Genomic DNA, 115343 nt, shown 5'->3' on the forward strand with positions numbered 1-115343 from the left:
TCTGGTAGAACCGGGAACTTTTAAAATCATGGTTGGAGGAAGTTCTGATAAAGGTCTTACTGAAAAATTTGAACTAAATTAATTCGAAAAAGCACTATATCTATTTGTATAAAATATGTTGTTTTAAGCAATCTAATAACCTGAGTGAGATTATTAATTAATCATACTCAGGTTTTTGACAATATGACAAATTTCACAATTAAAAGTATATTTTTTGTTTAGTTTTATTAATATTGTTAATTACACTTAAAAAATAAAGACGGGTTTTCGGCGAGGATTGATCAATACTACTATTAAATGAAAAATATTAAATATATTCTTGTATGCTACTTTATAGGTTTGAATTGCCTATTTTCTCAAGATAAATTTGATAACTATCAATTTAGAAGCATACAGGAAACTACTTCAAAAAGAGCTATTTCTTCCATTATTCAAGATAAAAATGGTTTTATCTGGATAGGCACAAATGGCACTGGTTTGTATCGATATGACGGGGTGAATTATTTTGGATATGAATACAATAAAAATTCGGGCTCAATAAACAGTAACTTTATCTATTCCACTTTTGTTGATTCTGACAATAACTTATGGGTTGGTACTGATGACGGTTTATGCTTATATAACAGAGATTTAGATAATTTTACCAAAATCAATATTGAGGATGTAATCAGAAAAGGATATGATGAACCCATTACTGTAAAGACAATTAATCAAGATAACAATGGTAACTTAATCTTGGGCACTTATGGCTTTGGATTATTTAAACTTAACATAAAAACTTTAAAAACTACTTTGATTCCGTCAAAGGTGTTGGATAAATTTAATTTCCTAATAAAATCTTCGGTAAAAAATAAGCAAGGAATTATCTATTTAGGAACAAGTTATGGCCTCTTAGAACTTGATTTAAACGGCAAACTTAAACAGGTTTATAAAGACAAGTTTAAAAGAGAACCTTTATTGGACGATATAGAAAATCTTGCTATAGATAAATTAGGATATATATGGCTGGGAACTACTGAACATGGTCTGATTAAAATTAAGCCAGAAACTGATAATTACCAATTTGAAAATTATTTTATAACCAAAAACAAAATCTTATCAATTATAGAAAGCAGCCAAGATTATATAATTTGTGGTACTGAAAATGATGGATTATTGATTGTAAACTATAAAGGCCAAGTAATCCAGAAGTATTTGCACAGCAAGTATAATGACTCTAGCTTAAAATCTAATTCTGTCTGGTCATTGTATGAGGATAAAGAAAAGCGACTCTGGTTAGGCTATTTTAATAAAGGACTTGGCGTATTTGACAAACCAAATAACAAATTTAATTCTCTTGAATCGCTAGTCAACAACGAAAATTCTTTGCAGACAAGCTATGTCACTTCAATTGTAAAAGACAAGAAAGGAGATCTGTTAATCAGTAACGAAGGAGGCGGTCTCGACATTTATAATCTTACCAATAAAAGTTTCATTCATGTAAATAAAAACAGCCAAAGTTATTATTCTGGTTTAGACGCTGCTGATATTCAAACCATATTCATAGACAGTAAGCAAAATATTTGGATAGGAAGTTGGGATCGCGGAATCTACTTTTTAAAAAATGGCACTACTCGATTCATAAATTATAATACTGCCAATACTGAAGGATTAAAATCGAATAGAATTTTTAGTTTTTCGGAGGATTTGAAGGGCAGAATCTGGATAGGAACTTTCATAAAAGGACTGCATTATTTTGACAATAAGAACAATACATTTGTTCATTGCAACACAAAATCATTTACAGAACACGCTTTGGACAATGCTTTTATCCGTAAAGTTTTTGTAGATTCTGATAATGTTTTGTGGGTTGGAACAATCTTGGGCTTATATCAGGTAAGTTTAAAAGACGATTCTGGTTTTAAAGTTACCAAAATGCGCGATGCCATGTTCGACGACAAAACGAAATATAACAGCATCCAAACTATTTTATCAATCTACGAGTCTAACGATAAAACAATATGGATTGGAACAGACGGCGAAGGATTATTTAGCTATAATAAAAAAGATAGAACATTTTCAAACTATAATAATTTTCCAGGTTTTAAAGAAAAATCTGTTCGCGCCATAATAGCCGACAACAATGGCTATTTATGGATTAGCGGCGGATTAGGATTAACAAAACTTGATTTAAAAAACAAAAAAAGTACCAGCTTTACTAAAGATGACGGTCTTATTGATAATGATTTCAACAACAATGCGGTCTTTAAAGATGGAAATGGAGAACTGTATTTTGGAAGTTATGAGGGAGTAAATTATTTTAATCCTAGCGAGATCAAAAAAGTAGAGAAAGCTCCAAAATTGTATTTCAGCGATTTTAAATTATTCAATAAATCTGTAAAACCTAATGAAGATGCTTCTCCATTAACCAAAGTAATTGGTCAGAGTAAAGAAATCATTCTTAATCATACGCAATCTGTTTTTACGATTGAATATGTTGGAATTAACTATAATTATTCTAAGAAAAACCAATATGCTTATTATTTGCAAGGCTTTGAAAAAGATTGGAATTATGTAGGAAACAACAGAGCCGCAACTTATACAAATTTGCCACCAGGTAATTATGTTTTTAAAGTAAAATCTGCAAATGCCGATGGTTCGTGGAATACTGTTCCTTTAGAATTAAAAATAAAAGTCTTGCCGCCGTGGTGGAAAACTATTTGGGCCTATTTACTGTACACTTCAATACTGGTTTTTCTAACTATATACCTTAATAAAATATATCAAAATCGTTTTAAAGCAAAACAGGCTATAATTTTAGAAAAAGAAAAAAATATTCAGTCAGAGAAATTAAACAATAATAAACTGCAATTTTTCACAAATATTTCGCATGAATTCAGAACACCATTAACACTAATTATCAACCCTTTAGAAGATATTCTAAAAAGTAAAAATTTATCTCCTGAAATACATAACAAATTAAAAATTGTTCATAAAAGTTCAGATAGGCTTTCCAGACTTATCAATGAGCTTATGGACTTTAATAAGTTAGAATTCAACAGAATTTTTCTTCAAGCCAGAAAAATTGAAGTCGTAGCCTTTACACAGGGAATTAGAGGTTATTTTGATGAGGAAGCCGCCTCACGAAATATTACTATTAATTTTGAGTCTGAATTTGATGAGCTTGAGGACTGGTTAGATCCTAAAATGCTCGAAAAAATACTGTTCAACATTATTTCAAATGCTTTTAAATTTACTCCCGATAATGGCTCAATCACTATTTCTATAGCAAAATCAGAAAGCGATAATCTATTGCTAATTGATGGAAATATCGTTCCTTCTTTTTCAATAACGATTACTGATACAGGTTCGGGTATTCGCAAAAAAGATCTGAAAAGAATATTTGACAGGTTTTATCAGGTCAATAATGTAAATAAAGATTATTATGGAAGTACGGGAATTGGTTTAGAGGTTGTAAAGGAATTTGTGGAACTTCACAAAGGAAGAATTGATGTTGATAGTCAGGTAGGACAAGGCACAAAATTTACATTAACCTTTCCTTTAGGCAAATCTATGTATAAGAAAAGTGAAATAATTGAAGGGGACAAAACAAAAAAAATAGAAGAAACTAAAACTAAATTTCTATCTGAATCTACCGACCAAGATGATTATGTAGACCAAACTGAAAATGTTGCTGAAACTGTAAAACCATATACTGTTTTAATCGTTGAAGATAATCCTGAATTGAGAAACTACTTAAAACAGGAACTAAGCAAATTGTATAAAGTTATTGTCGCCGAAAATGGTCAAAAAGGCTACGAACTTGCTGTTCTGAAATTACCAGATTTAATTATTACAGATGTTATAATGCCCGTAATGGACGGACTGCAGATGTGTAAAAAAATAAAAGGCGATTTAAAAACAAGCCACATTCCATTATTAATGCTTTCGGCAAAAGCAATGGTAAAAGACCGATTAGAAGGTATAGATTCAGGTGCTGATATTTATCTCAGTAAACCATTTGAGTTAGACATCTTAAAATCTAGCCTAGCACAGCTTATTACGAGCAGACAAATCATGTTTAAGAAATTTTATAGCGGAATCACAAAAGATGGTAAAGAAAAAACAACTTCTCTTGATAATGATTTCATTCAAAAAATTCTGCATTTTATAAACGAAAACATCAGCGAACCAGAATTAAGCGTGGAATTGCTATCATCTAAAATTTTCCTAAGCAGAAGTCAGCTGTATCGAAAGATAAAGACCTTAACAGGCGTTTCGGTAAATGAATTTATTAGAAATGTACGATTAGAAAAGGCAAAACAATTGATAGAAAAAGGAAATAATAATATTAATGAAATTAGCTATAAAGTTGGATTTACATCTCCCTCCTATTTCACCAAATGTTATAAGATTAAATACGGACATTTGCCCACACAAGAAAAAGAACAAAAAAACAAACATTAAAAATATCTCTTTAAAATAGAGAATGGCCTAAAAAAGAGCTTCGATACCATAATCGAAGCTCTTTTTTGTAAGTCAATTTCCTCAAAAATCTTTTCTGTTATTTGAGAGCAAAATCTAATATATCTAAAATATTACTGCTTCTTTTTTATACAAAAGGTATTTTTTTAGCAGTTTTTTCAGCAATACTTTATCGCCTGTTTTATATCATAATTGTTTCTTTTCAGCAATAACAGCCCTTAATCCCCATTTTTTGCATCATTTGTTGCACAATATGCTTCATGCGTTCTACAATAGCAGCACACTACATTTTACTTTCGTTAAGAAATTTTTAAGAAAAAGAGAATCTTCTTATAGCTTCACTTTTGAACATGTAAAAGTCTCTTCTATTAAATATTTTACAAGTAAAAACAAACTAACTTAATCGACCAATTTTTATGCAGAAAAAAACATTAAAAAAACTATTATGTTTAATAGTATGTATGTGGGGAAACTTTTTCTTTGCGCAAACTGTTAAAGGAAAAGTAACATCAGGAGGTCTTGGCCTACCCGGTGTTGGTGTAGCAGTACAAGGAACAAAAAATGCTACAACCACTGATTTTGACGGAGGATTTATTTTAAACAATGTAGATCCGAAAAGCACATTGATTTTTAGCTACATAGGTTACAAAACTGTATCCCTTCAAGCAGATACAAAATCAGTGATGGTAGTCAACATGGTTAATGACCTTGAGAAATTAAATGAAGTCGTGGTTATTGGCTACGGAACTTCAAAAAGAAAAGATGTAAATGGTGCTATTTCTTCCATCAAAGCATCTGAAATTCAAGACAAACCTTTTATTTCCATCGATCAAGCTCTTGTAGGTAAAGCGGCAGGTGTAAATGTTACTCAAAATTCTGGAACTCCAGGAGGAGGAATTTCGGTACAAATTAGGGGAATTACCTCTATTAATGGAAATGAACCTTTATATGTAATTGACGGAACACCTGTTTTTGCAGACAAAAACAACGACTCATTTGCATTTAGTGCATTAGGCGGAGGAAATGGGCAGACTAAAAACTCGGCTTTATCTGGATTAAATATTTCGGATATCGAAACTATTGATATCCTAAAAGATGCTTCATCAACGGCAATATATGGTGCAAATGGTGCGAATGGTGTCGTTTTGATTACAACTAAAAAAGGAAAAAAGGGAAAGTCGGCTTTTACCTATGAAACGTATTTAGGTACTCAGCAAGTGGCAAATTCAGTTGATGTTTTAAACTTGCCTCAATATGCCGCTTATCAGACTAAAATCTTCAAACTAAATGGAGAACCAGTTCCTTATCAATATCAAAAACCAAATTTATTAGGCAATGGAACAAACTGGCAGGACGAACTTTTTAGAACTGCCACTATGTACAATCATCAAATATCATTTTCAGGCGAAAAAGACGGAACAAGATATTATACTTCTTTGAATTATTTTGATCAGGAAGGAATTGTGATGAATTCAGATTTCAATAGAATGTCTATGAGATTAAATGTGGATTCAAATGTAAAATCATGGCTTAAAATTGGCAACAATATGTCAATAAGCAGATCATCTCAACAAGTAGTTCGAAACGATGACAGAGGTGGTTTAGTAATGAATACATTAAGACAGTCTCCAGAATTACCTGTTAGATATGCCGATGGTTCTTATGCCGGCCCAACAAGCGGTTTAGGTTCTTCTGCAAATGAGGCAACCAACCCAATTGCATTATCAGAATACAATAACGCAAAAGCAGACCGATACAAAATTAATGGAAATGTCTTTGCCGATTTCACTCTTGCTAAAGGATTGGTTTTTAGAACAGAATTGGGATATGATTTAAATTTTGCAAAGAGCAGCTCTTTTGCCCCTGCCTACACTTTAGGAAATGTATCTGAGCTATTAAATAAATCTTTTAAACAGCAGGATCAAAGTTTCTACTGGAGTTTAAAAAATTATTTGACATACAATAAAACATTTAGCGAAAAACATAATTTCACTTTCTTACTAGGTCAGGAAGCACAAGAAAGCCAATACGAATATTTAAGCGGTTACAGATCGGGCGATTTCCTTAGCAAAGATTTTACCAACTTAAACATAGGCGATATAGATACCGCCGTTAATGGAAATGGTTCTGGAAGATGGTCGATGACCTCATACATTTCGAGATTAAATTATAGTTTTTCTAATCGCTATTCTTTTTCGGCTTCTTTAAGAGCCGATGCTTCTTCTAACTTTGGACCTAATAATAAATGGGGATATTTTCCATCATTTGCTGCAGGTTGGACTGTTAGTAACGAAAGCTTTTTTGAACCTTTATCTAATACAGTCAATTATCTAAAATTTAGAGGTGGTTATGGTTCGGTAGGAAATCAAAATATTCCTGCAAACAGATACCAAACCATTCTTTCATTGACTGCATCTCCTTTCGGAGGCGTGTCTCCAACAATTGATAATTTAGGAAATCCAGATATTAAATGGGAATCTCTTAAGTCTTTTAACGTTGGTTTTGAACTAGGAATGCTTAGCAATAGAGTAAAATTAGACTTTGATTACTATGTAAAACATTCTTCTAATTTCCTTACTAAGCAAATCAATGATGAGTCAAATCAAAGTGCATTAAATTATTATTTGAATACGGGTGAAATTCAAACTAAAGGGGTCGAACTTACCTTAAACACTAGAAACATTGTTACAGATAATTTTACTTGGGATAGTACTATTATTTTCTCAAAATACAATAATGAACTTACCAGTTTTCAAGGGGCAGGTAAATCTTTATTGGGTAAAGTTCAATTCGACTTGTATACCGTAACTAGAACTACAGAAGGCCAGCCAGTTGGTCAATTCTATGGATATGTTACAGATGGAATATTTAAAAATGCAGCAGAATTAGCAGCAGGTCCAATTCAGGAAACAGGAACAGGAATTGGTGATATTCGTTTTAAAGATCTTAATAATGATGGGAAAATTGATGCTAAAGATCAAACTTCTATAGGAAGCGCAATACCTGATTTCACTTATTCATTTACCAATAACTTTAAATACAAAAACATCAGTTTATCAATTGCTTTAACGGGAAGCCAAGGCAATGAAATCTACAACTTTACTCGTCATTATACAGATGGTATCTATCCTGGATTTGGAGATCGATTTGCAAATGTGAGCACAAGAGCTTTAAATGCTTTTGAACCGGGAGTTAATGAAAATACGAATGAACCTAGAATTACGCTTAATGACCCAAATGGGAATGGAAGAATCTCGAATAGATTTGTTGAAGATGGTTCTTATTTAAGAATTCAGAATGTTTCTTTGAGCTACGATTTACCAAGCAAAATCTTCGAAAAGTCTATTATATCTAAAGTTAGATTGTATGTCAATGTCCAAAACTTATACACATGGACAAAATACTCTGGTTTTGATCCTGCTTTAGGAAATTTAGATCAAAATATAACCCTTAGCGGTATTGATCTAGGAAGATACCCAGTACCGAGAATAACATCTATGGGTCTAAATCTAGAGTTTTAAAATCGACAAAAACACAATTAACTTAATGATTCATAGTCGTTAAAATAAAAATAATAGTTATGAAAAAACTTTTTAAACTTTTTATGATTGGAATGGTAATACCATTGCTGTCTTTATTTTCCTGTTCTGATGATTTTTTGGATGCTCCATCTGAAAATCAATTGACACCTGGCGATTTACCCGAAGGAATTACCGCTTTTGATGGAATTGCCGAGAGTTTGTATTTTAAACCTTGGTTTACTTTTAATGATAAATTCTTAATTGCAGTTGGCGATATGTACGCTGGCAACGCATTTACATTTGATGGTGCATATGCACAATTTAAAGACGCTCAGGTAACTTCGCAGAATCCAATCCTGACAGAAGGATATACTTCTTTGTTTTCGGTTATTGATCAATCTAATAATTTAATGAGTTTGGTTGAAGACAGAAAAAGCGAGCTCCCAGAAGCATCTTATAAAAATGCCATAGCAATATCAAGGTTTATGAGAGCCAATGCTTATTTCTATCTGGTAAGAAGCTTTGGAGCTGTGCCTATTATCAACAAAGCAGGATCAGCTGCGCAACCAAAAAGAAATCTTGTTACAGATGTTTACAAATTCATAAAACAAGATTTAGAATATGCGATCGAAAATTTACCAGCAACTTCGGTAAAAAAAGGATATGTTACCAAATTTGCTGCTATGGGAATTCTTGCAAAAGTGCATTTGACATTAAATGAATATGCAGAATGTGCAACTCTAACTCAGAAAATTATCGGAAATCAATACACTTTAATTCAAGAGTACGGAAACTTATTTAGCAGTCCAGAAAATAATAATAGCGCCGAAAGTATGTTTGCGCTGCAATGGAAGGCAGTTGCTACCGAATGGGGAACGCAAAATACAAATCAAGCGTATATAGTTCCTGGTGGTACTGGAATAACTGGCGGTGGTGACGGTTGGGGAGTTTATCTGCCTTCTATTTCATTGCAAAGCGGTTTTGAGCCAAATGACACTAGAAAAAAGAGCACAATCATGACAGATGGTGACTTTTATCCTGAATTGTTAAAAAATCAAGGCGGTTTTAGATATAAAAAAATATACTCATCGACTGCGGCTAATTTCAGAAAGTATATTGTAGGATCTGCTGCCGAAAGAAACGATGTGTTTTTTATGAGAACTTCGCAAAACACAATCATACTAAGGTATTCTGACGTTTTACTAATGAATTCTGAGGCTATTTTGGCAGGAGCCAGTTCAACTACTTCTGCAGCTGCTTTAGACTCTTTTAATGAAGTGAGAGCCAGAGCGGGATTACCAGCTAAAACAGTTCTTACAAGAGATGATTTATTTAACGAAAGAAGAATTGAATTTGCACTTGAAGGACAATATTTCTTTGATTTAAAACGCCGTGGTCTAGCGGAAGCAACAGCTATTATTTCACAACAAGAAGTTGGATTTTATTCTGATGATGACAGAACAGTATTGATTTCAAGAAAAATAACTCCTGGAAGCAACTACTTTGAATTGCCTTTACCGCAAACTGCTATTGATACTAATCCATCGTTATTAGAGCCTCCTGTTCCTTTTAACTTTAACTAACATTTACTATGATCAAGAAAATAACATATAGAATTATAATTCTTCTAGCACTGGTTTCTTTTGCTGCTTGCCAAAATGATGATGCACCTACTGCAAGCGTTGATGCAATGGTTGCCGAACCTGGCGATTTGCTTAATCAGGCCTTTCCATTAAACAAGGTCAGAGTTGAAGGTGAAGGTTTAAAAGGATTAAAAAAAATTACGTTGGACAATAAAATTAACATCAGTTTTAATCCAAACTATAATTCAGATCAAGCTTTTATTTTTACTGTTCCTTTTGACGAAAAACTAGGAAGTCGATTTGGTGTACAGCCTATTACGTTTGTAACAGGAACAGGATCGGTTACCAAAAACATAGAGATTTTACAACCTATTCCTACCATAACAAAAACAATTCCAGAGGTAGCAACTCCTGGGTTTCCATTAGAAATTGAAGGAACATGGTTTTACAATGTTTCTTCCATCACTTTGGGCGGAAAAACACTTAGTTATACGTTAAAATCGTCATCTTCAATTATCATCGGTTTACCTTCAGACGCAATTTCAGGATCAGAGCTGGTCGTTACTACTCCTGGTGGTTCTGCAAAAAAAACAATCAATTTTGCAACTGTAGTTCTTGTGTCTGATTTTGACGGAAACGGTTCCAGAGAAGATTGGAGTGCTTATGGTGATATCGATAGTTTTAATGCCAATACCACTGGTGGCCCAACAGGAAGTTATGCAACATTAGCATGGTCTGGTTCAACTGCAAATGGTTATAACGGAAGTAGTGCTGGCGGTGGAGCTAGTTTCCTAAGCTCTTCAAACAATGATGCCCTAAAAACATTTATAGACATTGATGTAAGCGCAAATGTTGTAGGTGCTCAATTTGCTATTCAGCTAAATACTATTGATGGCGTAAATTATGGCTATAATTTTAAAGTGACCGATGTAAACTGGACCACCAAAACAATATTATTAAGCGATTTTAAAGATAATTACGGATTTGGTTCAAATTCGGCGGCAACGTTAGATCCTTCTAAAATTAATGAAATTAAAGTCGGTATTGCTCAAGGAGATACGCCAAATCCAAGTGTAATAAAATTCGACAATATTAAAATTCGCTACCAATAAAGAGACTTTTAGGCATAAATAAAAGAGGTCGTGATAAATCGGCCTCTTTTATAAAATAAGCTCTAAAATGATACAAAAATTATAAACAAGGGTATTACCAATAACTAGAATACCTATAATAACAATACAGTATGAAAATTAAATTTTTACTAATGCTGGCCTGTCTTTTCTTTTTTTTGAACTCTTGTTCAAAAGATGACAATGTCGCCGTTAATGCTTTAGAAGCGCCTATTGCAAATGCTCCAAAAGACGTGAATGACGAAGGTTTTAGAGCAAAATGGAATTACGTTTCCCACGCAAAAAGTTATCTTCTAGATGTTTCTACCAATGAGAATTTCTCCACTTTTGTCCCAAATTACAATGCAAAAGAAATTATCGATTTAAATGAAGTTGTTTCAGGTTTAAATGGAGGCACACAATATTATTACCGAGTTAGAGCAAAAAATGAAACAGAGATTTCTGGCTATTCAAATATTATTAGTGTTGTAACTACGGGTTCTAGCAACATTCCTGAGGATCCAACATTTTTAAAGGTAAAAGCCAATAAATTGGCAAATCCGTTTTTTGTAGGTATGGCAGTTAAAGCTTCGCAATTAACAAACGGAAGTCCTTATGATGTTATATTGAAAAATGAATTTAGCAGTATATCTGCCGAATATGAAATGAAAATGGATCAAATTTCTGTTTCAAGCGGTGTTTACAACTGGACTGTTGCTGATAAAATTGTTGCTTACGGAAATTCTAATGACATCAATGTTCACGGTCATGCTTTGGTATGGCATAATTCGGTACCGCAATGGTTAAAAGATTTCTCTGGGACTGATGCTGAATTTAAAGCAGAAGTTAAAAAGTACATTACAGATGTAGTTACGCATTATGCAGGAAAAATAAAATCTTGGGATGTCGTAAATGAAGCTGTAGATGATAATGGAGGTACGATGAGAAATACAATTTTTCTTCAACGAATGGGTGCCAATTATGTAAAAGACTGTTTTCAATGGGCAAGAGATGCAGCAATCGCTGCCGGCGACAACTCTTTACTTTTGTTTTATAATGATTATGCAACTTCAACAAATGTTCTTAAACAAGATAAAGTTTTTAGCATTGTCGATGATTTAAAAGCAAGCAATCTCATTGATGGTATTGGTTTTCAAATGCATAATAACTATTTAAATCCAACAAGAGCTCAAATCGAAGCCGACTTTAACAAAGCTGTAGCAAAAGGCGTGAAAATTCATGTTTCGGAATTGGATATTCAGGTAAATCAATCTAACGATATTTCAACTTTTACAAATGAAAGAAGGCTAGCCCAAAAAGAAAAATACAAAGAAATTGTACAACTATACAATACACTTCCAGCAGTAAATAAATACGCTATAACGATTTGGGGAATGAAGGATAATGAATCGTGGATTCCTTTTAGTGCAGAACTCAATCATCCAGGAAACGATTGGCCTTTATTATACGATTCAAATTTTGCAATAAAAAGTTCACATACTGGATTTCTGGAGGGTTTAGATTAATTTTTTTAAGCTATAATAATTTACTTCAACTATTAATAAACCAAAAAATTAAATTATGAAAAAATTAAATTTGTTTGCATTAACAGTTTCATGTGCATTAAGTTTAGGATTTGCATCATGCGCAGATGATGCAAGTCCGATGGCAAAAGACCAGTCAAAAAATACAAATGCAAGTACCGTTACAAAAAACAGCACAGGCAAAGTAGCAGATGCGCCTTGGGTCAAACAATTTGAAGAAACATTTGATGTGGGTTCTAATTTGTCGCAATGGACAAAAGAGCAACGTGCAGATTATAATTCTTGGTATTGCGATTATTATAGCTCTGTACCAACCACACAATGGAGAGACGGAAGACAATGTTTAGAGATCAAGACTACAAAATTAAGCACATACAAATATCAATCTGGGTTCATTACCTCAAATTATCAATACAAACCAGAAAACAACACAGAGTATATGCTTTCTGCCAATATTAAGCTAATAGCTATGGATGGCAGTACTTACAAGTCTTTTACTGAAACTTATGGTGCATGGCCTGCCTTTTGGTCTGTGCAGGGAAATGCCTGGCCAACTAAAGGAGAAATAGATATTATGGAAGGTTATTCTTTTGCTCCTAATGCAAGTCGTTTTACTTCGAATCTTTTTTATGGAACCTCTTCTGGAACAAATCTTATAGGAAACTCTGCAGAAAGAAATTATCCTGCCAATTTTGATATCAATGGAAATGGCGGATGGCATTTATATGAATCTTTTTGGAAAATGAAAGACAATGTTGTAACAGTAACCATAAAAGTTGACAATGTGACTGTAGCAACTTATACTAATGGTAGTGCCAATAATCTTAATCTCAATAATTTTGGACCACACTCTATTATATTAAATATGAATGTTGGATCTAAAGACTCCAATTTTATTGACCCAAATAAAATCAATTTATTTTCAACTGCAATGATGTGGGTTGATGATGTAACAGTTTATAAAAGACCAATATAATTTAAATTTTAGCTGATTTTCAAGCGATTTTTTTCAAAACAATTTTACCTCAACAGCATTTATAGCTGTTTAGCTGAGATCAGAAACTAGTTTAATTCTATCTTAGAGTTCTCTAAAAACTAAATAGGAGCAAAAGTTTATCTTTTGCTCCTATTTTTCAACTAACTTAAACTAACCTTATTGTGAAATGGCTAATAGCCAGGATTCTGATAAGCTGCTTTTTCTTCGGCTGACATTTGCATACCATCAAGTTGGCTTGTTGGTATTGGACGAAGGTAATTCTGTGGAGAAATTGTTCTTGTAAACACCTTAACAGTGTGATCTTTCCAATCGTTTGGATTAGTAGCTCCTGCGATTGAAAATGAATTTCCGTATTCTGTCCATTTTTGAGTACGCACTAAATCATACCATCTGTAGCCTTCTCCAAAATATTCTCTTGAACGTTCTGCCAAAATATAATCAATATCAATAACCATTGGAGTTGCTGCAGTCATTGCCGCACTATTATCTTGCGTTTTTACTTTGTTTCCGTTGTTGTCAAAAGTCCATTTTCCGGCACGAGCACGAATAACATTGATTAAATCTCTTGCTGTTTTTCCTCCTTGTACAGAAGCTCCTTTAACCGCAGCTTCGGCAGCAACAAAATACAGTTCTGAGAATTTAGCTATTGGAAACGGACGCGTACTACTTCCATTAGGAGATCCTAAACCTGCTCCATTATCTGTACGATAAGGTCCTAATTTCCAGTTTCCTGGATAACATATCCTAGAGATTACACTTGGTTCAATTACAAAATCAGCTCTTCCTGGCAATACTCCCGCTCCAATTGAACTGTTAAATACTGAGTTAGAATAATCAATTCCTGATGTATCCTCATTTAAGAAAGTCAGAACTGGCTCACCATTTGCTATAGGAAGATAATTTGCATTATATAATACTGGAGCAGTAATTCCTGCCTTTGCCCAGTTTCCGCGATAAACTGTGGTAAAAGTACCATCGTAACGAGAATCATTAGTTTTATCGGCAAATGTCTTTTTAAACACTTCAATAGGAGGTGCCAACATAGTCCAAGGTCTTCCTAAATGTTGCTCTGCTTCACGCTGCACAGAACTTACCGCGGCCCAACCAGTGTTGCTTGAAGAACTTCTAACTCCAGTATAATTAAATTGCCCAAACCATCCAGCAAAATAATCAGTACTAAAACCACCTCCGCTATAACCTATATCGCCACCATTATAAAGAGAGCTAGTTTCTGTGTGATCAGCATACAAAAGCATCTCTTTATTTCGATCGTTTTTACCTACGCTAACTTCATAAAAAGAAGGAAGCAATGCAAAAGGACCTGGGTTATTAATTGCTTCTACCGCAACATCGTAAGCCTGCTGATAATACCAAGCCGCATCATGTCCGTCCAAATCTTTACGATCGCTTGCGGGATAAGTTGGAATATTATTAGGATTTTCAAGCCACCATGCAAAGGTCAAATACGCTTTAGCAAGATAAAAACGTGCTGCAGTTTTAGTAAGTCCTCCCGTTACACGTCCTGCAACTGGCAAATCTTCAACTGCTTGTTTTAAATCTGGGAATATTGCTTTACTGTAAACTTCAGGAACTGTATTACGCACAGAAGTTCTTACAGTTGAAGAGTTAAATTTTAATTCTCCAGCTCCTAAATCCAGTGGCACACCACCAAAAGTCTGTACCAACAAAAAATAATCAAAAGCTCTAAAAAATCTTGCTTCTGCGATTAGCGCTGGAGAAATCGTTCCAATTTTAGATGCATTCTCAATTACACCACTAGCTGTATTAATATTTGGAAAAGTAGCTCCCCACACAATACCTGTATTACTAGTTTGAGCATTAATTACACCAACTCCTGAGAAGTCTAAATTCTTAACATTTCCATCTGAGTTTTGCCCCCAAGTTGACTCATCAGTTGCAATTTGTCCAGTATTTAAAAAATAACCACTTCCATACATATATCTCAAATGGCCGTACATTGATGTTATTCCTCCCATTACCCCTTCTGGAGTAGAAAAATAGTCTGGAGTAAAAATAGCTCTAGGCTTCTCGTCCAAAATATTATCTGAACACCCTACTAGAAAAACTGAAGCAAGTGCCGTTACAATATATTTTTTTACTTTAATATGTCTCATTACTGTCTTTTTAAAAAATTATATTAAGTCCTAAAATCAGATTGCGCGACTGTGGCGTATTATATCCTACAGTTAATAAACGACTTAAGTTTCCTGAATAGGCAACTGCCATATTTGAAGCGTCATTTGCATAAGAGTTCGTTTCAGGATCTAGTCCAGATAATTTATGATAAGGAGAATAAATTACCCACGGATTCTGAATGGTACAGTAAAGTTTTAGTTTTTCCATTCCTGCACTTTTAATCCATTGCTTGTTTAAACTGTATCCAAGAGTAATCGTTTTTAACTTAACAAATGAACCATCAAAATAACCTAAAGTAGAACCATATTTCGGATTATTACTTTCTGTAGGACCACCTGGCATTGGAAATTGTGCTCCTGTATTTTCTGGTGTCCAGTAATCTACATCTATTTGTCCGCGTCGCCCATCATTAATATTTAAATATCCATTAGAACCGTAAAGTGTACTATTTAAGATACCTCCGCTTTGAAAAAGACCTACAACACTAATATCAAAATTTTTATAAGCTACTCTAGTATTAAAACCACCTTGAAAATCAGGATCTGCATTTAGAACTTGTCTGTCATCTGCCCCAATTAACCTTTTTGGTGTCCCGTCTGGATTATAATCTCCTGTATACGCCACTCTAATCATACCCGCTTGACCTGCTGGCCCTTCGTATTGTTTTGCTTCCGCATCAGTCTGCCATATTCCTATTTTTTTATAATCGTAAATCACATTAAGAGGCTTTCCAACAAACCACCAGTTATTTTGATCTTCAGTCATTCCTGAAGCCAGAGATACCAGTTTGTTTTTGTTGCTGTAAATATTAACACCTGCATCCCAAGTCCATCCATTATAATTATCTAGAATTACCCCATTAAGACTAAGCTCCCAACCTTTGTTTTGAGTTGATCCAACATTTCCAACATAAGAACTAACCCCAGAAGTAACTGGAAGATTAACACTTAACAAAAGATCTTTCGTATCTGTCGTATAATATTCAGCCGTCCCCGATAATCTGTTATTAAAAAGAGAGAAATCCAAACCAAAATTAGATGTTATAGAATATTCCCACCCTAAATTCGGATTTGGAAGAGTCGAAACGTAATATCCTGTTGCATTATTAGATCCAAAATTATAAGGTCTTGTGCTTAAATACCCCAACGTAGCATAAGGCGCCACTGATTGATTAGACGTCTGTCCGTATCCTCCTCTAAGTTTTAATGCGTCGATCCATTTTACATTCTTCATAAAAGACTCTTTGCTAATATTCCATCCTGCTGAGAATGCTGGATATGTATGCCATTGATTAGAAGGCGCTAGACGCGAAGAAGCATCTGAACGCACTGTAGCGCTTATCATATAGCGATCTGCATAAGAATACATTGCACGAGCCATATAAGAAATCAAACCACTTTGAGTGTAAGTCTGATTACCATTGTTTATAGTAATGTCATCATTATCACCTGTAGAAGTCTGACCTAAATTAAAATACTGAAAACTGTCTCCGGCAATATTTCTTCTTGAAATTAATGAGCTGTTGTAAGTATCTTGTGCAGAAGAATACATTGCCAACGCGTTTATTTTATGCTTTTCAGCAAATGTACGATCATAAGTAAGTAACGTTTCTACTGTCCAGCTTGTAGATTGCGTATTTCCAATTGAGGCCACATTTGGATTATCTGGATTAGCATTAAAAACCCCAATACCAGTGTAAGAGCCCGAATTACTTGTTCTATAATTGCCACCTAGATTCACGCGAGCTTTTAATCCGTCAATTGCTGGTATTTTAAGTTCCCCATAAATAGAATTGTAAGAACCGAAAGCTTTGTTTGTATCTGCCCATTTGTCTCCCAGATTTCGCATACTTTCTTTAGTGTACACCCAATTTTCATCTTGAGGCATTCTTACTGTTCTTTTTAACGAACCATCTTCGTTATAAGGATTTGCAATAGGCGACATACTTAAAACTCCGTACATTCCTAAACTAGCACCATCAGTTATACTGTAATTATTATTAGAAGAAAAGCCAATTTTAAAAATACCGATTTCTTGATCTAAAGCCGCACGGATAGAATATCTATTAAACTCAGATCCTGGAATAACTGCTTGGTCTTTATAATAATTAACTCCAACATTATAATTTCCATTTTCTGTTCCTCCTGTCACTGCGATATCGTGATTTGTTACGATTGCTGTTCTATAAAAAAGATCTTGCCAATCTGTATTTACATCATCAGCTTCATCGATTCCGTTTACAAGGTTTTTTCCCGCAAGCTTACGGAACTCAACATATTTAGGTCCTTGCATCATTGGATATTTTACAGCAGTTTTATATCCTGTATAAGTATTATAAGCAATCGAAGTTCTTTGTCCTTTTGTTCCTCTATTACTTGTTACCAGAATAACTCCGTTTGCGCCTCGCGATCCATAAATAGCTGTCGCCGATGCATCTTTTAATATATCGACACTTTTGATATCCTCAGGGCTAATATCTGCTAAAGTACCAGAGAACGGAATACCATCAAGAACTACCAAAGGATCATTTCCTGCTGTTAAGGAACGCGTTCCACGAATACGAATTTGCATGGCAGCACCAGGCTTCGTTGAAGTCTGCGTTATTTGAACACCCGGAAGACGTCCCTGCATAGACTGAGTAATATTTGCAGAAGGAACCTCACGTATTTCACTACCTTTAATAGAAGCTACCGATCCTGTAACCGCTTCTTTACGCTGAGCTCCATACCCAATAACTACTACTTCTTTTAAATTATTAGAATCTTCTTCTAGTTTTACATTAATGGTTTTCTGTCCATTAACCCCTACTTCACGGCTTGTAAAACCTAAAAAACTGAAAATAAGCACTCCATTAGAAGGAACACTGATAGAATAAGTACCATCAAAACTGGTACTAACACCTGTCTTTGTTCCTTTTACATTTACGTTAGCACCAGGAATTGGCCCGTTGGCATCTGAGACTGTTCCCGTGACTGTTGTCTGTGCATTCGACTGAATCGAAAAGACAAACATTAAGATCAAAAAACCAAAGCATTTGAGAAGCTTTGATTGACTTGCAACAAAAAAGTTAGTCATAAAAATTGATTTAATAATTAAAATATGGTTTATGGTTTAGTTAGCATTTCAAAACTTATTTCTAGGTAAAAGCAATAAGTCTTTGAACAAATATATATCTTTTTTCAAAAAAACAATCGGTTGTGTAATTATTTTTTTATTTATTATTCAAAAAATATCCACTAAAAAAACATTATACTTATTTTAATCTTAAATTATTTGAACATAAACAAATAAAACACTGTAGAATCTCGCAAAAAAAGAAACGATAATTACCTTATAATTGAATAAAAAACAAAATAAACGTTGATAAAAAAATAATCAAAACTCTTATTTAGAATAAAAAAAATAGCAAAACGCTAATAAATAAGATAATAATTACAATTTTATCAAAAAATAGAACAAATTAGATTTTAAAAAAATTTAAAAAGACAATCGGTTGTTAGTTAGTCAATTATTTTTTAGATTGAATCTGTTCAAAATAACAGATAAAATATTTCAGCTCCTTTACTTTTAAATCAAATTAACAGGAGCAACCAAAATAAAATCAATAAGTAATTTTAGAAAAAGCCAGATCATTAAAAATCAAAATGTAATTATATAACAGCAATCGATACTTTACACTTAAATTTGAGTCAACGCTAAATCAACCCGTTATGAAAAGTCTTTTAATACTTATGATATGCATTATGGCATATTCTTGCCAGAAGCAAAAAGGAAACGAAAATACTCCCCTTCAAACAGTGCAAACTGCAACTGAAGAGCCACAAAAACAAGAAAATAAACAGATTGGCGATACTATTTTTATGAATTATAAAAATGAAAAAAATGTATTTATTGCAGATGGCAACGTAGATTCTATACATTCTAGAATATATGTCAAATTTAAAAATGAATTTTCGAGTGAATTAAACGGAAGAATTATACCGGAGAAAACTAATGCCAATATTCGTTTTAACCAGATTATCTATCCAGACAAAACAGCAGACGGGCCTTTTGGTACAGAACTCAAAATAGAGGCCAAACAAACTGGTGATTATATCCTAATTATTGGACATTCTCAAATGGCGGAAAATCCTTATTGGGGAAAATTCGAGGTGCAATTGGAAAATAAAAAAAATTAGATCCATAAAAAAGTCCCAATCAAATATTGGGACTTTTTTTATGTTAGATTTTATTTCGTTTTTCTCTCATTTAACCAAAAATATAAAGGAGGAATTAATATTGGAGCAAAAATTAATGTACTACTCAAACCGCCTATAATTACCGTTGCAAGCGGTCGCTGTACATCTGAACCAATACCAGAAGATGTAGCTGCTGGAATTAGCCCCACAATAGCCACAACCAAAATTGATAATAAAGCTCTTAATTGTTCTTTTGAAGCTGTCAATACATTTTCTTGCAGATTATCATTCTTAAACATTGTTTTTCTATTAAGAGCCGATACAAGAAGTACGCCCGACATTACCGAAATTCCAAAAATGCTCACAAAACCAACACCTGCAGAAACATTAAAGTAATAACCTCTAAGAAGTAAAGCTACAATTCCGCCTCCTAAGGCAAACAAAATACAACTCATGGTAATCATGGTATGCTGGAAGTTTTTGTACAGCATAAATAGAAACAAGAAAACCATAATAATGGTAAGCGGAATGGTAAATGCTAGTTGTTTTCCTGCTCTTTCGAGATTTTCATATTGTCCTCCATAAATAATACTATATCCTTTTGGCACGGTTACATTTTTACCTACTTTACTTTGCAGTTCTTTTACAAAACTTCCCTGATCTCTTCCTCTAATATTGGTTCTAACGGTAATCATTCGTTTGCTTCCGTAACGATAAATATTCGTTTGTCCTTCAACAAAATGTATGTTTGCCAATTGATTCATTGGAATTAAAGCGCCATTTGAAGATGGCACTAAAATATCTTTTATCGCATCAATAGAACTTCTGTATTGTGGTAAAAAACGAACTACAATGTCATAACGTTTTGCTCCATCGTATAAAGTCGAAACTGTTTTTCCGCCAATTGCCACCTCGATCATATTTTGAATATCTGCTACATTAATTCCAAATCTCGCAGCTTGTTCCCTATTAATATCAATTGCCAATTGCTCTTGTTCCCCTTCTTGTTCAATATTGACATTCTCAGCACCTTGCGTATTTTTAGCAATTTGTGCAATTGTTTCTGCCTTTTTTCTCATCATTTCCAAATCATCGCCCACAACAGAAACTGCAAGGTCTGCCGCACTTCCGTTTACAATTTCCATAACCTGATCGATAATAGGCTGTCCTGAAGAAAATTGCACTGATGGAATTTGCTGCTGCAAATCTTTTTTAATTATTTCGACCAAATCTTTCTTAGCAATGGTATCGCTCCAGAGTTTGTAATCTTTTAATCCTACTAAAATCTCATTCCTATTGGCAGGAAACGGATCGGTACCATCATCATTACGCCCTGTTTGCGTTATCACGTAAGATATTTGAGGATACTTCGCTATTATTTTTCTGATTTTAGGAGCATATTTGGCATTTTCCTGTATCGAAATTCCAGCTGGAAAATTTCCTCTTAAAAAGATCGATCCTTCATCTAATGTAGGTAAAAATTCGGTTCCTAGTTTTAAGCCGCATAAAATAAATATTGCTACTATCGAAAAACCAATTACTGTAGTTTTTTTATAATTATTTAAAAAACCAGATAATGCTTTTTCGTATGATCTAGTCAAATAATCTAACACCACATTTTTATGTTCTTTTATAGGTTTATCAACATCGAGCATTGCTTTTCTATAAACAAACGAAATTAGAACTGGAATAAAGGTAAGTGCTCCCAACATCGAACCAATAACAGCAAAAGCCAAAGTTAAAGCCATTGGAGAAAACAATTTGCCCTCTACTCTAGTCATTAAAAGTATAGGCATATAAGCCAATATGATAATGGTTACAGAAAAGAAAATTTCTCTTCCCACTTCTTGAGCTGCTTGTAATGTGATTTGCACAATCCCATCTTGTTTTTCTTCTGGTGTGGCTGTTCTGTATTTCCTTATAAGATGTTCAGCCATTAAACAGGCTCCATCTACAATAATTCCAAAATCTATTGCTCCTAGCGAAAGTAAATTGGCAGGAATACCCGTAAGCCTCATTAAAATAAAAGCAAACAATAATGAAAACGGAATGGTTAAAGCTACAACTAATGCACTTCTAACACTTCCAAGAAACAGAATCAATAGAATAATTACAATAGAAATTCCTTCAAACAAGGTATGCGCAACAGTTTCTAGCGAATGATCGATCAAGAATGTTCTGTCATACATAGGGCGCAATTTTACACCTTGAGGCAAATCATTTTCCTGTAATTCAGCCATTCTTTCTTTTAGCAATATTAAAACCTCACTTGGGTTTTCATATCGTCTTAAAAGAATAATACCTTCAACGCCGCTGCTTACATCTTTTTTGTCTTGGGTAACGGTATATCCCATTACACCACTTGGCGGTGGTGGCGTAATTTCTACAGTTGCTACATCACGAACAAAAACAGGAACTCCGTTTTCAGATTTAAGAACAATATTTTGAATATCTCTTTCCGTTTTAATTGCTCCCAAACCACGCACTGCAAAACCTTGTCCGCCTCTTTCAATAATATTTCCACCAGTGTTTAAATTATTTGCATCTACTGCGTCCATTACGTTTTTAAGCGTAAGATTATATTTTCTCAGTTTTTCTGGCGAAGTAATAATATGAAACTGCTTTAATGGACCACCAAAAGTAGTTACATCGGCAATTCCAGGAACTTGCAGCAAAGCAGGTTTTATAACCCAATCCTGAAGATCTCTAAGCTCTGCTTGGCTATAATTTGACGGTGCTTCTACAACGTATCTAAAAATCTCCCCAACAGCAGTAGAAAGCGGCGCTAATGAAGGCGCAACACCATCTGGCAATTCAGCTTCTGCAAGTCGTTCTGTTACCTGTTGTCGTGCAAAATAATCATCAGTTCCATCTTTAAAAGTAAGTTGCACTACCGACAAACCAAAAATAGTTCTGCTTCTTCGATCTAAAACATTTGGTGTATTCTGCAAAGCTCTTTCAATTGGAATAGTAACTTGCTGTTCTACTTCTTCAGCTGCTCTTCCGTCATATTGTGCTACTATAATTACATTCGTATCTGCAATATCTGGATATGCTTCTATTTTTAATTTGGTAAAACACCAAAAACCTATTGCCATTAAAACAACACTAATTGCAATTATAACCCAGCGGTTACGAAGGCTGAATATGAGTAAATTTTTAATCATCTGTTTACCATTTTTCTACTTGATTCGTAACTATAAAACCTCCTTTGTAGACTTTTCGTAAAGCCGTTAAAACAGATTTTACCTTTTCATCTTCATCTATAAAATTGATCAGCAAAGGTATTTTATCAAAACTGAACAAATCGTGAGGCCTGTTAAGATACCTACTGGCTCCATATCCTATTTTACCATGAAATATAGTTGCTCCCTTAATTTTGTGCTCAATTAAAAATCTTAAGATGTACTCATACAAAGGCTGTGTTCCTTTTAGTTCATCTTTATCTATATATACTTGTGCTTGTGTCATTGTTTTTTCATTTAAGTATTAGCTATTTTGCAGACATAATCTTTGTTTTCAATACCCAAAACTGAGGCCTTTTAACTGCATAACACCTTTAACAGCTATAGCATCGCCACTCATCAAACCATTATAAACGACAACTCTGTCTCCTATCTGATTTCCGATTGTTACTTCGGTACGCTCAAATTCTTTACTGTTCTTTTTTACAAAAACATAATTTTTTGCCTGAACGGTAACCAACGAGTTTTTATCAATACTTATATTATCTCCTTCGCTTATGCCAAAAGAAACTGTAGCAAACATACCAGCCTTAAATTTACCGCTTGCATTATTCAAGCTGATTCGGAGTTTGACCATTCTGGTAGATTGATCAATCATGTCCGCAATGTCATCAATTTTTCCAGAAAATTTTTCATTAGGAAAAGCGGTAAATTGAACGGTACAGTTATCACCGCTTTTTATTCTGCTTATCTGATTCTCCGGAATATCACAAATAATAAATGATGTTCCTGCTTTTGCTCTTTTGAGCGCTTCGGGTTCAAATCCTCCAGCTTTCAAGTTCGTCTCGTACTCAATTAAAGCCGCTCTTTCATTGGCCAAATTGGTCTGTTCTACAGATAATGCTGTTTGCGCTTCCAACAAATCTTTACCCGTTGCTGCACCATGAGCCAGCAAGTCCTTAGCACGGTCTACTTCTATTTGTTTTTGTTTTATGTTTTTGTTCTGAATTTGATTGATATTGGCAATGTGTTGAATAAGCTGAGTATAACTAGCTGCCAAATCAGGATTTTCAAATAAAATGATATTTTGTGATGCTCCTTCTTGAGATTTCATGACCGTTGCAGAAACTTTTGCAGGAGCCATAATTTGATTGTTAAGAACCGAATTTCCTATAGATTCTGTTTCGAAAAAAACAGCACTGCTGTCTGTAGGAAATACAATGGTTTTTCCGTTGTTCGTAACCTGTGGCAAGTTGTTTACTACCTGATCTTGTTTCTTTTCCTTTCCGCTGCAGGCGTAAAGAAATAAAACTATAATGCCGCTATACTTTATTAAATGTTTCATATGTAGATAGTATTTGTTTTTTTAATGAATCTCGACAGTTCTCTCAAATCATTATTGTGCTATTTGATTAATTAATCCTGAAGCGTAAAGTAATGTGATATAACTTCTTCTGTATTCTTGCATAGAATCATAATACTGCTGTTGTATGTCAAGCCAACTGCGCTGTGCTTCCAGAAAATCAATAATGGTTGTGCCTCCTCGCAAATAAGAGTATTTTACACTCTTTAAAATGTTTTCCGATCTTGTCAGCAGTCCGCCAAAATTTTCAAGATTACTTTTTTGAGTCTGATAAGCATTGTATGCATTTGTTATTTCTGTTCGAATTAAAACCTGCGTAGCTTCCAAATTTTGTTCGGCCTGTTGTTTTAGATAACTTGATTTTTTTATTTCTCCCTGATTTCTTGAAAAAAAAGGAAGTTCAATTGTACCGTATAAGCCTACATAAGGAATCATGTTTTGCGGATTATAAATTAGTCCCAACTCAGGCTGCGGATAAGCCAATGACTTTTGAAGATTGATATTAGTATTGGCAACATCTAAGATTGATTTAGAAGCCAAAACATCTGTTCGTTTATCTAAAGCTTCCTGCAAAAAATCATCTAAATTTGAAGGCAGAACAAATACAAAATCATCATTAGAATCAATATTTATTTCTTCTTTAGTGCCTAGTAAATATTTAAGGCTTAGCAATTCGTTTTTTAAATTCTGTTCAGCTTTTTTTATTTCTAATACATATTGATTGGCCAACAGAGTAGTACGGTTTAAATCGGTCTCTGTAATGACTTGATTTTTTAAACGGACTTTATTTATAATTACCAAACTATCAAGGTTGCCGCTAGCTTTTTTAACAATTTCCAATTGTTTTTGTGCTGCCCAAACATCAACCCATTTTAGGCCTACATCCTGAAATAAGTTACGTTCTATTTCATTGTAGTTTTTTTGCGTCAAAACCGAATTTTGGCTTGCAAAATCAATTTTGTTCTTACGTGTTCCAGCAAGCTGAAAAACTTTTCCTAATTGCAAATTGGTTTGCGTATTAGCGCTATTAAAAAAACCAGTATTAGGCGCATAGTTTTTTTCTGCAGCAACACCAATGTAATTAAATCCGAAAATTAGATTTGGCCTTAACTTTGCTGTCACAATATCGCTTTCAGCAATATCTACGTCATAATATTGCCCTTTGAGAACGGGATTATTTTTCTTTGCTGTTTGAAGGGATTTTTGAAGATTGTAATTAATTTGTGAAATTCCATTGACTGACGACAAAGTCAACAAAACAAATAAAAGAAAGTAGTGTCTGTGCATGGGTCTATTCTTTATTTATTACATTATAAATATACGAAAAAACCTAATTATAAAACCATTAATATCTAAAAAACAGAATGGTACATATTCTTATATTACAAAATGAAAACAATCGTTTCAAATAACCAATTATCCCTTTATAAATTGGAATTTAAAACAGTTATATCCAGTTAAAATTTATATTTAAAAAATGAGCAGGTAACACTTGTGCAAACTTTTAATTTGCTATTTTAGTTTCATAAATACCATTTCCCCAAAGAGAACATGAATCTGGATTTTTATCAGCCTAAAAATGAAATTTTAAAAAAATATATCGAGGGATATTACTTCATCTCAAAAGATAAAAATTCGGGCTCTATACAATATCTGACCTTCCCAAATAATTTCTGCATTTTAACGACCAATGAAGATATTAATGTCGAAATACAAAATAACGAAGTCACTATAAAGTCATCGCCAGATAAAAACATCATGACTTGTGTGGTTTCTAGATATACCAAACCTATTAAAATTCATTACAAAGAGCTTATAAATGAAGTTACAATCTATTTTAAACCATTAGGAATAAGTCAGTTTTTATCAGATTCAAAAACTATTTTTTCAGAAAGTACTATTTTAGATTTTACTTTTATGCCTGATTTTAATGATAAAATGATTGAAATTTTTAGCTTAACTAAAGACAAACAAAGTCAGGAGCTTGAAGATTATCTGCTTTCTAAATTACAAGTCAAAGATTTTTCTTTTATTGAAAAAATACTTGCCGATATTGAAACTGACGAAAAGATTGAAGAAATTGCTCTGAAGCATCAAATTAGCAGACAGTATTTGAATAAAATATTTACCAGACATATTGGCAAATCGCCTTCGGAGTATCGAAAAATACATCGCTTTAGAAACTCAATTCTAAAACAGAAAGTAAGCAAGAATTTTTCTGAATTATCTCAGTACGATTTTTATGATCAATCTCATTTTATTCGAAATTTTAAAGAACTGACAAACAGCAATCCACAAATATTTTTTAAAAATATAGATACAAAAAAAGATAATATTTGGCTATTTGTCTAAACTGTTTCCATTTGTACAATTCTACCATTTTGGGATAATATACTTTTACAAAGTTCGAAACTACGTAAAACCCAAAAAAACCAAATATGAACTGGCAAAAAATCCATCTTTTTTTACACACATTTTGTAGATACTTTTTAGCTACAATTATAATCATGTATGCTTACGGCAAAATATTAAAAACTCAATTTGTATCGCAGCCAAGCGTATATGATATGCCTATTGGCTCTCTAGATGGTTTCCGTCTTACTTGGTATTATTATGGTTACTGTTATTGGTATCCAATTGTTATTGCTGTTACACAAATTATAAGTTCACTTCTACTCTTTTTTAGAAAAACAACTAGAATAGGAATTATACTTTTCCTTACGTTTATGGTCAATATTCTTCTAACAGATTTTGCATATGATATTAATGCAAAAGAAATTGCGATAATATTGACGCTAATGGCGTTGTTTGTATTTTTCTCTGATTATAAAGTCTTCCTTAAATATTTCTTAGAAGAACCTCCATTGTACCAAAACAGCGATAGACCTAACTGGCTTAATAAGATTAGCGTAATTAAGTTTGTTTATATTCCTGCCGTATTCATCGGTTTTTTTATCATGTTCAGTATTTTGAAAAATAAATATATGAAAGAAGACGAATTTTATGGAACTTGGGAAAATCTTCAAACCAAGGAAAGGTTGCATTTTGAAAACATGAATAATTTTCAAATTAACAAAACAGATCAGGCAAAAAGCATTGTAAATGGAGAATATTCGTTTACAAAAGATTCTTTAATTTTAAAATCAGGCGACAATAACACTGAAGAATATTTAAAAGGAAAACATAGGTTGCATAAAGCCGATTTAATTATTACAACCAAAACAGATACTCTTAAATTTAAGCGAATTAGGTAAACAACTCCTATCGCTTATAACCTCTTAATTAAACAATTAGCAAACGCAATTATATAACAGACATCGAATAGTTTCGTCTAATTTTATAGTTCAATTAGACGAAACTATTTGGTGTTAAATTACTTGCTATGAATTTTTCCAATCAAAAAAATAGAATATCCAGCACACGAACATCTGAGAAAAAATATATTCTAAAAAGTACTTCTAGCAGAACAAACGAAAAAAGCAATAATATTTTGTCTAAAAAAAGGCCATCTGAGTAAGAATGCACTTTAACGCACTAATATTTAGAATATGAAAAATACAGAAAGTTCTTAAAGAGCTTTCTTAGAGGGATATTATAAAATTTAAAAAGCCAGAACTTATTGGTCTGGCTTTTTTAAAACTTTTAAATTCATCAAAAGTTATTCTTTTTGATCTACAAAAACATAAAGCTTCTGCACTTTTCCATTTTCAATCACAAACAAATCCATTCCGCTTACTACAGCTGGTTTTGCTTTCGAACCAAATTGCCAATACAATCGGGCAATATTATGATTGGTTTCAAGAGATTTTACAGTGAATTTAAAATCAGGATTTTTAGTTTGGAGTTCTACAATAAACTTGCTGATATCGTCAATTCCTTCGGCAATAAAATGACGATCCACCATTTCGACATTCGAAGCATACACTTGATTTAATAAAGCTTTACGTTTTACCTCATCTTTTTCATTCCAGATTTTTAGATGATTTTCTACTATTGCTGTATTCTTTTTAGCATCAAAATCTGCTTCAGAAACTTTTTTTACTGTTGCGTTTTTTGGAGACCATAATACTGTTTTTGGATTCGCTTTTTCATATCCTTTTCCGTTTGGATACGAAACCAACTCCATTTTAGAGCCCCAAGGCGTTTCAAAATACACCCAAGTTTCTCCAGCTGTATCGCCAGAAGGCATTGTAAAAGGTTCTCCTAAAATTTTTATACCTTTACTTTTTAAATATTGAACTGATGCTTTAATATCATTTACATAAAAAGCGATGTGAGATGCTCCAATATCATCTGTATTTGGGTGTATTTTACTTCCTTTGTTGTCTGCGTACTCAAATATTTCAATACTTGCACCGTTTCCTGCATTGATCATTTTTATGGTAACGGCTCCTGTATTTGCATTAATGTTATTTAGTTTTTTCCAATCAGCATCAAGCGGAATTGGTCCTAATTGTGTCACAGGTGCAAATCCAAGTACATCACTAAAAAATGTAACGGCTTTATTAAGATCTGGAACATTGATTCCGACATGATCGATTCCGACTATTTCTGCACTAGTTTGCGCTACAGTTTTTTCTGAAGCAGAAAAGAGTATTAATAAATTAAGCATTGCGGCTGCCGAAGTTTGTATTTTTTTATTTGATTTATTATGAGTTGTTTTCATGATTATTTCTATGTTTTTAATTATTTAGTGTTTTGAAAAATTAATTGGTGTAAGCTGCTACCCATTTTGCTTTAATGTTGGCACGAGCTTCAATAAATTCTTTATCGGTTCCTTGTGCAATGGCATCTAGTGGAAAACGAAGTGGTCTCTCTCCTTTTTTCATGCTTACCAATTCTAAAATACCATCTGCAATAGTTTGTGGATTCATATCAAACTGGGCCATTTTACCAAATAATGCTGTTCCTAAAGCATTGAATTTTTCGGTTGCAGCCTCTCCATATTCTTCAATAATTGCTCCTTTATCGGCATGAATTCCAGCTTTAGAACCGTTATTCATTTCTGTCGGATAAACGCCTGGCTGAATGCTTACGTTTTCAATTCCATAATCTGCAAGCTCATCTTGCAAACCTTCCGTAAAGCTTTCTACAACTAATTTTGATGCGATGTACGGAACCATAAAAGGAAGTGTATGTCCGCTTGCCCCAGTTGTAATGTTAATTACAAGCCCATTTTTTTCTTTTCTCATAGAAGGAAGCACTGCTTGATACATACGAAGTACGCTGTAAACGTTTACGTCAAACATTTTACGAACTTGATCAATTGAATATCCTTCAAGCAAACCAAAACCGCTTACTGCTGCGTTATTAATTAGAACATCAATTTTTCCGTATTTAACTAATACTTTTTCGATTGCTTTGCTAACTGATGCATCATCTGTAACATCGATATCTACTACTTCAATGTTTTCGATTTCTTGCAATTCTTTCGCAACAGCGGCATTTTTATCATTTGTATTACGCATTCCTGCAATTACTGAATGGCCTGCATTTGCTAATGTTACAGCTGTTAATTTCCCGAAGCCTGTACTTGTTCCTGTAATGAAAATTGTTTTTGACATGATTTCTATTATTTAAATGTTTATAATGTTTGTTTCTTTTGAACATTACAAAGTTGCGACGAATGCAAAACCTGCACATTGATTAGAAATAAGTAAAAACTTGATATAAATCAAGAGTTTGAAGAAGGCACAAAAAAAGGAGCTTTAAAAGCTCCTTATATATTATTTCTTTGCCGTTTGTTTCCGAATACGGCTTAGTGTTTCTGGTGTCATGCCAAGATATGAGGCAATCATGGTTTGCGGAATTCTAGAAGCAAAACCTGGATATTTGTTTACAAAGTTTAGATACTTTTCTTCGGCTGTTAAAGTCAATGACGCCTGAATTCTGTTTTGAGCAGCTATAAAACTTCTTTGCAGAATGTTATTTACCATATTATTAAAAGCTGGAATTTCTCTACAAAGCAATTCAAAATTTTCGTGGGTAAAAAGCACAAGTTCTGTATCTTCAATAGCATCAATATTAAAACGAGATGGCTGTTGCATCATTAAACTTTCACGATCTCCTGTCCACCAATTTTCAATACTGAAGCTGTTTACGTGTTCGCTTCCTTTTTCATCAACTGTATAAGTTCTAACACAGCCTTGTGTAATAAAAGCATCATATTTCCAGACATCTCCTTCTTGAAGCAGATATTGTCTTTTACGTAGTTTTTTAATAATAGCAAATGATTGAATACGTTCTGATTCTGATTGTGTCAGTTCCGTCTTTTCTTCTAGATACTTTTGGAATATTTCATACATAGCATGTAAAATTATACAAAAGGCAGTTGAAGAACAAATTTTTGCAAGCTAATAGAAATTACGTTTCTTTTTTTATCGAACATTATATAAAACAATTTTTGCCAAATAAAAAATCACTTTTCTTGACACAAAGGTATGCGCCCGTTGTAACTCCAACTACTAAGCTACATTTTGCATTTTCTCCTTGCTATAAGTGAGACATAGTATCTCCTACTTTTCCAACTTTATTTTCGCCTTGGACTGTAGTGCCAGCCTTTATCAAATACAGTCAATTCCATATTTTTTGTTTATTTTTACCGTGCAATATCACTACACCTTTGTTTACTATATGTAAACAAAAGATGTGATAATATCTAATTAAAATAAACTTTGTATACATATACTAAGCATGGAAAGAGTTGCAATTTTAGAAATTAGTAAACGCATCAAACAATATAGAACCGAGAAAGGCTTTACGTTACAGGAACTTGCAGATTTAAGCGGTGTGACAAAAGGAATGATTTCTCAGATTGAGAACGGAAGAAGCATACCATCTTTAACGGTTCTTTTGAGTATAGTTACAGCTTTGCAAGTAAATCTTAGCGAATTTTTTAAAGATATTTCGCAAGAAGAAGAATTGGTTATTATAAAAAGGAAAGATACTTATGATCAATTTCAAAAAGAAGGCTCAAATGGTTTCTTGTATGAACGTTTCTTGACTCGTACAATAAAAAATTCGACCGTAGATATCGTCTTTTTGACTTTAGAACCAAATAGTTATAGAGATCAAGTTACGACAGATGCTTATGAATATAAGTATATTCTTTCTGGCGAAGTAGATTATTTGATTGCCAATGAAACTTATACTTTAACAGAAGGAGATTCTCTTTTCTTTGATGGAAGATTAAAACACGTGCCAATAAACAAAAGCTCTAAGCCGTGCAAAATGCTGATTGTCTATTTCTTTGATAATTAGAATAAACTACTAATAAACCATTTTGATTGCCTATATAAATTGCAAATTACAGCAATTTACAACTTATGTAGGCAACATAAAATTATACATATCCTCCTCCATCAGTTTTACTTAATTTTGAAAACGTAAAACTTGAAAAAATAGTAAAGACAGCCAATGCAATAAAAGTATATTGAAATGCCTTTATAGGGTTTAAATTAAATATGCCATCCTGAAATAAAGAAAGTGCAAGACTAGAAACAGAAACTCCAAAACTTACCGAAAGCTGTTGCATGATAACTAACATTGTATTTCCTCCGCTGGCGGTATCTTGATCTAAATCTGAAAGCGTAATGGTATTCATAGCAGACATTTGTATAGAGGTAAAAACTCCATAAAATATCATTAGCAAAATATAGTAACCAATCGGAGTTTCTTTTGTTACAAATCCGAGAACAATTAAAACCACTCCGAGCAAAATGGTGTTGCTTATTAATACAGTTCTGTATCCAAAAAACTTTATGATGTTTACCATAAACGGTTTCACTGCAACATTGGATATAGCAGAAGGCAACAGCAATAAACCTGAAACAGAAGCCGAATAACCAAAACTTGTCTGCAACATTAGCGGCAAAAGCAACGGCAGTCCGCCAATTCCTAGTCTAGTAATTAAACTTCCCATTAATCCTATTTTTAAGGTTCTAATATTTAAAAGATGCAGATCGATAATAGGTTTTTCGGTTTTTTTATAGTGAATGTAATAAAACAAAGAAAGCAGCCCAAATAGAAACAACAGGCTTAATATTACAATCATATGCATTCTTCCGCTTCCTATAAGTTCTAAAACCAAAGTAATAGAAATCAATGCCAAACTAAAATACACCAATCCTCTAAAATCGAATCTTCCTACTGCATGTCTAAAATTAGGCATAATGCGATACGCCATCGAAATTCCGATAAGGCCTATTGGAATATTTATTAGAAAAATCCAATGCCAGCTAAAATTATCAGAAAGAAAACCTCCTAAACTTGGACCGGCAACCATTCCTAATAATCCAAATAAGGTAATAAAATTCATTGTTTTAAGCAGTTGATTTTTGGGGTATTGATACAAAATAGCCAGTCGGGCAATGGGCACCATCATAGAAGCGCCAACTGCTTGTAAAACACGCGCCATATTGAGTGTTCTTAAATCAACGGAAAGAGCGCAAAACAAAGATCCCATTATAAATAGAAATACAGCAATCATAAACATCGTTCTAGTTCCAAACTTATCTGCCAGCCAACCAGAAAGCGGTATAAACATAGCTAATGTGAGCGTATAGGTTACAATAACCGAATTCATTTCGGTTGCCGAATATCCCATGTCTTTGGCTATAGACGGTAACGAAGTATTAAGAATTGTACCATCTAATGATTGCATAAACATGGCAATTGCCGTTACCCACGGAAGCAGATATACTGCATTTTGTTCTTTCTTTTCTTCTTTGTTATCCTGCATTTCTTAGTTTTAGATAATACACTGATTTTTAAGCCTACGTAAATTAATAAAAAAAAACTTAAAAATCGTTAAGAAATCTAAATGTCTAGAATGTCAAAACCCGTTTGAGAATTCTCAAACGGGTTTTGCGCTTATTTATCTATTTATTTCGATCTTTTTTCAAATAAGAATCATAAAGTTTTAGAGTCTGTTTCTATAACTTACCTAAAGTTATTATTGTTTCTGTATTTGTAAACATATTCATTTGCTTGTTTATTTCCTGGCAAATTATACTTCATTACTATTTCGTAATTTCCATATCGCATAAATTGGAAAATACTACTAACAAATCGTTGAGAGAGTGCTGCAAAACCAGGTTCTCCGTTAATGTGTGAGTTGATTATTTGGTTATTTAAATCGACCCAATCTTCTTTGTAAAGCAATGGCATATTGTATTTAAATGGAAAATTACTTTTTGTCCATGCCTGATTAATATCGTTTTCTAAGCTGGTCATATAGTACGCATTTAACGGAATTGCTTTTGCTGGAATAACTCCTAACTCAGCAGTATCTCTATTGGTTATAGAAAAAGTACCATTTAAAGGATAATCTTTGTATAAATAAGGATAAATATCTGTTGTAAAATATTGGTCGTTTAATTTAGATTCTGCCGTTATTACAGGTTTATTGTCAGTATAAGCAACTCCTCTTAATTCTACTAAATCAAAAGCCTCTTGACTTGAAATAGTGTTACTTAAATAAATTACATCTGAATATAAAACTCCAAAATTATAGCTTTGTGTATTGATTGCATTCATCTTAGACGAAAAAGTCTTGTATTTACTTGTATTGAATGAATACGTTAAACGATCAATACTTCCTTCAGCTTTAGATAAAGCATCTGCCTGATTTTCTTTTATTTGTATATCGTTACCTTCGTCGCTAATCGTATTTGCTTTTGTATTCGATGTTGTACTTTTCGATGCATTATTCTGCTTTAGATTACTAACAATTGAGAAATTATATTTCTTTTCCTGATCAATATTCGGAAAGTTATAATACACTTCATTTGAAGACGTATCATAATTAAATACAATAGCTTTTGAGTTCGAAGTTCCGTCTTGATCAACCTTAATACTTGTCTCCCAACTTGAGTCTTCAAACAAATAATCTTGACCGCGTTTAAGCTGAATGTATCCTTTTGGATATTCTTCTTCAAGGAAATACTTTTGATCTACAACTGGATACGAAAATTTAATATTATTAAGCGGAATATGATTTGGTGCTCCTCCGGTTGTAAACATTCTTTCTTCGTATTCTGTAGCAATTTTTCCGTCTACTTTTATAGGTTGGAATGCGCCATTTACCATTTTTTGGAAACTTACCTCAACTTGAACTTTCAATTCTTTATGAGGCGGAAGAATGTCAGTTGAAACAAAATTAACTTTGTCTTTTAAAGCGCTCCACTCAAAAGTTCCAGGAATTTCTTTTGTTCCGTCAAATACTTTAAACTTTTCTAATATTACTTTGTAAGTCACATCGCCTGAATCTTCAGGAATTACAAAAGCTTCATTAACTTTCATTGAAAATGCGGCTTGTGGCACAGCAAAAACATCTATGTCTGTTGAGCTTTGTTTTGGAGTTACATCGGTTATCAGTTTTACACCTCCTAATGGCGATGCATTTTCAAATTGGCATTCTTCACCAATTTCAAATTTAAACCTGAATTTTCCTTTTATCAATCCGCCCAAGATATTCATGTTTCCGGCCATATAGCCTCTCATCCAAACTGGATTTGGTAATTTTGCCTGTAATAAAACGGCTGCTCCACCAGAAATAATTGGAACTTTTAATTTTAAGAATGATAATTTAACTCTAATTCCAAGTTCTCCCTGAAGGTAGGCATAAGATTGTCCATTGGCATACCACCCGTTTATACCAACTTTACTTCCTGTATTAGAACATCTTGCTTCTTGGTAATCTTTTAGCATAATATCGAATCCCATTCCTGCTTGAAAACGTGCGTAAAAAAGCAGGAAGCTTAAATCTCCTGTATCAAAATCTAAACTAGCTCCAAAGGCAACACCTCCTCCATTTGCCAACGCATTTTCGTCGCGCATATAGTCCAATTCTTTTAAATCGACACCCAAAATTTGAGCAACTTGCGGCGGCGGCGGCGGACTTCCAGGGAGCACCGTTCCTGCCATAAAATAACTGGTGGTTTTTAAGTACATTCCGGCAACTCCTATTTTAATACCGCATCGGTCGTCTGGCGTTCCCATGTACATGTACCAATCTTTTGGATCTTTGTGGAAAACTCCCCAAACGGCTCTACCTCCTTCTCCAATTCCCGAAATGAAATTTCCTGGTGTATTAATGTATACATCGGTAGTGGCATGCATCGATTTATTTTCAAAATCAAATTCGATAGCTGCTGCCATTTTTATTCCTACTGCAGCAGATAAATCGCCTGGTATTGACTCTTTTGCTGCTGGAATATATTTACTAGCAAAAGAACCTTTAAGGTCATTTTCTGTTATTCCTAAAAAGCTTTTCTTGGCTGTAACATTTGAAGCGACTTTACCCATTAAATCGGTAACATTTTTAAGTCCTGGAATTTTGGCCATAACATTGGCTTTACCAAAAATAGCTAATCTGTTTATTCCTCCATTTGAGTTAAATGCAATTTCAAAACCAGCTTCACCATCGCAAACAGATTCTGTACCAATAGAAAAATAAATTAAAGCTTTAAGTCCTAAACTTATCTTTTCATCTGGAGTATAGCTCAATCCTGATAGCGAAAAATCTGCAATGGACAGATCCTGATTTCTTCGCATTTTATAATAGGCTCCGCCGCCAAAACCATTAATCATAAATGGCGAAGGCACAGGTGGCCATTTTACAGCAGAATCAAAGTACCAATACCTAAAAGTAGATCGCCCAAAAATAGCTTTTGCCTGAACATTTACAACACCAACAACATCAACCATCAAGTCAGCATTAAATCCGTTACCATATACAGGGTCATTTTCCATTAGGATAAGACCACCTTTAATAATTAATCCACTAAACTTGCAATCTATGTTTATGGCCGAAAGATCCAGACCGTCATATCGGCTTTTTTGCCTATACCCATCATCGTACATCTTACCTTTTATTCCAATTCTAGCTGTAGCTCCTGCTCCAATGCTTTCCATTAAATTAATTCCTAAATCAAAATCAATTCTGGAATCATCTCCATTAATGGCTACATTAATGTTTCCGATAGAAACAGGAAAATTAGCAAAACCAACAGTGCCTTTGTACCCCATATTTCTAACCGAAATAATAGGCGAAACAGTCTGCAATTGAAGGTTTTCAAACGAAATTCCCTTAAAGTCTACCATTTTCTTGCCTTCGACATCTTTATCGTCAGTTGCTCCTTTATTGGTTCCAAAAGAAACCGAACCGTTTAGATTGGCTTTAGGCAAAAATCGTCCGTTGACTAATTTTAATTCGACAGAACTATTTGGCAACAATAAAGCTTTGGCTTTCCAGATATCAAAAGCTATAGAATCCTTGGTAATAACAACTAATTGTTGTTCTTCCATAGAAATAAATCCGTTGTATTCTAAACCAGCTCTATTGGTCTGTTTTGGTTTAGCAGAATCCGTTCCTGTATTGGTTGTTGGAGTTGTAGCCGTTTCTTTTTTCTCTGGTGCAGCTTTGCTAATTGGTAAAAGAATCTGTCCTTTTAAATTTGCTTTTACAAAAGTATTAGCGGCAATAGTTACATCTATATGGTCTAAAGAATAGGCCCATGATTTTTCTTGACTGGTGATTCCTCGATCTAAAGGAAAAACATTGTCTGCATAAAAAGTTCCCGAAACTCCAAATTTATCGATAATAAGATTTTGCGCACCTACATGAAGCCTTTCTTTACTTGAAGCAGTATCTGTAGTTTGAAATTCTTTTGGCAGACCTACATCAAAAGTCTGGACAAAAACCCCTTTCCATGATTCCTGACTTGGAACCAAAAGCGAGTTTTTTGCATAATATTCTGGAAAAACAACTACAGGATCATTTTTTAAATCACTTAAATCTAAAACAGCATTGTTTACCAAAAATTGAAAATTGCCATCAAAATCTTTTCCGTTTCGTTTGTCTTTTAAAACGAATGGCTGCAAACTTACATTCAACAAAATATCATTCCAACTTCCTGCTGTAAAACTAAATTCTCCTCGAACTCTATTTGGTATTGGAACTGTTTTTCCGTTATAATATGTTTTAGGAATTGTTGTTTTTGCTTCATCAACTGTTTTTGTCAACGGATCAATTGGCAGAATTAAATCTCTAGAAAACTCAACTGCTCCAGAAATTTTCATTTCTTTAAAACCATCACAATCTATCTTTACATAAGTCAGATCATTTACGTTTCCTGTCGCCATATCGAAACCTCCATAGAGAGAAACTTGCCATTTATCCTCATTAAACGGAATGTCAACATTACCCAATAATACCAATTTGGCTTCACCCATAATACCTCCCTGATGCGATAATTTTACATTATCTGCACCAAAGAAAAGCTGCATGGGCTGTCCTGTTTTTTTATCTTTCTGCGGAATATCAACTCTACAGAAAACAGTCAAAGTTGTATACTCTGGCGTAAAAGTGGCCTTTGTAACTCCAATAGAATATTGAATGTTATTTACTGTATTACGAATACCAATAGGCAGTTCTACCAAATCTTGATTTGAAAATTTATCTACCCAACGGTCAGCGGCTTCAATCTTTTGTATTGAACTTGAAGCAGCGCTTAGTTCTTTTGGAGGCGCAATATCCTGTCCATAAGAAAAAACAACCGAAAGCATGATAAGCAGTGCCGCAAAATGTATTTTGTAATTTTTTTTCATAAGCAAATCATTCTGTTTTTTTGAAAAATAAAGCATACCTACTTCTTTTATATTTTGACTCTTTCGAACTATAAAGAGTTTTTTTCTATTAATTATTCTTTATAAACTTAAAATCGACTTCATCATCTTTAACATTTTTAAGTGCTAAATCATGATAGAATGGAATTAATTTGATTTTTATTTCTTCGATTATAGCTGCCTCTGTTTTTTTCTCTTTCATCATTTTAAAGAAATCCCCAAGTTCTTCTTTATTAAAAGCAGAAAGATTTTCATTTTGATGAATCTGATCTACAGGTGTATTTGAAAGTATTCCCATCTCATTATACATCCATCGATGAACTAGTAAAGGCTGTAACTTTTTATTTTTTCGATCTACGAGTTTCAAATACGAATTGTAACTCACTTTATCTGTTACATCTTTTGCATCCACACCGTGCATTTTATGTTTATTAACTCTTCCTAAAGCCATAACATAGTCATTCTCGTATCCTTCGTCTTTACGAACCATTTCTTCTCTCAAACTTTTTACAGTTTCATGAATATAATTGTCGTATTTATTTAAGATGTCATTATTTAAATCATACGCCTTTAAATAATTTAAAGCTTTTTCTTTGAAGCTATCATCATCGGGAGTCAAAGTAGTTAGCGTTAATAGATGCTGTAACTCCTCTGAATCTTCTTTAGGCATCGGACGAAGTGCTGACTGCATATCCTGTAGCTGCTTGATAATTTCGTCTCTTGTTCCTTCGTATGTTTTGTCTTTGTAATTTATTTTTAGAATAGGATTTAAAACCTCTTCTTTTTCTTTTTTAGGCTCTTTTTTTGCTGGCAGTTTTATTTTATCTAATGAACAAGTGTAATTTAAAGTAGCTGTTAAATCGTTGAATTTGTCAGTATTAGTACTGCTTCTAAACATTGAAATGACATTTAAACCAAAATTATGTCTCTGATACATTACATAACTATTATTAAACTTAATTCCAAAAACAGAACTTGAATTCATATTGCCTTGCGAATTATTGTAAAGGAAGCCAAGATTGGTATTCAGCTTGTCTTTAAATAGTTTTTTAGAAGCTCCAACTGAAGCACCCAAAGAAGAATTGTTATTTCTGCTTACTTCATTTTTAGTATAATTAAGCGAACTATTTAAGGAAACTTTAGTGGTAAGAAAACTAACCGTATGCGCCAAATTATAATTTTGAACCGTGCTCGCCTGACCTTTTCTGATTACACCTCCTTGTTCATTAGCTTGTCCTGCAATACTATAATTGAAGTTTAAATTTTGATTTCTTTTTTTTCCGAAAGCATACGACATATTTACATTGGCATTTTGAGACAATTGTCTGTAGTCTAACGTATCTGCTTGCACAACATTTGGATTGTTTATAAGCTCAAACTGATCTAACTTTTTATTGGTATAAGTAGAAAAATTAGAATAGCTTCCCGTAATGTTGATTTGATCTGTTACTCTGTAATTCATGTTAATAGATCCAACGACACGTTTTGTATCTTGTTTTTTGACTTTATCTAAATCATCCTTCTGAAATCCTAAACTGGTAGAAACTGTAATTTTATCATGATAAAAAGGTCTTGCAAAACGCAACGCAATGTTTTCTAAGTCATTATTAAAATATAATGCACCAAGCGTATTATAATTTGGGTCAATACGCTCATAGGTTAATCCAACGGTACTTTTTTGAATATTGTAATCAAAATTAACATTGAAGGCATTCATGTAGCTTGTACTTTCTTTGCCAGAAAATATCTTATCTCGAAAACCTCCGCCAGAAATACTTTCACTTCTTGTATCATCTGTTAGTACAGACAAGGCATACTCCACATTAAGATTTAAGTTTTTTACCAAAGAAGTACTAAAAATCAAACTGTTTACAAAGTTTTCTTTTGGCGTAACTCCATTATCATTTACCATGTTTAATGAACTTGCATCGTCTTTGGCATAAAAACCAATCCAGCCTAATTTATATTGCGGTTTCTCAAAACCTACTTTTGCTCCATAACCAAAACGCTGATAGATCGGAACTCCGCCAGAAGCATTTTCTGCTGAAACTGCTTTAAGCAGCTGCCCTCCCATCAAAGATATTTTAAAGGGACTATTTGGCGTCAACTCTAATCCAACTCCTTTAAACGGATAACCGCTTAATGTGTAAGGAGAAAATGTCATGCTTACATTTCCAATATATGCTTTTACCCATTTGTATTTAGGCATAATGCTTAATCTATTAAAATCAAATGGAGCAGTATATCCTAAATTGTTTCCTTGGTTGGTAAAACTATAAAATAACGGAACACTAAAATTAAAAGCACTAATGTTCAAACTTCCTGAAAAGAGATACGTAAAAGGTTCACGTGAATTTTCCATATTAGAATTGTAGTACATCATATTGGCATTAATATTACCTGTTACCTTAAAATTAGGTTTATAAAAATTCTGCAAATCTATATCTTGTGCATATCCTTTCCTGCAAAAACAACAGGCCAAAACGATACATAACCAAAACAAGATTTTATTATTTATTATCTTCATTTACTGGTTATTGTTTTTGGACTTTGATATCGCATAAAATGTAAGAACTTGTACCGTTCTTTACCATTTCTTTAATTTTAATGGCACCTTTTCTGCCGTCTTGCGTTTTAAATAAAATAATTTTCGGATAGGTAAAACCAAATTCCTGTGCTCCTCCAACGGTGTAACTTATATTTAATGCTTTTATAGGCGTATCATTTTCCATACTATCAAACTGCGCTTCGGTAAAATTTAAACCGCAATTGCACAAGTTTTGTGAGTTTACAAAAATGGTGCTTTGCGCATTTTTTAATGCTAAAAACCCGTAGTTATTGGCTTGATCTGGAGAGATAAATCTATTGTATGTAAAATTGCTGTTTAACCCTTGAAATACAATATCTATTAAAGCGCTATTCTCGTCGTTAATTTCGTTTGCTTTGTAAACTTCGCGTGTTACTGTAGAAAACATTGCACCAATGTTGTTGCCATTATGTGCTGTGTTAATTCCTAATTTTATATTGGTAAATGTGCGAAGGTTTGTGTCTGGTAACACTGTAATTGTCGATTTAAAAACTTGGCTGGTTTTGTCGTTAGATGCTTCCAAAATAACTTCATGAGTTCCTGCACTTGCAAAAACAACTGTTGGATTTTCTTCTGTAGAGACCGCTGGGTTTCCGCCTTCAAATGTCCATTTATAGCTTGTTGCACTGACTGATTGGTTTGTAAAATCAATTGTCACAGGAGCTTCGTAATCATCATCTTCAAATTTTGGTTCATAGGTAAACAGACTCACCAAATATGGATTTACTGTAATAGTCTTAGTCTGCTTATCAGATTCAAAACCATTCGATACCGTCAAAGTTATGGTATGTTCTCCTGGAGTTGTAAATATTACGTTTGGAGGTGTTTTTCCTGTAAAAGAAGCTGGTGATCCGTCCTGAAATTCCCATTTAAAAGTTAATCCTTCGCCAATAGTCGAATTCTTTAGAATTACCTCAACAGGAGAATAATTGCTTTTTACAATTTCATGAGTAAATTCAATATTGATTCCGTCTTTTATTTCAACAGTTTTAGTGAATTCTTGACTCTCTCCGTCTACATTTTTTGCTATTAATTTAATGATATAAGTTCCCTGCTTGCTGTATAAAATCTCGCCAGGATTTTTAGAATTTGAAACAGAAGGATTCCCTCCTTCAAATGTCCATTCATACGTATCTGCACCCGTTACTTTATTATCAATTTTAATAATAACGGGTATAGATTCATCCTGATCGACATAAGAAGTGGTAAACTCACCTTCTATGGCTATAGCAGTCTCTTGATAACAAGAAGTAATAACAAAAAATAAGAATAAGAGTAAAGTTTTTTTCATTCAGTGCATTTTAAAACACTGCAGTTATTAAAAAACCGCAGTGCTTTTTATTGTATAATTTGAATTTCTATCCCTTAAAAATTACAAGTAACGTTTGATGATTTTATCTGTAGCTAAAGCCCAAACAATATTATTTTTGTAAGCAATTGATTTTATAGGCTGTCCATGTGTATAATCAAGAGTCCATGTCACACCGCCATCTACTGTTTTGTAGATTTTATTTTCTAAAACAGCCCAGCCTGTATTACCGTCTTTAAAAGTGAATTTTGTAAATTTTTCTCCTGTATAAACTTTAGCCCAAGTATCGCCACCATCTGTAGTTTTGTAAAAGGTGGTAGAAGTTGCTCCATTAATTAAAAGAAAACCGTTTGCTTTATCAGCGAAAGATATTTCATTAACAGACGAATTTGGTTCATTCTCCAAATAATGTTCTTTCCAACCATCTGTTTCATTACTTTTAAACAAAACAAATGGGTATCTTACTGTTTTTATCGTTTTTTGTCCAGCTACCCAGATATGATTGTTATCAATTTCTATAGATTTATTGACAGATCCTCTATCATAACCTTCATCGTTTAAATGTGCATCATAAACTTGTGTAAAGTCAACTCCATTAGAAGTTGTGAAAACATCTCCAAATTGTGTAACAATAGTTCCATTTGTCATATTATCGTCTACATATAAACAATATGAAGTCTGCACATCTTTTACTTCACCAAAATTTGCAAATGTGTCAATTCCTAAATAACCTCCTTTAGCAATTTTTGAAATTCCAAAACCTGTGTGAGACCACCCTTCATCATTTTTAGTAGCATAGAATCCAGCACTAAAACCATTAACTGCCCATTGATTCCAAGTAACTCCACCATCTAATGTTCTATAAACACGTGCCCCAGTTATATCTGAGTTTAGATACATTACTTTATCATTAATAACCATAATGCGTGGTATTCCACCATCCTCTTTTAGCGTATTCTCTTGCGTTACCCAACTTGTCAGTGAAGGAGCTGGAAGAATAGCAATATTTCCGTTATAACCATTCGTAATCTCATTATAGATCTCTTTATCTAAGATTGTTATAATAATCTTTGGTAGTATTTTTTCGGTTTGTGGCAAAACGAATTTAATTTCGGTAGCTGAAGTCGAAACAATTGTTGCTGCCAATCCATCAAAAGTTATTTTGATGTCACTTATTTTGTCTGGAAAATTTTCTCCAGTTATTGTAATTGTTTCACCTACTTCACCAGCGTTTTTAGAATACGCCGTTAATTTTGGTGTTTTTACTACCACTTCTGGCTGTTCTGGTGTTGCATCATTTGAATCTGAACTACAACCATTTAACACCAATAAGAATTGTAATAATGTAATTGCTAAAATTTTGTTTTTCATTATTTTACCTATTTCTATAATTATTTAGTTGTATTATATCTGCTACCTAATGTATAACCATTACCAACCAATGCCCTTACAACATTCATTGCTGTAATATCTTGGCTCATTTTGTAACCTACTGGATTTCCTCTATTTTCGAAAGCTGCTTTAAAGACTTTTCCGTCAAATGTAATTACCTCTTGATTTAACAACTTTTCATATCCGCTAAAAGTTCCGCCTCTGGCGAACCATGTTCCAATTAAATTATTATCAAGATCTATAACCTCATACTTTAAATCTCCGTTTGGAGAAGGTGAAGTCACTTTTATAAACCCAATTCTTTTATCGTCTATATTCTCATTTTGTGCCTTAATGCTAAAAATGGTGCCATAATCATCAATCGCTAACTGATACGTATCTGCAATTTTATTAGCATTATCTATTTCTCCTTGAACTCCCAAACGCTTCGTCGCTATACCAGCCGATGTCCCATTTATAAAACTTTCGATTACTTCTTTGTTTAAGCCTTCTACTCCTATCATATCTCTGTCTAATAATTCATAGACAATACTGCGGTCGTAATTGAAGGCACTGAATTTTCTGCTTTTATTCTTAAATTCTAATTCGTTTGATTTTCCCGTCGTTTCATCTTTAAGTTCAATCCACGGCAATACCAAAGACTCTTCATTTGGAACTTTCTTTAATTCTGCCATTATGGAATAATTTTTATCTACACTGAAAATTGTAAACAACGGTTTTTTGCCCTCTACAAATCCTATTGTTTTATCGTCTAATTTTATTTCTCCTTTGTCAATTTTTAGTTTTTGTGCAAAACTGCAAAGGCTAATTAGCATTACTATTAGGGTTAAATAATATTTTTTCATGTGTAAATTTTTATTTTTCCATTTTTAAAAAATGTTGTCGCTTTAACAACAATATTTCATCTTTTCTATGTTTTATTTTTTAAAATATTGTTGAGTAATACTTGCTTTTTAGCGTCATCAATGTATGGTTTAAAAAAATTATATATCCTTTGCATTCACAGGTAAGATGATCTCTATTGTATAATATCTGTATTCGTAAACCTAAGCCAGCTGATCAATATTCTCAATCTCCTCTATTCCATTTATAACTAATTTCCCATTTAAAAAAACTGCCATTTCTAATAAAATGCTTAATAGTTCTTTAGTCATTTTTTTTTCAATATCAATTCTTACAATTCCTTCTTCACTAAAATATCTTACAATAAAATCAAATGGGTGTGCTACTATCTTATTTGTACTGTATGCATTTGTTTTGTTTAATCTTTGCAATAATCCTTGCTTTGCCCAGTCCGGAACTTGATTAATATTCAACAATGTTTTTCTTCCTTCCTCTGTATTTTCATACCATATAAAATACTCTTTATTACTTTCTATAAAATCTACCCACTTTTCATAGCTAATTTTCTCTTTCGAATCTTTTAAAATTGCTATAATATCATTTTTCTTAATTTTTATCTTTCTCATAATTACATCAATTAACAAAATCCTCTATTGCTTTTATTTCAAACTCAATTTTTGGATTTTCTAGTTTTAATTTTTTCATCCATTTCTTTCTTAACTCATCAGTAATATTATCTTTTGGCATATAAATATGTATTTCCACCTTCTTTGCGACTAGAGTTTTTCCATTACTAACAATCCCTTTAGCAGGATCTAAACCTTCCTCTAAAAATTCTATATTCTTTTTTACTGGAGCAGAAGCTAACCAACTATCTACATCCTTAGATATTGTTGTCTTCATTGATACCGCAGTTTCTGCAAATATATTGTTCTCTAATGATGTTCCCTTATAAAAATCAACAGCCTTAAAATTATCCGAAATATCAGCAGTATGTTCCCAACCGGAAGCTTTTGTATAACGATACTCTCCCATAAGATCTTCAAAAAATCTTCTTTCTTTAAAAATATCAGGATAACCTTTTTTCCAGGAATTAGCAATAATTTCTAACTTTTCAGACAGAGTTTTTTTTGTAAAATCAGCTAAATTTTCAAGTAATTCTTCTGAAATATTTTTAACCTTCTTAATATTCTCAACTAATTTTTCTGATATTTCAGGCAGTTCAGAAATTATCTTGCTTCCCGCAACAACAGTAATTACAGCATTTTCAACTCCACGTGTTCCTAAATGGTTTTTCTTACCGATATCGGTATTTTTATCAAGAGTTTCCTGCCATTGCGTCGCGCTGTTTCCCGTTGAAATATTTAACACTACTTCTCCTAAAATTGGTAAAAAAGTTTTAGGATCGCTTCCTACTTGATTTTTAATTTCTAGGAAATCAGTATATGCTTTTGTACGAGCTTGTTTATCTACAGCTAAGTCGTAAACTAAAGCTCCCATACTTGTTAAATCTGTAACTTTTGTCGCAACAACCTCTACTGAAGCAGTAACCAGACCTGGTGCATGTATTGTTGTAGTGGTCTTAGAACTATTTAAGTAAGTATTTTCTTCCACTTCACCAGACTCAAGCAAAGTGGTCATTAATCCAATACCATCATGTATTATCTTTACATATTTACTATCTTGATTAATGTTCATTGCATCACCATCAGCAAAATCTTGGTTATTTGAATTCAAATTAACTCCAGCTTTAGCAGGTGTATCCTCAATATTAGTAACTCTGTGTTCAGTATTGTTTAAAAACGCATTAGCTTTCGTTTCGATATTTTTTGCAAGTGCTACTAAATCTGCTTTTTTATTCTGAAAAATTGGCAAATTACTTCTAATTCCAACTGCTTGATATTGAAAAACTCCATTCTTATCTTGGGTTATTCTAATTTTTACATCTAGTGTTTCATCAGTCCATTTTCCATTTCTAATATCATCATCACTTAGTGGACTCTTAACTTCCTCAGCATTATCTCCATTTAATTTATAAACCTTTCCTCCACTTACAAATTCAATTCCTTGATTGTTCCTTGAGTTTCTAGCAATTTCTTTCAAATTACCAGCAATCACTTTAGGCACAAACTCAGAATAATAACAAGCATCTAATTCTTTGCTGATATTTAGCCGTGTTTGATCATCAACCATTTTACCACCTGAACAGATTTCATTACTGAAAGGATATATAACATCGCAAGAAACTAATTCAGTATTATTACTAATTACAGCTAACAAATCCCGTTTATTTTCGAAAACTGATTTTGTGGCTTCAATCAAATTAGCAAATTGAGATTGATATTTTGCGATATTATCTTTATCAACTAGTATATCATCAGTTATAATATCTATTTTCTTACCCTCTTTTAATGATGCTAATAAACATATATAAGTGTTGTTTTTGAAAGAGACCTTTCTATATTGTCCTTTTGATCCATCAAAACCTCCTACTGCTTCAAATTTTTCTCCTGCACATAATGAACATTTTATGAATGAATCTGTACCTAGGCTTTTTAAAATCATTACTAGATTCTCTAATCCATCTGACTCACCCGATGCAAGTTCACCGCTAGATTGACTCTGAAACGCGTATAATTTAAATGCTGGATCATTGATCTGTTTCCAATCCATATGGTTTAAAATGGTTCCAGCATTTGAGTCCATTAAGAAATCTGTACCTTTTTCAGATGTTTTATAAGTTTCAAATGGATGTTCCAATTTGAAAATTCCATGTCCTAGTTCATGAGCAGGAGTTTTAAATCCAATAGTCTGATTATCTGAAGGGAATATATATCCAAACTGTCCATTCAGACGCATATATCCATCCTGCCCTTTACTGGATTTCTTATTTGTTACAAAAAGTACATAACTATTGTTTACTCCCTTGTAGAGTGCATTTATCTTTAGCTGCTCAGCACTATAAGTAGAAGTAATCGTATTTTTCTCTGTTTGAATTACACTACCTGATACTACATTATCTATATTTAAGACAGCCTCTTTCTTAAAGTTAATTTTAACTCCAATTTTACTATAGATCTCCTGAGTTTTAGCAACAATTTCATTAAGCCTATTTTCAGAATTATCATAAGTGGGAACAAGTGCAACATTAACATCTTTAGACGAGATATGTACCAGCATAAAGGCACCAATAACCTGCCATTTTTTGCCTTGCTTTACAGTAGCTAATATTTCTTCTTCGGCATAACTTAAATTTCCTTTTACAGTAAGAACAAATACATTATCAGTTCTTTTAAAGTCAATTTTTGCTCCGTTTTGGGTTTTAAAAACTATACTGTCTAGTTTTATGTTAGAATCTGTAAGTTTTACTGTCGCTATAACCGTATCTGAATCGCCATTTAAAACTGCTTTATATGGCAATACATTATCACCAGCCTTTGCGTACATTTTCTTTAAAGCAGCAGATGCATTATCTGGCATTACGTCAAAAGCATATTTACTTCCGTTTCCAGAAAAAGCAATCGAAATGCCTTTTGCCGTAAATCCTGTAGCTTGACCACTTTTATCTACACCATCTGTATTTTCTGGTAATGGTTTTCCGCCTTCGGCAACTGCAACACCTTGATTGCTTCCATTTCCTTCGCTGTCTACGGTATACACTTTTGGAGGAACTATAACTTTTCCATCCTTATCTACAACTCCGCTATCAGTAATTACGGTATCTTTTCCTCCTGGAATAGTGATTTGCTCGCCATTTTCACCATTTACAACTATATCGCCATTGGCATTGATGACGATATCTTTAATTACAAAAGGAACTTTCTCTTCAATTTGCCCACCTTTTCCTTCTCCAGTAAAATCTTCTACATCAGTGACATTTTTCCAATCTGGATTATAACTGGTCTCGACAACCCCGCTTATTAATTGATAATCGGTATTGATTACAATATCCTTAAACTCTACTGCAATTTTAGTATCGGCTAAATAAGGAACAATTATGTAACCACGTCCTGAATATGGGCTATTTTTTCCTTGCAGTTCTAAAATTGTAACAGGGAAATCGCCGGCCTTGAAAGTTTCGCTTTGAATTAAATTGGTAAGAGGTTTTTGATTCTGGATATTGATTTGCGGTACTATACCACAATTATATGCAGGAACTCCATTACTTTCAGTTGGTGTTGTAAAAGTACTAGTGTTGGAGTAAGTAAATGACTGAACGCCATCTTCGGCTGGATCACAACTTGATCCAACTCTAAATTCGTAGGTAACTCCTGGCTCTAAATTGGTAATTAAACTCTGCCTATTTAAACTATTTGACGAGAACCATTGTGCATTACGAACATCTTGTTTTTTGTATTGTACTTGATATCTTGTGTGTTCTGGAATTCCTTCCCAAGTAATTTTTACACTTTTTGAACTTTGGGCTTCGCTTAATAAAAACGTTGGCGCAGCACAAGACGCAGTGTATTTAAAAGAATATATTTCGCTATATCCATCATTTTTGAAAACAGAATTTTCTGAAAGTCCTGTTGTAGAAATTGCCCTTACTCTCCATGCATAACGCAAACCTGGAGTAAGTATTGGCATGCTCAAATTGTATAAAACAGCTGTGCCATACAAAGTTTCTTCATATAAAGTTGGCGACATTTGAAACCCAATTTGAGGATCTAATGTTGGATCTAAAAGCTGTTTTAACTCAAATTTATAGGATATGTTTGTTGCATTGATTTGACGTGGTGTCCATGTAAATAAAATATTAGGAAACTCTGTCGAAGCAATTTGCTCGTTTTTTTGTGGCGTATTTAATAACGGCGGATCATTTAATATTAGATATAAATTGGCGCAACTTTTTTGAGATATTTTTTGATTGGTTACAAAATCGTACATCTCAAAACAAAAATTATACATTCCCTCTGGCAACGGATTCGCATATTGCGCTGGAGTCATTCCTTGCAGGTTTTCTAACCTAAAAAGCGATGCAATATCAACATTGGTTAAGGTTTGCAGTTCCCCTCCATTTATATATATAGGCCTTTGTTCTTGTGCATAATCAGACGTTTGGATATTTAGTCCGTTGCCTTGTATGTATAGTTTTAATCGTACTCTTCTTTGCGATATCGAAATATCGGTCGGATTAATCAACAATTGCATCTTTGTATCCATGCTTGTTGCATAATCGGATATTTTGACACTGTACGGACTATTAAAAACTGGTGTTAACTGAACTGGATATAATTGTGCATATCCAACTGCATTAAAAAACAGAAATAGAACAAAGAAATATATGTTATTGAAAAGGTTCTTCATTTTTTAATTGATGATAATTTTTTTAACCAATGTTTGCTGTCCAGTCTCTAGTACGACTATGTAAATACCAGATTGTAATGAGGTATTAAAATCTACCTCATACTTTTTCTTTCCTGATTCCTGTTTTTGAATCATGGTATTTTGTCCTGAAGATGAGAACAGTCTTAAATTTATCGCACTACTGTTTTCTAAATTTACAATTGCTTTAAAATTACCATTGCTTGGATTTGGGGTTACAATAAAATCTATAATAAATTGTGATGCAGTATCGGTATTTGGTAATGTTCCGCGCTGTTCGACCATAATGTTTTTGGTGTAAACTGCATAACATTCTCCTTGTGTCTGCTTTAAGCCAATTGAATAAACTCCAGTTGCATCAAACTTTAAAGTGATGTATTTTTCTTTTTGTTCTACAACTTTTACTCCGTTTGGAACAACCCAATCAGTACTTTCTCCAAAAGGATTACTTGTATTAACCAAAATTACTTCTTCGTCTAAATAAGCTTGAGAACTCAATAAAAATTCTGCGCTAATTGCTGTTTGGCTTGTCTTAATTACAATTTCGTCTTCACCAATACATCCTAGAGCGGTAGTTACTTTTACATGATAAGTTCCTGCTTTTGACACATTGATTTTTGCTTCATTCGAACTGAATCCGTTTGTAGATGTCCAACTGTATTGTGCCTGCGGATCTTTAATTGATGCATCTAAATCTAAACTTTGATCAATGCACAAAGTTCTATCTGGACCAACATTGACAATAACAGGATCTGGGTCTTTTAAAACAAATCTCTTTTTGTAAACGCAACAATCTGGGCAAGTTATAGTAACTTCATAATTTCCAGCAGTAAGATTATTCAAATCTTTTGTAACTGCACCTGTATTCCATATATAAGAATATGGCAAATTGCCTCCTGTAACATTAAGCGTTATCGATCCGTCATTTCCTTTATAACAAATAGGATCTTTTACTGTTTCTGTAGTAAATATTCCGTTAGGATCTCCAACAAAAATACTTCCTTGAACCATGCATCCTTTTGCATCTTTTACTATTACAAAATAATTGTTTGTTGTAATATTTTCTATTTTATGAGTTGTTTCTCCGTTTGTCCATTCGTATGTATAAGGAGGTGTTCCACCTGTTACATGCGCATCTGCCCAACCATCGTCTCCAGTTGTACAGCCCACATCAAACTTAGTAAAAGTCAATTTCAACGGATCTGGTTGTGGAATATACTTCTCAAGGTCTATTTCTTTAACTAAAACATTATTCACATAAGTTCCCAGTTTAATTCCGTTGGCATCTTCAATGTTTAACGCATAAGTACCTTCTGAAAGATATTCTGCTGTATCTCCTGTATTATTCCAAATAGTCCAAGAACCATTGGCTTGTTTTTTCTTCCAAGTATAATAATATGGTAATCCGTTATTTTTTCCTCCTGCAAGTTTAATACCTCCCGTTACATGCGCTTTTAAAATACCATCTTGCGATTCATCTCGTTGATTATCTAAAGGATTAGCATCTGTTTCATTTCCAAATTCATTACTCACATTACATGAAATAGTACGAATCACTTCAAAAGTAACTTCAAGCGGATCTGGATCGTCTAATTCTGTAACAGAATTTGCTACTATACAACTTGTTTTATTTATTGCCGAATTGTAATTAGCATCACGAACTGTTAAACTATAAGTTTCCTCTGGAAGTCCGTTTAAGGTTATCGTATAGATGCCATCGCTAAAACTTGTAGTTGTGGTAGTTTGCACTACTCCTTTACTATTTTTCCATTCAAACCAATAAGTATTATCTGCTGCTATTGTTCCGCCTGTTACTTCAACTACAATTTTTCCATTTGTGGCTTTATAAAAACTCGGATTTAAAACCTCAGTATATTTAATAGAAAGTGGTGCATCAGGTCCATCAATAAAAACTTCAGCATACGCAGTACAACCTTTTTTATCTGTTGCGATAACCCAATAATCTCCTTTCTTTAAAACCGTATTTTTGTCCGATTTATATTCATTAGACCATACGTAAGTATAACCTCCGCTTCCTCCTTCTGCAATTGCAGTTGCCCATCCATCGTTACCTCCATAACAAAACGCATCTCCCTTATCAATTTTTACTGATAATACCGGAGGCTGTTCCATTAATTGAATTGAATCTTTTGCGATCCAATTTCCATTTGTATAAGTCCCTAAAATAACATTATTTCTATCTTTAACATTAAGGGCATAATTTCCGTAAGAAAGATTAGAAATGATAGAATCTTGTACCGCTAAATCTTCCCAAGTGCCATTATCTCTTTGTTTTTTCCAAGAGAAATAATAAGGCAATCTGTTATTTGCTGAAGCTTCCAAAGGAGTACCGCCTGTAACATGAGCTAACAAAATTCCGTCCTGCGATTCGTCACGCTGTCCATCTTTTGGAGTTGTATCTTTTTTATCTCCATATTCATTTTTCGCGTTACACGAAATATCCCTAACAATTTCAAAAACTACTTTTAAAGGATCTGGCTCTGTTAATTTAAATTTAGATTCTACTACACTACAATTAACTGTCTGGCCAGTTGCTTCATTGTAATTTTTATCTTTGATGGTTAAAAAATAAGAGTCTGCTGGAACATTGTCTAAAGTGATGGTATATACTCCATTTTCGATTTCGGCAGTTGCATTTTGTACAACTCCTTCTAAATTTTTCCATTCGTAATCATATAGCCTATCTTGATTTTTTGACGGATCAAATGCTGTTCCACCTGTAATCTTTGCAACAAGTTTTCCGTCATTTGCACCTGAAAAAGTAGGGATTTTTATTGTTGAATAATCAATCATTACCTCTTTAAGAGGCTGCTTTATTTCAACACTGTCTTTTACAAAACAACCTTTTATTCTATCAATAACATCAACATAATAAGTCCCTGCAACCAAATCTTTTATTTCGTCTCCTACTACAGCATTTTTGCCTGGTCCGTACCAAGTATAAGTATAGGTAGATTTTCCGTTTTTAATAGATGCTTTAACTCGACCATTGGCGCCTTCAAAACAAGAAACATCTGTTGAGTCAAATACAACCTCCATTGCTTCAGGTTCATCTATAGAAATCTCAACTGCTATTGGAGTTTGCTCTGTTAATGTATAAGTTCCGTGCATTATTCCGTTAGCATCTTCCACATTTATCGAATAAGTTCCTTTAGGACGTTCACTTATTATTGAATCATTTACATTCAAATCCTCCCAAACATCTTTAGAAACCAACTTTTTCCAATGAAAAATATAAGGCAATCCTTTATCGAATACTTTTCCTCCTGAAGCTAAAGCTACTAAACTACCATTTGAGGCTAATTCAGTTTTTTTATTTCCTTCCTCGCCAAGGTTTGCTGAATTACAAAAAATGTCTTGTTTAACTTTTAACTTTATCGCAATTGGTTCTGGATCATCTAAAATAGCAGCATCTTTTAATGTTAAATCACAGCTAAAATTATCTGTCACTATCAAAGTATATTTTCCCTCAGGAACATTATTTAACCTGATTGTATAAATTCCATCAAAAAAACTTGCTGTAGAATTGGTTGCATCTATAAGATCACCTTTTTCATTTCTCCATTCATAAGAATATTTATTACCGTTAATTGGAGTCCCTCCTTTTACCGAAGCTATAACAGATCCGTTTTGAGCTCTATAAAAAGTAGGGTGACTAAGAATTATATCACTCGAAAGAGCAAGAGGAGTTTTAGGCTGATCGATTATCTTTGACAATACTTTTTCTTTATCATCTGATGTTTTTGCTATACAGCCAATAGTATCATTAACATCTTTTATTTTTCTAACTTTAACAAAATGTTCTCCAAGACCAAGGTCTCTTATCGTAGTTTTATCTGCATTTAAAAAAGTGATCCACGTAGCTCCACTATCTAGTGAATATTGGTAAATGCCATTCGCAGTTCCTCCTGTGGCTACTACATCAATTGCACCATCGTTTCCTTCAAAACAACTAATATCTTTCTTTTCAATAGAAAAATCTACTGGTGTTGGAGATACAATTGTGAAACTCGTTTGGTGTTCTGGATCCATTACATAGGTATTAGCCTTAAAAGATCCTTGTTGAAAATACCCTAGCAATTTAAGGGTTGTTAACCCTTTGTTTAAATTTCCAACTGTATAGGAATTATCGGCCTCTAACTTTTTCCCGTCAAGAATTCCATCTTTAGTAATGTTAGGAACATCTTCTCCATTCATTCCGTCAAAATCAAGCGATAAAATTTCTCCAGGATCTAAGGGTCTGCTAAAATTTATTTTTACCTTACCATCATTAGTATCAAAACAACTTGTCTCAATAGGCTCTACCGATAAAATATGCGGAGCAGATCTTACATAAAGCAATTCAACAGTACTGCCATATTCATTAGCCCTTAACGTTATTTTTTTACCAACTGCTTCATAAGGTAAAAAATCTTTGCATAATATGTTTAGTGAATTTTTGCCTTGGTATTGGACAGGAAGACTTCTCCAAACATCTACCCAAATCGTTATAAAACCTATTTTAATTTGTCTTCTTTCGCCTTCAATATGGTACATCCAATCGAAATATTCGCTTCTAACACCCGAAATTGCTGGTATATTAATTAAACTTTCGGTACCAATTATATTATTAAGAGTATTTGGGTTAGTTAAATTGATTACAGGATAAGTTTGAACTCTAAATGTTCCATAAACATAATAAGCAAAAACACCTGTGACATTGGCATCGTCCCAATCTTTATAGGTAATATCTTGTTTTCTGCTTACTGGAACAGTGACTGCTTTTTCTTGTGTAATCTTACATCCTCCACTTCTTGTTCTCCTTCTGGTATACAAAGAAACACTGGTTGCTAAATTACTTTCGGTATAATCTCTTTCAAAACTACCCGATTTATCTTGCCAAAAATCACTATCATCTTTTAAAGAACTTAAAGCTCCAATACCATCTAAACTAACTCTTCCTAATCCACCATTATTACAACCATCACCAGTCGCATTTCCCATTTCGGCAGTAATTATTGCATGGTAATTAGCGCTTCCCGATAAATTTACCTGAGCATGCCCTAATCCATAAACCAACAAAATAACAAATAAGTAAAATTTCTTCATAGGCTTAATAAATAACTGTTAGGGTCTCTGCTTTTGCTGGACTATCGTTTTCTAGATTTGGAACCAGATGATATTCGTATTCCTTATTAATTTTTAAGTTTTTATCTTCTAAAGTGAAAACAGTGCTGTTTAATTCTTTCCATAAAGTTGGCGGAAGACCTTTTTCATTTTTATAGATGCTAAGCCCCAAAACCTTGCCTTTGTTTTTGGCATAATCCCACGAAAGAACTATTTTTCTGTTTTCTCTATCTGCCGTTCCCTGCAAAAATGTAATAACCTTTACTGGCGTAAAATTTAAAACACTAACCGTTATGACAGAATGATCTAATGAAGACCAAAGATTGCTTTTATCCTTAGCCAAAATAGCATATTGATAGGTCTTTTTATTCTCTATTCTATCATCTGTAAATTCTTGGATAGTATCGTTTATCTGTTTTATTTCAAGCCATTTTTCCTGTCCTTTTTCTCTTCTTCTCAGGCTATGACTTACAACATCTTCACTATAGCTTCGTATCCACTTTAAGTGCACTTTGCCATCTTTATTGTCATAATCTTTAAAGATTGGCGCTGCCGGCGGAATTTTATCTGGTTTATCTAATACCAAAATATCAGAAGGATCCGAAATATTATAACGCATATCTTCAGCAGCAATTCTATAATAAACTTTACTGTTAGTCATTTTTAAACTCACGCTATCTTTATACTCTGTACCGATATAAGATTGATGGTAAATATCTACAAATTCTTCACCTGACGTATTTGCTCTTAAAATTCTGTATCCTCGTAAATCTTTTTCTTGATTAGGTTTCCATTTTAGTCTAACCGTTCCGAGACTATCAATCACACCTTCCAAACCAATTGGTTTAGCTGGCGGTATAGAATCGACAGGCTGAACCAACATGCTTTGCGAGGTTAATCTTTGATTATTTTTTCCGACAACCGAAATCGTGAAATAATTAGATGGATAAAGATTTTCTTTAAAATTGAGTTTTCTTTGAGATGGCGGAATAATTTTTGAAACAACCTTATATGGTCCTTTATCATTATTCGCTAAATTAATTTCGTAACCCTGAATAAAACTTTCCGATTCTTTAGGATAATCCCATTCAAGATTGACTTCATTTGAATTTAAAATAGAATAATCTACCAATCTTGCAGGAGTTACTATAGCTGCAACGCCTTTTGCCGTTATAGGCTTTGTAAATTCTCCTTTTTCTCCAAACGAAGTGATACCATATAGTCTATAATGATAGACTTTGTCGTTTACACTAAGTGTATCAACATAATACATGTTTTTAGACGGATTTTCGTCTTTATCATTTAAATTAACGAGTGCCGTATTGGATATTGGAGTATAATTAATTCCATCTGAAGATTTTTCTACCATAAACGAGGTATAAATTCTTTTGAAGGTTTCATAATCCCAAGAAAGAAGTACCTTTCTATCATCTGGAACTGCAATAAAATCTGTTGGAGCAGGAAGAACAGTATAGTCTCTCAAGCCAATCATATAAGAGGATTCTTTTACCTGCGGACTTTCAAAAACCTTTACTTGGTAAGCATATACCTCATTACTCTTTACATTTTTATCAATGTATCCCCAACCTGCTTTTACGGCTCCTTCAAAACTCATATCTGCAGCATATAAAGCAAAAGTATATCGCTGATCCAGCTCGTCGGCCATATTTACTATTTTTGCTAAATCACCTTCTTTTGCACCAGTTACTTCAAAGCTTTCGCCATAAATAGATTGTGCAATTATAGCTGCATTACTATCTTTCTGTACAAAATCGATCCAAGAATCTAATGGTTCGGGAGTTAATGGCTTTTGAGTAAGAAGTGTTTTTTCAGGTTTAGGTACGACAACACCATCGCGTAAAACTGTAGTTCTGGTAATTATAAATCCTTTTTTATTTGCTTTCTGCCATTCGGCTGGAGAGTTAACGGCCCAGCGAATTAAGATTTGATCCTTTTGTGCTCTGGCATTCACCATAACAGCAGCACGTTTAGTCTGTGAATAGGATACGGATATAAACAATAAAAAGAAAAAAATAAACTTATTTGGGGACATAAGATGTAATTATTTCCATGTTAAAAAAAACAAAAGTAGTTTTTTTAATTATTATTTAAATACGGTTTCCCGTACTACAATGTAACAACATGCAAACAAAAAAAACATAACCCGCTAATAAACAGATATATACATCAAAAATTAGCGTTTTTTTCTTATAAATTCAAATCAAAAAATATCATTTTCCATATTTTCCTATAACATTTCTTACAAGTAAACACTTACTATTAATAAAAACAAACCACTAAAATTTCATTTAATTTGTCTTTCTGTAATTATAAATCGCCAAAGCATTCAATACAATTGCAAAAACAATCAGATACAATAATTCTGTCCCCACTTCTTGTAGACCACTTCCTTTCAAAACAATAAGGCGAACCACTTTTATAAAATGCGTAACAGGAGTAAATTCAGAAATTATTCTTGCCCAATTTGGCATACTGTCGGTGCTGGTAAAAAAACCGCTCATGAGCATAAAAATCATCATAAAGAAAAAGGCAATAAACATTGCTTGTAACTGCGTATCAGCAAAAGTTGAAATCAGAAGTCCCAAACCTAATAATGCAGTTAAATAAACTCCTGCAAAAAGATATAAAACCAAAAGACTACCAAGCGGAAATATTCCATAAATTAAATACATTACAACAAGGCCAATTGTAAATACAGTCATTCCAACAATCCAAAAAGGAATCAGTTTCCCAAGAATAAATTGCCACTTTTGAATAGGTGTTACATTAATCTGTTCGATTGTACCTATTTCTTTTTCCTTTACAATATTTAGCGCTGTAATAAATCCGCCAATCAAAGTAAGCAGCAATACTAAAATACCAGGAACCATATAATATTTATATTCTGCTCTTGGATTGTACCAATTTGTACTGTTTAAGGTAATTATTGACGGAGAAACTGCGCTTAATTGCTGTGGCAATTTAACCCGAATATCTAAATCATTGCTAAAATCTGCCAATACAACATTTAGATAAGCGTTTCCAATATTTGATTTGGTTCCGTTAATGGCATCTACAGCAATATTAACTTTCTGACTTCCTTCTCTAATTAAGTTTCGTTCAAATCCAGAAGGAATTTCTAAAATCAAGTCAGCATCTGCTCTTTCAATAAATTTCAAGCCTTCTAGATAAGAAGAGGGAGTTCCGACAATATGGAAATATCCCGAAGAACCAATTTTATTAATTAACTTTTGAGAATACGAACTGTGATTGTGGTCTACATAAACAATATTTACACTTTTTACTTCAAAATTGGCCGCCAAAGGCAAAATAATCAGCTGAAAAATCGGAACAAAGAACATCATTGCCAATATTGTTTTGTCTCGAAAAATCTGGCGAAATTCTTTCTGTAATATAAAACGCAGCACTTTCATGACAATCTAATTTTAAATTTTTTCAGAGAAATAGTCAGCAGAAGAATCGTCATTACAACAAGTATTAAAGTTTCTTTCCATATATAAGAAAAACCTAAACCTTTGAGCATAACGGCTTTTACGATGATGTAATAATAGTGTGAAGGAATTAAATGAGAAATAGCTTGAAATATCCAAGGCATATTTTCTAGCGGAAACATAAATCCTGTTAGCAGTAAAGTGGGCAACATCATTCCCATCATCGATATTAGCATCGCTGTTTGTTGCGAAGCCGTTACATTCGAAATCAATAAACCAAGCGAAAGACAAGTAATGATAAATAAAATACTCTCTGCAAAAAGAAGCAGAAAACTTCCTTTTATTTCAACATTGAGCAGATAAACCGAAAGGAAAATAATGATAACAAAATTGATAATGGAAAGCACTAAATACGGAATTGCCTTTGCGATTAGAACCATTATGGGTTTAAAAGGCGAAACGAGCAAAATTTCCATAGTACCCAATTCTTTTTCTCGAACAACCGAAACCGAGGTTAAGGCAGTGCTGACAATCATAAAAATCAAAGCAATTACACCAGGAATAAAATTAAGCGAACCGTTCTGTTCTTCATTATAAAGCTGTCTTAACTCAGGCAAAATCTGATAATTGAATCTTGTCGTAGGATTTAATTCTTGCTGGTAATCTCTCACAATTGCATTTAAATAATTCGTTACAATTGTTGCTGTATTTGGGTCTGACGCATCGGCAATTACTTGAATTTTTGCTCCTCCAAGACGCTGCAGATCCGAACCAAAATTTGATGGAAAAATAACCGCACATTTAATGCTTCCATCTTTAAACCTATTTTCAATATCCTTGTAATTCAAAATTGGCTTTTCGACATGAAAATAAGAACTTGACCCTATCTTTCTTATAATTTTCTCTGTATGAATGTCATGTGAATTATCCTGAATAGCAATTCCGATATTTTTGACTTCACTGCTTAAAGCAAAACCAAAAAGAACAATTTGTACAACAGGAAGCCCAAAGAGAATCAAAAGCGTTCTCTGATCTCTAAAAACATGATAAAATTCTTTTCGAATAAAAGCCAAAAATCTTTTCATATTAATCTGATGTTCTTTTGGCATTTCTCGCCAATTCATAAAAAACCTCATCCATAGAAGTTGCATCAAAACGTTTTTTTAATGCAGACGGAGAATCTATTGCGGCTACGCGCCCATCAACCATAATGCTTATTCGATCGCAATATTCGGCTTCATCCATATAATGAGTGGTTACAAATACGGTAATTCCGTTGGCTGTGGCTTCATAAATCATTTCCCAAAATTGTCTTCGAGTTATAGGATCAACACCGCCAGTTGGTTCATCCAGAAAAACAATTTTCGGACGATGAAATACTGCAACCGAAAAAGCCAATTTTTGTTTCCAGCCCAAAGGCAATCCGCCAACCAACTTTTTTGCTTCTTTTTCTAAACCTAAAGTCGAAATTAAATCAGTGCTCCTTTCTTTAATTTCAGGTCGAGAAACGCCATATACGCCAGCAAAAAACTCAATATTTTCAAGAATTGTCAGATTATCATACAAAGAAAACTTCTGACTCATATAACCAATATTCTTTTTAATTTTTTCCTGCTGTTTATAAACATCAAATCCTGCTACACTTGCTTCGCCAGAAGACGGATAAGAAAGTCCGCAGAGAATGCGCATCGCTGTCGTTTTTCCCGCTCCATTGGCGCCTAGAAAACCAAAAATTTCACCCTCACTGACTTCAAAACTAATTTTATCAACCGCTTTAAAATCACCAAACTGTTTGGTTAAATCTTTACAAATTATAGCTTTATTTTTCATGCAGGATTACTTTTGATTCTGTTGAATTATCTTGCTCTCGCATCAAACGAATAAAACTGTCCTCGATCGTTGGTTCTATTTCTTTTACTTCTAAATTTTCAGGATTATACTTTTGTGCAATCGATTTGACCATTTCGACATTTACCTGTTCTGATACTAATGTTAGATGAAGAAATTCTCCAAAGGCATCACAATTTTCAATTTCTTTTTCGACTCTAAGATTTTGCAAAAGCTTATAAATATGATCTGCTTTTACAGCAAAAAGTGTTTTCGGAAAACTTTTTATAATTTGCTTTGGCGTGTCAACCGTCATTATTTTTCCGTTTTGAATAAGAGCAATTCGGTCGCATAATTTTGCCTCATCCATATAAGGAGTTGAAACTACAATGGTAATATCTTGCTTTTTAAGTTTAGCTAGCATATCCCAAAATTCACTTCGAGAAACTACGTCAACACCAGTAGTAGGTTCATCCAAAAATAAAATTTCAGGTTTATGAATTAAAGCACAACACAGAGCCAATTTCTGTTTCATTCCGCCCGAAAGTTTTCCGGCACGTCTATCGTTAAAAGGCTTTATCTGATCGTAGATATCTTTTATCAATTCATAATTCTCTTCAATCGTAGTACCAAAAACAGTCGCAAAAAACTCAATATTTTCTTTTACAGTGAGATCTTGATACAAAGAAAATTTTCCTGGCATATACCCCACTTTATTTCTAATTTCCTGAAACTCCTTAACCACATCATGCCCTTCAACAGAAGCAGTTCCGCCATCGGGTAATAATAATGTGGTTAAAACGCGAAAAATAGAAGTTTTTCCAGCGCCATCTGGACCTATTAATCCAAAAAGCTCTCCTTTCTCCACCTCAAAAGAAACCTCATCTACAGCGACAAAATCGCCATACTTTTTAGTAATATTTTTTAGCGTAACTGAAGCCATATTTCCGTTTTATTTTGACCAAAGAACTTCACCATACATTCCTATTTTCAAGTAACCATCGTTTTTCACTCTTACTTTTATGGCATACACCAAATTGGCTCTTTCATCTTTGGTCGGAATTGTTTTTGGAGAAAATTCAGATTTGTTCGAAATCCAGCTAATAGTTCCTTGATATTCTTTATATTTCTTTTCGCCTTGGTCAATACGTACTTTTACTTCCTGTCCGATTTTAATTTGAGGCAATTGTGTCCCTGTAATATAAGCTCTTAAATCTAGGGTTTCGAGATTCGCAATTTTGTACAATGGTTTTCCAATTACAGCCATTTCATATTGTTCTGCATATTTTGCCAATACTGTTCCTTTTATTGGATTTACAATCACACTTTTGCTCAATTGATCTTGAATTCCTTTTAACTGAACTCCAACCGTATTTCCTTGCTGTGTCAAGTTCTCAGTTGTGGTTTCCAACGAACTTTTCTGTGCCGTTATTTGAGCTTGCAACGCGGCAACTTTAGAATTTGCATCATCAAGTTGCTTTTGCGAAGCTACTCCGCCTTTTACTAATCTTTCTGTTCGATTGCGGTCTAAAATGGCATTATCAAGTTGTTTCTTCAAACTTTCAGTCTGAATTTGTATTTGAGGTTTGCCACTTAAAATCGCTTTTTCATTCTGGCGCAATTGCATTTTACTAATAGCCAATTGTGTACTGTCTATAAAACCAACTTTTTGCCCCGCTTGCAATTGTTGGCCTTCTTCTACATTCAATTGCAAAATCTGGCCATTTGCTTCGGCTGATAAAATCGTTTCGACAGCTTCAAAAGATCCAGAAGCATCAAAATCATTCTCTTTATTATGGCACGAAAACATCAAAATCGTTGGCATAAGAAAATATAAAAGCTTTATCTTTTTCATAATTTATAGAGTTAATTTCCTTTGATTGTTTGATACTCGTATTCTGACATAAGCAATTGAATTTCGTGCATAGCTTTTTCCGCGCGTGCATTTCCTTCTTTCTCAACAGAATTCAACAAATCTATTAACGGTCCTACGCCAGTATCGTATTTTAACTGATAGCCTTCTCGAATTGTCTGGCGGAGTTTTACAATATCATCATCGTCTTTTAAGATTGCTTTTTGCCTTTCGATATCTGCTGTCTTTTGATTCATTTGAAATCGAGTATTAAATAGAAAAGTTTCTTCTTGAACTTCTATTTTTTTCAATTCCTGTTGGGTCAGCTGTTTTTCGTTTGAATTTTTATATAATCCTTTAATATCCCAACCAACACTTAGTCCGGCAACTCCAACAGTCGAAATTTTATTAGCTCCCAAATTAATTCCTGGAGCTAGAACTACGCCTGCGCCCAATAATCCAACTTTTGGCATCAGGCTTACTTTCTGCATATCTGATTGCGCATTTATGAGATTTCGCTGGCTCGCGAAAAGTAACTGCTCTGGACGTTTAATAATGGTATCAATACCGATAGAATTTAAAGGTTTGCCCAATTTTTCCTGACTGATATTTTTCCCTATCAAATAAGAAAGCATCGTTTGATAACCTGCTTTAGTGTATTCAAAATCTTTTTTCTGTCGACTGAGATTGAGCTGTTCGGCTTTCATTTCATCAACATCTGTTTTGTAGGCTAAACCATTTTCATGAAGTTTTTTAACCTTATCAATATTATTGGAAAGAATAGCATTTTGAATTTGCAATTGTTTGAGCTGTTCATCGATAAGCAATACGCCAAAATAAAGCTGATTCACTCTCGATCGAAGATCATAAAGTGAAACTTCTAGTGAGGCCTTATCTGCATTGGATGATGCCTCAATAATCTTTTTCTGCGTTTTGGTCGCTCCCCCATCCCAAATGGTTTGATTTACTTGTCCGAGGCCAATAAACTTAAATTTACTATCATTTCCAGAATTTCCTAAAGTTGGAAAATCACCAAAAACATATCCTTCAATAGCTGTAAGACTTATTTGAGGCAAATAAGCTTTATTCGCATTACTCAAAGTATATTCTTTACTTTTTTCAATTAGTTCATATTGTTTGATTAAAGGATAATTTTCAACAGCTAGCTTATAACTTTGATCAATGGTCAAGGTTTGCGCCTGCGCCGTCATAAAGGACAAGATTCCGATATATTTAAAGTATAATTTCCTCATCATAAAATAAATTAACTCTAGTTAGTATTAGACCGCTGCAAACATCATAGTAATCCATATCGGGATTTTTTTCTTGCGCTCTTGCATTAAATCGTGAAATTGGGCACTATCCAAATTTCTGCTTCCCATAACTATCGGTTTTGCCACAAATGGAAAAACAACCAACCCTATAAGATTCATCATAAAATGCAACGGGTTTGGTTCTGTTATTTTTTTATTTTGAACAGCTTCTTGAAATTGTTTAATAAAAACAGATTCATTTACAATTTCTTTGATTGGCAATCTTTTTAAAAGTCCCTCTGGGTTATTTCGAACTTCTGTGAGAATAAAAGTTGGAATTTCTGGTTCTGCAGTAATAAAATCAATATATCGTTCGGCAATAACTTTTACTTTTTCTTCTAAAGAAGTTTTTTCATCATTCAAAATCACTTTCATACTGTTTACAAAACCTGATAAGGTTTCTGCCATTATAATCTCAAAAAGTTTAGCCTTGCTTCTAAAATAATAGTTCAGCAAAGCAAGATTCAAGCCTGCTTCTTCAGCAATATCTCTTGTTCTTGTAGCCGCAAAACCCTTTTTATAAAAAACAGTTTTTGCCGCTATTTTAATTTTTTCTTCGGTCGTAGAATCTTTTACTGAAGCATTCATTTTTAATGATTTATATGCAAATGTAAATTATTTTTAAATATGTTAAACACTTTTTTTAATCAAATGATTAAATATTTTGATTAACGTCTAAAAAATAAAATTAATGCACCTGTTGTCGATTAAAAATGAAACACAAAAATACCGTCTAATTATCTGACATAAAACAATTTAAATATTAAAATTACAATTCAAGTTCTCATCAAAAAAGAATACCTTTACTCTTTATAATTGTTTCCATAATTGCCTTAGACCGATTTAGAAGAAATTTACTTTTTAACTTATTTCTATCGTATTCTCTATGAAAAACAATTTTATCAGAGTCCTAATTTCACTGCTTCCTCTATGTGCGTTAGGGCAAACTCAGAAAAAAGAAATTAACCAACAGCTTCAGACTTGGGTTTCTATAAATACGGTTACCAAATTTGCAGACCGTTGGGGTGTGATTGGCGATTTTCATATCAGGCGAAATGATTTTGTTGCCGATCCGAGTTTTTATTTTATAAGAGGAGGTATCAGTTATATTCCAAATTCAAATATTTCTTTAAATTTAGGATATGCGCATATGTGGCTGGCACCGTCAAATCCAGACTGGAGTACTTTTGCAGATGAAAACAGAATTTACCAGCAAGCGCAGTTAAACACAAAATTTGGAAATATAAGCATTCTGCAGCGCTTACGGAATGAACAGCGCTGGCAGGAAAAAATAGTTAATGATAAACCCAGCGGAGATTGGCGATTTACCAATAGAATTCGCTATCTGATGAGTTTTACTTTCCGAATTTCCGATAAAAAATCATGGCCACAAATGGTTCTTTCTGATGAAATTCTGCTGCATTTTGGAGAGGAAGTTATTTACAACACATTTGACCAAAATCGTTTTTTTGTTGGGATTAAAAAAAATATCAATCCAAAATGGAGTTATGATTTTGGCTACATGAATGTATATCAACAAAAATACTCTGGATATCAATACGATATGAATCATACGATAAGATTGTTTTTTTATCTAAGTACCAGTATTAGAAAAAAAGCACCTTCAGAGATTGAGAATTCTGGCGATGAATGATGTCTTACAAATACGATTTTTTCTTAGCATTGTTTGCAGGATTCAAAAAACTCAAAAGCCCTTTTCTCTGCATAAGAATATGTAGAATCTCGAAGCGGAAAAGCACAATGTCCGCCATATTTTGGAGTTTCCAGATAAACATAAGCACTATCCTTAGCAATAGATCTCGGATAACATCTTTCTCCCAGAAAAGGATCGTCGAGCGAATTAATAATTAAAACTGGTGTCGTAATATCTTTTAGTGAAAACTCTGGAGAAACACGATGATAATAATCGTCTTTACTTGCAAAACCATGTAATGGCGCAGTAAAATATTGATCTACTTCATCAAAAGAAGTAATTTTATCTATTTGATCGCGGTTGATAAAATCAGGAAATTGAGCCGCTTTGTATTTCAGTTTCTTTTTAATATCAATCGTAAAATTCTTTAGATAAACTCTATTAAAGCCTTGCTTAAGAACTTCTGCACTGGTCGCGATATGTGTTGGAACCGAAATAGAAACTGCTGCTTTTATGCGCTCGTCGATTTTTGTCCAACCCAAATAATTAAGCAATTGAACACCTCCCATCGAATATCCGATTAAATAAATATCTTCAAATCCTTTTCTTAAAACAAACTGAACTACTTCGTCAAGATCATCAACTGCACCGTGATGATACAATCTCGGAAGACGATTCATTTCTCCGCCACAAGTACGATTGTTCCAAGCAAAAACAGAAAAACCTTTCTGCTTAAAATAAGTTGCACAACTATTATTATATGTTCTGCGTGAGTCACCCTCTAAACCATGACATAAAATAACTGCTTTTTTAGGGTTATCAATAATATAATCGATATTGATAAAATCTCCGTCGTTTAATTCCTGTTTCTCTCTTGTATATTCAGGAACTTCAAACTTTTTTATCAGTGCAGCATAAATAGTAGATATATGCCTGTTTCGATTAAGAATAGAAGGAGAATTATATTCTGATTGTTCAATTAATGGCATAACAAAGTGTTTTTTGTGGTACTTATTACAAAGCTAAGAAATCATTCAATATGTAATTTAATTCTTTCTTTTAATTTGTTTTCCTTTTTAATAATTTAACTATATGTAAATTTAAAAAAACAGTAAAGATTCTAAAGAAAACTAATTGTTAAATATGCAAGAACACGGCTCATGAAGCGCCAACTCAGGTCTGAATGTTTACTTTATTTGTATCTTTGTAAAATCGATTTACAAAAAGCAAAATCCCTACAATGTTTGAACTCTTACCAGTAGATCCAAAAACAATATTTCTACTTTACTTCTGGGGCAATTTATTTACTTGCGTCCTTATTTTTAGTTTTTCATTTTCGTATGCCACTAGCGATAATAGAAAAACTTTAAAGTGGTTCGGCTTAGGGAAATTAATACTTACTCTTGCATGGGTATTGGCTCTTTTACGAAATATTATCCCTGATTTTGCTTCTATTAACATTGCCAATTCTATGATTTTAGGCGCTTGTTGCTTTGAAACGTTGGCTATGCTGTCTCTTATTAAAACACATGCAAAAAAACATTATCGCTTTCAGATAGCCATTACCACAGCAACCATATTGCTATTTAATATTTCGACACTTTTTGATGCAACAATGAATACTCGCGTCATTATTGGCGGTATTGGAGTCTTTGCCATTTATTTATTGCCTACAATAACTTATTTTACAGAAAAAGAAAAAAGCTTTTTTAAGACTTTTTATGTCTTGTGTTATATGGGTTTTGAAATTCTAATCGCAGTACGAACCGTTCACCGATATTTGTACCCTCAAAATCTTATTATTTCTAACGATACTTTTGATAGTTTATACAGCATCTGTTTATTTCTATTGTCTTTAATTGGAATTGTTGGCTTTTTGCTTTTGGTGAAAGAAAAACAAGATCATAAAATTAAAAAGCTTTTAAATGACAAGAACCAATTCTTCTCTATAATCTCTCATGATTTAAGAGGGCCATTGGGTTCTTCTGTTTCTCTCTCTGAAATTTTACTTGAAAATATCGATCAGTACAGCCGAGAAGAAATTAAAGAAATATCAGAACTATTGCACGACTCAAATAAAAACATCTATAAGCTACTTGAAAATCTATTAGAATGGTCTAAGGTTCAAACCGGAATGATTACTTTTCATCCTAAAAACATGCTGCTAAACGCTTTAATTGAGGAAAATATTGAACTGAGCAGAAATGTCGCTTTAAATAAAAACATCAATATTACATTTGAATCGGCTTATCTTGTTGAGGCAGAATTTGATAAAAATATGATTAGCACTATTTTGAGAAATTTACTTAGCAATGCGATTAAATTTACTGACAAAAACGGCGAGATAAAAGTGAAGCTTATCAAGACAAATCAAAAAGTAGAAATTTCGATTACGGATAATGGAATTGGAGTTCCTGACAGTATAAAAGAAAAGCTTTTTAAAATCAATGGAAAAGTACTGCAAAAAGGAACAGAAAATGAACTAGGAAGCGGACTCGGATTGTTACTCTGTAAAGAATTTGTAAATATACATCAAGGAAAAATTTGGGTAGAAAGTGAACTTGGTAAAGGAAGTACATTCAAATTTACTCTTCCAATAAAAGTTCTTTAGATTATGAAATTGCCATCTCAAAATTCCAAATTATAATTCTCATTAGGAAAGTAAGCTTTGTGTGAATTCTTTAGAAAAAAATAAAACAAAAAAATCCAAACTCCAGTTTTAATTGGAATTTGGATTTTTTAATATTGGAATTTTAGAAAAATTTAGTCTAATACAAAACTTACGCTAACATTTGCTGTAATTTCGATTTCGCCAATTGCTAAAGTTTCATTTGAAGCTCCCATTGAATCTGCTTCTTTCATTCTCATAGCGGCGTACACTGGTTGTGGACGGTAAACTTGAGAATTATCAGAAATTGTAAAAGCTTTACCCACTTTTTGCCCTAAAACAGACACATACTCTTCTGCTTTAGTTTTAGCATCTTTCATAGCTAATTTTCTAGCTTCAGACTCATATTGCGTTAATTTAGATGATTCGAAAGAAACTCTGTCAATTCTATTGATTCCTTGCTGAACCAAACCTTCCATTAACTCGTCGTATTTAGCTAAATCTTTCACTACAATTTCTACAGTTTGTACAGCATTGTAAGAAGTTTTCTTTTTCTCATAATCGTACTGCGGATTAAGAGCTACTTGTTTTGTTTTGAAATCTGCTGTTGGAATATTCATTTTTTTGATGAATTTTAAAACAGCGTCCATCTTTTCGTCGTTTTGTTTTTTAACGTCTTTAGCATTATTCCCTTTTGTTTCAACAGAAGCTGAAATACAAACTTGATCAGGTGCTACTTTTACTTTTCCTTCTCCATTAACATTAATTAGAGGTACTTGTTTGATTTCTTGGCCGTAAGACATAGTCATAAACATGATTGTTAAAAATAATACTAGTTTTTTCATTTTTGTTAAATTTTAATATTTAAAAAAGACATTTCAAAAGTTATGCCACCATTACAATTTTCCCAATTTTGCCATTCCAAAAAGTATTAAAATTGGAATCGCAAGAAGTATAACCATCATTGTGTGGTCTGTAAATAGTGATGGCATTTTAATTAAAGTTATCAAATATCCGCCTATAGCACCTCCAAAGTGTGCTGTATGCCCAATATTATCATTTTTGGCTTTCATTCCATAAATTGAGTACAATAAATACAAAATTCCAAAAATATAAGCTGGCATAGGAATGACAAAAAATATTCCAAGCATCATATCTGGCTGCAACAATATTGCTGAATACAAAACTCCAGTCACCGCGCCAGAAGCTCCAACAGCTCGATAACTATAATCGTTTTTATGCAATAACATGGTAAGAAGACTTCCGAAGATTAAACTTCCAAAATACACCAAGACAAAAGAAAAATTGCCAAGCCAGTTTAAAACTACAGGAGCAAAAAAATACAAAGTCAGCATATTAAAAATTAAATGCATCATATCTACATGCAAAAATCCTGAAGATAACATTCTGATTTGCTCTCCAGAACGAATGCTTCCTACATGAAATTCGTATTTTCTAAAAAAATAAAGATCATTAAAACCTTTGTAACTAATAACAACGTTCGCAACGATAATCGCTATTAAAATAAAATTCATAAGTACTAATTATTGTGAATTGTAAATATAATCATTCTTAAAGATAAGTTAGCAAGAAAGCAAAATATCAATCGATAATCATTTTTAATTTATCTTTGTAAAAAAAATTTAGATGCAGTTTCTTGTTTATATTTTAGCCTATCCATTACTTTGGCTTATCTCCATACTTCCGTTTCCTATATTTTATCTATTCTCAGATTTTGTTTACCTTCTGGTATACAGAGTAATTGGCTATCGTAAAAAAGTGGTTCGCGAAAATCTTGCGCTTACTTTACCTCATTTAAGCGATGCTGAAAGAAAAGATATAGAAAAGAAATTCTACAAGCATATGTGTGATATGTTTTTAGAAATGATTAAAACCATGAGCATGTCTCCTGAAGAAATGGAAAGGAGATTTCAGGTTACCAATATTGATTTGGTTCGCGATTATGCTAAAAAAGGAAAAAGCGTAATTCTTGTAGCTTCGCATTATGCTAGTTACGAATGGCTTTTGACTATTAATCCAAAACTTGGATTTCAGGGTGTTGCTGTTTACAAAAGATTAGCCAATCCTTATTTTGATAAATTGGTTCGAAAAATCCGTTCTAAATACAATACAGAAATGATCGAAACCAGAAAAGCAATTCCAACAATGGCGCAACATCAGCGCGATGAAGTTTTAAGTTTGTATGGTTTAGCAAGCGATCAATCTCCAAAATTGGATCGAATTTTTCACTCGATGAAATTTATGGGAATTGAAGTTCCAGTCCATACAGGAGCAGAAATGCTAGCAAAAAAATACGATTTAGCTGTCATAATGGTGAAAGTAAAAAAAGTAAAAAGAGGATTTTACGAAGCGACTTTTCTTTCTCTTGCTGATGATCCGAAAGAATTTGAAAATTTTGACATCACAGAAATGTATTTAAGAGAAGTAGAAAAACAAATTCTAGAATCTCCAGAATTTTATTTGTGGACACACAAAAGATGGAAACACCGTATTGAATAAATAATAGAAAAAAGCCTCTTTAGAAATTTCTAAAGAGGCTTTTTTCTATTTAAAAACTGAAATCTTAGATTCCAGCGATCACTTTGATTTCATCAATAATTCTTAGTGCTAATTTATCTGCTGCATCTTGAGAAGGCGCTTCAGTATAAATACGAATAATTGGCTCTGTGTTTGATTTTCTTAAATGAACCCATTCTGTTGCAAAATCAATTTTTACACCATCAATTGTCGAGATATCTTCGTTTTTATATTTCTCTGTCATTTGAGTTAAAATTGCATCAACATCAATTTGAGGTGTCAATTCAATCTTATTTTTACTCATGTAATACTCTGGATAAGAAGCTCTCAAAGCAGAAACTGGCATTTTTTTGTTTGCTAAATGCGTCAAAAACAAAGCAACTCCTACTAGACTGTCTCTTCCATAGTGCAATTCTGGATAGATAATTCCACCGTTTCCTTCACCACCAATAATAGCGTTGTTTTTCTTCATTAATTCTACCACATTCACCTCTCCTACTGCACTTGCTTCATAACTTCCGCCATGTGCTTTTGTAACATCTCTTAAAGCACGAGAAGATGACATATTAGAAACGGTATTTCCTGGAGTTTTACTCAAAACGTAATCTGCGCAAGCTACCAAAGTATATTCTTCGCCAAACATTTCTCCGTCTTCGCTAATAAAAGCCAAACGGTCAACATCTGGATCTACTACAATACCAAAATCAGCTTTTTCTTTTACAACAAGCTCAGAAATATCAGTTAAATGTTCTTTTAATGGCTCAGGGTTATGAGGAAAATGTCCGTTTGGTTCGCAATACAATTCAACCACTTCAACTCCCATTAATTTTAGCAGTTTAGGAATAATAATTCCTCCAGATGAATTTACACCATCAACAACCACTTTAAATTTAGCTTCTTTAACCGCTTCTATATCAACCAATGGCAAGTTTAAAACTTCATCGATATGAATATCCATATAAGCGTCATTTGAAATCACTTCACCTAAACTATCAACATCAGAAAAATCGAAAGCTTCTGCTTCTGCAATTTCAAGAATTTTTGCTCCGTCGGCACCGCTTAAAAATTCTCCTTTTGCATTTAATAATTTTAAAGCATTCCATTGTTTTGGATTGTGAGATGCTGTTAAAATAATTCCGCCATCTGCTTTTTCTAACGGAACAGCCACTTCAACAGTTGGAGTTGTAGAAAGCCCAAGATCGATAACATCGATCCCCAGACCAATTAAAGTATTCACTACTAAATTATGAATCATTGGTCCCGAGATTCTAGCATCACGGCCAATTACAACAGTCAATTTATCTTTAGCAATATTATTTTTTAAGAAAGTTCCGTACGCCGACGCAAATTTCACTGCATCAACAGGAGTTAGATTATCTCCCACTTTTCCTCCGATCGTTCCACGGATTCCAGAAATAGATTTTATTAAAGTCATTTTTGTGAGTTAGGGTTATTTTTTTACAAATATAAAAAAGTTACCGAGTTACTAAGGCGCTAAGTTTCTAAGATTTTAAATTTAACCTATAAGAAACTACTTATATCTCGCTATTTTTATAACAAAATGATTTAAAAAAGTTTTTATACATTTACTAAAATAACTCAGAATCTTAGAAACTTCGATTCTTAGAAACTTATAAAAAAATGAATTTCTTAGCCCACATATACCTTTCTGGAGAAAATGATCTGATTAAAATCGGGAATTTTATGGCTGACGGAATTCGCGGAAAACAGTTTGAGCATTTTCCTGAAGATGTACAAAAAGGAATTTTACTGCATCGATTCATAGATACTTATACCGATTCTCACGATATTTTTAGAACTAGCACCAAACGTCTGCATGACAGATATCATCATTATGCCGGCGTAATTGTAGATATTGTTTACGATCATTTTCTAGCCAAAAACTGGGAAAAATATTCGGATGAAAAGTTAGAACTTTTCGTAAAGCGATTTTATCACTCCTTACACGATAATTACGAAATCTTAACCGAAAGGACACAAGGTTTAATGCCTTATATGATTGAAAGAAACTGGCTTGTAAGTTATCGTACAACTGAAGGAATTCAGCATATTTTAACTCAAATGGACAGAAGATCTAAAAACATTTCTCAAATGCAGTTTGCTGTTGAAGAGCTCACTGAATTTTACGACGAATTTGAAAAAGAATTCACTCTTTTTTTTGAAGAAATGAGAGCACAAGCAAAACAAAAACTGCTTACACTCTAACTCATTTTAACCTTATTACACATGAAAAAAATTACACTTTTAATAGCACTTTTATACCTAAATAGCATCAATGCGCAAGATGCCGTTTCAAAACCAACCGGATTAGTTGTTACAAAAGCAATGGTAGTTTCTGCTCGCGAAGAAGCTTCAAAAATTGGCGCTGACATTATGAAAAGAGGCGGAAATGCTTTTGATGCCATGGTAGGAACTGAATTAGCTCTTGCAGTTGCTTTTCCTTTTGCAGGAAACATTGGAGGCGGCGGATTTATGGTTTACCGAAAAGCAAATGGCGAAGTTGGTTCTTTAGATTATCGAGAAAAAGCTCCGTTGGCAGCCACAAAAGACATGTTTTTAGATAGTGAAGGAAATGTAATAAAAGGAAAAAGCACACAAACTGCGCTTGCAATTGGTGTACCTGGAACTATTGCGGGAGTTTTTGCAGTTCATAAAAAATATGGCACCATGCCAATTTCTAAAATCCTAGAACCTGTAATTGCTTTAGCTGAAAGAGGGGTTATCGTTACCAAAAAACAAGAAAAAAGTTTAAAAGATTATCATGAAAGCATTGTAAAAATAAATGGAGAAGATTCTCCCGCATCAAAAACTTACAAAGAAAATGATACTATAAAATATCCAGCACTAGCAAAGACTTTAAAAAGGATTCAGAAAAAAGGAAGAAATGAATTTTATAAAGGCGAAACAGCAAAAATCCTAGTCAATTATCTTAAAGAAAAAGGAGGTATTATTACTATGGCTGATTTGGCAAAGTATGAAGCTATATGGAGAAAGCCACTTCAGTTTACTTACAAGGATTTAAAAATAACTTCGATGGCTCCGCCAAGTAGTGGTGGAATTTGTTTGGCTCAAATTTTAAAAATGCTTGAACCTTATGATTTAGCCAAAATGGGGCACAATTCCCCAGCTGCAATTCAGGTTATTGTTGAAGCAGAAAGAAGAGCATATGCAGACAGAAGCTACTTTTTGGGTGATCCCGACTTTGTAAAAATTCCGTTGAAAGAATTATTGGATGAAAACTATCTGCGCGAAAGAATGGCAAGTTTTAATCCGGAAAAGGCCACCTTATCTACTGAAATAAAAGAAGGCAAAGTTAATTATGCTGAAAGTACAGAAACCACACATTATTCAATAGTAGACCAATTTGGAAACGCAATTGCCGCTACAACAACTTTAAATGATGGTTATGGTTCTAAATACTATTGCGACGATTTAGGTTTCTTTTTGAATAATGAAATGGATGATTTCAGCGCTAAACCTGGATCTCCAAATATGTTTGGTTTAGTTGGAAATGAAGCGAACAGCATTGCACCACAAAAACGTATGTTAAGTTCTATGACGCCAACAATTGTAGAGAAAGACGGAAAACTTTTTATGGTAGTAGGAACTCCAGGAGGATCAACAATTATTACTTCTGTTTTACAGACTATTTTAAACGTTTACGAATACAAATTAAGCATGCAAGAAGCAGTTAATGCTCCACGTTTTCATCATCAATGGCTGCCAGATTTAATTACTTTTGAACCAAATACTTTTGAAACTAAAACTATAGACACTCTAAAAGCTAAGCATTACATTATAAACGAAAAACCAACTCCAATTATCGGAAAAGTTGATGCTATTTTGATTTTGCCAGACAATAGATTAGAAGGTGGAGCAGATTTTAGAGGAGATGATGCAGCCTCTGGTTTTTAATTCTTTCTTGATTTTATATTTTTTTAAACAAGATTATAATCTAATTTTGTAAGATCGATAATTTTAAAACAGAATGATAAAAAAATATTTCAGACGACTTGAAAGTATAATTGCTTTGGCTCAATCATTAATGACACCAAAACAATTCCTTTTTTTATCTAGTGTTTTAACAGGAATATCGTGTGCGTTTGCAGTAATTGTCCTTAAAACATTCGCACACAGTGTTTTTTCTTTCGCTACATACATTAACGGAATTTTAAAATTGAGTTTCATTAACAGTATTTTACCTATTATTGGTATATTACTGACGGTTTTTGTAGTAAAAAAAGTCCTTAACGGAACTATTCAAAAAGGAACTTCACAAATACTTTATGCCGTTGCAAAAAAAGCAAGTATTATCCCGAAAAAGCAAATGTATGCCCAGATTATTACCAGTTCGTTAACGGTTGGTTTAGGTGGTTCTGCTGGTTTAGAGAGTCCGATTGTGATAACAGGAGCCGCTTTTGGTTCTAATTTTGCTCAAAACTATAAGCTACAATACAAAGACAGAACTTTATTAATTGGCTGTGGCGTTGCGGCCGGAATTGCTGCCGCATTTAATGCGCCAATTGCTGGGGTGCTTTTTGCGATTGAAGTCTTATTGGTAGATGTTAGTATTTCTGCCTTCACTCCTATTATGATTTCTGCTGCTACAGGCGCTTTGGTTTCTGCGATTGTTTTAGATGAAAGCATTTTATTGAGCTTCAAAAAACAAGAAACGTTCGATTATCACAATATCCCATTTTACGTTATTTTAGGAGTTATTACAGGATTAGTCGCTATTTATTACTCGAGAAATTTCCAAAAAGTAGAACATTATTTTGCCAAACAGCAAATCAATCCATACAAAAAAGCTCTAATCGGTTCATCACTATTGGCGTTGTTAATTTTTATTTTTCCGACATTATTTGGTGAAGGATACGAAAGCATTAAAACATTATCTGATGCAGATCCTGGACTTTTATTAGATAATACTTTGTTTGCCGATTTTAGAAATAATCAATGGGTTCTGCTTTTGTTTGTTGGAGCAACAGCAATGGTTAAAGTTTTTGCTTCTGGATTAACCATTGGTAGCGGTGGAAATGGTGGAAACTTTGCCCCTTCTCTATTTTTAGGATCTTATTTAGGCTATTTCTTTTCTAAATTGGTTACACTGATTGGCTTATCTAAACTTCCTATCAGCAACTTTACAATGGTTGGAATGGCTGGAATTTTGAGTGGCTTATTTCATGCTCCGCTTACGGCTATTTTCTTAATTGCAGAAATCACAGGAGGTTACGGATTAATGATTCCTCTAATGATTGTTTCTTCAATCAGTTTTGCCATTTCTAAACGTTACGAAAAGTATTCGCTTGACGTAAAAGGTTTAGCCAAAAAAGGACATGCCTTTACCAGCAATAAAGATTCTAATATTCTTTCTACTTTAGAAATTGACACTATTATTCAGTGCGATTATCTTACCGTTCATCCAGATGAAAACTTAAGCAAATTAGTCGATTTGATTTCACACTCCAACCAAGTTGTTTTTGCCGTTGTCAACCATGACAAAGATTTAATTGGAGTTGTACACTTTAATGACATTCGCGAAATTATCTTCAATGCCTATCGTGTTAAATACACCCATATTAGAGATGTTATGAAAGCGCCATTGGCAACAATTTCAACTCTGGATAGTATGGAAATTGTTATGAAGAAGTTCGAAACTTCAAAATCAGCTTTTCTGCCTGTTTTAAGAGATGGAAAATATTATGGTTTTATTTCTAAATCAATAGCGCTTGAAGCATATAGAACAAAACTTCGTTCTATGACGATTGAATAATTTTCTTTTGGACGCATTAAAGATCATAGATATATTCATACAGAATATATTATATTTGATTTTTCAATTCATATTAGTACAAATAATATATTTCTCAGGATATTTGAGTTGCACCAAATAAAAGCCCAAGAGTAGAATTATTTTTAAACGCCACACCAAAGATGAAAATTAAAGCTATTATTGTTGATGATGAATTGTCTGCAAGAAATCTTATAGAGACACTCTGTAAGCAAATTTATGATGACAAAATCGAAATAGTCGAACAATGCAGTTCTGTTCCCTCAGCTTTAGAATCAATTAAAAAAAAATCTCCAGATCTTGTTTTTCTTGATATTCAAATGCCTGGTGAAAACGGCTTTGATTTGCTTTCTTACTTTGACACAATTCCATTTGAAATTATTTTTACAACGGCATATAAAGAGCATGCATTGCAAGCCATTAAAAATAGTGCTTTAGACTATTTAATAAAACCAATTCATATACCAGATTTTAAAACTGCCATTAGTAAACTAGATTTAGCTTTAGAAAAAAAAGATAGTTTAGATAGATATCAACTATTAAAGGAAAATAGAGAAAACCAATCTTCAGGAAAACAACGAATTGCCCTTGCATCAAAAACAGGCTTCGACGTCATTCAACTTAACGAAATTTTGTTTTGCAAGTCAGAAGGTCCTTATACCGACATTTATACTAAAGATCATAAATATTGCGCTACAAAGTCCCTTAAAGAAATCTGCGAATTATTAGAATCAGAAAAAAACTTCTTAAAAGTTCACAGAAGTTATTTGATTAATGCTGCACATGTCAAAAAATTTAAATCGGAAGAATTTAAGCTACAAATGACTTCTGGTCATGAAATTCAGGTTTCAGACAAAAAATTTACAAAAAACAAGCTTATAGATGCCATTACAAAATAAGCTTAGATTTTGTGCATTTCTTTTTTTCTTTCCAATATTTTTCTTTGGACAATATTTTCCGTCAAAAAATTATACAACAACTGAAGGTCTACCCAATAATGCTGTTCGTGCCTTGTTTTTAGATTCTAAAAATGTTTTATGGATTGGAACAGAAAATGGTGTCTCTAGAATGGAAAACGGCATGTTTACCAATCTGGATGAAAGCACCGGATTAGGCCATAATAGCTGCTGGGACATTTCTGAAGATGCTGACGGAAATATTTGGTTTGCAAGCTACAGCGGTGGCGTAACTAAATTTGATGGCAGAAAGTTTACTGTCTTTACTAAAAAACAAAAATTGCCAAATGAAAGGGTTCGGAAGCTACTGCCATTTAAAAACAAAATGTATGTTGGTACAGAATTAGGTCCTGCAATAATTGATATTAAAACTAATAAAGTTCTAGTTCCAAAAGGCATTTTACCACAGTTTGGTGTTTTTTTGGTTTCAGATTTTTTTGTTTTTGAGAATGAGGTTTATTTTTCAACCATAAATGAAGGCTTATTTAAAATAATTTATGAAAACAAAGCTCCAATAATTCAGGAAGTTTTTAGACATAAATTTCTTTACGGTTTAGGCTTTTACGATTATATTATTTATTCTGGAAATAAAGGTTTTATTGATCGCTTTAAAGTTGAAGATTTAATTTCAAATAAAAAGAAATTAAAACCAATTGGAAATTCTATTGTTTGGGACTTTGCAAAAGATAGCCAAAATACTCTGTATGCCGCAGCTTGGGGTGTTTTTGATTTAAGCGGCGGGCTTTATTCTATTTCTGATGATAAAATGATCGACATTTCAGAATCATACGGAATCACTTCGAAGAATTTGCTGAATGTTGTATATAATGGCAAAAAAAACATTCTTTACGTAGGTTCAAAAGACAATGGAATTTATGAAGTTCAATTAGATCAAATAATCAATTACCATAAATTCAATGACAAAACCATTATTGATTTTGAAGCAATTAAAACTCAAAAAATAATATTGCATCAAAATGGAATTACATTTTTAAACAATGAAAATAATGCTTTAAAAAACATTTCATTATCCGATTTCAAAAAATATGAAACTGATTTCATAAAAAAAACAAAATTAAAACTTCCCACACATGCCGATGGATATTATGAATTGGATTATAATATTCCTGAAAACAAAATTGAGTTTTATGAACTTTTAAAACATCAGAATTCTTTATGGGTTACAAGTAATATTGGAATTTTTGAACTTAATTTTGAAGGCAAAATAATAAGCTACAGTCCGATTCATACTTATAAAATTGGTTTTACAAATGATCATAAATTTATAGAAACGATTCCTTACGGAGGCGTACGCGTATATGATGATTTGCCAAATTTAAAAGCCAAACATTTTTCGGAATTTGATAAACACACACCTTTAGACATTGTAAAAATTTTAAATAATAAGGGGAAAACCTACCTTATATCTGTTTTTAATGGTTTGTTTGTACATGAAAAAGATCAATTCAAATCGTATTTAACTGATGGAATCTGGAAAGAAAAAAAGTTCAAACACATTACAAAAAACAATAAAGGCCAACTTATTTTAGCGGCTGAATTTGGAGATGTTTTTGTAATTGACGATTCAAAATCGTTTAAAATACTGAATACCATTTCGAAAAAAGAAATTATCGGAAACACCATTCTATTTCTTGAAGCTTACAAAGACTATATCTTGATTGGAACAGAAAAAGGCATAAACATTTATAAAAACGGTGTTATAAGACTTATTGATAAAGAGCAAGGCCTTCAAGATTCTAAAATTACAACGTCACAAATTTTTGCAAACAGTTTATGGCTCGGAACCAAAAAAGGCTATTACACCATAGATTTAAATCGTTTGACGGCAACACAATTGACTGTTTCTGAGATCGGAATTAGTAAGATTGCCATCAATAACGTTCCTTTAAAATCATCAGAATACAAATGGTTTAGATACAATTCAAAACAACTGATTTCTGACTATAAGCACAATTCTTTTTCTATAGATTTTATTCCTAAAGGACATTCATTTCCAAACAAACTGAAATTCAGATATCGTTTAAATAGTAACAATCGTTGGAGTCCCTACAGCGAAAAGACCAATTTATTCCTTCCTTATTTGCCTACTGGAAACTACAATGTAATGATTGAAGTTTTTGATATGAACGCAGGAAAATCGAAAGTTTTTACCATTTTACAGCTTTATATTCAGCCACCGTTTTGGTTAAGCTGGTGGTTTATTTCTTTGGTTGCAACCATTTTGCTTATTATAATCATATTGGTTTTTCTAAGAATTAAAAAGAAATCAAACGAAAAAATCATTGTCCAGCGTCGTATTGCAGAGACAAAATTAGAAGCTTTATTAAGCCAGATGAATCCGCATTTTACATTTAATGCAATGAATACCATTCAGTCTTATATTGCGCATAGAGAAATGGAAGAATCGATGATTTATATAAGTGAATTTTCAAAATTGATTCGGAAAACCCTTGAAAACTCATCCAAACAAAAAATCACGATCGATGAAGAAATCGAATATTTAAAGGCATATATAAAAATTGAAAATAAGCGTTTGGAAAACCTTATTGCTTTTGAGCTCTTAATTTCAGACGAAATAGATACTCATTTTACCGAGATCCCAACAATGCTATTACAGCCATTTGTTGAGAATGTTTTTGTTCATGCCTTTAACGAATCTAGCCAAAATCCTAAATTGACAATCTCATTTAAAATGATTTCTGAAACTATTTTAGAATGTAAAATCATAGACAACGGAATGGGGATAAATGCTGCCAAAAAAAATAAACTTCATGAATCTAAAGGAATTCAACTTACCAAAGAGCGTTTGTCGCTTTTACAAGATTCAAAAGAGAATTCAATAGAAATTAATTTTAGCGAACATAACGGTACAACAGTAACCATTATGTTTTGGGTTTAATATTTCACTCTTAAAATTAAAAAAGCACTTGTTATTTGGCAAGTGCTTTTTTGTTTTTATGCCAGAAAGGTGCTTTCATACAATAAAAAGCCCTTTAAAGAAGAAAAAAAATTACGCTTAAATGTTCTTCTATTTTTGCGTTTTAACCCTTTAATTTTAAAATATGCCAAATTTTTATTGTGAATACTGTGAGTCAAAATAACTCTATAAAATTAATTCCCGACTGACAGAAAATGACAGTATGCACTCATTAATTTGTAAATATAAATTACAATAATCTCTTAAAAACCAATGAAAACTGAAAAAATATCACCAAGTTTAATAATGAAAACTCTTGATTTTGCATACGAAAAAGCTTTAAATGGCGTCGCTGGACTAGACTCTGCTCAGGAAATGGCAGACAACTATATAGCCAAAGGCGGAACTAAAGTAGAAATGGTAAACTCTTTAATTCGATGGCAAAACACAAAAGCGTGCACAAGCGGTTTTCTTACAGGTCTTCCGGGTATTATTGTAATGCCGGTGACTATCCCAGCGAATATTGCAAGCGTGCTGTACGTACAAGTTAGAATGATTGCTGCAATTGCATACATCGGTGGCCATGACATCAAAGATGACAAAGTAAAATCTCTTGTGTATGCGTGTGTAGCTGGAAATGGAGCAAAAGATATCCTAAAAGATATTGGCATTGTGGTTGGACAAAAAATTGCGACGACTACAGTTAGAAATATTTCTGCAAAAACTATAACTGCAATAAATCAAAAAGTTGGCTTTAGACTTTTAACTAAATTTGGAGAAAAAGGAGCGGTTAATTTAGGCAAAGCAATTCCATTAATTGGAGGAATTATCGGAGGAAGTTTTGACTTAATAGCAACAAACACAATCGGAAATATTGCACGAAATACATTTATTGGGCAAGAGTAAAAAAACAAAAACGGTTCAAGTTGTAGCTCTATAAGTTGAACCGTTTGCAATTATTATCAGTAATTCTCAACCCCTTTCCTTAATTCTTCCTTAATCTCATCAGCAAACCACTTTGGCTCAATTACTTTAACCAAACTTCCGTATTTCAAAACTTGTTGCTTGAATTCAAAATTGGGATGAATTAGTAATTCAATATCAAATAAAGATTCATTTTTAGAATCAATTTCTTTCTGAGAACGATGCAAAGGAAGTGATTTTACATAAGGTTTTTGGGAGATATTAAATGACAAATGTATTTTTTCAATTCTATGATCGACATAATTTAAGCCAACCACGTTGCTAAATTTATCTTTAGCTTCTTCTGTTTTAGATTTAAACTTTTTACTTCCAATAACAATGTTTTCTAATCTGTCAATTCCAAAAGTTCTGTAACCTTTATCTGTTTCACCAATAACATACCATCTGTTTTGATATTGCTTAAGGAAATATGGTTTTAAAGTATAATCGTCTTCTTTTAAATGATAAAAGCTATTATGTCTGAACGTAATAGGCAATTGTTTTTGTATGGCTTCTAATACAATTTTAAAATCAGGAATATGCTCAATCGCTGCTGTATTTTCAAATTCAACAAAAGAAAGCGCATTATTCTTTTCATTGAAATTACTAGAGAAAAGTTCGGCAGTAACCAATATTTCTAACAAACTCAGAAATGCTTCTGGGTTTGTACTGTTTTCTTCATCAAAATAATAGCCATTATTTCTTTCATCAAAAACTATTTCAATAGCAAAATCTCTAGATAAAGTCTCGTTAAGTCTATATAAAGTTCGATCCTTAAATCCTTTATCATTTTCTTCAAAATAATTTAAAATTTCCTGTAAACTTCTATATGGATTTCGTTTTAAGTAAGCTAATAATAGACTTATTCGTCGAACTTGAGTAAGATTCAATTTTGTTGTTTTCAGCATATACATTTTTAATATAAATATACGTCTTAAAACTGACAAAACTTGTCAGTGACTATTATTTCAATACGCAAAAAATGACTGACACAATTTGACAGTTTCGTAATATACTATTGCACTAAACTTTAAAACATGTATTATGAAAAATCTTCTAAAAAACAAAAACACAGAAATGAACTTTAGCAATTTGACTCCTATTTTAACTTCAGGAGCTGCAGCTGGAATGGCAATTGCAAATCATCTTGGCAAAAATGCCCAAACGGGAGGCATTATCGGAGTTGGTTTATCATTATTGGTAACTGGAATAATAACCGCTTTAGATGATGAAGTTGCTAATCCAAATACAAAAAACTAAAGTATCAATCTAAAAGAAAAATAATCAGACGAAAGTCAAAAAAATCATCTCTATGTTATTTCAAGCTCTATTAAATATAATTGTATTTATTATAAAATTTATTGTTTGGGTCGTATTTGTCTTAGCAGCAATACCTTTTGGAATTTATATGTTGTTAAATGAATACTTTCCTCTCTTTACGCAAGATGGAGGTTTCATGTTTTGGTCCGTTTTCTCCATTTCATCCATAATTGCTTTTATTGTTTTATGGAAACCTATTATATGGGTTGTTGGAATATTACAAGTACTAGGAATTGGAATGGATCAATAAAATAACATCTTAATCTAAACGCTGACAAATTTAAGTCAGCGTTTTTTGTTACTAATTGTAACATAAAGTTTTGCTATCGAGCACAAAAAGAATAAATCAAAGTGGTAACTTTGCGTTTTTGCTCAAAATTATGTTAGATAAAGACAATACTATTGAAGTTCTTGGTGCAAGAGTTCATAATCTAAAAAATATCGATATATCTATTCCGCGTGAAAAACTGGTTGTAATTACTGGTTTATCAGGTTCGGGAAAATCTTCTTTGGCATTTGATACGATTTATGCCGAAGGGCAGCGTCGTTATGTTGAAACTTTTTCAGCTTACGCGAGGCAATTCCTTGGCGGTTTAGAGCGTCCAGACGTTGACAAAATCGACGGACTTTCTCCAGTTATTGCAATTGAACAAAAAACAACCAGTAAAAGTCCGCGTTCTACAGTTGGAACTATTACTGAAATTTACGATTTCCTAAGGCTTTTGTACGCACGTGGTGCAGATGCCTACAGTTATAACACAGGCGAAAAAATGGTTTCGTATTCTGATGAACAGATCAAAGATCTGATTATTCAGGATTACAACGGAAAACGCATTAATATTCTAGCGCCAGTAATTAAAGCTAGAAAAGGGCATTACGCCGAATTATTCCAACAAATTACCAAACAAGGATTCTTAAAAGTTCGTGTAAACGGAGACGTTCAAGATTTGGTTGCCGGAATGAAACTGGATCGTTACAAAACACACGATATCGAAATTGTTGTAGATAGAATGGTGATTGAAGACAATCCTGATACGCAAAAAAGATTATCTGAAAGCATCAATACTGCGATGCATCACGGCGAAGATGTCTTGATGATTTTAGATCAGGATTCTAATGAGGTTCGTTATTTCAGTAGAAATTTAATGTGCCCAACAACAGGAATTTCATATCAAAATCCAGAACCGAATTTATTTTCGTTTAACTCTCCAAAAGGAGCTTGTCCGCATTGCAACGGATTGGGAACTGTACACGAAATCAACGTCAAGAAGATTATTCCAAATCCGAAATTATCTATAAAAGCTGGTGGTTTTGCTCCGCTTGGCGAATACAAATCGTCTTGGATCTTCAAACAATTGGAAACCATTGGAGAAAAGTTCGGTTTTAAAATAACCGATCCAATCGAGAAAATTCCGGAAGAAGCAATGCAAATGATTTTATATGGCGGAAAAGATAAGTTTTCTATCAACTCAAAAGATCTTGGTGTTACAAGAGAATATAAAATCGATTTTGAAGGAATTTCTAATTTCATTAAAAATCAATATGACGAAAGTGCCACAACAAGCATAAAACGTTGGGCAAAAGATTTTATGGACGAAATTAATTGTCCTGTTTGCGATGGTTCACGTCTTAAAAAAGAAGCTTTATTTTTTAGAGTAAATGAAAAAAATATCACCGAATTGTGTGATATGGATATTTCAGATTTAACAGCTTGGTTTCAAGATTTAAATAGCCATTTAACAGACAAACAGCTTTTAATTGCTTCTGAAGTTGTAAAAGAAATCAAAGACCGTTTGAACTTTTTGATGAATGTCGGTTTGAATTATCTGGCTTTAAGCCGAAGTTCAAAATCGCTTTCTGGTGGTGAAGCGCAACGTATTCGTCTGGCAACACAGATTGGTTCGCAACTGGTTGGAGTACTTTATATTTTGGATGAGCCAAGTATTGGTTTGCATCAAAGAGATAACGAAAAACTGATTCATTCTCTAGAACAATTACGCGATATCGGAAACTCAGTTATTGTGGTAGAACATGACAAAGACATGATCGAAACGGCTGATTATGTAATTGATATTGGACCAAAAGCTGGTAAATATGGAGGAGAAATCATCAGCATAGGAACTCCGAAAGAAACTTTAGCTTCAGACACTATTACCGCTCAATATTTGAATGGTAAAATGAAATTTGATATTCCGAAGAAAAGAAGAAAAGGAAATGGCAAATTCTTGAAATTGACCGGAGCAACAGGAAACAACCTTAAAAACGTTTCAATTGAAATTCCGTTAGGTAAGATGACTTGCGTTACAGGAGTTTCTGGAAGCGGAAAATCGACTTTGATTAATGAAACGCTTTACCCTATTTTAAATGCATATTATTTTAATGGCGTAAAAAAACCGCAACCTTACAAAAAGATTGAAGGTTTAGAACATATCGATAAAGTAATTGATATTGATCAAAGTCCGATCGGAAGAACTCCACGTTCAAATCCGGCAACTTATACGGAGGTTTTTACCGAAATCAGAAATCTATTTACTATGACTTCTGAAAGTATGATTCGTGGTTACAAAGCGGGACGTTTTAGTTTTAACGTAAAAGGCGGACGTTGCGAAACTTGCGAAGGTTCTGGTGTAAGAACAATCGAAATGAACTTCTTACCAGACGTTTATGTAGAATGCGAAACTTGCCAAGGAAAACGTTTTAACAGAGAGACTTTAGAAATTAGATATAAAGGAAAATCAATTTCTGATGTTTTAGATATGACGGTTGATGAAGCGGTTCCGTTTTTTGAAAATATTCCGAAGATTTATAGAAAAATCAAAACCATTCAAGATGTTGGTTTAGGTTATATTACACTTGGTCAGCAAAGCACAACGCTTTCTGGCGGTGAAGCGCAACGTATTAAATTGGCGGGAGAATTATCTAAAAAAGATACTGGAAATACATTTTATATTCTAGACGAACCAACAACAGGTTTACACTTCGAAGACATTCGTGTTTTGATGGAAGTAATCAATAAACTGGTTGATAAAGGAAATACCATTCTAGTAATCGAGCATAATATGGATGTTATAAAACTTGCTGATTATATTATAGATATTGGTCCAGAAGGCGGAAAAGGCGGAGGACAATTGGTTGCCAAAGGTACTCCCGAAGAAGTGGCTCAGAATAAAAAGAGTTATACGGCTAAGTTTTTGAAAAAAGAGTTGGAGTAAGAATGATTTTTATCGAATTTTAAAGCTAAGGGTACAAGGAATTTTGTTTTTGAGCAAAACAACCACAATCATTGTCATTTCGACGAAGGAGAAATCTCCACAAGTAACTCCGTGACGAAAATCCAATCTTTGCCAAGCTTCTCGCGGAGATTTCTCCTTCGTCGAAATGACAAAAATGCGTAAATAAACTTTATAATTTACCTTTTATCAAAATTATAGAGAGAGTTGGCTTTAAACTTCAAAAAATTTAGATATAAAAAAAACTTACTGCTTTTACATGCAACAAATACCTGATAATGAATCAAAAAACCGAATTTGCTTATTATCATAACATTACTTTTGGATTATAATTCCTGTTTTTTATAACAATTCTAGAAAAAAGCGTTAATTTAGTGTCCGCTTTTTTTGAAAAAATCAAGCTTTTTAAAGAAAACATGTTTTAATTAAACCTAATGTTTATTTGAAACCAACTGCCCTAGCCCTGATGGGAGCGGCATCCTTTTGTGGCGGGGTTCGCCACAAAAGATATAGCGGACAGCAGGAAATAGCTCCTTCTTCCGATCACATAAAACATAATAATAAATTAAAATACCTAAAATGAGATTAGAAGATTTTGATAATGATGAAGATAAAGTAATTCAGGATCGTTTGAAACAAAGAACGTGGAATGAAATAAAAACCAATGACAGCTGGGCAATTTTTAAGATTATGTCTGAGTTTGTAAATGGTTACGAAGCAATGGGACGTATTGGTCCTTGTGTTTCTATTTTTGGATCGGCGAGAACAAAACCAGAGGATAAATACTATCAATTGGCAGAAAAAATTGCTTATAAAATCAGTAAAGCAGGTTACGGTGTGATTACAGGAGGTGGTCCCGGAATTATGGAAGCTGGAAATAAAGGTGCACATTTAGGTGGTGGAACTTCGGTTGGTTTAAATATTGAGCTTCCATTTGAGCAGCATTTCAACCCGTATATTGATCATGATAAAAATCTGAATTTCGACTATTTCTTTGTGAGAAAAGTAATGTTCGTAAAATATTCGCAAGGTTTTGTGGTTATGCCTGGAGGTTTTGGAACTTTAGACGAAATGTTTGAAGCCATTACTTTAATTCAAACCAAAAAAATTGGAAAATTCCCGATCATTTTGGTTGGAGTTGAATTCTGGTCTGGATTGATTGAATGGGTTAAAACTGTTTTGGTTGAAAAAATGCATACAGTAAGCCCAGAAGATTTAAATTTATTTAAAATTGTAGACACAGAAGACGAAGTTGTTGAAGCTTTGGATAAATTCTACAAAAAGTACGATTTAAGTCCGAATTTCTAATTTTAGAACCTTATAAGTGATATAAGCATAGCGTTTAAAGCAATCTTTTTAAATGAACTTATATCACTTATATGGTTAAAATATACTGCAAATACGCAAAAATTGAAAGCTGTTTTTTTAAACAGCTTTTTTTATACTATTTTTACAAAAATCCGTAACTTCAATATGTCCGTAACGTAAGTATATCTGATAATTTTTAAGCCATTATTTGAAAGCACTTTATAAAATTATTTGCCTCTTTTTAGCTTTATCATTTTCGATAAAACTAACTGCGCAACATCTCTCTAAGATGGAAGTGGCAGTGAATCTTGAGCTTAAAACACTGAACGTTAAGCAAGATATTACATATCATAATACAACAAATGATACGCTAACTACGATTGTTCTAAATGATTGGAACAATGCTTTCGCCGACAAAAACACGCCTTTGGCAAAACGTTTTTCTGATGAATTTTACAAAGGTTTCCATTTAGCTAAAGCTGTCGATAGAGGAAAAACAACAATCATCAATTTAACTGAAACTAATTTTTCGGCTCTAGAATGGGAAAGAAGTGCTCAGAATCCTGATTATATTGTTGTCAAATTGGATCGTAAACTTTTTCCGAACGAAAAAATTGATCTGCACCTTAATTACATTGTAAAAATACCAAACGATAAATTCACTCGTTTTGGTTTTGATCAAAATGGCGGAATGGCGCTACGAAACTGGTTCTTAAGCCCTGCTCGCTTTGAAAATGGTCTTTTTGTAAAATACAACAATTTCAATCTAGATGATATCGCGAATGCAGTGAGCGATTATGAGGTCGAAATTAAAATTCCGAACCAGTATTCTATTACTACCGATTTAAATTCCATTTCAAAAGACACAACCAATCAAACCTATAGCATTTACTCTTTTTCGGGAAGAAACAGAACCGATTTTAGCCTTTATATCGAAAAACAAAATAGCTTTAGAACGTATGATAATGGCTCTATACTTGTAGAAACTAATCTAAAAAACAAAAAAATAGATGAATTTCAGAGAGCTATTATAATCAACCGAGTGGTTTCTTACGCTGAAAAAGTTATTGGCAAATATCCGAATGAAAAAATAACGGTTTCTCAGATCGATTATGACAGAAATCCGTTCTACGGATTAAATCAGTTGCCTTCATTTATTAGTCCGTTTGAGGACGATTTTATATTTGAAATTCAGTTTTTAAAGACTTTTTTAAATAATTATCTCAAGAATAGTCTTCGTTTAGACCCAAGAAAAGACAATTGGGTTTATGACGCCATACAGATTTATACCATGATGAATTATATGGAAGAACATCATCGTGATGAAAAAATGCTGGGAAAACTTTCTGACATGAAACTCTTTAAAAGTTATAATATTACAAATCTAACTTTTAATGAGCAATACAGCTATTACTATATGCTAATGGCTCGTAAAAATTTGGATCAGCCATTAGGGGATCCGAAAAATACGCTAATCAAGTTTAACGAACAAATTGCCAGTAAATACCGCGCTGGTTTAAGCTTGAGTTATCTAGACGATTATCTTAATCACGATATTGTTCCAAAAAGCATCAAAGAATTTTATAACTTGAATCAATTTGGCCAGTCTAATCGTTATGATTTTGAAAAAATTTTAACTCAAAAAAGCTCAAAAAATATCGATTGGTTCTTTAAAACCATTATCGATTCAAGAGATATTATCGATTATAAATTTTCTCATGTTTCGAGAACGGCAGACAGCATAAAGTTTTCTATTAAAAACAAAACTGGAATCTATGCTCCTATTCCGATTTACGGAATTAAAAAGAAAGAAGTTGTTTTTAAAGAGTGGATTGAGCCTAAAACAAAAGATTCTGTTTATGAACTTAGCCGAAAAAATGCAGACAAAATTGTAATTAATTATAACAATGAAGTTCCAGAATACAACCAAAGAAACAACTGGAGATCTTTAAAACATGTTTCGCTGAATCGTCCTTTAAAATTTAATTTTTCAAAAGATTTAGAAGACCCAGATTACAATCAAATTTTATATATCCCGACATTAAATTACAACTATTATGACGGTATAACGCCTGGAGTTCGTTTTCATAATAAGACCATTTTAGACAAACCTTTTAATTTTGATATTAACCCAGCTTATTCAATTAAAGCGGGTACGATTTCTGGTTCATCGGCGTTTTCATGGAATCAGAATTATAGAAATAGCACTTTATATAATGTTCGTTATTCTATTAGTCAAAATTATTATCATTATGCGCCAGATGCCACTTATTTAAAGTTAAATCCGATGGTGCAGTTTCGCATTCGTGAAAAAGATTTTAGAGATAATCGAAAACAGTACATTCTAGCACGTCAGGTTATTGTAAATCGTGAAGAGAGTGCTTATATAACAGATAATTCGCAACCCAATTATTCTATTTTTAATGCCCGTTATGGAAATACTAAAACAGAATTAATCAATCATTTTAGCTTTATGACCGATTTGCAGCTTTCTAGCGGATTCGGAAAAATGTCTGGAGAGGTGGAATATAGAAGGTTATTTGAAAACAATAAAAAGTTAAATTTAAGATTGTATGCAGGAACCTTCTTGTACAACACAACAAATTCAGATTATTTTAGTTTTGGATTAGACCGTCCAACTGATTATTTATTTGACTATAATTTGTTTGGCAGATCTGAAAGCACTGGATTTTTTAGCCAGCAGTATGTTATTGCCGAAGGTGGTTTCAAATCGCAATTAGAACCGGCATACGCCAATCAATGGATAACGACTTTAAATGCCAGTTATGCCATATGGAACTGGGTAGAACTGTATGGAGACATTGGTTTCTTGAAAAACAAGCATCAAAGCGAGTTCTTTGCTTACGATTCGGGAGTACGTTTAAACTTGGTTCCAGACTATTTTGAACTCTATTTTCCAGTTTACTCCAATAATGGATGGGAAATATCACAACCTAAATACAATGAAAAAATACGATTTATAATCACTTTCTCACCAAAAACATTAGTTACTCTTTTCACTCGAAAATGGTTTTAATCAAATGAATTTTAAACAAAAACTTGCGAAATTATCAATAAAATTAAATTTTACATAAAAATCACATAAATAAAATACGTAGTTTTTTGAATTTGAATACAAATAATTAAATTATATTTAGTTTAAAGAATTATGATTATTGATTGTTTTTAAGTAATTTCGCGACATAAATAACATGACCCTACAAGATTATGATAAAAGAAAAAACCAATACTACACTGACATTTGAAGATTTCAAAACTGAGGTATTGAATGACTATACAATTGCTGTAACAAGCCGCGAATGTAGTCTTTTAGGTCGAAAAGAAGTATTAACAGGAAAGGCTAAATTTGGAATTTTTGGCGATGGAAAAGAAGTTCCGCAGCTAGCAATGGCAAAAGCTTTTAAAAACGGAGATTTCCGTTCTGGATACTACCGCGACCAAACTTTTATGATGGCTATCGGTGAACTAAATGCAAAACAATTTTTTGCCGGTCTATACGGTCATACCGATTTAGCTTTTGATCCGATGTCTGCGGGAAGACAAATGGGCGGACACTTTGTAACGCATAGTTTAAACGAAGACGGTTCTTGGAAAGACTTAACTAAACAAAAAAATTCGAGTTCAGACATATCGCCAACAGCAGGGCAAATGCCTAGATTATTAGGTTTGGCTCAAGCATCTAAAATATACAGAGAGGTTGACGGAATCACAATTAAAGATAAATTTTCTGTTAATGGAAATGAAGTAGCTTGGGGAACAATTGGTAACGCAAGTACTTCTGAAGGTTTATTTTTTGAAACGATAAACGCTGCGGGAGTTTTACAGGTTCCGATGGTTATGAGTGTTTGGGATGATGAATACGGAATTTCTGTTCATGCTAAACATCAGACTACAAAAGAAAATATTTCTGAAATTTTAAAAGGATACCAACGCGATGAAGATTCTAAAGGTTACGAAATCTTTAGAGTAAAAGGTTGGGATTATGCTGAACTAGTTTCGACATATGAAAGAGCTGGAGCAATTGCACGTGAAGAACATATTCCTGTTTTAATTCATGTAAACGAATTAACACAGCCTCAAGGCCACTCTACTTCTGGTTCTCATGAACGTTACAAAAGTGCAGAAAGATTGGCTTGGGAAAGAGATTTTGACTGTATTCGCCAAATGCGTTTGTGGATGATTGCTATTAATATTGCTTCTCCAGAAGAATTGGCCGAACTTGATTTTCAATTAAAGAAAGAAGTTTTAGAAGCTAAAAAAGAGGCTTGGAATGCTTTTATTAATCCAATTATCGAAGAGCAAAAAAATCTTTTAGCTTTATTGGAGCAAATTGCTGAAGCAAGCATCAACCATAAAGAAAGAATCAAAAAATTAATTTCTGAATTAGCCGCGATTAAAGCACCTTTAAAAAAGGAATTATTAGTTTACGCTAGAAAGATTCTTCGTTTTATTGAGGTTCCAAACAGTAAGGTTCTTTTATCTAATTGGATTACAAATTTCCTAAACGAAACTCAACAGAAATTCAGCAGTAATCAGCATTCTGAATCTGCTCAAAATATATTTTCAGTAGAAAAAGTTCTTCCTAAATATGCAGAAAATGCAAAACCAGATTTAGATGGAAGAATGATTTTGCGTGATAACTTTGATGCTTTATTTGCAAAATATCCTGAAACTTTAATTTTTGGTGAAGATGTAGGAAACATTGGAGACGTAAATCAAGGTTTAGAAGGCATGCAGGAAAAATACGGAGAACTTCGTGTTGCCGATGTCGGAATTCGTGAAGCGACTATTATTGGTCAAGGAATCGGAATGGCTTTAAGAGGTTTACGCCCAATTGCTGAAATTCAGTATTTAGATTATTTACTGTATGCTATTCAGATCATGAGTGACGATTTAGCTACTTTACAATATAGAACGGTTGGAAAACAAAAGGCACCATTAATCATTAGAACTCGTGGTCACCGTTTGGAAGGAATCTGGCATTCTGGTTCTCCTATGGGAATGATTATCAATGCAATTCGCGGAATTCACGTTTTGGTTCCAAGAGACATGACACAGGCAGCTGGTTTTTATAACACTTTGTTAGAATGTGATGAACCTGCTTTGGTTATTGAATGTTTAAATGGATACCGCTTAAAAGAAAAAACACCGCTAAACTTTGGTGAATTTAAAACACCAATTGGTGTTGTAGAAACTTTAAGAGACGGTTCTGATATTACTTTGGTTTCTTACGGTTCAACTTTAAGATTGGTTATGCAAGCTGCTAATGAATTAGCAGAAAAAGGAATTGAATGTGAAGTTATTGATATTCAATCTTTACTTCCATTTGATGTTAGCAAGGACATTGTAAAAAGTGTCGCCAAAACAAATCGTCTATTAGTAATTGACGAAGATGTTCCTGGTGGAGCTTCAGCATTTATTTTACAGCAGATCTTAGAAGAACAAGATGCATATAAACACCTAGACAGTAAACCACAGACTTTGGCAGCAAAAGCACACAGACCAGCATACGGAACTGATGGTGATTATTTCTCTAAACCTTCAGCTGAAGATATTTACGAAAAAGTTTACGACATGATGCACGAAGTAAATCCTTCTAAATATCCAGCTTTATACCAGTAATTAAGAATTTTAGATACTAAAAACGCTCCAAGATTTTGGAGCGTTTTTTTTTACCCAAAGTAAACACACAGTTTTGTCATTTCGACGAAGGAGAAATCTCCGCAATGCAAATCAATCTTTGTCGAGCCACTTACAGAGATTTCTCCTTCGTCGAAATGACAAGATTGTAGATAATGTTACTCAAATTAATTAAAGATCCTTCAGCATAGCTCTCGCTCTCTCCAAATCTTCTGCTGTATCAATCCCAATTCCAACATGCGTTGTTTCAACCATTTTAATGCGTTTTCCGAATTCTAAATATCTTAACTGCTCCAACTTCTCAGAAGCTTCTAAAGATTTCATTGGGAGGCTGTAAAAGTCTAATAAAGCTTGTTTTCTAAAAGCATAAATTCCGATATGCTGAAAGTATCTCACTCCAACATTTTTCTCTCTTGGATACGGAATTACAGAACGCGAAAAATACAAGGCGAACTGTGATTGATCTACCACTACTTTTACATTATTCGGATTATTGATTTCCTCTTCATCTGATATTTCACGCATTAGCGAAGCCAAATCAATCTTTTTGTCTGCATCATTTTTAAAAACCGATAAAACCTGTTCTAATGGTCCCGCTTCTGTAAAAGGCTCGTCACCTTGCACATTCACTACAATATCAACATCCAAATTCGCAACGGCTTCTGCAATTCGATCACTTCCAGATTCATGTTCTTTAATACTCATAATGGCTTTTCCGCCATTAGAAACAATTTCGTCAAAAATCAAATCAGAATCGGTTACGACAAAAACATCATTAAACAAATTTGTCGAAACTGCTGCTTCATAAGTTCTCAGGATTACTGTTTTACCTCCCAAATCCTGCATTAACTTAGCAGGAAAACGAGTTGAAGCATATCGTGCCGGAATTACAGATATTATTTTCATTTTTTAATTATTTATCAATTTTGAATTTATAGATAAAACTTGACCTTTTTTATCTTGCATTTTTTGAATATCGTTTTCTATTACTCGCACCATCTTTTTCGGAAGTCCTTCTATAATATAATCATCTGTATAAAATTCTTTATTATAATACAATTCTCCACCTTCATAACTACTGTCACTAAACGAAAAACAATCTTTTTTTCGATTTTTATACATCTTTACAAATCTTCTTTCAAAATAATATCGATTCAATGGATACTCTTTTATTTCTACTACATTTCCTAGAAAATTTATTTTTTCAATAGTAATTACTTCTTTTTCAGAATCTATTGTAAATTTTAAATTTACTGAAGCAACAAATGCTAATGTACCACAAAGCAAAAAAAATACAAACCAAAAGACCACTGCTATTATCGAACCGCTAAATGCAGAAAATAAAATTATTAGCAATGCAACAATTGCAAAAAATATAAATTGATCTTTTTTTGATGACTGATAAACTTTGACGTTTTCGTTTACTATTTCCATATCATAACAAATATACTATACATCAGGAGCTTTCTAAAATATATTTATAACATATTTCTTAACGCATTGCATTTTAATATCTTATAATATTTTTACTTTTATAAGAAAAAACATGAAGAAAAACTTTACCTTACTCCTGCTCTATTTCTTTTTAATTTTTACTTCTAATACTTTTTCTCAGAACAAATCGGACATTTTAAATCCATTCTCAAATCGGATTTTTCCTGGAAAGGGATATCAACCTATTCAAGATTTAAAATGGAAATTCAAGACTGAAGGAAAAATCTTTTCTTCTCCAATTGTACAAAACGAAACAGTTTATATTGGTAGCGAAGATGGTTATTTTTATGCTATAGATGAAAAATCTGGAACTCTAAAATGGAAATTTAAAACCAGTGGCGCTGTTCATAGCTCAGCAAGCCTTTACAATGACATTGTCTATTTTGGAAGTTTTGATGGACATTATTATGCTGTAAATGCCAAAACAGGAAAAGAAATCTGGCGTTTTAAAACCAAGGGCGAACATTGGTACAGCGAAATCGGAATGTGGGGAATGAAACCAAGCGATTTACTTATGGCTGATTTATGGGATTTTTATCTTTCGACACCTGTTATCTACCTAGACAATAAATCGGCATTGGCAATTTTGGGAAGTAGTGATGGAAATATATATGCCGTTGACGCTAAAAATGGAAGTTTAAAATGGAATTTCCAGACAAAGGCAGCAATACATAGCACTCCTGTTCTAGATAAAAGTACCGTTTATTTTGGCGGTTGGGATGGTATTTTTTATGCTTTAGATGCAAAAACAGGAAAAGAAAAATGGAAGTTTTCTACCGAAATTAAGACTGGCTTTACAGGAATTCAAGCGTCAGCAGAGGTTTCTGATGGCATAGTCTATTTTGGCGCTAGAGATCCTTATTTCTTTGCACTTGATGCTGCTACAGGAAAAGTAATTTGGAAGTATAATGCTGAAAATTCATGGATCTTAAGTTCTGCCGTTATTAAGAACAATACTGTTTATGTGGGAACCTCAGATACTTATGCTTTATTGGCTTTAGATGCAAAAACGGGAAAAGAAAAATACCGTTTTAAAGGTAACGGATATGTTTACTCTTCTCCTGCAATTGCCGGAAACACAATTTATTTTGGAGATTTTACCGGAAATTTCTTCGACTTGAATCTTCTTTCTGACGGAAAAGAATCGAATACTATTTCGACAGAAAACAGAAATAAATATGCTGAAAGTATTCTCAATAATAATCTATTAGATTTTGGATTCGTGGCAAAACAAGCTGACTTATCTATTTATTCTGAAAACAAAAGAATAATGGATGAATTTTATAAATTAGGCCCAATTGTTTCTTCTCCATTTATCAATAACAATGTGATTTTTTACGGAAGCGCAGACGGTTATTTATATGCTTATAATTTGAAAAAGGAAAAATAATCTTAACGAATTTCTGCGAAAAAACTTTGCGAATCTTTGTGTTATATCTATTGCACAAAGATTTGTAAAGTAAATTAAACAATCTTTACAGATGTCATACTTAAAGAACCTGCTAATAATTTGTCATTAAACAGATCTAATTCATCTTTTTTATCCTTTAGGCCCAAAGTATACAATAACGGGAGATAATGCTCTGGAGTTGGAACTGCCAATTGAACGGCTTTATTTAATTTTTCAAAATCTATTAAAGGCTGAAAATTTCCATCTAACAAATAATTATTTACAATTTCGCGAGCTTCAATTGCCCAATCGTAACCATAATTGTCTTTATCAAAATTTCTGAAATCGACCATTCTAAGATTGTGGACAATATTACCGCTTCCGATAATTAAAACACCTTTGTAGCGAAGCGCCTGCAGTTTTTGAGCCAATTCAAAATGGTATTGACCCGATTTTGTATAATCAATGCTCAACTGAATTACTGGAACATCTGCATTTGGGTATAAATGCTTGATAACACTCCAAGCTCCATGATCCAACCCCCAATGTTCATCTAATTCAACCATAACTGGATTTAGCATCTTTTGCGTTTCAACAGCTAATTCTGGACTCCCTTTTGCGGGATATTGCACATCAAAAAGCGCCTGCGGAAAACCTCCAAAATCATGAATAGTTCTTGGCATTTCCATAGAAGTCACTTTTGTTCCCTTTGTAAACCAATGCGCCGAAACGCATAAAATAGCATTGGGTTGCGGAAGTGTTTTTGCCAAATTACGAAAACCCGTCACAAACTGATTTTCTTCAATAGCATTCATCGGGCTACCGTGGCCTAAAAATAGAACTGGCATTTTATCGGTATTCGAAAACGTTGATGAAATCGAATGTAAGTCGTTTAGTGTTGTCATTTGCTAAAACTTTTTTTCTGCCACGAATTTCACGAATTACACTAATTTACCTAACTTTTAAAAAATTCGTGCTAATTCGTGAAATTCGTGGCAGACAATTACTCTTCAAAACTCTCGTCTTTAAAGCCTATCAAATATAGCTTATTTTTGGCACGTGTCATAGCGGTATAAAGCCATCTAATATAATCAGTATCAATGCCGTTTGGAAGAAATGGCTGTTCAATAAAAACAGTATTCCACTGCCCACCTTGCGATTTATGACACGTTATGGCATAAGAGAATTTAACTTGTAATCCGTTAAAATATTCGTTTTCTTTTACCTTCTGAAATCTCTTGTATTTAGTCGGCTCATCTTCATAATCTTTCATTACTTCTTCGTACAAACGATTTGATTCTTCATAAGTTAAAGAAGGCGATTCGCTTGTTAAAGTATCTAGAATTAAAACCGTTTCAAAAGGTTTTTGCTCTGGATAATCGACCATTCTGATTTTTACTTTCGCAAACTTAAACCCGTATAATTCTCTGATTCCGAAAAGTTCTAAAACTTCAATAATATCTCCGTTGGCAATAAATCCAGCTTCATCGGTTTCTTTCAGCCAGAAATAATTGTTTTTTACAACCATTAAAAAGTCACCAACCGAAAGTTCGCTTTCTTTAAATAAAATTCGACTTCTAATTTGCTCATTATATTGATTTGCGCGTTTATTAGAACGGACAATAAAAGCAGTATCTTCAATACTATAATTACTGTATGCTGTATTAATCGCGTCTTGAATGTCGTAACCATCAGTAAGTCGAACGATATCCTTAAACTTCTTTACGTTGAATTTAAATTCTGTTATAAAACTCTCTTTCAGCAATTCACGCAATTCAGTAGCATTGTATAAAATTCCCGAACTTTCTTCCTGACGCATTACTTCGTCCAACTCGATATGTTCAATTTCTTTATCATAATGAATTCCCAAAGTCTGAATGTCAAGCGCTGGACTTATATCTAAATTTACTGGAGGTAACTGTGCTGTATCTCCCAAAAGAATCATTTTGCAATTGTTTCCAGAATAAACATAATTGATCAAATCGTCTAAAAGCGATCCACTGTCTAATGTGCTATCTGAAATCATCGAAGCCTCGTCGACGATAAAAATGGTGTTTTTATGTTTATTTACTTGTTTGGTAAAAGCCACGCCACCACCAGATGATTTCTTCGGGAAATAGATTTTTTTATGAATTGTAAATGCTGGATTATTTGAATAATTGGCAATTACTTTTGCCGCTCGTCCCGTTGGCGCCAACAAAACATATTTTTTGTTGATATCGCCAAGATTATTAACGATGGTAGAAATAACGGTAGTTTTTCCTGTTCCCGCATATCCTTTTAAAACGAAAATCGTGTCGTTTTGAGGTTCGGTTAGGAAGATTGCAATTTTCTGAAAAAAAATATCCTGTTTGTAAGTTGGAGCAAAAGGAAATCGTTTTTGTAAAGTACCGTAAAACTGTGCAGAATTCATAAAGTGATATTGAAATACAAAGTTCGCTTTTTTTAATGGCAATGGCAATTTCAAAATTCAATAGTAATTGCAATAAATAGCAAAAAACAATCAATTAGCACCCAAACAAAATATAACTAATTAATTTTCAATTAAATAAACCTTTTCTTAACCTTGTTTTAAACTCAAATCCAAATTGTTTTTTGAAATTGCAATTATAATTGTTCCTTTTTAATTTGTAAGTTTGTGGTCGCTTAAATTCTTTCTTGATTTAAAACAGGTAACGAATTGTAAATCAACTATGTCATTACAAAATACTAACATTACTTCAAAAAATTACAGGAAACTTTCTATTCAGGTTTCTCTGACTGGATTTTCATATTGCTGTTTTGATACTTTAAATAATATCATTACTTCTTTTAAAGAAATAAAGTTTGATACTACTAACAAAACATCTCGAATTGAAGATTTATTCAATGAAGCTTTCAGAAATAATCCTGAATTAAAAAACAATTACGATGAAGTAATGGTTATTCACAACAATAACCTTTCTACTTTTGTTCCGACTGCTTTGTTTGACGAAAATTATTTAGGAAGTTACTTGCAATATACTTCGAAAGTATTCGAAACAGATCATTTTACTTTTGATCAAATCCCAAATTATCAAATGAATTCGGTTTATATTCCGTTTGTGAACATAAACAATTTTCTAATTGACAATGTAGGCTCTTTTGATTATAAACATGCCAATAGTATTTTGGTCGAAAAAATCTTGGATGGCTCACGAAACAACGACGATAAGAAAATGATCGTCAATTTTAATCCAGGAAATTTCGAAATAATCGTTGTGCAAAATCAAAAACTTTTGCTTTTTAATTCATTCGAATACAATACTCCAGAAGATTTTATCTACTATATTTTATTTACGGCTGAGCAAATGAGTATGAATCCCGAAAGTTTCAAATTAGAACTTTTAGGAACTATTACAGAAAACGATCCGTTTTATGCTATAGCTTACAAATATGTGCGCCATATTTCTTTTATAGACGTTTCAAAACTAAAAGAAAGAAATAGTTTTACAACCGCTCAAAATCAAAAACATTATATCTTATTTCAATCATGAGAATCATTTCAGGAAAATACAAAGGACGCAGAATTTTTCCGCCAAAAAATCTACCTGTAAGGCCAACGACTGACATGAGTAAAGAAGCATTGTTTAATGTTTTGAATAACCATTTTAATTTTGACAGTTTAAAGGTTTTAGATCTTTTTTCGGGAACAGGAAACATCAGTTATGAATTTGCTTCACGCGGAAGCGCACCTATTACGTCTGTAGATGGAGATTTTGGATGCGTTAAATTTATCAAACAAGTTTCTTCTGAATATGATTTTGATATTGCTGCAACGAAAAGCGATGTTTTTAAATTTTTAGAAAATTCTAAAACAACTTACGATATCATCTTTGCTGATCCGCCTTACGGATTGGATCAGGCTACTTTTGAAAAAATTGTTCTAACCGTTTTCGAAAGAGATTTATTGGAAGATGATGGAATGATGATTATCGAGCATTCAAAATACACCAAATTGGATCACATGAGTAATTTTTCTTTTCAGAAAAGTTACGGCGGTTCTTTTTTTAGTTTCTTCGAACTAAATTCAACCGATGATGATGAAGAATTGCCTCATGATGATATTACTAAAAAAGAAACCGAAGAAGACGAAGGATAACGATCTTTCTAAAACATAAAAAAATCCCTTGAGAATCAAGGGATTTTTTATTTTATCTTATTCTATTTTCGCTTTCATTTACGCTCTTTTGCTTAAATTCAGAATCTTTTACTTTCCCGAAAGAATAACGAACAGCAATAGAAATTTCGTTTGCATCACCCAAATATCGCACTTTTGAACTAATAGCGTTGATCGTAAATTTTTCGGTATAAATCATATTTTTAAACAGATCATTATAACTCAAAACACAATTCCAGTTTTTTCCAAGTTTCTTTGCCAAAGAAAGATCAAAAATCAGCATCGCGCCACGCTCAAAAACGCCTTCTTTTTGTTTGGTAGATCCCCAAAAAGAAAGAACAAATGTGAAATCTTTTGGGAGGTTAAAAGTATTATTGGAATAATAATACAAATACGTCTTGGAAGAATTGAACAAAGCTAAATCATCTTCAATTTTATTGGTTGCAAAAATTAAAGAATTGGTGTTTTCCCAAAATTTATATTTAAAGGGCAATGTAAACTCAATATTATAACCCGATTCTTTTTTAAAGTTTTTCGATGTAAAAGTCATCACATTTGTCTCTTTATCAAATACAAAATCTTGGTAAATAGGATTTTTATTTTCATAAATAGTCAGCTTTACCGATTTGTCATGATATTGAAAAGTAGCTGAAAGCACATCCATAAATGTTGGCCCTAAATTGATATTGTTTCCATAAATAAAATATGGATTTATGTAGGCTGCAATCATACTTAGCGAAGAATAATTAGGTCTAGAAATACTTTTAGAATAATCCACATTTATACTTTTTACACTGTCTAGCGAAAATGAAAATTGCGCTTTCGGAAAAAGATTAGTGTAATTCTTATCTACCAAATTACTACTTTCATTACTATACTTTCCGATTACATTGGTATTTTCAACTCTTAGTCCTACTGAAAAATTGACTTTTTTAATCTTTCCTGAAAGCTGAGAATACGCTGCAGAATTTGCTTCTTTAAAATAATACTCAAAAGTTGTACTTTGATTATTTTCATAGTCGAAAACATCATAATCCGATTTGGATTTGGCAGCCAAATAAAGTGCGCCATACTCCCAATTCAAATCGTTTTTAAACTTTTTCTCCAAATCGATTCTTCCAGAAAGAACATCAACATTAAATTTCTGATCGCGATTTTGCGAAAATTCAAAAGCAGTGTCATTAAAATTATTTTGCACTAAACTTAATAAATGCTGATTGTAATTGGAGCCTTGAAAACCAATAAACATCTTGGTATCAATAGCCTTTATTTTCTTTGAATAATTGATGAACGAATTGATAAAATTCTTTGAACTCGAATTTTCGCTAAACGTAAGAATGTTGTTTATTTGATTTTGGTTTTGATTAAAAGTAAACGTATTAATGTCGAAAGTATCGTTTCGCATTTTACCGTTTATATTAACAGACAAATAATCGTCTTCGTTTATTTTATAAAACACACTTCCTCCAAAAACATATTGCTTTACATTAGAATTTGCCGTCACATCATAATTGGAAATTATTGAAGCCTTTGGCATCTCATATTCCAAACTATGATTTTCCCACGGATTTCGTCGATTGTAATTAAAATTAGCTTTCCATTCTATTTTATCTTTTTTAAAACTAGAATTAAAACCTAAATAATTATTGTAGTTTCTTTTAAATGAAGCTACTTCAGAAATTTCAGTTTTAAAACTGTCCTTTTTACTCCATTTTCTAGTAATCAAAATTACGGCACGACCTTCTGCCTCGTATTTAGAAGACGGATTTTTAATGATTTCTATTGTTTTAATATCGGCAACAGATAAAGCATTTAAATCGTTTATGGTTCCTTTTTGACCGTCAATATAAATCAGCGGATTTCCTTTTCCGACAATCGAAATGTTTTCTCGATCGCTGCTTATTTGAACCGATGGAAGTTTTGATAGCAAATCGATCGGATTTGGAATGGTACTGTAAACTGAATTGGCAACATCAACTTTTATATTTCCGTTTAAATTAGTAATCGTTTTTTTCTCCCGACTGATTACAACTTCATTTAATTGATTTGAAATCGAATCTTTAGTTGTTTCATTCTGAGCTTGAGCATTCGCAAAAAATGAAAGGCAAAAAAGTAAAATGCTAATAAGTAGTTTTAATGGCAGATAATTCATTATTGAATTTGATTTTAGGTTTAGAAATTCTTCAATTAGTTAAGAATCCATTTTATGAGATCTTCTCTTTCAACTAAATTCCAAGAATGCGGTTTTTTATTTCCTTTCGAATCAAATCCTCTGTTTGAAGTCTTTATAAATTCTATTTTTTTTGCTCCTAAATTCAATAATGAATCATATGCTTTTTCTAAATGAAAGGCATTCAATTCTTCATAAGTTCTATTTTTGTTAGTCAAATACCAATCTAAATCTGGTTCACAATAGAACCTAATTTTAATATCTTTTAAGTATTCTATATTTTCTTTTGAATTACAAGAAATCAAATATGGAGATGCTTTTTTATAAGGTTCAATATTTGTTCTCGGATTTCCAAGATCATTGTTTAACAGTTGTATTAAATAATTTCCTTCTTCAACCGCTTCTTCACTCACATTTTTTTTCACATCATCTTGTGCGCCAATATAAAGTCTTTCTAAATCTAAAGGAGAATCGACCACAAATAAACCTTTTGGCTGTATTGCATTTTTAGTTTGAATAAGGTAATTAGAAAGCAGAAGCGCCAAATTACCGCCGCTAGAAAAACCACCAATAAAAATGTTTTGTTTTGCTATTTTATTTCGATCAAAAATTGAATTGAGTGCCAACGAGTATTCTTTTTTTTCTGACTCTGATAAATAAAGCTTCATGTTGTAATTCAACAACAATGTGGTTATACCTTCGGCTTTTAAGTTTTTAAGAAATTTAGCTTCGTTTTTAGTATTTTCTATATTGCATGGAAAGCAGGGAAATAAAATTAAAACAGCCTTTTGTTTTGTAGCAATATTTAATTCATATTGCTTCTCTTTTATGATTTCAGTTGCGTGGCAATTCACTAAAAAAAAGAAAGCAAATAATCCTCCTACAAGTCTTTTTGTATGTATCATTTTATGAAATTTGATTTTATGTTGCTGCAAAAATGCTTTGAAAACATAGTTCTGAAAGTTAATCGTAGGTTAATGCAAGGTTAATCTGCTATTTGTTTCTTAAAAACTGTATTTTTGAGACATCATTTCAAACCAATATGAAGCAAAGAATCAATTTACTAATCGGGTTTTCTGTCGTAGCACTATTTGTGCTTATGACAGTTCAATGCTATTTGGTAAAGACCGCTTACGAGTATAAAGTAGCTCAGTTTCATACGCAGATTAAAAACGAAATTGGCGCAATTACCAATAATTACAGCTACATAGATTCGGCTTTGGTTTCTAGACAAGAGATGCTTTACAAAAGCCTTTCAGAAAAATACATGAAAGGAAAAAAAAGCAGACTAGATATTAAAAATGGCGTTTTGAATACTCCATTTCAAAACATAATCACTCAAAAAATCAAGCGAAAACTTGAGAAAGATTTACCCGATTTTAAAATTGATTTTGCCATTGTTCTAAACAAATTTATTCTTTACAAAAACGAACAAGAAACTGATACTATTTTTTCTGAAAAGCCTTTTATACAAAATAAATTGTATGGAAATTTGGCTTCATTAAATCATGCTTTTTTAGTAAGAAGTTATGTTGGAACAACAAATGGCACTTTTGAAAATGAGGAATATAAATTACTGACAGAAGATTCGATGTATGTTTCTGTAATTGATTGGGAAATGATTATTTTAAGAAGAATGACATTTATCCTGATTCTTTCTTTGTTCTCGATTGCAACATTAATTGGTTTGTTTGTAATTGCGATTAGAGCTTTAATTAAACAGAAAAAAGTAAGCGACGTTAAAACTGATTTCATCAATAATATTACGCACGAGCTAAAAACTCCATTGGCAACTTTAGGAATTTCGACAAAAATTTTAGCTCAGAAAAACATTCGTGACAACGATGAAAATTTCAATTCGATTGTAAATACCATTTCGCGCCAAAACAATCGCCTTCAGAATTTGATTGATCAGGTTATGGCAAATTCGTTGGCTGAAAACGAAATTGAATTACAGAAAGAAAAAATAGACGCTGAAGATTTTCTGCTTTCTATTGTAAATGACTTTAAAATTACTTTTCCAAAAATCACTCTTAAAACCAATTTTCAAACAGAGAAAACTATCTTGGTTTTAGATAAATTTCATTTGACAACTGCTTTTTTAAATGTTCTAGAAAATGCTGTAAAATATGGTTCTAACACGATTACAATGAAAACAAAAATTGTCGAAAAACAATTCTCAATCAGTTTTGAAGATGACGGAATTGGCATTGCCAAAAACAAACAAGCGTTTCTTTTTGAGAAATTTTATCGTGTAGAGCAAGGAAACCTTCACAATACAAAAGGCTTAGGTTTAGGATTGTATTATGTTGATCAAATTGTAAAAGCACATCAAGGTTCTGTAAACGTTATTAGCGATTTAGGCAAAGGAACTCAGTTTACTATTTTATTAAAAGTTTAATTCCCATATTTTGAAAAGATTACTCTTAGCCGAAGACGATTTTGACTTTGCGGCGATTTTAAAACAATATTTAGAACTGCATCAGTTTGAAGTAATTTGGGCAGAAAACGGCGAAATAGCTCTGGATTTTTTTAAAAATCAGCCCTTTGACATTTGTATTTTTGATGTAATGATGCCAAAAATGGACGGATTTTCATTGGCTGAAAAGATAATTACTATCAATCCTGAAATTCCATTTATTTTTTTAACAGCGAGAAAGCTAAAAGAAGATAAAATCATTGGTTTAAAACTTGGTGCAGACGACTACATCGCAAAACCTTTCGAAGTTGACGAACTGGTTCTTCGTTTACAGAATATCTTAAAAAGAATTGAACAGAAGAGAAGTTTAGACGGAAATAATATAATCGAAATTGGTTCTTATATTTTTGACAATGAACGTTTAACGCTTAACAATAAAAATCATGTTCAGCAGCTAACAGAAATGGAAGCTTCCCTTATTGAATATTTATATCTCAATCATAATCAGTTACTAAAAAGAGATCAAATTTTAATGTCGGTTTGGAAAAAAGACGATTATTTCTCAGGAAGAAGTATGGATGTTTTTATCAGTAGATTGAGAAAATATTTCAATTCAGATCCAAAAATTAAGATTGAAAGTGTTCGAAATATTGGCTTAGAATTCAAAATAGAAAAACCTTGATCTCTCAAGGTTTTTCTATTTTGAATTAAGATCTATTTTCCAATAACCCAGCCTAAACTGAAATTAGCAATCGGAGTAAATTCAGTTTTACATTTATCTACAAGTATTCCGCCGCCTATATTAAAATCCATATTAAATTTCCCTTTATAAGTACGTTGGAGTCCCCAAACTGGTCCGGCAGAAAAAGAAGGGATATATTCGTTAAACCATTTATTTGTCGAAATAGATTGAAAATCATAGTTTGCATGTAATGCTAAAAAGTTTCCAGAATTATTTGCTGTTCTTTTTCCTTTTTGTGCTCTTTTCTCTAAATTATAGTAATATCTAAATTGTTCTGTAATTCTTGGAATAAAATACCAAGTGGACTCATCGTATACACTATTGCTTCTATAACCAACAAGTAAACTTGCTTCTGAATAAAGCGTGTTCTTTGGAGAAAATGCATGTTCGTAAACAAATCCTGGAGACAATAGAAGATTAATCTTAAATTGATTTTTAGTTACAGAAACTGGCGCCTCCTCTTGGGCATTTGCAACATTAATTAAAAGAACGGAAAAAAATAAAAACAAGTAGTTTTTTGTCATGGTTAGTTATTAATTGGTTGCAGCAAAAATAGTATTAAAAGCATATTATCCTACTAAAAGCAAAATTATTTTCTTACAGATAAAAATAACATTTTATAACACTGCAAATCATGTAATTTTTCATAAACAATTGTATAACAACAATTAACTTATTGAAATTTAACTTTGTTAAAGAACTTTTAAATCTAACAATCATGAACCTAAAAAGATTTTTCGGCGGATTGCTTACAATCCTCGGAATTATAGGACTTATTTATACTGCGGTTATTTTTGCCGGCACTTCTGGAGAAACTAGAGATATAAAATCGCTTATTATTTATGGCATACTCGGAATCGTATTTTTTACATCGGGTATTAGCTTAGTGCGAACTACAAAAGACGAAAGTTAAAAAAAGGTACAAAGAGGAAAAGACTCAAAGATGCAAAGTTTTAAATCCTTTGTACCTTTGAGCCTCTCGACCTTTGAACCTAAAAAACAACTATTCTGAGACAGGATCCAGATTCAACTCTGTAAAATCTCTTTCTGTTTTAGATATTATTATGGTTGCGACTGTGTTTCCAATTAAATTGGTAATCGCTCTGGCTTCACTCATAAATTTGTCTACACCCAGCAAAAATGCCAAACCTTCAACTGGAATTTTATGTAAAGCGGTTAAAGTTGATGCTAAAACAATAAATCCGCTTCCTGTTACGCCCGCCGCGCCTTTCGAAGTAATCATCAAAATTCCGATAACGGTCATAATTTCGAAAAAGCTCAAATGAACATCATACAATTGTGCAATAAACAGTACCGACATTGAAAGATAAATCGAAGTTCCGTCGAGATTAAAAGAATATCCCGTCGGAATCACCAATCCTACAACCGATTTACTGCAGCCCATTCTTTCCAATTTTACCATAATACTTGGTAAAGCCGCTTCAGAAGATGAAGTTCCTAACACTAGTAAAAGTTCTTCTTTAATATATTTTAAAATAGAAAGAATATTTATTTTATAATATCTCAAGATACTTCCTAGAACAAAAAAGACAAAAAGTGCCATCGTCAAATAAACGCAAAGCATCAACTTTCCAAGCGGAATCAAAGTTGCTAAACCAAATTTACCAATAGTGTAAGCCATTCCGCCAAAAGCACCAATTGGAGCAAGATACATTACATATTTTAAGCAAAAGAAAACCACTTTTGAGAATCGTTCTAAAACCAAAATAGTTTGCTCCCTTTTTTGATAAAAATTCAAAGCAATTCCGCAAATAATAGCGGCAAGTAAAACCTGTAAAGTAAAATTGGATAAAAAGAATTGCAACCAAGAAAAATCCTTCGCTGCTCCATTTGTATATTGGCTTGCATCTCCAAATGTCAAACCCGATTTATCAATTTTTCCAGGTTTAAATATATAAGCAACAGCAACTCCAATTGCAAGAGCGACTGTAGAAACTACTTCAAAATAAGTTAAAGCTTTTACGCCAATTCGTCCCACTTTCTTTAGGTTTCCCATTCCTGAAATTCCCAAAACGATGGTCAAGAAAATAATCGGTCCAATAAAAAGAGAAATAAGCTGAATAAACTTCTTGCCCAGAAATTCCATTTTCACACCATTTGCAGGAGAAAAATGCCCCAACAAGATACCAGAAATAATGGCAATTAAAACCCAAAATGTAAGATTGGTTACAACAGTTCTAAAAAGGTTTTTTTTAGATTGCGAAGAAAGATTTGGAGTGGCAGTATTCATGAAAACGAGTTAGATAGTTTCACAAATATATAAAAAATGCAGACCTGTAAGCCGGATTCTGTTCTTGTCTTATTTTACAACAAAACAATACCTTATCATTTATCTAGATCCAGCATTACTACTGGATTCAATCTACCTACCCTTCGGCAACGAACGAGAAGCCCTTAAATGCCGATATACTTGGTATTTCACCGCATAGAGTTTACCTGGTTTCACTACAGCATTACCTGTACATACTTTCTGCTGCACTTGTCCTAATCCCGATAGCTATCGGGACCGACGGGCGTTACCCGCTATGCTTCTCTATGGTGTCCGGACTTTCCTCCCTCCCGATGAATCGAGACGACGATAAGGCGGTCTGCGCTGCAAAAGTAGCGATTTAAGAACTAACAATAATGGTTTTAAATTTCAGATTTTATGAATTTTATCATAACTTTTTAATTTTAAAATAGTTATCTTTAAAAATCTATAATTTAAATTCAGTTTATCATGAAAAGAATGTATCATTACGCAACTGTTTCAAAGGCTTTAGATCAATTGAATGAGAAAGGATTTACGTGCGATTTTAATCGAAATTCAGATGCGATTAAAAAAAATCCTGAGAAATTTGAAATTGTTCATGTGTATCGATACGAGGGTGAGTCAGACCCAGCGGATGAAGCAGTTGTATACGGAATTAAATCGACTTCGGGGAAAAAGGGAGTTTATGTCGCTGGTTTTTCAGCCGATTCAGATCAGGAAACAGCGAAGTTTTTATTTGATTTAAGTATTAGAGGACGTTAGAAAATCAAGTAAAAAAAAATGAGAACAAAAAAATATTAAATAATCTATGTCATTCCTAGAAACGGAATTTAAACCTTTCTAGGAATGGCATATAATAAGAGCTTATGTTTCTTTGCAATAAAAAATTAAATTGTCGGTATTTTCAATTTCCATCCTGGCTTAATTAAATCCGGATTCGAAATAATATCTTTATTCGCTTCAAAAATATCCTGCCAAGAAACTCCGTATGCTTTTCCAATCTTCGAAAGAGAATCTCCCGCTTCAACTGTATATTCTCTTGAAACGCCTTCTTCAACCTCGATATTCATAACCAAATCGGCCGATCTAAAATCAGGATCAATAGTATTATAAGCATTCCAAAGCTTTTCCTTATCTGCTGCAGATTTTGCTTTTCCGTCAATATAAAGCACATTATCCTGCTCTCTTACCTGCAAATTTTCGATTCCTAATTCGGATGCCAAATCTGTGACCTCTTTATATTTATCTTGTAAACTCATAACAACCTTATTTAATGATTAATTTATTGTCAACTTTCTTAGGATGCAATTCCTGAATACTTTGCATTAAAGGCTGCAATTTGTCTCTTTTAATTTCACCCGAAAGTGTAACAATACCGCCAACAACAGTTGCACTGACACCATCGTAAGCGTCTACAACTTTACTAACCGATTTGTCTAAATCAGTATCTGAATTAATTACAACAGTAGCTGCAGCAGGTTCCTGATTGGCTTGTTCTATTTCACAAGTATTAACTACAGATTTAACACCTTTGGTTGCTTTTACACTTTTTCCAATATTTTTTTTGAACATTTCATCATCACAAACACCTGTAATCGTAGCCACTCCTTCATGCACTACAACTTGAATATCTGGATCATTTAATTTTTCACTGATTGCTTTTTCAATATCGGCATCACTGGGTTTACAAGACACCAAAAAAACAGTGAAACTCATTCCTAATAAAATTGATCTAATTTTCATAATGATACGTTTTAATAATTAACTAATTAAAATTAAACAAATTAAATATCAACGAGTTATATGATACTGTTATGATATTTGTAAATTTTCCAGCAATTTAATTTTTATCAACTTCTAAAAATTATTCAAAAAAACACAAAAAGAAATTTCTGATAAAGAAAAAACAGCGACAAAACTTGAATCTTATGGCAGATATATCATCATTTCTTTGATTGTCAACATCGTATTATTAGCAAGTTTGATCTTTATTATTTTGAAGAAAAAGAATTTCGCCAAATAACTAAAATCGGTTTTAAACAACGAAACAAAAGTCATATATTTGCTATCCAATAAAAGAGAACATGGAACAATTTGTAGTATCGGCACGTAAATATCGCCCGCAGACCTTTAAGGATGTTGTGGGACAAAAGGCCATTACCAACACTTTGTTGAATGCCATTGAAACCAATCACTTAGCTTCTGCTCTTTTATTTACAGGACCACGTGGAGTTGGTAAAACTACATGTGCTCGTATTTTGGCTCGAAAAATAAACCAGCCTGGATATGATGATCCTACCGAAGATTTTGCATTTAACGTTTTTGAACTAGATGCTGCTTCAAACAACTCTGTAGATGATATTCGTAACCTTATCGATCAGGTTAGAATACCGCCACAAACAGGACAATACAAAGTATATATTATTGACGAGGTTCATATGTTGTCTTCGGCCGCTTTTAACGCTTTTCTTAAAACGTTAGAAGAACCGCCAAAACATGCTATTTTTATTTTGGCAACAACAGAAAAACATAAAATCCTTCCAACGATTTTATCCCGTTGCCAAATTTTTGATTTCAAAAGAATTACAGTAAAAGATGCTAAAGAACATTTAGCAGATGTTGCTGAAAGTCAAGGAATCGTTTTTGAAGACGATGCTTTACACATCATTGCTCAAAAAGCAGATGGTGCGATGCGTGATGCTTTGTCTATTTTTGACCGTGTAGTTTCATACTGTGGAACAAATTTAACACGTCAAGCCGTTACTGAAAACTTAAACGTTTTAGATTACGAGACTTATATTTCTATTACTGATTTACTTTTAGAAAATGAAATTCCAAAGCTTTTATTAGCTTACAATGACATTCTTGCTAAAGGTTTTGACGGACATCATTTTATTGCTGGTTTAGCTTCTCATTTTAGAGATTTGCTAGTAAGCAAAACGCCCTCAACTATTGCTTTATTAGAAGTTGGAGAACAAGCACAGCAAATGTATGCAGTTCAATCTCAAAAATGTTCTCAGGAGTTTTTATTAAAAGGAATTGACATTGCAAACGACTGCGATTTAAAATACAAATTAAGCCAGAATCAACGACTTTTAGTTGAATTATGCTTGATGCAATTAGCCTCTATCAACTTTGATGGAGAAAAAAAAAAGTTGAGCAATTCATAATTCCACCCGTTTACTTTAAAAACGGAGGCTATTCTATTGTTGAAGTCCAAAGTCCAAAGTCCAAAATAGAAAGTTCTGTAGCAACTGAGAATCAAACTTCTCCAGCTGTAACAGAAAACCAAACTTCTGTTTCTCAACCACAACAAGTTGCAGAAACTCCAAAAGTTCAGACTCCAGAAGCTCCAACAACAGAACCAAACGGTGCTCCTAAGGTTTCTGCTTTTTCTCTTGCTAGTATCCGCAAGAAAAAAGAAATGGAAGCCAGCGGCAAGACGTATGTTAAACCTACCACTGCTTATTTAACTGAAGAATTTAACGAAACCGATATGCGCCTACACTGGAACAAATATGCAGAACGTTTAGGACAAAAAGGCCTTAAGATTATGGAATCGATTCTATTGATTAGCGATCCTGTTCTGAATGGCACAACAATTTCTTATGAACTGCCAAATGAAGGTTCTAAATTGGATTTTGAGGGGCAGATGAATGGTTTATTAGGACATTTAAAAGGTCACTTACATAATCATGATATTACAATTGAAGTAATTGTAAACGAAGAGATTAAAGCAGTAAGAGCTCTTAACGATCAAGATCGATACAATCGTTTCTTAGAAATCAATCCAAATATAGAACTTTTGCGTACTACATTTGGATTGGATATAAATCTTTAATTTAAGGAGGTAATTTATTCTGATAATTTGGAACAAAATTTTATTTGTTCTTGAGTCCGAAAGTGTAAACTTTTGTAAGCCATTTTTTTCTTTGCTCTTGATTAGAACCTTTTACAATTCCAACATAACTTACTTTCACAGGTTTTATTCCGCAAAATTCCAAAGTCGATTTCTTTAACTGGTTAACGCTTGGTCTACCGTAAACCAATCTATAATACCAACTTGGCTGATCTAGAGTTGTAATGATATGAGCTGTTTTTCCCTTCAGTAATTTATCCCACCAAACAGAATTTTCATGGTATTGAAAAGCCATTCCTGGTAAAAATAATCGATCAATAAAACCTTTTGTTATCGCTGGAAGTCCACCCCACCAAACAGGATGAATCCAAACCAAATGATCGGCTTTTTTTATTTTCTCCCACGATTCTAATAAATCAGGTTCTAAATCCGTTCGTTTTTGGTAACCAAACTGAAGATTGGGATTGAAGTTTAAATTGGCAATCGTTATAATTTCTACTTGAGCGCCAGAAGTGATCGCTCCATTTTTATACGCTTCAGCAATTCCGAAATTAAAGCTTTCAGCATTTGGATGTCCGTTTATAACCAGTATTTTTTTCATATAAATATTTTTCCAAAAATACTATTCGTCCATTTTCTTTTGCTAGACAAATGTCCTATAAAACCGCTTTTCTAATTCGGCTTAAATGTCTTGGTGTAATTCCTAAGTAAGAAGCCAAATATTGCAATGGAATTAACTGAATGTATTTTTGATGATTCTGATACAATTCTCTGTAACGTTCTGCGCCTGACAACTTTTGAAAGGAAATCATTCTTTTATTCAGATTTACAAATTCTATTTCGGTCAATTTCCGTCCTGTTTCCTGCCAATTGAACCCTAATTTATATAGTTTTTCAAGAGCTTTTCTATTTAAGACTTGAAGCTTTGTATCGGTTAAAGCCTGAATATTTTCTTCTGCTTTTTCTTCTGTTATGAAACTCGCAAAAGACGCCATGAATTCATTTTCAAAAGCAAAACAATTGGTGATTTCGTCACCTTTATGATTAACAAAAAAGGAACGGAGAATTCCTTTTTCGATAAAAACTATTTCGTTGCAAATCTGATTTTCAGTCAATAAAAGATCTCCTTTTTTCAATGTTCGAAATGTAATCAAATCATCTAAATGACTTAATTCATCAGCAGAAAAATTCTGAATGGACTGAAAAACAGATTTCATAAATTATTCGTTAGAAGCAAAAACTCTCTCGATTCTTTTGTCTGGAATAAGCCACAACATTGCCACAATAAAATATGCAGCGCCAGAAATCCATTGATTATAAAATGCGGCAACAATTCCAATTACATATAAAACCAAAGAAATTTTACCTTTAAAATCTTTTTTAAGCACTTTTCTCAAAGCAGAATCATCACCTTCACTACACATAATCGTGTACTGCAATATTACATATGAAATTGCAGACAAAAATAGAATGGCACCATAAAGCGACATTGCTGCTTTCTCAAAATTATGTTCTCCCATCCAAGCGGTAGAAACAGGAATTAGTGAAAGCCAGAACAGAAAGTGCAGATTACTCCACAACACTTTTCCGTTTACTTTTGACAATCCATGCAATAAATAATGGTGATTATTCCAGTATATTCCAACATAGATAAAACTTAAAATATAACTTAAAAATTTAGGAATAAGCGGTTTTAAATCTTCAAACTGATGTCCTTCTGGCGCTTTGATTTCCAAAATCATAATGGTTATAATGATTGCCAAAACACCATCACTAAAAGCTTCTAGTCTACCTTTGTTCATTTAAAAAAATATAAATATTAAATTTTACCGTAATACATTGCTTTTACGATACCATCAGAAAGTCCGATTTTAGGAACATAAATCTGGCGTGCGCCGCTCCATTTCATTGCATTCAGGTAAATACGAGTTGCGTGGATAATTACGTCGGCACGATCAGAGTTTAGCCCCAATTCAGCAATTCTTTGTTCGTATGTCAACGAATTTAAGAAAGCATACTGTGAGTTAACATAAATGTACGAAAGTGGTTTTTCCTGTTGTTTGCCAGACATTTTAAACAACTTATTGATGTTTCCTCCAGAACCTATCAATGTTACTTCATCATAATCTGCCGTGTTGGTTTTAATCCATTTTTCGATTTCATCCCAAACAACATCATGCACCATATTATTCAACAAACGTACTGTTCCTGCTTTAAACGATCTTGAAGTAATCATTTTTCCGTCAGAGAACAAAGTAAACTCAGTACTTCCACCTCCAACATCAACAAAAAGATACGTTTCGTCAGATTTAATTAAATGATGCAAATCTGTTGAAGCAATAATTGCCGCTTCTTTTTTACCGTCAATAATTTCAATCTTTATGTCTGCTTTTTTCTTAATCAAAGCCACGACTTCTTTTGCATTATATGCTTCACGCATTGCAGAAGTTGCAAATGCCATATAACGCTCTACTTTATGTACTTTCATCAAAAGATTAAATGCTTTCATGGCATCAACCATTCGATCTATATTTTCTTGTGAAATTTCTCCAACCGTAAAGGCATCTTGCCCTAAACGAATTGGCACACGAACAAGGGAACTTTTATTAAACTGCGGTTCTTTTCCTTCTTGCTCCACAACGTTAGCGATCAAAAGCCTCATGGCATTCGAACCGATGTCTATCGCTGCAAACTTCCTAATGTTAATCATGCTCACTTTATGATTTGAAAATTGGTATTTATTATTAATTTACTTTTTGAGGAACCTCATCTAGTATTGCTACTTTATTTTGATAATACTTATAGGTCTCAAACTGTGCTCTAAATGGGGCATGATGATTTTTTGGCTTATATTTATTATCTAATTTATAAGAATGATACCTTACTTTTACATTTCCTTTCCAACCAATATTGAAGTTATCGATTAGTTCTTTTTTAATTTCAATATCATAAATCGGACATGTTACTTCTACCCTTGCATCTAGGTTTCTAGTCATAAAATCGGCAGATGAAATATAAACTTCGGTTAAACCGGCATTTCCAAAAATATATACTCTCGAATGTTCTAAGTAATTATCTACGATACTTATTGCTTCAATATTTTCGCTCATTCCAGGAATTCCAGGAATTAAAGAGCAAATTCCTCTTACTTGAAGCTGAATTTTTACTCCTGCATTGCTTGCTTCGTATAATTTATCAATCATTTTAAAATCAGATAAACTATTCATTTTTAATTTTATGTGCGTTTTTCTGCCTGCAAGCGCATGAAGAATTTCGCGATCAATCAGTTTTATAAATTTGGTTCTTGTATAATGAGGCGATACGATTAAATGCTTATATCGATGTACTCTGTAATTGATATCAAAAAACTCAAATATTTTTGAAGTGTCTTTTAAAATTCCCTGATGACAGGTTAAAAGCGTTACGTCTGTATAGATTTTAGCAGTCGACTCGTTGAAGTTTCCTGTAGAAATAAATCCATAACGACGATTTTTACCTTCTTCCAATCTTTCTATTACACATATTTTACTATGTACTTTAAGACCTTTCATTCCAAAAATAAGTTCAATTCCTTCCATTTGCATTTGTTCTGCATACGAAATATTTGAAGCTTCATCAAAACGGGCTTGAAGTTCGATTTGTACCACTACTCTTTTACCATTTTTAGCAGCATTTATTAAAGAGCTAATTACTTGCGAGTTTTTAGCTAAACGATATAAAGTTATTTTGATACTTGTTACTTTAGGGTCTAAAGCCGCTTCTCGCAAAAATTTGGTTAAATAAGAAAAAGATTGATAGGGCGCGTGAACTAAATAGTCTTTTTTGCTGATTTTTTCTAAAATACTGCCTTCTAAGCTTAAACCAGGAACCGGCATAGGCTCATTTGGCTTATACAATAAATCGTAACGTCCTAAATTTGGAAAACTCATATAATCGCGGCGATTATGATATCTTCCTCCAGGAATTATACTATCTGTTTCTACAATTTTCATTTTATCTAAGAAAAATTGCAGCGTATCATCTTCAATTAAATTATCGTAAATAAAACGAACAGGTTCTCCTATACGACGGTCTTTTACAGATGTAGCGATTTTTTCAAGCATACTTTTACTCAAATCACTGTCAATGTCCAATTGTGCGTCACGTGTAATTTTAATCATGTGAGCAGAAACACTCTTATAATCGAATATATTAAAGATGTTTTTCAGCTTGAAACGAATGACATCATCAATTAAAATAACATATTGTTTTTCGTCTTCAGACGGAAGAACGACAAATCTGTTAATATTTTTTGGAATTTCGATTAAGGCATAACGAACCTCGTCATTAGCTAATTCTAAACGAACTGCCAAATAACCTAACGTATCTTTTAAAATTGGAAAAACTGCTAAATCATTTAAGATAATCGTTACCAGTTCTGGACTTAATTTTTGAGTATAAAAGTCTTTTAAGAAACACTCTTGTTTTGGCGTAATTTGCGTTTCGTTTATAATAAAAATATTCTCAGATTCGAGTTCGGCTTCAATATTACTAAGTATACGCAAACTTTCAGATTGCTGCTGAATTACAATTTCGGTAATATCTTTAATTAATTGGTGGGCAGAAATACCTCCTAAATATTTTTCGCCAGAAATACCCGAGAGGCTTAATCGCCGAATGGCTGCATATCGAACTCTAAAAAATTCGTCTAAATTGTTTGAAAAAATTCCAACAAAACGCAGTCTGTCTAAAAGTGGCACTGTACTATCTGCAGCTTCTTGAAGTACTCTTGCATTAAACGCTAACCAGCTTTTTTCTCTATCGATATATTTCTGTTCGTACACTGTTATTATTTTAAATCTTTGGGGAAAATAGTTTTATGTGTTTTGCCCTTATGGATAGTGTCCCAGCTTTCTGCATCAAATTGTAATGACACAAAGCCTGAAGTTGGAACATTTTCTATAAAAACATCCCCAAATTTATTAACAAAATTTGTAATAGCCTCGTTATGTCCGAAAAGAATAACGCTTTCAAAACTATTATCACACGATTTAATAACTTTTTCGAGTTGTTTATCGTCAAAAGTATATAACTCGTCTTTGTAAACAATGCTTTCTATAGGGTATGAAATATTT

The 115343-nt window shown here is 32.9% G+C and carries 80 protein-coding genes and 1 other RNA gene (1 of these 81 running past the window's edge); 33 read left to right on the forward strand and 48 right to left on the reverse strand.

Going from position 1 to position 115343, the window contains the following annotated elements; translation table 11 throughout:
* The first annotated feature begins 297 nt into the window (after positions 1 to 297).
* The 6 genes from JC605_RS10805 (at position 298) to JC605_RS10830 (ending at position 13197) form a co-directional block, all read left to right on the forward strand.
* Positions 298 to 4446: a two-component regulator propeller domain-containing protein gene (locus tag JC605_RS10805; RefSeq protein ID WP_198856198.1), complete on the forward strand. Its 4149-nt coding sequence runs from the start codon at positions 298 to 300 to the stop codon at positions 4444 to 4446.
* 434 nt (positions 4447 to 4880) lie between these two features.
* Positions 4881 to 7985, forward strand: coding sequence for a TonB-dependent receptor (locus JC605_RS10810; protein ID WP_198856199.1), 3105 nt, complete (start codon positions 4881 to 4883; stop codon positions 7983 to 7985).
* A 59-nt stretch (positions 7986 to 8044) separates the two neighbouring features.
* Positions 8045 to 9568, forward strand: coding sequence for a RagB/SusD family nutrient uptake outer membrane protein (locus JC605_RS10815; RefSeq protein ID WP_198856200.1), 1524 nt, complete (start codon positions 8045 to 8047; stop codon positions 9566 to 9568).
* Positions 9569 to 9576: 8 nt separating this feature from the next.
* The gene (locus JC605_RS10820; protein WP_198856201.1) at positions 9577 to 10680 is read left to right on the forward strand and encodes a hypothetical protein; all 1104 of its coding nucleotides are present in this window, start codon (positions 9577 to 9579) and stop codon (positions 10678 to 10680) included.
* Positions 10681 to 10811: 131 nt separating this feature from the next.
* Positions 10812 to 12203, forward strand: a complete 1392-nt coding sequence (locus JC605_RS10825) for an endo-1,4-beta-xylanase (protein ID WP_198856202.1) — start codon at positions 10812 to 10814, stop codon at positions 12201 to 12203.
* Positions 12204 to 12258: 55 nt separating this feature from the next.
* Positions 12259 to 13197 (forward strand): glycoside hydrolase, encoded by a 939-nt coding sequence (locus tag JC605_RS10830; protein ID WP_198856203.1) that lies wholly within the window; start codon positions 12259 to 12261, stop codon positions 13195 to 13197.
* Between the two features lie 191 nt (positions 13198 to 13388).
* On the opposite strand, the gene JC605_RS10835 is transcribed toward JC605_RS10830, so the two are convergent.
* Positions 13389 to 15353, reverse strand: coding sequence for a RagB/SusD family nutrient uptake outer membrane protein (locus JC605_RS10835; RefSeq protein WP_198856204.1), 1965 nt, complete (start codon positions 15351 to 15353; stop codon positions 13389 to 13391).
* A gap of 10 nt (positions 15354 to 15363) precedes the next feature.
* The gene (locus tag JC605_RS10840) at positions 15364 to 18450 is read right to left on the reverse strand and encodes a TonB-dependent receptor (RefSeq protein WP_198856205.1); all 3087 of its coding nucleotides are present in this window, start codon (positions 18448 to 18450) and stop codon (positions 15364 to 15366) included.
* A 635-nt stretch (positions 18451 to 19085) separates the two neighbouring features.
* On the opposite strand from JC605_RS10840, the gene JC605_RS10845 reads away from it, so the two are divergent.
* Positions 19086 to 19553, forward strand: coding sequence for a hypothetical protein (locus JC605_RS10845; RefSeq protein WP_198856206.1), 468 nt, complete (start codon positions 19086 to 19088; stop codon positions 19551 to 19553).
* A gap of 50 nt (positions 19554 to 19603) precedes the next feature.
* Here the strand turns inward: JC605_RS10845 and JC605_RS10850 are convergent, their stop codons facing one another.
* Genes JC605_RS10850 through JC605_RS10865 form a run of 4 tightly spaced genes read right to left on the reverse strand, consistent with a single transcriptional unit; the run spans position 19604 to position 25388 of the window.
* A complete protein-coding gene (locus tag JC605_RS10850; RefSeq protein WP_198856207.1) occupies positions 19604 to 22720 on the reverse strand; it encodes an efflux RND transporter permease subunit in 3117 nt (1038 codons plus the stop codon).
* A 4-nt stretch (positions 22721 to 22724) separates the two neighbouring features.
* The gene (locus tag JC605_RS10855; protein WP_198856208.1) at positions 22725 to 23024 is read right to left on the reverse strand and encodes a DUF190 domain-containing protein; all 300 of its coding nucleotides are present in this window, start codon (positions 23022 to 23024) and stop codon (positions 22725 to 22727) included.
* A 48-nt stretch (positions 23025 to 23072) separates the two neighbouring features.
* Complete coding sequence (locus JC605_RS10860) at positions 23073 to 24083, reverse strand: efflux RND transporter periplasmic adaptor subunit (RefSeq protein ID WP_198856209.1); 1011 nt, start codon at positions 24081 to 24083, stop codon at positions 23073 to 23075.
* A gap of 51 nt (positions 24084 to 24134) precedes the next feature.
* Positions 24135 to 25388, reverse strand: a complete 1254-nt coding sequence (locus JC605_RS10865) for a TolC family protein (protein WP_198856210.1) — start codon at positions 25386 to 25388, stop codon at positions 24135 to 24137.
* A 264-nt stretch (positions 25389 to 25652) separates the two neighbouring features.
* On the opposite strand from JC605_RS10865, the gene JC605_RS10870 reads away from it, so the two are divergent.
* Positions 25653 to 26453, forward strand: a complete 801-nt coding sequence (locus tag JC605_RS10870) for an AraC family transcriptional regulator (RefSeq protein WP_198856211.1) — start codon at positions 25653 to 25655, stop codon at positions 26451 to 26453.
* An 86-nt stretch (positions 26454 to 26539) separates the two neighbouring features.
* On the forward strand, positions 26540 to 27355 hold the full coding sequence (locus tag JC605_RS10875; RefSeq protein WP_198856212.1) for a hypothetical protein: 816 nt from the start codon (positions 26540 to 26542) through the stop codon (positions 27353 to 27355).
* Positions 27356 to 27759: 404 nt separating this feature from the next.
* Here the strand turns inward: JC605_RS10875 and JC605_RS10880 are convergent, their stop codons facing one another.
* From JC605_RS10880 to JC605_RS10890, 3 genes are all read right to left on the reverse strand, one after another.
* Positions 27760 to 28767, reverse strand: coding sequence for a VOC family protein (locus JC605_RS10880; protein ID WP_198856213.1), 1008 nt, complete (start codon positions 28765 to 28767; stop codon positions 27760 to 27762).
* 40 nt (positions 28768 to 28807) lie between these two features.
* A complete protein-coding gene (locus JC605_RS10885) occupies positions 28808 to 29665 on the reverse strand; it encodes an SDR family oxidoreductase (protein WP_198856214.1) in 858 nt (285 codons plus the stop codon).
* A 162-nt stretch (positions 29666 to 29827) separates the two neighbouring features.
* Positions 29828 to 30406, reverse strand: coding sequence for a Crp/Fnr family transcriptional regulator (locus JC605_RS10890; RefSeq protein ID WP_198856215.1), 579 nt, complete (start codon positions 30404 to 30406; stop codon positions 29828 to 29830).
* Positions 30407 to 30794: 388 nt separating this feature from the next.
* Here JC605_RS10890 and JC605_RS10895 point away from each other — a divergent pair, with 388 nt between their 5' ends.
* On the forward strand, positions 30795 to 31361 hold the full coding sequence (locus JC605_RS10895) for a helix-turn-helix domain-containing protein (RefSeq protein ID WP_198856216.1): 567 nt from the start codon (positions 30795 to 30797) through the stop codon (positions 31359 to 31361).
* Positions 31362 to 31443: 82 nt separating this feature from the next.
* On the opposite strand, the gene JC605_RS10900 is transcribed toward JC605_RS10895, so the two are convergent.
* The 17 genes from JC605_RS10900 to JC605_RS10980 all read right to left on the reverse strand — a co-directional run bounded on the left by JC605_RS10900 (position 31444) and on the right by JC605_RS10980 (position 63345).
* Complete coding sequence (locus tag JC605_RS10900; protein ID WP_198856217.1) at positions 31444 to 32841, reverse strand: DHA2 family efflux MFS transporter permease subunit; 1398 nt, start codon at positions 32839 to 32841, stop codon at positions 31444 to 31446.
* 200 nt (positions 32842 to 33041) lie between these two features.
* Positions 33042 to 37712 (reverse strand): hypothetical protein, encoded by a 4671-nt coding sequence (locus JC605_RS10905; RefSeq protein WP_198856218.1) that lies wholly within the window; start codon positions 37710 to 37712, stop codon positions 33042 to 33044.
* Between the two features lie 88 nt (positions 37713 to 37800).
* A complete protein-coding gene (locus JC605_RS10910) occupies positions 37801 to 40257 on the reverse strand; it encodes a TonB-dependent receptor (protein WP_198856219.1) in 2457 nt (818 codons plus the stop codon).
* A 7-nt stretch (positions 40258 to 40264) separates the two neighbouring features.
* A complete protein-coding gene (locus JC605_RS10915; RefSeq protein WP_198856220.1) occupies positions 40265 to 41608 on the reverse strand; it encodes a PKD domain-containing protein in 1344 nt (447 codons plus the stop codon).
* Between the two features lie 81 nt (positions 41609 to 41689).
* Positions 41690 to 42997 carry an IPT/TIG domain-containing protein gene (locus tag JC605_RS10920; protein ID WP_198856221.1) on the reverse strand — a complete coding sequence of 436 codons (1308 nt, stop codon included), beginning with the start codon at positions 42995 to 42997 and terminating at the stop codon, positions 41690 to 41692.
* 20 nt (positions 42998 to 43017) lie between these two features.
* Positions 43018 to 43863 (reverse strand): hypothetical protein, encoded by an 846-nt coding sequence (locus tag JC605_RS10925; protein WP_198856222.1) that lies wholly within the window; start codon positions 43861 to 43863, stop codon positions 43018 to 43020.
* Between the two features lie 201 nt (positions 43864 to 44064).
* On the reverse strand, positions 44065 to 44487 hold the full coding sequence (locus JC605_RS10930; RefSeq protein WP_198856223.1) for a hypothetical protein: 423 nt from the start codon (positions 44485 to 44487) through the stop codon (positions 44065 to 44067).
* A 7-nt stretch (positions 44488 to 44494) separates the two neighbouring features.
* Entirely contained in the window at positions 44495 to 49168 is a 4674-nt protein-coding gene (locus tag JC605_RS10935) for a fibronectin type III domain-containing protein (RefSeq protein ID WP_198856224.1), read from the reverse strand.
* Between the two features lie 3 nt (positions 49169 to 49171).
* Positions 49172 to 54295: a T9SS type A sorting domain-containing protein gene (locus JC605_RS10940; protein ID WP_198856225.1), complete on the reverse strand. Its 5124-nt coding sequence runs from the start codon at positions 54293 to 54295 to the stop codon at positions 49172 to 49174.
* A gap of 4 nt (positions 54296 to 54299) precedes the next feature.
* Positions 54300 to 56288 carry a fibronectin type III domain-containing protein gene (locus JC605_RS10945; RefSeq protein ID WP_198856226.1) on the reverse strand — a complete coding sequence of 663 codons (1989 nt, stop codon included), beginning with the start codon at positions 56286 to 56288 and terminating at the stop codon, positions 54300 to 54302.
* Between the two features lie 334 nt (positions 56289 to 56622).
* Positions 56623 to 57747: an ABC transporter permease gene (locus JC605_RS10950; protein ID WP_198856227.1), complete on the reverse strand. Its 1125-nt coding sequence runs from the start codon at positions 57745 to 57747 to the stop codon at positions 56623 to 56625.
* A complete protein-coding gene (locus JC605_RS10955; RefSeq protein WP_198856706.1) occupies positions 57744 to 58850 on the reverse strand; it encodes an ABC transporter permease in 1107 nt (368 codons plus the stop codon). The genes JC605_RS10950 and JC605_RS10955 overlap by 4 nt, the downstream gene beginning before the upstream one ends.
* Before the next feature lies 1 nt (position 58851).
* Positions 58852 to 59595: an ABC transporter ATP-binding protein gene (locus JC605_RS10960; RefSeq protein WP_198856228.1), complete on the reverse strand. Its 744-nt coding sequence runs from the start codon at positions 59593 to 59595 to the stop codon at positions 58852 to 58854.
* The gene (locus JC605_RS10965; protein WP_198856229.1) at positions 59585 to 60535 is read right to left on the reverse strand and encodes an ABC transporter ATP-binding protein; all 951 of its coding nucleotides are present in this window, start codon (positions 60533 to 60535) and stop codon (positions 59585 to 59587) included. Before JC605_RS10965 ends, JC605_RS10960 begins: the two co-directional genes overlap by 11 nt.
* Positions 60536 to 60544: 9 nt before the next feature.
* Positions 60545 to 61447: an HlyD family secretion protein gene (locus JC605_RS10970; protein WP_198856230.1), complete on the reverse strand. Its 903-nt coding sequence runs from the start codon at positions 61445 to 61447 to the stop codon at positions 60545 to 60547.
* An 11-nt stretch (positions 61448 to 61458) separates the two neighbouring features.
* Positions 61459 to 62700, reverse strand: coding sequence for a TolC family protein (locus JC605_RS10975; protein ID WP_198856231.1), 1242 nt, complete (start codon positions 62698 to 62700; stop codon positions 61459 to 61461).
* A 24-nt stretch (positions 62701 to 62724) separates the two neighbouring features.
* Complete coding sequence (locus JC605_RS10980) at positions 62725 to 63345, reverse strand: TetR/AcrR family transcriptional regulator (protein WP_198856232.1); 621 nt, start codon at positions 63343 to 63345, stop codon at positions 62725 to 62727.
* Positions 63346 to 63643: 298 nt separating this feature from the next.
* Between JC605_RS10980 and JC605_RS10985 the strand changes: the two genes are divergently transcribed.
* Positions 63644 to 64411 (forward strand): DUF2490 domain-containing protein, encoded by a 768-nt coding sequence (locus tag JC605_RS10985; RefSeq protein WP_198856233.1) that lies wholly within the window; start codon positions 63644 to 63646, stop codon positions 64409 to 64411.
* A gap of 23 nt (positions 64412 to 64434) precedes the next feature.
* Here the strand turns inward: JC605_RS10985 and JC605_RS10990 are convergent, their stop codons facing one another.
* Positions 64435 to 65400 carry a YheT family hydrolase gene (locus JC605_RS10990; protein WP_198856234.1) on the reverse strand — a complete coding sequence of 322 codons (966 nt, stop codon included), beginning with the start codon at positions 65398 to 65400 and terminating at the stop codon, positions 64435 to 64437.
* Between the two features lie 251 nt (positions 65401 to 65651).
* Here JC605_RS10990 and JC605_RS10995 point away from each other — a divergent pair, with 251 nt between their 5' ends.
* The gene (locus JC605_RS10995) at positions 65652 to 67022 is read left to right on the forward strand and encodes a HAMP domain-containing sensor histidine kinase (RefSeq protein WP_198856235.1); all 1371 of its coding nucleotides are present in this window, start codon (positions 65652 to 65654) and stop codon (positions 67020 to 67022) included.
* Positions 67023 to 67174: 152 nt separating this feature from the next.
* Here JC605_RS10995 and JC605_RS11000 read toward each other — a convergent pair whose 3' ends face one another.
* A complete protein-coding gene (locus tag JC605_RS11000; RefSeq protein ID WP_198856236.1) occupies positions 67175 to 67864 on the reverse strand; it encodes an SIMPL domain-containing protein in 690 nt (229 codons plus the stop codon).
* Between the two features lie 51 nt (positions 67865 to 67915).
* Complete coding sequence (locus JC605_RS11005; RefSeq protein ID WP_198856237.1) at positions 67916 to 68554, reverse strand: rhomboid family intramembrane serine protease; 639 nt, start codon at positions 68552 to 68554, stop codon at positions 67916 to 67918.
* 112 nt (positions 68555 to 68666) lie between these two features.
* Between JC605_RS11005 and JC605_RS11010 the strand changes: the two genes are divergently transcribed.
* Positions 68667 to 69539 carry a lysophospholipid acyltransferase family protein gene (locus JC605_RS11010; RefSeq protein ID WP_198856238.1) on the forward strand — a complete coding sequence of 291 codons (873 nt, stop codon included), beginning with the start codon at positions 68667 to 68669 and terminating at the stop codon, positions 69537 to 69539.
* Positions 69540 to 69603: 64 nt separating this feature from the next.
* Here the strand turns inward: JC605_RS11010 and glmM are convergent, their stop codons facing one another.
* Positions 69604 to 70992, reverse strand: a complete 1389-nt coding sequence (gene glmM, locus JC605_RS11015; protein ID WP_198856239.1) for a phosphoglucosamine mutase — start codon at positions 70990 to 70992, stop codon at positions 69604 to 69606.
* Positions 70993 to 71198: 206 nt separating this feature from the next.
* On the opposite strand from glmM, the gene JC605_RS11020 reads away from it, so the two are divergent.
* From JC605_RS11020 to JC605_RS11045, 6 genes are all read left to right on the forward strand, one after another.
* The gene (locus tag JC605_RS11020) at positions 71199 to 71783 is read left to right on the forward strand and encodes an ACP phosphodiesterase (RefSeq protein WP_198856240.1); all 585 of its coding nucleotides are present in this window, start codon (positions 71199 to 71201) and stop codon (positions 71781 to 71783) included.
* 21 nt (positions 71784 to 71804) lie between these two features.
* Positions 71805 to 73493: a gamma-glutamyltransferase gene (gene ggt / locus JC605_RS11025; RefSeq protein WP_198856241.1), complete on the forward strand. Its 1689-nt coding sequence runs from the start codon at positions 71805 to 71807 to the stop codon at positions 73491 to 73493.
* Between the two features lie 73 nt (positions 73494 to 73566).
* Positions 73567 to 75351, forward strand: coding sequence for a chloride channel protein (locus JC605_RS11030; RefSeq protein ID WP_198856242.1), 1785 nt, complete (start codon positions 73567 to 73569; stop codon positions 75349 to 75351).
* 161 nt (positions 75352 to 75512) lie between these two features.
* Positions 75513 to 76268: a LytTR family DNA-binding domain-containing protein gene (locus JC605_RS11035; RefSeq protein WP_198856243.1), complete on the forward strand. Its 756-nt coding sequence runs from the start codon at positions 75513 to 75515 to the stop codon at positions 76266 to 76268.
* Positions 76252 to 79245 carry a histidine kinase gene (locus JC605_RS11040; protein ID WP_198856244.1) on the forward strand — a complete coding sequence of 998 codons (2994 nt, stop codon included), beginning with the start codon at positions 76252 to 76254 and terminating at the stop codon, positions 79243 to 79245. Before JC605_RS11035 ends, JC605_RS11040 begins: the two co-directional genes overlap by 17 nt.
* 291 nt (positions 79246 to 79536) lie before the next feature.
* Positions 79537 to 80169 (forward strand): EcsC family protein, encoded by a 633-nt coding sequence (locus JC605_RS11045; protein WP_198856245.1) that lies wholly within the window; start codon positions 79537 to 79539, stop codon positions 80167 to 80169.
* A gap of 56 nt (positions 80170 to 80225) precedes the next feature.
* On the opposite strand, the gene JC605_RS11050 is transcribed toward JC605_RS11045, so the two are convergent.
* A complete protein-coding gene (locus tag JC605_RS11050; RefSeq protein WP_198856246.1) occupies positions 80226 to 81134 on the reverse strand; it encodes a YafY family protein in 909 nt (302 codons plus the stop codon).
* A 136-nt stretch (positions 81135 to 81270) separates the two neighbouring features.
* On the opposite strand from JC605_RS11050, the gene JC605_RS11055 reads away from it, so the two are divergent.
* The 5 genes from JC605_RS11055 to JC605_RS11075 all read left to right on the forward strand — a co-directional run bounded on the left by JC605_RS11055 (position 81271) and on the right by JC605_RS11075 (position 91727).
* Positions 81271 to 81486: a hypothetical protein gene (locus tag JC605_RS11055; protein ID WP_198856247.1), complete on the forward strand. Its 216-nt coding sequence runs from the start codon at positions 81271 to 81273 to the stop codon at positions 81484 to 81486.
* Between the two features lie 440 nt (positions 81487 to 81926).
* Positions 81927 to 84758, forward strand: a complete 2832-nt coding sequence (gene uvrA, locus JC605_RS11060; RefSeq protein WP_198856248.1) for an excinuclease ABC subunit UvrA — start codon at positions 81927 to 81929, stop codon at positions 84756 to 84758.
* Positions 84759 to 85355: 597 nt separating this feature from the next.
* Positions 85356 to 86084, forward strand: a complete 729-nt coding sequence (locus JC605_RS11065; protein ID WP_111425481.1) for a TIGR00730 family Rossman fold protein — start codon at positions 85356 to 85358, stop codon at positions 86082 to 86084.
* Between the two features lie 289 nt (positions 86085 to 86373).
* Positions 86374 to 89121, forward strand: coding sequence for an aminopeptidase (locus JC605_RS11070; protein ID WP_198856249.1), 2748 nt, complete (start codon positions 86374 to 86376; stop codon positions 89119 to 89121).
* Positions 89122 to 89312: 191 nt separating this feature from the next.
* A complete protein-coding gene (locus tag JC605_RS11075) occupies positions 89313 to 91727 on the forward strand; it encodes a thiamine pyrophosphate-dependent enzyme (RefSeq protein WP_198856250.1) in 2415 nt (804 codons plus the stop codon).
* Positions 91728 to 91916: 189 nt separating this feature from the next.
* Here the strand turns inward: JC605_RS11075 and kdsB are convergent, their stop codons facing one another.
* The gene (kdsB, locus tag JC605_RS11080; RefSeq protein ID WP_198856251.1) at positions 91917 to 92651 is read right to left on the reverse strand and encodes a 3-deoxy-manno-octulosonate cytidylyltransferase; all 735 of its coding nucleotides are present in this window, start codon (positions 92649 to 92651) and stop codon (positions 91917 to 91919) included.
* A gap of 3 nt (positions 92652 to 92654) precedes the next feature.
* Positions 92655 to 93179 (reverse strand): hypothetical protein, encoded by a 525-nt coding sequence (locus tag JC605_RS11085; protein WP_198856252.1) that lies wholly within the window; start codon positions 93177 to 93179, stop codon positions 92655 to 92657.
* 112 nt (positions 93180 to 93291) lie between these two features.
* On the opposite strand from JC605_RS11085, the gene JC605_RS11090 reads away from it, so the two are divergent.
* The gene (locus JC605_RS11090; protein ID WP_198856253.1) at positions 93292 to 94629 is read left to right on the forward strand and encodes a PQQ-binding-like beta-propeller repeat protein; all 1338 of its coding nucleotides are present in this window, start codon (positions 93292 to 93294) and stop codon (positions 94627 to 94629) included.
* A gap of 74 nt (positions 94630 to 94703) precedes the next feature.
* Here JC605_RS11090 and ygiD read toward each other — a convergent pair whose 3' ends face one another.
* Both ygiD and JC605_RS11100 read right to left on the reverse strand, forming a co-directional pair.
* A complete protein-coding gene (gene ygiD / locus JC605_RS11095) occupies positions 94704 to 95534 on the reverse strand; it encodes a 4,5-DOPA dioxygenase extradiol (RefSeq protein ID WP_198856254.1) in 831 nt (276 codons plus the stop codon).
* Between the two features lie 98 nt (positions 95535 to 95632).
* Entirely contained in the window at positions 95633 to 97042 is a 1410-nt protein-coding gene (locus JC605_RS11100; protein ID WP_198856255.1) for an ATP-dependent RecD-like DNA helicase, read from the reverse strand.
* Between the two features lie 280 nt (positions 97043 to 97322).
* Here JC605_RS11100 and JC605_RS11105 point away from each other — a divergent pair, with 280 nt between their 5' ends.
* Complete coding sequence (locus JC605_RS11105) at positions 97323 to 98144, forward strand: DUF3822 family protein (RefSeq protein WP_198856256.1); 822 nt, start codon at positions 97323 to 97325, stop codon at positions 98142 to 98144.
* Entirely contained in the window at positions 98141 to 98749 is a 609-nt protein-coding gene (locus JC605_RS11110) for an RsmD family RNA methyltransferase (protein WP_198856257.1), read from the forward strand. Before JC605_RS11105 ends, JC605_RS11110 begins: the two co-directional genes overlap by 4 nt.
* A gap of 52 nt (positions 98750 to 98801) precedes the next feature.
* Here JC605_RS11110 and JC605_RS11115 read toward each other — a convergent pair whose 3' ends face one another.
* Together JC605_RS11115 and JC605_RS11120 are read right to left on the reverse strand one after the other, a co-directional pair.
* Positions 98802 to 100919: a TonB-dependent receptor domain-containing protein gene (locus JC605_RS11115; protein WP_198856258.1), complete on the reverse strand. Its 2118-nt coding sequence runs from the start codon at positions 100917 to 100919 to the stop codon at positions 98802 to 98804.
* Between the two features lie 35 nt (positions 100920 to 100954).
* On the reverse strand, positions 100955 to 101842 hold the full coding sequence (locus JC605_RS11120; RefSeq protein WP_198856259.1) for a hypothetical protein: 888 nt from the start codon (positions 101840 to 101842) through the stop codon (positions 100955 to 100957).
* Between the two features lie 137 nt (positions 101843 to 101979).
* Between JC605_RS11120 and JC605_RS11125 the strand changes: the two genes are divergently transcribed.
* Both JC605_RS11125 and JC605_RS11130 read left to right on the forward strand, forming a co-directional pair.
* Positions 101980 to 103338 carry a sensor histidine kinase KdpD gene (locus JC605_RS11125; RefSeq protein WP_198856260.1) on the forward strand — a complete coding sequence of 453 codons (1359 nt, stop codon included), beginning with the start codon at positions 101980 to 101982 and terminating at the stop codon, positions 103336 to 103338.
* Between the two features lie 10 nt (positions 103339 to 103348).
* Complete coding sequence (locus JC605_RS11130; RefSeq protein WP_198856261.1) at positions 103349 to 104038, forward strand: response regulator transcription factor; 690 nt, start codon at positions 103349 to 103351, stop codon at positions 104036 to 104038.
* A 32-nt stretch (positions 104039 to 104070) separates the two neighbouring features.
* Here the strand turns inward: JC605_RS11130 and JC605_RS11135 are convergent, their stop codons facing one another.
* Complete coding sequence (locus JC605_RS11135) at positions 104071 to 104622, reverse strand: hypothetical protein (protein WP_198856262.1); 552 nt, start codon at positions 104620 to 104622, stop codon at positions 104071 to 104073.
* Between the two features lie 194 nt (positions 104623 to 104816).
* Between JC605_RS11135 and JC605_RS11140 the strand changes: the two genes are divergently transcribed.
* Positions 104817 to 105011 (forward strand): hypothetical protein, encoded by a 195-nt coding sequence (locus JC605_RS11140; RefSeq protein WP_111377225.1) that lies wholly within the window; start codon positions 104817 to 104819, stop codon positions 105009 to 105011.
* A 90-nt stretch (positions 105012 to 105101) separates the two neighbouring features.
* On the opposite strand, the gene JC605_RS11145 is transcribed toward JC605_RS11140, so the two are convergent.
* Both JC605_RS11145 and rnpB read right to left on the reverse strand, forming a co-directional pair.
* The gene (locus JC605_RS11145) at positions 105102 to 106349 is read right to left on the reverse strand and encodes a cation:dicarboxylate symporter family transporter (protein WP_198856263.1); all 1248 of its coding nucleotides are present in this window, start codon (positions 106347 to 106349) and stop codon (positions 105102 to 105104) included.
* A 31-nt stretch (positions 106350 to 106380) separates the two neighbouring features.
* An RNA gene (gene rnpB / locus JC605_RS11150) (RNase P RNA component class A) lies at positions 106381 to 106714 on the reverse strand.
* A gap of 124 nt (positions 106715 to 106838) precedes the next feature.
* Between rnpB and JC605_RS11155 the strand changes: the two genes are divergently transcribed.
* On the forward strand, positions 106839 to 107132 hold the full coding sequence (locus tag JC605_RS11155; RefSeq protein ID WP_198856264.1) for a hypothetical protein: 294 nt from the start codon (positions 106839 to 106841) through the stop codon (positions 107130 to 107132).
* 125 nt (positions 107133 to 107257) lie between these two features.
* On the opposite strand, the gene JC605_RS11160 is transcribed toward JC605_RS11155, so the two are convergent.
* Both JC605_RS11160 and JC605_RS11165 read right to left on the reverse strand, forming a co-directional pair.
* A complete protein-coding gene (locus JC605_RS11160; RefSeq protein WP_198856265.1) occupies positions 107258 to 107629 on the reverse strand; it encodes a LysM peptidoglycan-binding domain-containing protein in 372 nt (123 codons plus the stop codon).
* 7 nt (positions 107630 to 107636) lie between these two features.
* The gene (locus JC605_RS11165; protein WP_198856266.1) at positions 107637 to 108113 is read right to left on the reverse strand and encodes a BON domain-containing protein; all 477 of its coding nucleotides are present in this window, start codon (positions 108111 to 108113) and stop codon (positions 107637 to 107639) included.
* A 341-nt stretch (positions 108114 to 108454) separates the two neighbouring features.
* Between JC605_RS11165 and dnaX the strand changes: the two genes are divergently transcribed.
* Both dnaX and JC605_RS11175 read left to right on the forward strand, forming a co-directional pair.
* Positions 108455 to 109540 carry a DNA polymerase III subunit gamma/tau gene (gene dnaX / locus JC605_RS11170; protein WP_066034110.1) on the forward strand — a complete coding sequence of 362 codons (1086 nt, stop codon included), beginning with the start codon at positions 108455 to 108457 and terminating at the stop codon, positions 109538 to 109540.
* Between the two features lie 254 nt (positions 109541 to 109794).
* The gene (locus JC605_RS11175; protein WP_198856267.1) at positions 109795 to 110211 is read left to right on the forward strand and encodes a DNA polymerase III subunit gamma/tau; all 417 of its coding nucleotides are present in this window, start codon (positions 109795 to 109797) and stop codon (positions 110209 to 110211) included.
* 40 nt (positions 110212 to 110251) lie between these two features.
* Here JC605_RS11175 and JC605_RS11180 read toward each other — a convergent pair whose 3' ends face one another.
* The 6 genes in view from JC605_RS11180 to JC605_RS11205 are tightly spaced (at most 55 nt apart) and all read right to left on the reverse strand, a layout consistent with a single transcriptional unit that may run on beyond the window.
* The gene (locus JC605_RS11180; RefSeq protein ID WP_198856268.1) at positions 110252 to 110830 is read right to left on the reverse strand and encodes an NAD(P)H-dependent oxidoreductase; all 579 of its coding nucleotides are present in this window, start codon (positions 110828 to 110830) and stop codon (positions 110252 to 110254) included.
* Between the two features lie 55 nt (positions 110831 to 110885).
* Positions 110886 to 111446 carry a Crp/Fnr family transcriptional regulator gene (locus JC605_RS11185; RefSeq protein ID WP_198856269.1) on the reverse strand — a complete coding sequence of 187 codons (561 nt, stop codon included), beginning with the start codon at positions 111444 to 111446 and terminating at the stop codon, positions 110886 to 110888.
* A gap of 3 nt (positions 111447 to 111449) precedes the next feature.
* Complete coding sequence (locus tag JC605_RS11190; RefSeq protein ID WP_198856270.1) at positions 111450 to 112031, reverse strand: TMEM175 family protein; 582 nt, start codon at positions 112029 to 112031, stop codon at positions 111450 to 111452.
* 17 nt (positions 112032 to 112048) lie between these two features.
* Complete coding sequence (locus JC605_RS11195) at positions 112049 to 112939, reverse strand: Ppx/GppA phosphatase family protein (protein ID WP_125723695.1); 891 nt, start codon at positions 112937 to 112939, stop codon at positions 112049 to 112051.
* 34 nt (positions 112940 to 112973) lie between these two features.
* Positions 112974 to 115052 (reverse strand): polyphosphate kinase 1, encoded by a 2079-nt coding sequence (ppk1, locus tag JC605_RS11200; RefSeq protein ID WP_198856271.1) that lies wholly within the window; start codon positions 115050 to 115052, stop codon positions 112974 to 112976.
* 5 nt (positions 115053 to 115057) lie between these two features.
* On the reverse strand, positions 115058 to 115343 hold the 3' portion of the coding sequence (locus tag JC605_RS11205) for a histidine phosphatase family protein (protein WP_198856272.1). 200 nt of this gene lie beyond the right edge of the window; the window shows 286 of its 486 coding nt (coding positions 201–486); the start codon falls outside the window, past its right edge — the gene reads right to left on this strand; it ends in the stop codon at positions 115058 to 115060.

It is taken from the genome of Flavobacterium sp. IB48 (genome assembly GCF_016405855.1).
GTDB lineage: Bacteria > Bacteroidota > Bacteroidia > Flavobacteriales > Flavobacteriaceae > Flavobacterium > Flavobacterium ginsengisoli.

What these genes read in the sequence shown, in the direction of transcription:
- JC605_RS10805 (WP_198856198.1), top strand. Translation starts at nt 298, where the DNA reads ATGAAAAATATTAAATATATTCTTGTATGCTACTTTATAGGTTTGAAT.
- JC605_RS10810 (WP_198856199.1), top strand. Translation starts at nt 4,881, where the DNA reads ATGCAGAAAAAAACATTAAAAAAACTATTATGTTTAATAGTATGTATG.
- JC605_RS10815 (WP_198856200.1), top strand. Translation starts at nt 8,045, where the DNA reads ATGAAAAAACTTTTTAAACTTTTTATGATTGGAATGGTAATACCATTG.
- JC605_RS10820 (WP_198856201.1), top strand. Translation starts at nt 9,577, where the DNA reads ATGATCAAGAAAATAACATATAGAATTATAATTCTTCTAGCACTGGTT.
- JC605_RS10825 (WP_198856202.1), top strand. Translation starts at nt 10,812, where the DNA reads ATGAAAATTAAATTTTTACTAATGCTGGCCTGTCTTTTCTTTTTTTTG.
- JC605_RS10830 (WP_198856203.1), top strand. Translation starts at nt 12,259, where the DNA reads ATGAAAAAATTAAATTTGTTTGCATTAACAGTTTCATGTGCATTAAGT.
- JC605_RS10835 (WP_198856204.1), bottom strand. Translation starts at nt 15,353, where the DNA reads ATGAGACATATTAAAGTAAAAAAATATATTGTAACGGCACTTGCTTCA.
- JC605_RS10840 (WP_198856205.1), bottom strand. Translation starts at nt 18,450, where the DNA reads ATGACTAACTTTTTTGTTGCAAGTCAATCAAAGCTTCTCAAATGCTTT.
- JC605_RS10845 (WP_198856206.1), top strand. Translation starts at nt 19,086, where the DNA reads ATGAAAAGTCTTTTAATACTTATGATATGCATTATGGCATATTCTTGC.
- JC605_RS10850 (WP_198856207.1), bottom strand. Translation starts at nt 22,720, where the DNA reads ATGATTAAAAATTTACTCATATTCAGCCTTCGTAACCGCTGGGTTATA.
- JC605_RS10855 (WP_198856208.1), bottom strand. Translation starts at nt 23,024, where the DNA reads ATGACACAAGCACAAGTATATATAGATAAAGATGAACTAAAAGGAACA.
- JC605_RS10860 (WP_198856209.1), bottom strand. Translation starts at nt 24,083, where the DNA reads ATGAAACATTTAATAAAGTATAGCGGCATTATAGTTTTATTTCTTTAC.
- JC605_RS10865 (WP_198856210.1), bottom strand. Translation starts at nt 25,388, where the DNA reads ATGCACAGACACTACTTTCTTTTATTTGTTTTGTTGACTTTGTCGTCA.
- JC605_RS10870 (WP_198856211.1), top strand. Translation starts at nt 25,653, where the DNA reads ATGAATCTGGATTTTTATCAGCCTAAAAATGAAATTTTAAAAAAATAT.
- JC605_RS10875 (WP_198856212.1), top strand. Translation starts at nt 26,540, where the DNA reads ATGAACTGGCAAAAAATCCATCTTTTTTTACACACATTTTGTAGATAC.
- JC605_RS10880 (WP_198856213.1), bottom strand. Translation starts at nt 28,767, where the DNA reads ATGAAAACAACTCATAATAAATCAAATAAAAAAATACAAACTTCGGCA.
- JC605_RS10885 (WP_198856214.1), bottom strand. Translation starts at nt 29,665, where the DNA reads ATGTCAAAAACAATTTTCATTACAGGAACAAGTACAGGCTTCGGGAAA.
- JC605_RS10890 (WP_198856215.1), bottom strand. Translation starts at nt 30,406, where the DNA reads ATGTATGAAATATTCCAAAAGTATCTAGAAGAAAAGACGGAACTGACA.
- JC605_RS10895 (WP_198856216.1), top strand. Translation starts at nt 30,795, where the DNA reads ATGGAAAGAGTTGCAATTTTAGAAATTAGTAAACGCATCAAACAATAT.
- JC605_RS10900 (WP_198856217.1), bottom strand. Translation starts at nt 32,841, where the DNA reads ATGCAGGATAACAAAGAAGAAAAGAAAGAACAAAATGCAGTATATCTG.
- JC605_RS10905 (WP_198856218.1), bottom strand. Translation starts at nt 37,712, where the DNA reads ATGAAAAAAAATTACAAAATACATTTTGCGGCACTGCTTATCATGCTT.
- JC605_RS10910 (WP_198856219.1), bottom strand. Translation starts at nt 40,257, where the DNA reads ATGAAGATAATAAATAATAAAATCTTGTTTTGGTTATGTATCGTTTTG.
- JC605_RS10915 (WP_198856220.1), bottom strand. Translation starts at nt 41,608, where the DNA reads ATGAAAAAAACTTTACTCTTATTCTTATTTTTTGTTATTACTTCTTGT.
- JC605_RS10920 (WP_198856221.1), bottom strand. Translation starts at nt 42,997, where the DNA reads ATGAAAAACAAAATTTTAGCAATTACATTATTACAATTCTTATTGGTG.
- JC605_RS10925 (WP_198856222.1), bottom strand. Translation starts at nt 43,863, where the DNA reads ATGAAAAAATATTATTTAACCCTAATAGTAATGCTAATTAGCCTTTGC.
- JC605_RS10930 (WP_198856223.1), bottom strand. Translation starts at nt 44,487, where the DNA reads ATGAGAAAGATAAAAATTAAGAAAAATGATATTATAGCAATTTTAAAA.
- JC605_RS10935 (WP_198856224.1), bottom strand. Translation starts at nt 49,168, where the DNA reads ATGAAGAACCTTTTCAATAACATATATTTCTTTGTTCTATTTCTGTTT.
- JC605_RS10940 (WP_198856225.1), bottom strand. Translation starts at nt 54,295, where the DNA reads ATGAAGAAATTTTACTTATTTGTTATTTTGTTGGTTTATGGATTAGGG.
- JC605_RS10945 (WP_198856226.1), bottom strand. Translation starts at nt 56,288, where the DNA reads ATGGTGAATGCCAGAGCACAAAAGGATCAAATCTTAATTCGCTGGGCC.
- JC605_RS10950 (WP_198856227.1), bottom strand. Translation starts at nt 57,747, where the DNA reads ATGAAAGTGCTGCGTTTTATATTACAGAAAGAATTTCGCCAGATTTTT.
- JC605_RS10955 (WP_198856706.1), bottom strand. Translation starts at nt 58,850, where the DNA reads ATGAAAAGATTTTTGGCTTTTATTCGAAAAGAATTTTATCATGTTTTT.
- JC605_RS10960 (WP_198856228.1), bottom strand. Translation starts at nt 59,595, where the DNA reads ATGAAAAATAAAGCTATAATTTGTAAAGATTTAACCAAACAGTTTGGT.
- JC605_RS10965 (WP_198856229.1), bottom strand. Translation starts at nt 60,535, where the DNA reads ATGGCTTCAGTTACGCTAAAAAATATTACTAAAAAGTATGGCGATTTT.
- JC605_RS10970 (WP_198856230.1), bottom strand. Translation starts at nt 61,447, where the DNA reads ATGAAAAAGATAAAGCTTTTATATTTTCTTATGCCAACGATTTTGATG.
- JC605_RS10975 (WP_198856231.1), bottom strand. Translation starts at nt 62,700, where the DNA reads ATGATGAGGAAATTATACTTTAAATATATCGGAATCTTGTCCTTTATG.
- JC605_RS10980 (WP_198856232.1), bottom strand. Translation starts at nt 63,345, where the DNA reads ATGAATGCTTCAGTAAAAGATTCTACGACCGAAGAAAAAATTAAAATA.
- JC605_RS10985 (WP_198856233.1), top strand. Translation starts at nt 63,644, where the DNA reads ATGAAAAACAATTTTATCAGAGTCCTAATTTCACTGCTTCCTCTATGT.
- JC605_RS10990 (WP_198856234.1), bottom strand. Translation starts at nt 65,400, where the DNA reads ATGCCATTAATTGAACAATCAGAATATAATTCTCCTTCTATTCTTAAT.
- JC605_RS10995 (WP_198856235.1), top strand. Translation starts at nt 65,652, where the DNA reads ATGTTTGAACTCTTACCAGTAGATCCAAAAACAATATTTCTACTTTAC.
- JC605_RS11000 (WP_198856236.1), bottom strand. Translation starts at nt 67,864, where the DNA reads ATGAAAAAACTAGTATTATTTTTAACAATCATGTTTATGACTATGTCT.
- JC605_RS11005 (WP_198856237.1), bottom strand. Translation starts at nt 68,554, where the DNA reads ATGAATTTTATTTTAATAGCGATTATCGTTGCGAACGTTGTTATTAGT.
- JC605_RS11010 (WP_198856238.1), top strand. Translation starts at nt 68,667, where the DNA reads ATGCAGTTTCTTGTTTATATTTTAGCCTATCCATTACTTTGGCTTATC.
- glmM (WP_198856239.1), bottom strand. Translation starts at nt 70,992, where the DNA reads ATGACTTTAATAAAATCTATTTCTGGAATCCGTGGAACGATCGGAGGA.
- JC605_RS11020 (WP_198856240.1), top strand. Translation starts at nt 71,199, where the DNA reads ATGAATTTCTTAGCCCACATATACCTTTCTGGAGAAAATGATCTGATT.
- ggt (WP_198856241.1), top strand. Translation starts at nt 71,805, where the DNA reads ATGAAAAAAATTACACTTTTAATAGCACTTTTATACCTAAATAGCATC.
- JC605_RS11030 (WP_198856242.1), top strand. Translation starts at nt 73,567, where the DNA reads ATGATAAAAAAATATTTCAGACGACTTGAAAGTATAATTGCTTTGGCT.
- JC605_RS11035 (WP_198856243.1), top strand. Translation starts at nt 75,513, where the DNA reads ATGAAAATTAAAGCTATTATTGTTGATGATGAATTGTCTGCAAGAAAT.
- JC605_RS11040 (WP_198856244.1), top strand. Translation starts at nt 76,252, where the DNA reads ATGCCATTACAAAATAAGCTTAGATTTTGTGCATTTCTTTTTTTCTTT.
- JC605_RS11045 (WP_198856245.1), top strand. Translation starts at nt 79,537, where the DNA reads ATGAAAACTGAAAAAATATCACCAAGTTTAATAATGAAAACTCTTGAT.
- JC605_RS11050 (WP_198856246.1), bottom strand. Translation starts at nt 81,134, where the DNA reads ATGCTGAAAACAACAAAATTGAATCTTACTCAAGTTCGACGAATAAGT.
- JC605_RS11055 (WP_198856247.1), top strand. Translation starts at nt 81,271, where the DNA reads ATGAAAAATCTTCTAAAAAACAAAAACACAGAAATGAACTTTAGCAAT.
- uvrA (WP_198856248.1), top strand. Translation starts at nt 81,927, where the DNA reads ATGTTAGATAAAGACAATACTATTGAAGTTCTTGGTGCAAGAGTTCAT.
- JC605_RS11065 (WP_111425481.1), top strand. Translation starts at nt 85,356, where the DNA reads ATGAGATTAGAAGATTTTGATAATGATGAAGATAAAGTAATTCAGGAT.
- JC605_RS11070 (WP_198856249.1), top strand. Translation starts at nt 86,374, where the DNA reads ATGGAAGTGGCAGTGAATCTTGAGCTTAAAACACTGAACGTTAAGCAA.
- JC605_RS11075 (WP_198856250.1), top strand. Translation starts at nt 89,313, where the DNA reads ATGATAAAAGAAAAAACCAATACTACACTGACATTTGAAGATTTCAAA.
- kdsB (WP_198856251.1), bottom strand. Translation starts at nt 92,651, where the DNA reads ATGAAAATAATATCTGTAATTCCGGCACGATATGCTTCAACTCGTTTT.
- JC605_RS11085 (WP_198856252.1), bottom strand. Translation starts at nt 93,179, where the DNA reads ATGGAAATAGTAAACGAAAACGTCAAAGTTTATCAGTCATCAAAAAAA.
- JC605_RS11090 (WP_198856253.1), top strand. Translation starts at nt 93,292, where the DNA reads ATGAAGAAAAACTTTACCTTACTCCTGCTCTATTTCTTTTTAATTTTT.
- ygiD (WP_198856254.1), bottom strand. Translation starts at nt 95,534, where the DNA reads ATGACAACACTAAACGACTTACATTCGATTTCATCAACGTTTTCGAAT.
- JC605_RS11100 (WP_198856255.1), bottom strand. Translation starts at nt 97,042, where the DNA reads ATGAATTCTGCACAGTTTTACGGTACTTTACAAAAACGATTTCCTTTT.
- JC605_RS11105 (WP_198856256.1), top strand. Translation starts at nt 97,323, where the DNA reads ATGTCATTACAAAATACTAACATTACTTCAAAAAATTACAGGAAACTT.
- JC605_RS11110 (WP_198856257.1), top strand. Translation starts at nt 98,141, where the DNA reads ATGAGAATCATTTCAGGAAAATACAAAGGACGCAGAATTTTTCCGCCA.
- JC605_RS11115 (WP_198856258.1), bottom strand. Translation starts at nt 100,919, where the DNA reads ATGAATTATCTGCCATTAAAACTACTTATTAGCATTTTACTTTTTTGC.
- JC605_RS11120 (WP_198856259.1), bottom strand. Translation starts at nt 101,842, where the DNA reads ATGATACATACAAAAAGACTTGTAGGAGGATTATTTGCTTTCTTTTTT.
- JC605_RS11125 (WP_198856260.1), top strand. Translation starts at nt 101,980, where the DNA reads ATGAAGCAAAGAATCAATTTACTAATCGGGTTTTCTGTCGTAGCACTA.
- JC605_RS11135 (WP_198856262.1), bottom strand. Translation starts at nt 104,622, where the DNA reads ATGACAAAAAACTACTTGTTTTTATTTTTTTCCGTTCTTTTAATTAAT.
- JC605_RS11140 (WP_111377225.1), top strand. Translation starts at nt 104,817, where the DNA reads ATGAACCTAAAAAGATTTTTCGGCGGATTGCTTACAATCCTCGGAATT.
- JC605_RS11145 (WP_198856263.1), bottom strand. Translation starts at nt 106,349, where the DNA reads ATGAATACTGCCACTCCAAATCTTTCTTCGCAATCTAAAAAAAACCTT.
- JC605_RS11155 (WP_198856264.1), top strand. Translation starts at nt 106,839, where the DNA reads ATGAAAAGAATGTATCATTACGCAACTGTTTCAAAGGCTTTAGATCAA.
- JC605_RS11160 (WP_198856265.1), bottom strand. Translation starts at nt 107,629, where the DNA reads ATGAGTTTACAAGATAAATATAAAGAGGTCACAGATTTGGCATCCGAA.
- JC605_RS11165 (WP_198856266.1), bottom strand. Translation starts at nt 108,113, where the DNA reads ATGAAAATTAGATCAATTTTATTAGGAATGAGTTTCACTGTTTTTTTG.
- dnaX (WP_066034110.1), top strand. Translation starts at nt 108,455, where the DNA reads ATGGAACAATTTGTAGTATCGGCACGTAAATATCGCCCGCAGACCTTT.
- JC605_RS11175 (WP_198856267.1), top strand. Translation starts at nt 109,795, where the DNA reads ATGGAAGCCAGCGGCAAGACGTATGTTAAACCTACCACTGCTTATTTA.
- JC605_RS11180 (WP_198856268.1), bottom strand. Translation starts at nt 110,830, where the DNA reads ATGAAAAAAATACTGGTTATAAACGGACATCCAAATGCTGAAAGCTTT.
- JC605_RS11185 (WP_198856269.1), bottom strand. Translation starts at nt 111,446, where the DNA reads ATGAAATCTGTTTTTCAGTCCATTCAGAATTTTTCTGCTGATGAATTA.
- JC605_RS11190 (WP_198856270.1), bottom strand. Translation starts at nt 112,031, where the DNA reads ATGAACAAAGGTAGACTAGAAGCTTTTAGTGATGGTGTTTTGGCAATC.
- JC605_RS11195 (WP_125723695.1), bottom strand. Translation starts at nt 112,939, where the DNA reads ATGATTAACATTAGGAAGTTTGCAGCGATAGACATCGGTTCGAATGCC.